Source organism: Pseudomonas sp. VMV1 (assembly GCF_056790235.1).
The window spans coordinates 1-111,303 of record NZ_JBXGSE010000001.1 but is presented as its reverse complement, the minus strand read 5'-3'; the positions used below and the strand labels follow the sequence as shown (position 1 = coordinate 111,303).

The following is a 111,303-nucleotide window of genomic DNA, read 5'->3' as shown; positions in this document are numbered from 1 at the left end:
CCGGCGCCGGCCCTACCGCTCGCCAGCGCGAACCTACTTGGCCATACCTAGCTTTTGTCGGGCATCGGCATGGGGAACGGCATGACGTTGGTGCCACCCTTGGCTTCGCTGATCTTGGGCTGACCCAGACGCTCCACCTCGTCGATGCGGATGATCGAATGCATCGGCACGAAGCTGCGCACCACGCCTTCGAACTGCGCCTTGAGCTTTTCCTCGCTCGGATCCACCACCACCTGGGTGCGCTCGCCGAACACCAGTTCCTCGATTTCCAGGAAGCCCCAGAGATCGCTCTGGAAGATCTGCTTGGCATAGATCTCGAAGACCTGACCCTGGTTGACGAAGATGACCTTGTAGATGGCCGGCTTGTTCGGGGATGAGCTCATGGCGGACGCGAATTTCAACGGAAAAAGAGGGCTGCGAGCATAGCATGGCGGTCAGCCATCAGCAGGGGTTTCCAACCGTGCCCGCTGCGCCACCACGGTACTGACCCAGTCGATGAACACCCGCATTTTGGCGCTGACATGGCGATTGGGGGCAAAGGCCAGATAAAGCGGCAGGGGTGCTACCTGCCAGTCCTCGAACAGGGTCCTCAGCTCGCCGCGGGACACCGCTTGCGCTGCCAGGTAGTGCGGCAGACAGACCACCCCCAGCCCCGCCTGCCCCGCTGCCAGGCAGGCATTGCCGTCGTCCACCTCCAGACTGTGGCGCCCCTGCAACTCCAGACGCTCGGCGCCGCGTTGCAGGGCATAGGGAAAGCCCGTGCCCGCCCCCCAGAGAAATCGCACCACCCGATGCGGCGCCTCGGCCAGCACCGCGGGATGATCCGGTACACCATGCGTCGCGAGGTAGGCCGGCGCGGCATAGCAACCCAGCCGTAGCGCGCCCAGCGGGCGAGCCACCAGATACTGCTCGCGGATGCGCCCGCCACGGATCACGCAATCGACGTTGTCGCCGATCAGATCCACCTGGCGATCGCTGACGCCCAGGTCCAGCTGGATGTCCGGATAACGCTCGAAGAATTCCGGCAGCGCCGGGATCAGGATCAGGCGCGCCAGAGGGCTGGGCACATCCACCCGCAAGCGACCCCGGGGCGTGCGGGTGGCGACCGACAGGCCTGTCTCGGCGTCGTCCACCGCGGCCAGCACGCCCAGACAGCGTTGGTAATAGGCAGCGCCATCGGCGGTGACCTGCACCTGCCGGGTGGTGCGATTGAGCAGGCGCACCTGCAAGCGCGCTTCCAGCTGCTGCACCTGCTGGGTGACGCGGGTCCGGCTGCTGCCCAGGGTCTCGGCCGCGCGGGTGAAACTGCCGGCCTCCACCACCCGCACGAAGGTCTGCATCGCAGCGAACAGGTCCATGCCGATTCCTGGAAAGAGGATTGTTTGGATTGTACAAACAATGCTGACCGCCAGGCCTGGTTTATCTCTTGGCGGGCCGGCGCCTAAGGTGGCCTCATCGATCCCTACCGGAGCACCACCATGACCCGTGACGTCGTCTTTCCCGCCCAGCGCCACGCCCTCTACGAACAGCACCGCTATTCGCCAGCCATCCGTTCCAACGGCTTTCTCTTCGTCTCGGGCCAGGTCGGCAGCCGTGCCGATGGCTCACCCGAGCCGGAGCTGGAAGATCAGGTCCGCCTGGCCTTCGCCAACCTCGACGCCATTCTTGCCGCCGCTGGCGCGTCCTTCGCCGACGTAGTGGACGTCACCCTGTTCATGGTCGATGCCGAGGCCAGCTTCGAACGGATCTGGCCGGTGCTGCTGGAGCACTGGGGCACGGCGCCCTACCCCACGGTGACCGCGGTCGGCGTCACCTGGCTAACCGGCTTTCGCTTCGAGATCAAGGTCATCGCCCGACTACCGGAGGGCAGCGCCAAGGGCTAGGCCGGCTGCCTTCCGGGCGGCTCTTCCCCGTGCGGAAGGCCATCATTATAATGCGCGGTCCACTCGCTACCGACTCCCTGCCGCGCATGTCCAAGAAGCTCTATATCGAAACCCATGGCTGCCAGATGAACGAATACGATTCGTCGCGCATGGTCGACCTGCTCGGCGAACGGGAGCCGCTGGAAGTCACCCAGAATCCGGCCGAGGCCGATGTCATCCTGCTCAACACCTGCTCGATCCGCGAGAAGGCGCAGGAGAAGGTGTTCTCCCAGCTCGGTCGCTGGCGCGAACTCAAGCTGGAAAATCCCGACCTGGTGATCGGCGTCGGCGGCTGCGTGGCCAGTCAGGAAGGCGCTGCCATTCGCGACCGCGCGCCCTATGTCGACGTGGTCTTCGGTCCCCAGACCCTGCACCGGCTGCCGGAAATGATCGACGCCGCGCGCACCACCCGGGCACCTCAGGTGGACATCTCCTTCCCCGAGATCGAGAAGTTCGACCGCCTGCCCGAGCCGCGCATCGACGGCCCCAGCGCCTTCGTCTCCATCATGGAAGGCTGCAGCAAGTACTGCACCTTCTGTGTGGTGCCCTATACCCGTGGTGAAGAGGTCAGCCGGCCGCTGGACGACGTCCTGGCCGAGATCATCCACCTCGCCGAGCACGGGGTACGAGAAGTGACCCTGCTGGGCCAGAACGTCAACGGCTATCGCGGCGCCACCGGCGACGGCCGCATCGCCGACTTCGCCGAGCTGCTATATGTGGTGGCGGCGGTCGACGGCATCGACCGCATCCGCTACACCACCTCGCACCCGCTGGAGTTCTCCGACGCCCTGATCCAGGCCCACGCCGAGATCCCGGAACTGGTGAAATTCGTCCACCTGCCGGTGCAGGCCGGTTCGGATCGCATCCTGGCCGCCATGAAGCGCAACCACACGGCGCTGGAATACAAGTCGCGCATCCGCAAGCTCAAGGCGGCGGTGCCCGACATCTGCATCAGCTCGGACTTCATCGTCGGCTTTCCCGGCGAGACCGAGAAGGATTTCGAGCAGACCATGAAGCTGATCGAGGACGTCGGTTTCGACTTTTCCTTCTCCTTCATCTACAGCGCGCGTCCTGGCACTCCGGCGGCCGACCTAGTCGACGACACCTCGGACGAGCTCAAGAAGCAGCGCCTGCAGATCCTGCAGACGCGTATCCACCAGCAGGGTTTCGAGATCAGCCGGCGCATGGCTGGCAGCGTCCAGACCATCCTGGTCAGCGACTTCTCCAAGCGCGATCCCGGCATGCTGCAGGGCCGCACCGAGAATAACCGCATCGTCAACTTCCGCTGCAGCGACGCCAGCCTGATCGGCCAGTTCGTCCAGGTGCACATCGACGAAGCCCTGCCGCACTCGCTGCGTGGCACCCTGCTCGCTCCGGTCGCCAACGGCGCCCGCCCGAACGTCGCCGCCGCCCTGGCCTGATGGATGGTCGCACGCGCCCTTTGCCAAGGGCGCGACGCAGGTTACTCTCACGCTACGTCAAGTTTTCGTAAAGCCAATCCAAAGGGTCTCCCAGCACACCTTGAATACCCCCCAGACGCTCCAGCATTTCACCCTCGAACCCTTCGATGCCGACCGCTTCGCCAACCTGTGCGGCCAGCTCGATGAGAATCTGCGCCAGATCGAACGGCGTCTTGGCATCGAGATCCGCAACCGCGGCAACCAGTTCGAACTGGTCGGCGATCCCGAGCGCACCCGCGCGGCCCAGAACCTCCTGCAGCGCCTCTATCGCGAGACCGCCAGTGGCACAGCGGTGGCGCCGGAGCTAGTGCACCTCTATTTGCAGGAGTCCGGCCTGGAAGCCTTGCAGGAAGAGCACCGTAGCGGCGGCGACACCAGCGTGGCCCTGCGCACCAAGAAGGGCATGATCCGTCCGCGTGGTGCCAACCAGCAGCGCTACGTCAAGTCGATCCTCGATCACGACATCAACTTTGGCATAGGCCCGGCCGGTACCGGCAAGACCTACCTGGCCGTGGCCTGCGCCGTGGACGCCCTGGAGCGCGAGCAGATCCGCCGCATCCTGCTGGTACGCCCGGCGGTGGAAGCCGGCGAGAAGCTCGGCTTCCTACCCGGCGATCTGGCGCAGAAGATCGACCCCTATCTGAGACCCCTGTACGACGCCCTCTACGAGATGCTCGGCTTCGAGCAGGTGGCCAAGCTCATCGAGCGGCAGGTCATCGAGGTCGCGCCGCTGGCCTACATGCGTGGCCGGACCCTCAACAACAGCTTCATCATTCTCGACGAAAGCCAGAACACCACCCTCGAGCAGATGAAGATGTTCCTCACCCGGATCGGTTTTGGCTCCACCGCGGTGATTACCGGTGACGTGACCCAGGTCGACCTGCCGCGTGGCACCAAGTCGGGCCTCAAGCACGTCATCGAGGTCCTGCGTGACGTGCCCGGCATCGGCTTCACCCACTTCGAGTCCAAGGACGTGGTGCGCCATCCGCTGGTGCAGCGCATCGTCGAGGCCTATGACCGCTTCGAGGCGCTGCAGGACAAGCCGCGCGGCAACGGCGAGGATCGCCATGGCGATTGAGCTGGACGTCCAGGTCGCCAGCGAGGCGGCCGACCTTCCCGAGGAGCCGGACTTACGCCTCTGGTGTGAACTGGCCCTGCGCGCCCGCCAGGGCGATTCGGAGCTCACCATTCGCCTGGTGGACGAAGACGAGGGCCGCGAGCTCAACCGCACCTGGCGGCACAAGGACTACGCCACCAACGTGCTGTCCTTTCCGGCCGACGTGCCGGACGAATTCCTCGATATTCCCCTGCTCGGCGATCTGGTGATCTGCGCTCCCGTGGTGGCCCGCGAAGCCGCCGAGCAAGGCAAGCCCGTCAAGGCGCACTGGGCGCACCTGGTCATCCACGGCTGCCTGCACCTGCTTGGCTACGATCATCTGGAAGATGACGAAGCCGAGGAGATGGAAGACCTGGAACGCCAATTGCTCGCTGAACTGGGCTATCCCGATCCCTACGGTGAATGACACACACATGAACGAAGATCGATCAGGCAATGGGCATCGTTCCTGGCTGGAACGCATCGTCCAGGCCTTTGCCCATGAACCCAAGAGCCGCCAGGAACTGCTGGAACTGCTGCGCGAAGCGCACGAGAACAAGGTGCTCGACAGCGAGGCGCTGTCCATCGTCGAGGGCGCTATTTCGGTAGCCGACCTGCAGGTGCGCGACATCATGGTGCCGCGCTCCCAGATCATCAGCATCCGCGCCCACCAGACCCCGGCGGAATTCCTGCCGGCGGTGATCGAGGCCGCCCACTCCCGCTATCCGGTGATCGGCGACGGCCCTGACGACGTCCTCGGCCTGCTGCTGGCCAAGGACCTGCTGCCCCTGCTGCTGCTGGACCACGAGCTCCCCTTCGACCTCAAGGCGGTGCTGCGCCCGGCCACCTTCGTGCCCGAGTCCAAGCGCCTCAACGTGCTCCTGCGCGAATTCCGCTCCACCCACAGCCACATGGCCATCGTGGTGGACGAGTACGGCGGCGTCGCGGGCCTGGTGACCATCGAGGACGTGCTGGAGCAGATCGTCGGCGAGATCGAGGACGAGCACGACGTGGAGGAAGAGAGCTTCATCAAGTCGCTGCCCAATGGCGACTTCGTGGTCAAGGCGCTCACGCCCATCGAGACGCTCAACGAGACCCTGGAGACCCGCTTCGCCGACACCGACGCCGACACCGCCGGCGGCCTGGTGATGAATCGCCTGGGTCACCTGCCCAAGCGCAACGAGGAAACGGTGATCGATGACTTCCGCTTCCGCGTCCTCAACGCCGACGGCCGTCGCATCCACCTGCTGCGGGTGACCCCGGTCAACCGCTAGCCGTGTTTGCCCCCTCTCCCTTCGGGAGAGGGTTGGGGTGAAGGCCGGTCTCTGCCTAGGCAACCCGCATCGTACGCCCTCCTACGGACCGCCGTAGGTTGGGTTGACCGCAGCGCAGCCCAACAGGCCTTGCCTCGACTGCACGACTGTTGGGCTTCGACGATAGAGCCGTCTCAGCCCAACCGACGGATCGCCATGGCCGCGATAGCCTTTACCATCCCCTCTCCAACTGCGACCTGGCTCGCTCTCCCTCAAGCGCCTTTGGCACTGACTCGCGCTGGCGAGTAAGCTTGCGCAGCCTCGATCGGACCAAGGATTTTCGATGCGCTGGATCTCTCAACCTGGCTGGAAGGGCAACCTTCTGGCGCTCTTCGCTGGCGCCCTCACGCCCCTGGCGTTGGCCCCTTTCAATATCTGGCCACTGGCCCTACTGTCGGCCGGTCTCTTCTACCTGGGCCTCAAGGGCCTCACCGCCTGGCGTGCCCTGCTGCGCGGCTGGTGCTATGGCTTCGGCGCCTTCCTCGCCGGCACCAGCTGGATCTACGTCAGCATCCACGACTACGGCGCCGCCTCCGTACCCCTGGCGCTACTGCTTACCGTGGGCTTCTGCGCCGGCATCGCGCTGTTCTTCGCGCTGCCGGCCTGGCTCTGGGCGCTGTGCCTGAGACGCAACCAGGCACCCCTGGGCGATGCCCTCACCTTCGCCGGCCTGTGGTTCGCCCTGGAGCTGTTCCGCAGCTGGGCACTGACCGGCTTTCCCTGGCTGCTGCTCGGCTACAGCCAGCTCAGCGGCCCCCTGCAGGGCCTGGCCCCCCTGGGCGGCGTCTGGCTGATCTCGGCCGCGCTGGCCTTTACCGCGGCGCTGCTGGTCAACGCCCCGCGCCTGATCATGCGGCCGCTCGCCCTGGTCGCGAGCCTGGTGCTGGTGGCCCTGCCCTGGGTGGCCGGCGATGTCTTCAAGGGCCAGGTCTGGACCCAACCCGCGGGTGCGCCGCTCAAGGTCGCCGGGGTCCAGGGCAACATCGCCCAGGAACTCAAGTGGAATCCCGACCACGCCCGCGCCACCCTGGCGCTCTATCGCGACCATACCGCCGAGCAGACCGATGCCGACCTGGTGGTCTGGCCGGAAAACGCCATTCCCGTGCTGCGTGAATACGTCGGTGACTTCCTCGCCGCCGAAGGGGCGCAAGTGGCCGCCCATGGCGGGGCCCTGGTCACCGGCCTGCCCGCCCGCGAACGCGATGCCGATGGCGATTCGCGCTACTTCAACAGCATCACTGCGGTCGGCAACGGCTCGGGCACCTACTACAAGCAGAAACTGGTGCCCTTTGGCGAATACGTGCCGCTGCAGGAATACCTGCGGGGCCTGATCGGCTTCTTCGATCTGCCCATGTCCGACTTCGTCCGCGGCCCCGAGCATCAGGAGCCGTTGCTGGTGAAGGGTTATCGGGTGGCGCCCTACATCTGCTACGAGGTGGTCTATCCGGAGTTCGTCGCCGACCTGGCCGCCCAGAGCCAGTTGCTGCTCACCATCAGCAACGACACCTGGTTCGGCAAGTCCATCGGCCCGCAACAGCACCTGCAGATGGCGCAGATGCGTGCCCTGGAAACCGGTCGCTGGCTGGTAAGGGTCACCAACGACGGCATCACCGCCCTGGTCGATCCCTTCGGGCGTATCAGCCGGCAGATCCCGGCCTTCCAGGTCGGCGTGCTGCAGGGCACCGTGGTGCCCATGGATGGCCTGACGCCCTACCTGCATTACCGCCTCTGGCCGCTGGCGATCTTTTCCGTCCTGGTGCTGCTGTGGGGCCTGCTGTTGCGGCGGCAGGATCGTCCGGAAGAGGCACCGCTGGTGGTGACTCAGCGATAGGCGAGCGGATAGAGCAAGAGCCCGGCAGTCTCGTTGAGCAACTGGGCGGTCTGCTCGACCGCCTTGGCTTCCGGCAACCAGCCACCAAAGGGCCGCCCGTTGGGGATGCCGATGAAGCCCATGGGCGCGGCGACCACCTGGAAGCCCTGGCGCTCGAAGCACCAGCGCGAACGGGCCATGTGGTAGGCCTGGGTCACCAGCACCACCCGCTTGACCCCGGCCTCGCGCAGCAGCGGCGCGCTCAGGGTGGCGTTCTCCCAGGTGGTACGGCTGGCCCCTTCCTGCCAGCGCACCGGAACCCCCAGGTCGCGCTCCATCACCTCGGTCATCAGCGCCGCCTCGCTCAGCGGGCGATCATGGGGCGAACCACCGGTGATCAGTACCGGCAGGCCACTGGCCTTGGCCAGGCGCGCCGCATAGCGCAGTCGCTCCACCGCCAGGTGACTGGCGGCATCGCCTCCCCAGCCGGGATCGTCCACCTCGCGGCCAGCGCCAAGTACCACGATGGCATCCGCCTGTTGCGCCAGGCCCGCCCAGCGGGCTTCGGGCAGGGCGGCATCGCGTTCCAGCAGACGACCGCCGAACTCCACCATGGCCGGCAGGGTACTGGCCCAGAGGCCTAGCAGACCGCAAAGGAAGCAGGCCAGCCCCAGTCGCGGATGACGACGACGCAGCCACCAGCCACAGAGCAGGAGCAACAGCAGGCCGCCCGGTGGCAGCAGCAGTTGCTTGAAGAAATAACGCAGACCCATGGTCCCTCCGGTCGGTGGCGACCTCCAGGTCGCGGCGGCGCTCAGTGTAGGGGAGCGCGAACCCGAGCAGAAGGACTCTCGACCAGGACCTGGCGTCCCTGGCAGTGACTGCAGAAGGATCCCACCGGCTGTACCCGTCCGCAGCCCAGGCAGCAGGCCATGGCCGCCTCCGTCGCCTGGTGACGTTCCAGCCAGCGCCTGATCAGGGCGTACTCGGCCGGACTCAGGCCCTGCACCTCTATTTCCCCGTCAGCGCTGTCGTAGAGGCGCTCCTGGGTGGCGGCCTCATCCAGCGCCAGGGCCAGGCGGCGTTGCAGGCGTACGTCGACGGGCAGCTTTTCGGACTCGCGTCGAAACTTTCCCATGATGGCGATCATCCTCCCGGATAATTGAACAGACGTTCGAATAGCCTAGTACGGCCCTCTGGACCCTGCCTCCCCCGGAATGCGAAACAAGCGGCGGACCGGGACATTTCCCCGCGCTCGGGGGGTCATGTATGCTTGGCGGCTCGATCAAACGCCTCTGCAGCCCTCGACACGCCCATGCAAGAACACTATCAGCCCCGCGAAATAGAAGCCGCCGCCCAGTCCTTCTGGGACCAGAATCTGTCCTTCAAGGCCACCATGCGCCCGGGCCAGGAGAAGTTCTACTGCCTGTCGATGTTCCCCTACCCCAGCGGCAAGCTGCACATGGGGCACGTGCGCAACTACACCATCGGCGACGTCATTGCCCGCTACCAGCGGATGCTGGGCAAGAACGTCCTGCAGCCCATGGGTTGGGACGCCTTCGGCATGCCCGCCGAAAACGCCGCCATGAAGAACGGCGTGGCCCCGGCCAAGTGGACCTACGAGAACATCGCCTACATGAAGTCCCAGCTGCAGAGCCTGGGTCTGGCGATCGACTGGTCCCGTGAGGTCACCACCTGCAAGCCCGACTACTATCGCTGGGAGCAGTGGCTGTTCACCCAGCTGTTCGAGAAGGGCATCATCTACCGCAAGAACGGCACGGTGAACTGGGACCCGGTGGACCAGACCGTACTGGCCAACGAGCAGGTCATCGACGGCCGCGGCTGGCGCAGCGGTGCGCTGATCGAGAAGCGCGAGATCCCCATGTACTACTTCCGCATCACCGACTATGCGGAAGAGCTGCTGACCTCCCTCGACGGCCTGCCCGGCTGGCCCGAGCAGGTCAAGACCATGCAGCGCAACTGGATCGGCAAGTCCCGCGGCATGGAGGTGCAGTTCCCCTATGACCAGGAGAGCATCGGCGCCGAAGGCACCCTGAAGGTCTTCACCACCCGCCCCGATACCCTGCTCGGCGCCACCTATGTCGCCGTGGCCGCCGAACACCCGCTGGCCACCCAGGCCGCCCAGGGCAATGCCCAGCTGCAGGACTTCATCGACGAGTGCAAGCGCGGCGGCGTCGCCGAGGCCGACATCGCCACCCAGGAGAAGAAAGGCCTGGATACCGGCCTGTTCGTCCGTCATCCGCTGACCGATGCCCGCTTGCCGGTGTGGGTCGCCAACTATGTACTGATGCACTATGGCGACGGTGCGGTCATGGCCGTCCCCGGTCACGACGAGCGTGACTTCGAATTCGCCAACAAGTACCAGCTGCCCATCGTCCAGGTGGTGGATACCGAAGAGGCCACCCGTGTGCTGGCCAATCCGGACGACTACAGCCCCGCGGAATACGAGCGCTACCAGTTCGACCCGGTGCAGTGGAAGGACTGGTACGGCAGCAAGGAAGGCTTCCTGATCAATTCCGGCGCCTACGACAACCTCGCCTACGACGCCGCCTTCGACGCCATCGGCGCCGATCTGCAGGCCAAGGGCCTGGGTCAGCCGCGCACCCAGTTCCGCCTGCGCGACTGGGGCATCAGCCGCCAGCGCTACTGGGGCTGCCCGATCCCCATTATCCACGGTGACGACGGCGTCGACATCCCGGTGCCCGCCGACCTGCTGCCGGTGGTGCTGCCCGAAGACGTGGTACCCGATGGCGCCGGCTCGCCCCTGGCGCGCATGCCCGAATTCTACGAGACCGTCGATCCGCGCAACGGCCAGCCGGCCCGCCGCGAAACCGACACCATGGATACCTTCGTCGAAAGCTCCTGGTACTTCGCCCGCTATGCTTCGCCCAATTTCACCGGCGGCATGCTGGACAAGGAAGAAGCCAACTACTGGCTGCCCGTCGACCAGTACATCGGCGGCATCGAGCACGCCATCCTGCACCTGCTCTACTCGCGCTTCTTCCACAAGCTGATGCGTGACCAGGGCCTGATCGATTCCGACGAGCCCTTCGAGAACCTGCTGACCCAGGGCATGGTGGTGGCCGAGACCTACTACCGCACCAATCCCAACGGCAGCAAGGACTGGTTCAACCCGGCCGATGTCGAGGTGGAGCGCGATGCCAAGGCCAAGGTGATCGGCGCGCGCCTGAAGAGCGATGGCCAGCCGGTGGAAATCGGCGGCGTCGAGAAGATGTCCAAGTCGAAGAACAACGGCGTCGACCCCCAGGCGATGATCGACCAGTACGGCGCCGACACCTGCCGCCTGTTCATGATGTTCGCCTCGCCGCCGGACATGAGCCTGGAATGGTCCGACTCCGGCGTCGAAGGCGCCAGCCGTTTCCTGCGTCGTGTCTGGCGTCTGGCCCAGGCCCATGTGGGCCAGGGGCTGCCGAGCGCCGGCGCCCTCGGCGAGCAGTCGCCCGCCCAGAAGGACGTACGCCGCGCCATCCACCTGGCCATCCGCCAGGCCAGCCAGGATATCGGTCAGCATCACAAGTTCAACACCGCCATCGCCGCGGTCATGACCCTGATGAACGTGCTGGAAAAGGCCGCCCAGGACAGCGATACCGATCGCCGTCTGCTGCAGGAAGGCCTGGAGGCCGTCACCCTGCTGCTGGCGCCCATCACCCCGCACATCGCCCACGGCCTCTGGCAGCAGCTGGGCCACAGCGACGCGGTCATCGATGCTCGCTGGCCGCAGGTGGACGAAAGCGCCCTGGTGCAGGACAGCCTGCAGATCGTCATCCAGGTGAACGGCAAGCTGCGCGGCCAGATCGAGGTACCGGCCGACGCCAGCCGCGAGGCCATCGAGGCCGCCGCCCGCGCCAACGAGAACGTGGCACGCTTCACCGAGGGCCTGACCATCCGCAAGGTCGTCGTGGTCCCGGGTAAACTGGTCAACATCGTCGCCAACTAAGACACGCGAACGGAGCAGACAACAGATGAAGAAACGGATTCTCCCCGGCCTTGCGGTAGTCGGCCTGGCGACCTTGCTGACGGCCTGCGGCTTCCAGCTGCGCGGCACCGGCGAAACGCGCCTGACCGTGAACGAGCTGAACCTGACGGCGCGCGACGCCTACGGCCAGACCGTCAAGGACGTGCGCGACATGCTCGAAGACGCCCATGTCCGGATCACCTCGGGTGCGCCCTACACCCTGGATCTGGGTGGCGAAGCCCAGAGCGAGCGCACGGCCAGCTACACCAGCGGCGCCCGCAGTGCCGAAGTGGAGCTGACTACCCGTCAGCCCTACACCATCGTCGGCAAGAACCAGGCGGTGCTGGTCAGCGACTACCTGGAAACCCAGCGCTATTACGTGACCGACCAGAACAACATCGTCGGTTCCGAACAGCAGAAGGACCAGCTGCGCCGCGAGATGCGTCGCGAACTGGTGCAGCAGCTGGCCGCTCGCCTGCAGGCCCTGACGCCGGAGCGTCTGGACAAGCTGCAACGCGACGCCGACGCCCGCGCCGCCGCCAAGGCCGAAGCCGACCGCCGCGCCCGCGAGTCCGCCCCGCCGCAGCAGTCGCCCATCGAAATCCCCACCCCCGCGCGCTAAGCGTCGCACCCGGAGCCGCCAGGCTCCGGGTTGCCATCCCGGTTCACCATGAAACTTAACGCTAACCAGCTGGGCAAGCAGCTCCAGGGCTCGCTGGCCGCCGTCTATGCCGTCAGCGGCGATGAGCCCCTGCTATGCCAGGAAGCCAGTGACGCCATTCGCGGCGCGGCCCGCGCCCAGGGTTTCGACGAACGCGAGGTCTTCGACGTCGATGCCGGGTTCGACTGGGGCCGTCTCTACGAGGCCGGCGCCAGCCTTTCGCTGTTCGCCCAGAAACGCATCCTCGAATTGCGCCTGCCCACCGGCAAGCCCGGCGACAAGGGTTCCGCCGCCCTGCTCGACTACCTGGCACGCCCCGCCGAAGACACCCTGCTGCTGATCAGCCTGCCGCGGCTCGATGCCGCGGCCCAGAAGACCAAGTGGGCCAAGGCCCTGCTGGAGCACGAGCAGGCGCAATTCGTGCAGATCTGGCCGGTGGAACTGGCGCAGTTGCCGCAGTGGATCAACCAGCGTCTGTCGCGTCTGGGCCTGGCCGCCACCCCTGAAGCCGTCGAGCTGATCGCCGAGCGGGTGGAAGGCAATCTGCTGGCCGCTGCCCAGGAAATCGAAAAGCTCCGCCTGCTCACCGAGGGCTCCCAGGTGGACGCCGAGACGGTACGCGCCACGGTGGCCGACAGCGCCCGCTACGACGTCTTCGGCCTGCTCGACGCTGCCCTGGCCGGTGATGCCGAGCATGCAGTGCGCATCCTCGAAGGCCTGCGCGGTGAAGGCGTGGAAGCGGCCGTGGTGCTCTGGGCCCTGGCCCGCGAACTACGCCTGCTGGCCAACCTGGCCTACCTGCAGGAAAGCGGCACGCCCCTGGAGCGCGCCTTCACTCAGGTCAAGCCGCCGGTGTGGGACAAGCGCCGCCCCCTGGTCAGTCGGGCCCTGCAGCGCCAGGGCGCACGCCGTCTGGAAGCCCTGCTGCGGGACGCCCAGGTCGCCGACGAACAGATCAAGGGACAGGCACCTGGCGATGTCTGGCTGACCCTCGCCAGCCTCGCCCTGATGCTTGCTGGCAAGCGGCTGACGCTGACCAAGCCCTCGCCATAGCCGCTCCTTGTAATCCCCGGCCCTTGCAATAGACTGGCATGCCCCCATCAAGGGGTGACATCCCTCCTTCGGAGTACGCACGCATGGCCAAGAAATACAGCCGCGGCCCTAACAAGGCCAAGGTCCTCGTCAGCGATCCCTGTTTTCGCTCACGCCAGGAGCGACCCGCCAAGGGCAAAGGCAGCTACCGCCGCGAAGCCTTCTCGTTGCAAGACGAGAAGGCTTCGGTCTTTCTGGCCGCCTGAAAGCTAGGCCCAGACGCCAGGACCCGGGCCGTGCTAAGGTGAGGCTTCCTGCCTAGACGTCCGGTGGAGACAGATGCAATTCGGGAAAACCCGCGGATTCAAGACCGGCGGCCTCCTCGCCGGAACCCTGGTCACCCTGCTGACCGCCGCCCTGGCCGCCTGCGCCCAGACTCAGACGGCGCCCACCACGGCGTCCTCCTCTCCGACCTCGCCCAATCCCGCCCCTGCGGCGAACGCCTCCGCCAACGCGGCCGAGGCCATGCCCCAGCCGGACGAGAGCTTCGAGCAGTGGCGTAGCCGTTTCCGCACCCTGGCGCTGGGCCGTGGCGTCTCGGCAGCGACCTTCGACCAGGCCTTTGCCGGCGTCGAGCCCGATCCGGCAGTGATCGCCGCCGATCGCAGCCAGCCCGAATTCACCAAGCCGGTCTGGGAATACTTGGAATCCGCCGTCTCGCCGCTGCGCGTGCGCAATGGCAAGAGCCTGCTCATTCAACAGGCGGGGTTGCTGGCCTCCCTGGAAGCCCGCTACGGCATCGAGCCCGCGCGTCTGGTGGCCTTCTGGGGCATGGAGAGCAACTACGGCAACAACATGGGCAACAAGGGCGTCATCCGCTCCCTGGCGACCCTCGCCTACGAAGGTCGCCGCCCGGACTTCGCCCAGGACCAGCTCATCGCCGCCCTCGGCATCCTGCAGCACGGCGACGTCACCGCCGACCGCATGATCGGCTCCTGGGCGGGCGCCATGGGCCAGACTCAGTTCATTCCCACCACCTACGACCAGTACGCGGTGGACTTCGACGGCGACGGTCGCCGCGACATCTGGGGCTCCACTGCCGATGCCCTGGCCTCCACCGCCAACTACCTCAAGGCCTCAGGCTGGCAGGATGGCAAGCCCTGGGGCTACGAGGTGCGGGTACCAGCCAACTTCGACTACAGCCTGGCCGACATGGGCGTGCGCAAGACCCTGGCCGAGTGGAACGCCCTGGGCGTCCAGGGCCTCGGCCTGCCGCAGCCGGCGGCCCTGCCTAGCGACAGCGCCTCGCTGCTACTGCCTGCCGGCCATCGCGGCCCGGCCTTCCTGGTGTTCAACAACTTCCGCACCATCCTCAGGTACAACAACTCCAGCTCCTATGCCCTGGGCGTGGCGCTGCTCTCGGAGCGCTATCGCGACGCCGGCCAGATCGCTGGCAGCTGGCCCACCGATGACCTGCCGCTGAGCCGCAGCGAGCGCGTCGAACTGCAGCAGCGCCTGGCTGCGCTGGGGCTGGATCCGGGCAGCGCCGACGGCATCATCGGCGCCAACACCCGCAAGGCCATCCGCGCCTATCAGCAGTCCCAGGGTTGGCCCGCAGACGGCTATCCCAATCATCAGCTGCTGGAAAAATTGCGCGGCTAGAGCCTGGCGACGACCCGCACCTCAACCGAGGCCGGGTCGTCGATCATCAGTCTTCGGCCTTGTCGCTTTGCCCCTGCACCAACGTCTCCAGCAAGGCTGCCGCTGCCGACGACAGCTCGGCGAAATCCCGACAGCCCGCCACCAGCTCGCGGCGCGCCCAGGCATCGCTCAGCGGATGACTGATCAGCGCCGATCCCCTCGTCACCCGCGTCAGGCTCGCGGCCGGCAGGATAGTCACGCCTAGACCGAGCGCGACCAGCGCACAGGCCTGGGCCGGACTCGGCACCCGGATACGGATCGCCAGCTCCCGGCCCCATTGCGCTGCCTGGGCCTCCACATGGAGCTGCAAGGCATTGCCACGGGACAGGCCGACGAAGGGCTGCTCGAGCAGTCGCGCGAAGTCGACCGCCTCCCCTTCCCTGAAGGGCAGGCTACCTGGAGCGGCGACCAGCATCAGCGGGTCCGTCCTGAAGGGCCGGACCTGCAGATCTTCCAAACCCGGTGCCGCGACGAAAATTCCCAGGTCAGCGCGGCCTTCGCGTAGCGCCAGAACGATGCGTGGGCTGGAGAGCTCCTCGACCTCCACATCCACCGTGGGCTGCGCCTGAAGGAACTTCGCCAACGGCTCATCGAGGTGCTCCATCACCGCCGTGCCATTTCCCAGCAGCCGCACCTGCGTACGGCTGTCCGCCACCGCGCCGACGAGATCCTGGGTCATCTCGTCCAACCGCTGCAGGATCGCCCGGGCATGGCGCTCCAGGGTCAGGCCGGCGGGCGTGGGTCGTACACCGCGAGCGTGACGTATCAACAGCGGCGTACCTAGGCTTTCTTCGAGGCCCTTGATACGAGCGCTGGCCGAGGGCAACGCCAAGTGGGTGCGCTCGGCGCCTAGGGTGATGCTGCGCGCCGCGACGACATTGGCGAAGAGACGGAGATCTAGCAGGTCGTAGCGCATGGCGAGGAAGCCTCTGTCGCGACCATAGGCAGCCTTCGCCAATCCCGGCTTCTCACCCACGGTCCTGGGCAGCATGGTAACGCCTCCACCCACGGAGACGACCATGACCCTGCTGCTCTGCACCCTGATCTTTCTGCTGGCAGGGCTGACCAAGGGACTGCTCGGCCTGGGCCTGCCTACCGTCGCCATGAGTCTGCTGGCGCTGCTGATGACCCCGACCGAAGCCGCTGCCCTGCTGTTGATCCCCTCCTTGCTTACCAATGTCTGGCAATTCTGCGCCGGTCCGGCCCCCTGGCAGAGCTTCAGGCGCCTGCTGCCGCTGCAACTGGCACTGGTGCCAGGCACCCTGCTCAGCATCCCGCTGCTGACCCGCGGCGACGGCGCCGGACTCGCCGCCGGGCTAGGCGCGGTACTGGTCGCCTATGGCGTGATCGGCTGGACGGGTTGGCGCCCGCCCACCCCGGGTCGCCATGAAGGCAAGGTCGCTCCGCTGGTAGGCTTCGTCACCGGCCTGATCACCGGCATGACCGGCGTCTTCGTACTGCCGGCGGTGCCCTATCTGCAAAGCCTGGCCCTGGACAAGGAGCGGCTGGTCGAAGCCCTGGGGCTGACCTTCACCGTGGCCACCCTGGCGCTGTTGATGGGCCTTTGGTGGCAGGACGCGCTGGCCGTGGAACGCCTGGGCGGCTCCAGCCTCCTGCTGCTACCGGCCCTGGCAGGCATGTGGCTGGGCCAGCGCGTGCGCCTATGCCTGGACGAACACCTGTTCCGTCGCCTGTTCTTTGGTGGTTTGCTGCTGTTGGGCGCTTACGCCATCCTGCATTATCTGCTGCGCTTGGGCTATCTTGGCTGAGCCCGTCACAGTGCTATGCGGCTCAGCCGGTGTACGCTGCACCTTCGGCCGGCGCCAAGGTCTATGGGCTTGGCTGAAAAACCACCTAGCCGCGGTTACCGTTCAGACCAGGCCATATGCCCGACCGCTGCCTCTTTCCGACGTATACAGGACGCTTTCATGACGCTCGCTCCCAACGCAGGACGCCTCCCCGACGAGAATACCCTGACCCATCTGCCGCGCCTGGTGGCGCGCTATTACAGTGATCGCCCCGAGCCCAGCGATCCGGGTCAGCAGGTGGCCTTTGGCACCTCCGGGCACCGCGGTTCCTCGCTCAAGGGCAGCTTCAACGAGTGGCACATCCTCGCCATCACCCAGGCCATTTGCGAATACCGCAAGGCGCAGGGCGTCGACGGTCCGCTGTTCATGGGCATGGACACCCATGCGCTGTCCGAGCCGGCCTTCATCTCCGCCCTGGAAGTCCTGGCCGCCAACGGTGTGGACGTCCGTATCGACGCGGGCTGCGCCGAGACCAACGGTGAGCCGGGGTATACGCCCACCCCGGCGCTGTCCAACGCCATCCTCGAATACAACGCCGGCCGTACCTCGGGCCTGGCCGACGGCATCGTCATCACCCCGTCGCACAACCCGCCGGCCGATGGCGGCTTCAAGTACAACCCCACCAATGGCGGTCCGGCCGACACCAACGTCACCAAATGGATCCAGGACCGTGCCAATGCCCTGCTGGCGAACGGTCTGGAAGGTGTCCAGCGCATGGATTACCGCCAGGCGCTCAAGGCTGCCACCACCCAGAGATTCAATTTCCTCGACAGCTATGTCAGCGGGCTGGGCCAGGTCATCGACCTGGACGCCATCCGTGGCTCCGGCCTGACCTTTGGCGTCGACCCCCTCGGCGGCGCCGGGGTGCACTACTGGCCGCGCATCGCCGAGCGCTATGGCCTGCCGCTGGAGGTGCTGTCGACCCGTGTCGATCAGACCTTCCGCTTCATGCGCCTGGACTGGGACGGCAAGATCCGCATGGACTGCAGCTCGCCCCATGCCATGGCCGGCCTGATCGAGAACAAGGACAGATTCGACGTCTCCTTCGCCTGCGACACCGACCATGACCGCCACGGCATCGTCGCCCGCTCCGTGGGCCTGCTCAACCCCAACCATTACCTGGCGGTGGCCATCGAGTACCTGTTCACCCATAGACCCCAGTGGAGCCAGCAGGCCGGCATCGGCAAGACCCTGGTGTCCTCCTCGATGATCGACCGGGTGGCCCAGGGCATCGGCCGCCAGGTGGTGGAAGTGCCGGTAGGCTTCAAGTGGTTCGTCGACGGCCTGCTGGACGGCAGTCTGGGCTTCGGTGGCGAGGAATCCGCCGGCGCGTCCTTCCTGCGCAAGGCTGGCGGCGCCTGGTCCACCGACAAGGACGGCCTCATCCTCGGCCTGCTGGCGGCGGAAATCACCGCCGTGACCGGCAAGGACCCGGGCGAGCGCTACCAGGCCCTGACCGAGCGCTTCGGCGCGCCGGTCTACCAGCGCATCGACGCCGCCGCCGACCGCGAGCAGAAGGCTCGCCTTGGCAAGCTGTCCGCCGCCCAGGTGACGGCCAAGGAGCTGGCCGGCCAGCCAATCACCGCGATCCTCACCGAGGCTCCCGGCAACGGCGCCGCCATCGGTGGCCTCAAGGTGGTCACCGAGAACGGCTGGTTCGCCGCCCGCCCCTCGGGTACCGAGGACGTCTACAAGATCTACGCGGAGAGCTTCGAGGGCGAAGCCCACCTGGGCCGCATCCAGGAAGAAGCCAAGGCGCTGGTGGACGGCGTGCTGCGCGGCTGATGGCGCGCGCCCTCTCCCCAACCCTCTCCCTCAGGGAGAGGACGCTAAAAGCGGGTCGGTGAGGGATTGGCTGCGCAGCCAGCATGAAAAAGGGCAGCCAGTGGCTGCCCTTTTCTATTACGACGCGAGGATCAGCTGATCTTCTTGGCGCCGTGCGCCTGCTGGTCGGCGTGGTAGGACGAGCGCACCAGCGGACCGGAAGCGACGTTCTTGAAGCCCATCCTGGCGCCTTCCTCGGCAAACCAGGCGAAGGTATCCGGGTGGACGAAGCGCTGCACCGGCAGGTGGTTGCGCGAGGGCTGCAGGTACTGGCCGAGGGTCAGCATGTCGATCTCGTGCTCGCGCATGCGCTGCATGACCTCGATGACTTCCTCGTCGGTCTCGCCCAGGCCCAGCATCAGGCCGGACTTGGTCGGCACGTGGGGCACGCGCTTCTTGAAGTTCTGCAGCAGGTCGAGCGACCACTCGAAGTCCGAACCGGGGCGCGCGGCCTTGTACAGGCGCGGGACGGTCTCCAGGTTGTGGTTGAAGACATCCGGCGGCTCCTGCTCGGTGATCGCCAGGGCGACGTCCATGCGGCCGCGATAGTCGGGTACCAGGGTCTCCAGCTGGATGCCGGGCGTGAGCTTGCGGATCTCGCGCAGGCAGTCGACGAAGTGCTGCGCACCACCGTCACGCAGGTCGTCGCGGTCCACCGAGGTGATCACCACGTACTTGAGGCCCAGGTCAGCGATAGCCACTGCCAGATTCTTCGGCTCGTCCACGTCCAGCGGCTTCGGCCGGCCGTGGCCGACGTCGCAGAAGGGGCAGCGACGGGTGCAGATGTCACCCATGATCATGAAGGTGGCGGTGCCGCCGGAGAAGCACTCGCCCAGGTTCGGGCAGGAGGCCTCTTCGCAGACGCTGTGTAGCTTGTGCTTGCGCAGCAGTTGCTTGATGCGCTCGACCTCGGGGGTAACCGGGATGCGCACGCGGATCCAGTCCGGCTTACGCGGCAGCTCCTCGGTAGGAATGATCTTTACCGGGATGCGCGCGACCTTCTCGGCACCGCGCAGCTTGACGCCGGCTTCCACCTTGTTGGGGCGGGCGGGCGGGGTAAGGGTCTGGACGCTGTCTTGTACTGTAGTGGTCATGTCAATCCGATTCCAGGGTGATCGGTTCGGGGTAGCCCAGGCGCAGACTCAGGTGACGGACCAGAGACTCGCGGACGTCGTCGAAAGCTAGTGGCCCGGTCACCAGATCGCGGAGCTGGGTCATGGCCAGGCCGGCATAACCGCAGGGGTTGATCCGGCGGAAGGGCGCCAGATCCATGTCAACGTTGAGCGCCAGTCCATGGAAGGAACGCCCATTACGGATGCGCAGCCCCAGCGAGGCGATCTTGGCGCCGTCCACATAGACACCCGGCGCATCGGCCCGGGCCTCGGCCTGCACACCCCAATCGGCGAGCAGCGCGATCAGGCTGTCTTCCATGGCGCTGACCAATTCTCTCACGCCCAGGCCCTTGCGGCGAACATCCAGCAGCACATAGGCGATGAGCTGACCGGGACCATGGTACGTGACCTGGCCGCCACGATCGACCTGCACCACCGGAATGTCGCCCACGGCGAGCAGATGCTCGGGCTTGCCGGCCTGACCCTGGGTGAAGACCGCGGGGTGCTGGAGCAGCCAGAGTTCATCGACCGTCTGGGCGCTGCGCTCATCGGTGAAGCGGCGCATGGCCTCCAGGGTCGCCTCGTAGGGCCGCAGGCCCCAGCGGCGCACGCCCAGGCTTGCCGGGGCGGGAATGGTCATCAGATCACCATGTGTACGCGGCCGGTGGCGCGCAGATCCTGATGAATGGCCTGCAGCTGATCCACGCCGGTAGCGGTGATCAGTACCTGCACCGACAGAAAGCGACCATTGCGGCTATCGCGGGTCACCAGGGTGCCACGGTCGAGATCCGGCGCATGGCGCTGGACAATATCGAGCACCAGCTCGGCGAAATCGGCAGCGGCATCACCGATCACCTTGATGGGATAACGCGGGCAGGGAAATTCGATCTTGGGGGGTTGTACGTCTTCGGTCATGCGGACTTCCAGGCCGACCGCTGTCGGCAGGGGGCGAAAGGCCCGCGAGCGCGGGCCTTTCCAGAACAACGGATCAGTTGAACAATCCGTAGAAGAACAGGCGAATGCTATCCCACAGGCGACGGAAGAGGCCACCCTCCTCGACCGGCTGCAAGGCGACCAGGTCGGCGGTGTGCACCACCTTGTCATCCAGCTTCACCTCGACCTTGCCGATCACCTGGCCCTGGGCGATGGGAGCGGTCAGCTGCGGATTGAGCACCATCTCGGCATGCAGCTTCTTGGCCTGGCCGCGCGGCAGGGTCATGGTCAGGTCATTAGCCAGACCGGCCTGGACCTCACGGGCGTCGCCCTTCCAGACCGGCGCCTTGGCCAGCTCGGTGCCCTTCTTGTAGAAGGACTGGGTCTCGAAGAAGCGGAAGCCGTAGGTCAGCAGCTTCTGGGTCTCGGCGGCGCGGGCCTGTTCGCTGTTGGTGCCGAACACCACGGCGACCAGGCGCATGCCGTCGCGTACGGCCGAAGCCACCAGGCAGTAGCCGGCTTCGTCGGTGTGGCCGGTCTTCAGGCCGTCGACGGTCTTGTCGCGCCACAGCAGCAGGTTGCGGTTGGGCTGCTTGATGTTGTTCCAGAAGAATTCCTTCTGGGAGTAGATGGCGTAATGCTGGGCATCGGCATTGATGATGGCGCGCGCCAGGATGGCCATGTCATGGGCCGAGGAATAGTGGTTCGGGTCCGGCAGACCGGTCGCGTCCATGAAGTGGGTATTCTGCATGCCCAGCTTCTGCGCGGTGGTATTCATCATGTCCGCGAAGGCATCTTCACTGCCGGCGATGTGCTCGGCCAGGGCGACGCTGGCGTCGTTGCCGGACTGGATGATGATGCCGTGCAGCAGGTCACCGACCGACACCTGGGTACCGACCTTGATGAACATCCGCGAACCGCCGGTACGCCAGGCGTGCTCGCTGACGGTGACCATGTCGGATTCCTTGATGCGCCCCCGGTCGATTTCCAGGGTGGCGATATAGGCGGTCATCAGCTTGGTCAGGCTGGCCGGCGGCAGGCGCTGGTCGGAATTGGATTCGGTGAGCACGGCGCCGCTGTTGGCATCCATGAGAATCCAGGCCTTGGCGGCCAGCTGGGGCGCTGCCGGGACCATTGTCTCGGCCGCCCAGACGGCCGGGACACAGGCGATCGTTACTAGGAGGAGCAGGCGTCGAGCGATTTTTGCGATTGTCATCCGAATCTCTGAAAGGTTGGGGTATGGCAGGAGCAGCGGACCCAGGACACCAGGCCCACCTCGATCCGCACGGGGCGGATCACGAAGGCAGGGGTCGGCGACTGGGCGTCATGAAGCATCCTTGCTTCAATCCGGTTGCACGAGAGACGCCTGACCCAGCCGGGCCACGCGTACGCTGTTCTGGAGCTGGGCGACCTCAGCCGGCTGGACCGGTCCGAGACGGACCCGATGCAAGGTCTGCTGGTTGCGCACCGTCGAACTGATGAACACCGGGGCACCGGTCAGGTCGCTGAGCTTGTCCTTGAGCAGTTCCGCAGCGTCCGGATTGGCGAAGGCCGCCACCTGCAGATAGAGCCCAGCGGCTGGGACAGAAACGTTTTTTTTTGCGTCGACGACGGCCGGGGTCACCGGCTCGGCGTGCTGGTTGACCGGTGGCGTATAGGTCTCGATGGCGCCGAAGGTCTGCGTCTCGGTGGTTTTCTGGGCCACCGGCGCCTGGCGCGGCTGCGCCAGCACCATGGGCACCGCCTGACCGCGCTGGGCCCAGTACTGCTGCGGATCGATACCCTCGACGCTGACCCGTGCGGTACCGATCTCGGCGTAGCCGAGCTTCTTGGCGGCGGCAAAGGACAGATCGATGACCCGGTCGGAGTAGAAGGGACCGCGGTCGTTGACGCGCAGGATGACGCTGCGGCCATTGTCCAGGTTGGTGACCCGTACATAGCTGGGCAGCGGCAGGGTCTTGTGCGCGGCGGTCATGCCATAGAGGTCGTAGGTCTCGCCGTTGGCGGTGGCCTGGCCGTGGAACTTGGTGCCATACCAGGAAGCCGTACCGGTCGCGCGGTAGTTGCGCGAGTCGGTCAGCGGGAAGTAGGTCTTGCCCAACACGGTGTAGGGGTTGTTCTTCAGCGGCCCGTTGTAGGGCATGGGCACGGCATCGGGAATGCGGCTCACGTCCACGTCCCACCAGGGTGCGCCGTCACGGTGCGGACGCAGGTAGCCACCCGGCCCTGCGACGCCCTTGCTGGTCGGCTTGGGCGCCTGGCTGGAGCAGCTCACCAGCAGCAGGCCGAGGCCCAGGCAGCCGGCCAGGCGCGCCATGGCAGTCAGACGCATCACGGCTTGGCACCCTCCACGGCATGGCGCTCGGCAATGGCGGTCGCCAGATCGGTCACCGCCATGGCGTACATGACGCTGCGGTTGTATCGGGTAATGGCGTAGAAATTGGGCAGGCCCATCCAGTACTCCGGTCCCTTGTCTCCGTCGAGGCGGAACGAGGTTACACGCAAATCGTCACGCAGGGCAGGGTCTTGGGCGTTCCAGCCCAGGGCGCGCAACTCGGCGACGCTCTTGACCGGCTCGATCCCGGCCACCACGCCCTCCTCCACCCGGTCACCGCTGACCTGGGCACGGATGGCGGTAGGCCCGCGGCCGGACCAGCCGTGGCGCTTGAAGTAGTTGGCCACGCTGCCGATCGCATCGGTGGGGTCGGACCAGATGTTGATGTGGCCGTCGCCGTCGAAGTCCACCGCATAGGCGCGGAAGCTGCCCGGCATGAATTGCGGCAGCCCCATGGCACCGGCATAGGAGCCGGTGAGACTGAGGGGATCGACCTGCTGTTCGCGGGCGAGTAGCAGGAATTCCCGCAGCTGGCTGCGGAAGAAAGGTGCACGCGGCGGATAATCGAAGGCCAGGGTCGAGAGCGCATCCAGCACCCGGTAGTTACCGGTGTTGCGCCCATAGAAGGTTTCCACGCCGATGATGGCGACGATGAACTGGGCCGGTACGTCGTATTCACGCTCGGCACGGGCAAGTGCCTCTTCGTGGGCCTTCCAGAACTCGACGCCCTGAGCGATGCGACGATCGGTGATGAAGATGGGCCGGTATTCGCTCCAGGGCTTGACCCGCTCGGCCGGTCGCGAGATGGCGTCGAGAATGGCCTGCTTGCGCTCGACCTCGCCGAACAGCGCCTGCAGCTGTTCCGGGGCGAAGCCGTAACTCTGACTCATCTCGGCGATGAAGTCGCGCGTCAGCGGTGCCGTGTCGTAGTCACCCGCGACGACACCGGTCGTCACGCCCATCGCCGCCGCGAGCCCCAGGCTCTGCAGGCAGCGATGCATCCATCCCATTGTCGGCATCTAACCCTCTGTGTTGCGTGTTAAACCTGGGCGATCCACTTGCGGTGCGTGTGGATCGACATCAAAACTCCGAACCCGGTGAACAAGGTAACCACCGAGGTGCCGCCATAACTGATGAAAGGCAGCGGTACGCCCACCACGGGCAAGAGCCCGCTGACCATGCCAATGTTGACGAAGACATAGACGAAAAAGGTCATGGTCACGCCGCCGGCGAGCAACTTGCCGAACAACGTCTGGGCCTGCACCGTGATGGTCAGCCCGCGACCGATGAGCAGCAGATAGAGCACCAGCAGCAGGCAGACGCCCACCATGCCGAACTCTTCACCGAGCACGGCAATGATAAAGTCCGTGTGACTTTCCGGCAAAAAATCCAGATGAGACTGGGTACCCAGCAGCCAGCCCTTGCCGAACACCCCACCCGAGCCGATGGCGGCCTTGGACTGGATGATGTTCCAGCCGGCCCCCAGCGGATCCATTTCCGGATCGAGGAAGGTCAGGATCCGGCGCTTCTGGTAGTCGTGCAGGACGAAGAACCACATGGCCACGGCCATGGGCACCGCGGCGCTCACCGCGCCGATCAGCCAGCGCCACTGCAGGCCGCCTACGAACAGCACGAAGCCGCCCGAGGCCAGCACCAGCATGGCAGTGCCGAGGTCGGGCTGGTCGAGGATCAGCACGAAGGGCACCACCACCAGCGACAGGCTGATCAGGCTGTGCTTGAAGTTCGGTGGCAGGCTGCGCTTGGACAGGTACCAGGCCATCATCATGGGCATCAGCAGCTTCATGAATTCCGACGGCTGGAAGCGGATCACCCCGGGAATGTTGATCCAGCGAGTGGCGCCCATGGCGTTGTGGCCCATGACGTCCACCACCACCAGCAGGGCCACGCCGATCACGTAGCCCAGCGGCACCCAGCGCGCCATGAAGCGCGGCTCCAGCTGGGCGACGATGGCCATGGCCACCAGGCCGAGACCAAAGGAGCTGGCCTGCTTGAACAGCAGGTCGAGGCTGCGACCGCCTGCGGAGTAGAGGACGAACAGGCCCGTCGCGCCCAGCATCAGCAGCAGGATCAACAGGGGACCGTCGATATGCAGGCGCTGCAGCAGGGTGGCGCGCCGCTTCATCACGTCCCCTTCGGGGATGGTGCGATCGAAGTTGGGGGCAAGACTCATGGCTGCACCTTGGTCGCGGCGGCAGTGGCCGCAGCGGTACTGGGCTTGGCGTATTCCGCCTTGAGATGGCCCTGGTCATCGAGCAGCCAGGCGTCGAGGACCTGGCGCACCACCGGGGCGGCCACGCCACTACCCGACTCGCCGTTCTCGACCATCACCGCCACGGCGATCTGCGGATTGTCCGCCGGGGCGAAGGCCACGAACAGGGCGTGGTCACGGTGCCGCTCCTTGAGCGCCGCCGAGTTGTACCTCTCGTTCTGGCGAATGGCGACCACCTGGGCGGTACCACTCTTGCCGGCGATGCGGTATTGGGCACCGACATTGATCTTGTGCGCGGTGCCGCGGGGATTCTGCACCACCATCTCCATGCCATGGACTGCGCGATCCCAGTAGCTGTCGTCCTTGAGCTGGATATCGGGCATGGGATTGGTGTCCACCGGCGGCTGGCCGTCCAGGGTTCTGGCCAGGTGCGGACGGATCCACTTGCCGTGGTTGGCGATCAGGGTGGTGACCTGGGCCAGCTGCAGCGGCGTGGTCTGCATGTAGCCCTGGCCAATACCGAGAATCAGCGTCTCACCCGGGAACCAGGCCTGCCTACGGGTAGCGCGCTTCCACTGGCGCGAAGGCATCAGGCCCGGGGACTCCTCGAACATGTCCAGGGCGACCTTTTGCCCGAGCCCGAACTTGCCCATGTACTCGGCGAGCCGGTCGATGCCGATCTTGTGGGCCAGATCGTAGAAATAGGTGTCGTTGGATCTCATCAGAGCCATGTCCAGATCCACGTAGCCTTCGCCGCCGTGGTTCCAGTTGCGGTACTTGTGATCGTAGTTGGGCAGCTCGTAGTAGCCCGGATCGAAAATCCGCGCCTGGGGCGTGGTGGCGCCGCTGTCGAGACCGGCGATGGCCACCGCCGGCTTGATGGTCGAGCCCGGCGGGTAGAGCCCGCGCAGCACGCGGTTGTAGAGCGGGCGATCGATGGAATCGCGCAGCTCGGAATATTCCTTGAAGCTGATCCCGGTAACGAAGGGGTTGGGGTCGTAGCTCGGCTGGCTGACCATGGCCAGCACCTCGCCGGTCTTGGGCTGAATGGCGACGATGGCACCGCGGCGCCCGCCCAGGGCGGCTTCGGCGGCGGCCTGCAGGCGGGAATCGATGGTCAGGACGATGTCCTTGCCCGGCTTGGGGTCGGTGCGATTGAGCACCCGCAACACCCGGCCGCGGGCGTTGGTTTCCACTTCCTCGTAACCCACCTCGCCATGCAGCTCGGGTTCGTAGAAGCGCTCCACGCCGGTCTTGCCGATATGATGGGTGCCGCTGTAGTTGACCGGATCCAGGCGCTTGAGCTCCTGCTCGTTGATCCGGCCGACGTAGCCCACGGAATGAGCGAAGTGCTCGCCCATGGGATAGTGGCGCACCAGCTGCGCCGTCACCTCGACCCCGGGTAGACGGAACTGGTTGACGGCGATCTTGGCGATCTGCTCCTCGGTCAGCTCGAATAGCACCGGCACCGGTTCGAAGGGCCGCCGGCCCTGTTTCATGCGCTTCTCGAACAGCTCGCGATCTTCCTCGGTCAGGCCCAGGACCTGAACCAGGGTATCGAGGGTCTCCCGCCAGTTGTCAGCCCGCTCACGGGTGATGGTCAGGCTGAAGCTGGGGCGGTTGTCGGCGACGATGATGCCGTTGCGGTCGTAGATCAGCCCGCGGGTAGGCGGAATCGGCTGAACGTGGACCCGGTTGTTTTCCGAGAGGGTCGAGTGGTACTGGTACTGGATGACCTGCAGGTAGTACATGCGCGCCACCAGTACGCAGGCGAGCACGAGAAAGAGTGCCGCCCCGACCATCACGCGGGCGCGGACGAGCTGGGCGTCTTTCTCGTGGTCCTTGAGGCGTATGGGTTGCGACATCGCAGGTACGGACTACTTGTGATACGGATGGCCGGCCAGTACGGTCCAGGCACGGTAGAGCTGTTCACCGACGAGGATGCGCACCAGCGGATGCGGCAGGGTCAGCGGCGAGAGCGACCAGCGCTGCTCACTGCGCGCCTGCACCTCGGGAGCGAGGCCCTCGGGGCCGCCAACCATGAGATTGACGGTGCGGGCTTCCAGGCGCCACTGCTGGAGTGTTTCAGCCAGTTGCTCGGTGCTCCAGGGCTTGCCGGTGACCTCCAGGGTCACCACACGCTCGCCCGGCTGCACCTTGGCCAGCATGGCCTCACCCTCCTGGCGGATCAGCCGGGCGACGTCGGCGTTCTTGCCACGGGTCTGCAGCGGAATCTCGACGAGCTCCAGCGGCAGTTCCGGTGGCAGACGCTTGACGTACTCGTGCCAGCCCTCCTCGACCCAGCGCGGCATGCGCGAGCCGACGGCGATGAGACGCAGGCGCACCGGCTTATTCGCCGTGAGCGGCACGGCTCTGCTCGGCCCCGCGCCAGAGGCGCTCGAGGTCATAGAACTCGCGGGTGGTCGGCAACATCACGTGGACGACCACGTCACCCAGGTCCAGCAGCGCCCATTCGCCGCCCTCCAGGCCTTCGCTGCCCAGCGGGCGCACGCCCTGCTGCTTGACCTTTTCCAGCACGTTGTCGGCCAGCGACTTCACGTGGCGGCTGGAGGTGCCGCTGGCGATGACCATGATGTCGGTCACGCTGGTCTTTTCGCGCACGTCCAGGGAAACGATGTCCTGGGCCTTCATGTCTTCCAGGGCGGCGATGGCCACCTGGACGAGTTGTTCGCTTTGCATGGTGTAGCTCTTACCTCGGTTCGGAGGACGCCGGATAGAGACCGTGCGTCCGGATGTAGTCAAGCACGGCATCGGGCACCAGGAAGCGGATCGACTTCCCGGTGGCCAAGAGGCCGCGAATCTGGGTGGCGGACACCGCGAGCGGGTTCTGCCAGATAAAGGTGATCTGCCCGCCCGGCCCTTTCAGGGCCTGGGGATCGGGCTGACTGCGCGCCGCCAGGAAATCGCGCAATTCCTGACAGGGCTCGCTGTCGGCGTCGGGCCGTTGCAGGACCAGGATGTGGCACAGCTCCAGCAACTCGCGCCAGCGATGCCAGCCTGGCAGGCCACAAAAGGCGTCCCAACCCAGCATCAGTAACAGCTGCACTTCATCGCCGAGTTCGGCGCGCAGGCTTTCCAGGGTCTCTATGGTATAGGAGTGGCGCGTTCGGCGCAGTTCCCGGTCATCGACCACCAGGGTCGCGACGTCGGCCACCGCCAGTCGCACCATCGCCAGGCGATCCTCGGCGGAGACGCTGGGTGCCTCGCGATGGGGCGGTCGGGCGCTGGGAATCAGCCGCAGCTCGTCCAGCGCCAGGGCCTCGGCCACCTCCAGCGCAGCGCGCAGATGGCCGATGTGCACGGGATCGAAGGTACCGCCGAACAGGCCGATGCGGGTGGGCAGACTGCTCATCAGCTACGGACGTGGCCATCGCCGAAGACCACGTACTTCTCGCTGGTCAGCCCTTCCAGGCCCACCGGCCCGCGGGCGTGCAGCTTGTCGGTGGAGATGCCGATCTCGGCGCCCAGGCCGTATTCGAAGCCGTCGGCGAAGCGGGTAGACGCGTTGACCATCACCGACGCCGAATCGACCTCGGTAAGGAAACGCCGGGCGTCGCTGAAGTTTTCGGTCACGATGGCATCGGTGTGCTGCGAGCCATAGGCATTGATGTGCTCGATGGCCGCGTCGAGGCCGTCCACCACCCGGATGGACAGAATCGGCGCGTTGTATTCGGTACGCCAGTCTTCTTCGCTCGCGGCCAGCACCTCGGTGCCGAGCAGCGCGCGGGTCCGCTCGCAACCGCGCAGCTCCACATGCTTGTCGCGGTAGATGGCGGCCAGGGGGGGCAGCACCTGCTCGGCGATGGCGGCATGAACCAGCAGCGTCTCCATGGTGTTGCAGGGGGCATAGCGCTGGGTCTTGGCGTTGTCGGCGATGCGGATGGCCTTGTCCAGATCGGCGGCGCGATCGATGTAGACATGGCAGATGCCATCCAGATGCTTGATCACCGGCACCCGGGCATCGCGACTGATCCGCTCGATCAGGCTTTTGCCACCGCGCGGCACGATAACGTCCACATACTCGGGCATGGTGATCAGCGCGCCTACGGCGGCGCGGTCGGTGGTTTCCACCACCTGGACCAGCTCCGCGGGGAGATCGGCCTCGGCCAGACCGGCCTGGATGCAGGCAGCGATGGCCTGGTTGGAATGAATGGCCTCGGAACCACCACGCAGGATGGTGGCGTTGCCGGACTTGAGGCAGAGGCTGGCCGCGTCGATGGTCACATTGGGCCGCGACTCGTAGATGATGCCGATGACACCCAGCGGCACGCGCATCTTGCCTAGCTGGATGCCCGAGGGCACGTATCTCATGTCGCGGATTTCGCCAATGGGATCGGGCAGGGTCGCGACCTGACGCAGGCCTTCGATCATGTCGTCGATGCGCTGGGGCGTGAGTGCCAGGCGATCCAGCATGGCCGGCTCCAGGCCGTTGGCCCGTGCCGCGCTTAGATCCTGCTCGTTGGCAGCGGTCAACTCGGCGCGGCAAGCGTCGAGGGCCGCAGCAGCAGCGAGCAGCGCGCGATTCTTCTGGGCGGTGCTCGCCCGGGCGGCGACCCGCGACGCGGCACGGGCAGCCTGGCCAAGACGGGTCATGTAGGCGGAGACGGACTCGGTCATGGTCGGCGGCCTGCGAAAGACGGTAGGAAAGCCGCAGAGTATAGCGTCGCCAGGCCTGGCGCGGCCAGCGCCGAGGGGCCTGGCGATGGCATCCGGTTGCTCGATTTGGTTGACTCGCCACGGCCTGTCGGGAATCATCCGCCGCTATATTTGCCGTTCAGCTTGCGTTCAGCTATTCCCTAGGTTCTGGACGAAAAGTCGTCGAGCGAAGGTCAGGCGAAGGGAAAAGCGTCGAGGAAGCGAAATTTACGCGTGGTAAATGAGCATTCCGAGGCGTTTTTCGACCAAGCATCACCGAGCGCAGCCCTTTTCGTACAGAACCCGATAGCCGAATCCGTTCCAGCTCTGCGCCAGCCGCGACTGGGTGCTGCAGCGATGCCTACCAGCCTTCACGGAAAGAACCATGCCCAAGCACCTTACCTTGCCCCTCGGCCTGCTCGCCCTGTTGATCCATGCCGATGCGACCTGGGCCGCCACTGCCGATGCCGCACCGACCGCGGCTGTCGTCCAGGCGCTGGAAGCCCAGCTCAAGAAGACGCCTCAGGATCCGGATGCCCTCGGTAAGCTGGGCAGTGCCCGTCTGGCGCAGCAGCGCTATACCGATGCCGAGCAGTTGCTGACCCAGGCCGTGCAGAAAGGCGGCAAGACCTGGCAGCCGGCGCTGGACGAGGCGCGCTATCACCATCTGCTGGAACGTGCCCACGCGGCCGAGAACAAGCGCGAGCTGGATCAGGCACGGGATCTCAGCGTCGAAGCCATTCGCCTGCGCCCCGAAGCCGTCGAGGCGCAACTGTTCCTGGCCGGCATCCAGAGCCAGAAGCGCCAATGGGAGCTGGCCGAGGCCACCTACCGCCAGGTGCTGATGCGTGAGCCGGCCAACGTCGACGCCTACTACGGGCGCATCGCCGCACTCAACGAGCTGGGCCGTACCGAAGAAGCCCTGCAACTGACCAAGAGTCTGCAGCCGAGCGCCAAGAGCCCGATCAAGGGCCTGGATCGCCTGCGCGCCGGCCAGGCTATGCAGGAAGCCGAAGCCGCCGAGGCGCGGGGCGATCTGCAGGGCGCCTCGCGGCTGCTCGAACAGGCCCGCAAGGAGGCTCCGGAGGATCCCTGGCTGCGCCTGGCCCAGGCCCGCCTGGAGGTCCGCCAGGGCCGGCCGCGCGCCGCCCGCGACCTGGTCGACAGCCTGGTCAAGGATGGCGCCCAGCGTCCCGAGGTGCTCTATGCCAGCGCCCTGCTGTCCAACGAACTGGGCGAATACCCGCGTGCCATGCAGACCCTGATGCGCACCCCCCAGGCGCAGCGTTCCCCGGACATGAACGCCCTGGCCGCGCGCATCACCTTCAACGAACAACTGGCCGAGACCGTGGCCCTCGCCAAGCAGGGGCGGCGCGAAGAAGCGCGCAGCCTGATGCAGCGCCTGGAGACCCGCGCCGGACGCAACCCGGATCTGATCGGCGATCTGGCTGAGGCCTTTGCTACCGCGGGCGATCCCGAGCACGGCCTGGAATTGCTCAAGCCGCTGATCTCCGGCGATACCCGGCCGGCGCCTGGCATGCAGCTGCACTACGCCAGCATCCAGTTGCAGATGAATCAGGACCAGACCGTGGGCAATGTCCTGCGCGACCTGCAAGGCGTGGTGCTCGACAGCGGCGAGAAGCAGCAGTACGACGACCTCCTCGCGCGCTATCGGATTCGCCAGGCCGACCGCCTCACCGATCAGGGCAAGCTGGCCGCGGCCTACGACACCCTGGCGCCGGCGCTCAAGGCCCGTCCCGACGACAAGGCCGCCCAGGCTGCCCTGGCGCGCATGTACCTGGCCAGTGGCGACACCCAGAAGGCCCGCCAGCTCTATCGCGACGTGCTCAGCGACCAGCCCAAGGACGCCGAACTCTATCTGGGCGCGGCCGAGATCGCCGCCAAGTCCCAGGACAGCGTCACCGCGCGCCAATATCTGGACCAGGCGGTCAAGTTGGGTCAGAGCGATCCCCAGGTGCTACGCCGTGCCGCCCTGCTCTATCGCGACATCGGCATGGCCGGTACCGCTACCAGCCTGCTGGAGCAGGTGGTCCAGGTGGAGCGCAAGGATCGCGAATCCGCGGCCCGCGCTGCCGGTGCCAGCGACAACCCCTTCGCCACCCTGCCCGGCCAGAGTCGCAGCGATGACGCCCTGGCGGCCGTTCCTGCCGCCGTCGGCGGCAGCGGTGGCAGTGCCGACTACGCCTGGAGCGATCCGCTGCAGGCGCAGAAGGCGGCCAACAACCCCTTCAACGACCTGTCCGTGGTGCCCACCAGCAGCCTGTCGAGCAGCCTGGCCACCGAGCAAATCCTTGGCCAGCTGCAGCGTGAGCGCAGCATCCGCATCACCCAGGGCCTGAACGTGCGCAGCTACGACCCCAGTGGCAGTTCGCGCCAGACCACCGTCAGCGCCCCCCTGGAGATCTCCTTTCCGGCCGGCGACCAGCGCATGGCGGTACGCGTCACCCCGACGCGGATCAACGACAGCAGCAGTGACGGCAGCCAGAAGGAAAACGGCGTGGCGGCGTCCATTGCCGTGGAAGACGCCGGGCGCGGCCTCAAGGGCGACATCGGTGTCTCGCCGGTGGGTCTGAGATACAGCACCGTCGTGGGTGGCGCGACCCTGGAGCGGCCGCTGAGCAGCCTGAGCGAGAACCTGCTCTATGCCCTGAGCGTGTCGCGTCGCTCGGTGACCGACTCCCTGGCCTCCTACGGCGGCATCCGCGATCCGCGCACCGGCCAGGAATGGGGTGGCGTCACCGCCAATGGCGGCCTGGCACGCCTGCGCTACGATGACGGGCGCTACGGTTCCTACATCTACGGCGCGGCCCATCGCCTGACCGGCCATGACGTCAAGAACAACGACCGCTTCGAGATCGGCACGGGCGTCTACTACTACCTGCGCAACGGACCGGACAGCCTCTTCACCGTCGGCCTCTCCGCCACGGCGATCGGCTACGACAACAACCAGAACCACCTGACCTACGGCCATGGCGGCTACTTCAGCCCGCAGCGCTACTTCGCCATCGGCGTGCCCCTGGTCTGGGCGCAGCGCGGCGACCTCTGGGCCTACCAGGTGCAGGGCATGCTGGGCGTGCAGACCATTCGGCAGGACGCCGCGGATCGCTATCCGGACGACGCTGCCCTGCAGGCGGCCGCGGAAGCCGCCGGCGAAGGCCAATACGGCAGCAAGAGCAAGACCGGCGTGGCCTACAGCCTTTCGGCCAACGGCGAATACCGCCTCAGCGGGCAGTTCGCTCTGGGCGGTCGCCTGGGCCTTGACAACGCCCAGGACGAGCGCGACGTCAACGGTAACCTCTATCTGCGCTACTTCTTCGAGGAACAGGAAGGCCGGCCGCAACTCTCGCGTCCGCAGCCCTACCGGTCACGTAACGAGGAATGAGGAAAAAGGCCCGCGCATGCGGGCCTTTTTTCTGTCGGCATTTTTCGCTGGCCGCCAGGCCTCACGACAAACCCCGCCACAGTTATTGGTCTGGGAAATTCCCGAGCGCGATTTACAATCCCCGGGCCCCGAGGCGTTACGTCTCGATCCGCGTCCTTGAAGCAACCAAAGGCTTTTCCTACGGGTCTGAGGACGCAGCCCTTAGCCCCCAGGAAGCCTTTCGATGACGGAACTGTTCGCCGGCCTCACCCAGTGGATCACCCATCACAATGAGTGGCTCGGCGTTGCCATCTTCGTCGTAGCCTTTCTCGAATGCCTGGCCCTGGCCGGTCTGGTGGTGCCTGGCACGGTGGTGCTGTTCGCCATTTCCATCGCCGCCGGCAATGGCGCCATGAACCTCCTCGATACCCTTCTGCTCGGCTTCCTGGGTGGCATCCTCGGCGATGCCGTGTCGTATTTCCTCGGCCGCCATTTCCACGAGCGCATTCGCCGCCTGCCGGGCCTGCGCACCCATCCCGAATGGATCAGCCGCGCGGAGGACTTCATCCACAAGTACGGCGTGGCCAGTCTGCTGGTCGGCCGCTTCATCGGCCCCTTGCGCCCGCTGCTGCCGCTGATCGCCGGGATGCTCGACATGCCCTTGGTGAAGTTCGCCGCCGTCAGCCTGGTGGCAGCGGCTGGCTGGTCGATCGCCGCACTGGGACCAGGCTGGGTGGCTGGAGCAGCCTTGCGCCTGCCGCTACCCGAGGGGTTCTGGTATCAGGCGGGCGTCGTGGCGGGCGGGATCGTCCTGCTGGCGAGCGTCATCGCCCATGGCGCCTGGCGCGAGCGGGCCGGCACCACCCTGCTCAGTGGCGCCCTCTGCCTGGCCGGCCTGCTGGCGCTGCTGTTTGGCTGGCATCATCTGCGCGCCTTCGACGAAGGCCTGATGGCGCTGGTCCAGGCGCATCGCGAGAACTGGCTCAACCTGGTCGCCGTGGTCGTCACCCGCATGGGCGACTTTCGCACCCAGCTGATCGTCGCGGCAGTGCTCACCCTGGTGCTGGCCGGCTTCCGCCAGTGGCGTCCGCTGGTGTTCGCCGTGGGTACCACCCTGGGTACCGCCCTTGCCAATGGCCAGCTGAAGAATCTGCTGGCCCGCGCCCGGCCGGACGTGCTCGCCGAGCCGCTCACCACCTACAGTCTGCCCAGCGGCCACAGCTCGGCCTCCTTCGCCTTCTTCCTGACCCTCGGCATCCTGGTCGGGCGCCGCTACGGCCCACGCGGACGCCTCGCCTGGCTGGTGATCGCTGCACTACCAGCGGTGCTCATCGCCCTCAGCCGCGTCTATCTGGGGGTACACTGGCCCACCGATGTCCTCGCCGGCGCCCTGCTCGCCGGCGGCTTCTGCGGCCTGAGTCTCGCCCTGCTGCAGAAGACCGGCGGCAATCGTCTGGAGCCGATCCCGACCCGGACCTGGCTGGTGCTGCTGCCGCTGATCCTGCTGATCTTCGCCTTCGCCGCCGGCTGGGCCCTGCCGGAAGCCGTAGAGCGCTACACGCCGCGGCTGTAAGGCAGACGCGAACTAAAAAAACTCGTCGCGGTCCTGCAGTTCCGGTGCGATTGTGGTCAGAACGCCTGGAACTGCAGAAGTGGCTGGGGAGACATAACCGATGGCAGCGCAGATTGCCGACTGGAACGAACTGGATTTTCTCGCCGGCGGCGGTGACATGGGCGCCCGGCTGCGCACCCACGATTGGTCGGACTCGCCGCTGGGCCCGCCGTCCCAGTGGCCGCAGTCCCTCCGATCCGCCCTCAGTATCTGTCTGAACTCCAGCTTTCCCACGGCCATCTACTGGGGCCCTGACCTGCTGCTGCTCTACAACGACGCCTGGTCACCGATTCCCGCCGAGCGCCATCCCTGGGCCCTGGGGCGCCCCGCCCAGGAGGTCTGGCAGGACATCTGGCCGGTGGTCGGCCCCCAGTTCGAGCAGGTGCTGACCACCGGCCAGGGTTTTTCCGTCTTCGATCAGCTGCTGCCGATGGTGCGCCAGGGCGTGGTCACCGAGACCTACTGGAACTACAGCTTCACCCCCATCCGCGGCGAGGGCGGCGAGATCGCCGGGCTGTTCAACCAGGGGCACGAGACCACCCAGCGTATTCTCGAAGAACGGCGCCGCGCCGCCGACGCCGCACGCCAGCGGCGGATGTTCGAGCAGGCGCCTGGCTTCGTCGCCATCGTGCGCGGCCCGGATCACGTCTTCGACTTCGTCAATGTCGCCTTCCGCCGGTTGTTCGATGACCGTCCCCGTGAAGGCCTCAAAGTACGCGACGTCTTTCCCGAACTGCAGAATCAGGGCTACTTCGAGTGGCTCGAACAGGTGTACCGGAGTGGCCGCCGCTTCGTCGCCGAACATATGCCGATGCGCCTAGAGACCGAAGGCGAGCCGGTTCGTACCCTCTATCTGGACTTCATCTACGAGCCCCTGACCGACGAAGCCGGCCAGGTGATCGGCATCTTCTGCCAGGGGCAGGACGTCACCGAAGCCCATCTGGCCCGCGCCGCCCTCGAAGCCAGCGAGCGACGCTTTCGCACCGCCCTGGAAATCGAGACGGTGGGTGCCCTCTGCTTCGACACCGAAGGCCATCTGATCGATGCCAACGATGCCTTCCTGCGCATGAGCGGTCATGATCGTCAGGATCTCCTGGCTGGGCATATCCGCTGGCCGGCGCCAACCCTGAGCCAGGCTGGCGATCAGCTGCCGCCCGACGAACGCAGCTACCGGCGGCGTGACGGCTCCGTCGGCTGGGCCCTGGTGGCGGCCAAGCGCCTGCCCGATGGCAGCGCCTTCGAATTCGTCGTCGACATCAGCGACCGCAAGCAGGCCGAAGCCGAGTTGCGCGAAGAAACCCGTACCCTGGAAGCCCTCAAGCGCATCGATACGGAGCTGGCCAGCCAGCTGGATCTGGCGCATCTGGTGCAGACGGTGACCGATGCCGGGGTCGAGCTGACCGGGGCGCGCCTTGGCGCCTACCTCAATCAGCAGCACGAGGAAAACAGCGGGCATCTACAGCGCCTCACCCTATCTGGCGCCGAGCGTGCCGCTTTCGAACACCTGGGCGATCCGGATGCCACCGCCCTGTTCGCCCCGCCCTTGGGCGGCGAAGGCGTGATTCGTGTCGACGACGTGGTCAGCGATTCGCACCCGTCCCGCTCCGAACCGCATCAGGGCCTGCCGGTCGGGCCCCTGTCAGTACGCAGCTACCTGGCCGTCTCGGTGGTCGCCCGCAACGGAACGGTGCTGGGTGGACTCTTCTTCGGACATCCCGAACCGGGTCGCTTCAACCTCCGTCACGAACGGCTGATGGCCGCGCTGGCCGCCCGCGCCGCCCTCGCCATCGAGCAGGCTCAACTGTTCCAGGCGGTACGCACCGCCAACGAAACGCTCGAACAGCGGGTCGTCGAGCGCACCGCCGAATTGACCCAGGCGCAGCAGGCCCTGCACCAGGCGCAGAAGATGGAAGCCATCGGCCAGTTGACCGGCGGCATCGCCCACGACTTCAACAATCTGCTGGCCGGCATCATCGGCAGTCTGGAATTGATCGAGCGCCGCCTGCAGCAGAATCGCACCGATCAGCTCGACCGGCTGCTTGGCGGCGCCCAGGCCTACGCTGCGCGCGCCGCCTCCCTGACCCAGCGGCTGCTGGCCTTTTCCCGCCGGCAGACGCTGGAACCCAAGCCCACCGACGTGAACGAGCTGATGCTGGCCATGGAAGAACTGATCCGCCGCAGCGTCGGCCCGGCGATCGAGGTCCAGGCACAGCCCGCGGAGCCATTGTGGCTCACGGTGATCGATGCGGTGCAGCTGGAAAGCGCCCTGCTGAATCTGGCGATCAACGCCCGTGACGCCATGCCCCAGGGCGGCCAGCTGCTGCTGTCCACGGCGAATCTGCCCGAGGCAGCCGTTGACCGCCCGGAAGGGCTGCCCGCGGGCGATTACGTGAGGGTCAAGGTCAGCGATACCGGTACCGGCATCGCGCCGGAGATCCGGGAACGGATCTTCGATCCCTTCTTCACCACCAAACCGCCAGGCCAGGGCACCGGACTGGGGCTGTCCATGGTGCACGGCTTCGTGCACCAATCGGGCGGGCAGATCCAGGTAGACAGCACGACGGGCGTGGGTACCTGCATTTCGCTCTATCTGCCGCGGGCGCCAGAAGGTGACGCCAGCAGGTCCTGATCAGCGCCAGGTGGCGCCGAGCAGCCGGTCTTACAGGCCGGCGCCGTGGGGCGTGGTACCGCCTTTCATCTGCGACTGCAGGTAGTTCTGCAGACCGATCTTGTCGATCAGCCCCAGCTGCTGTTCCAGCCAGTAGGCATGATCTTCCTCGGTGTCTTCCAGCTGCACGACCAGGATCTCGCGGGTGACGAAGTCCTTGTGTTGGTTGCACAGGGCCACGCCCTGGGCCAGGGCTTCGCGCACCTCGTACTCCAGGGCAAGATCGGCACGCAGCATCTCGGGCACGGTCTGGCCCACGGTGATGGCGTTGGGACGCATGTCCGGCGTGCCTTCGAGGAAGAGGATGCGGCGCAGCAGGGCATCGGCGTGCTGGGTTTCCTCTTCCATCTCGTGGCCGATCCGCTCGTACAGCCGCATCAGGCCCCAGTCTTCGTACATCCGCGAATGGATGAAGTACTGGTCGCGCGCCGCCAGCTCGCCACGCAGCAGCTGGTTGAGGTAGTTGATGACGTCCGGATGGCCTTGCATGAAAAGAGTCCTGTGCTGTTCAGTGCCCAGTTTAGCGCGCTGGCGCCTGGGAGGCGCCGTTCATCGCCCGACCACTGGGGCCGTTCGTCTCATCGCAGCGCTAATCGTTCTGCTTCACGATCAGCTTAGCCAGGGCGGTGGCGGCTCTTCGCGCACGCTCGGCTCGTCCTGTTCGCGACGCGCCGCCTGGCGGCGCTCTTCGTCACGCCGCGCCGCCTCGATCTCGCGCATCACTGCATGGACGTCGGCCTGGTCTTCACGCTCAGCGAATTCGCCAGTCAGGCGCGTGTTGGCGAACAACTCGCCCTTCTCGAACAGGGCCCACATCTCCGGCGCATAGCGGGTGGTGCGCAACTCAGGGGCGAAGCGACCGAAGTACAGCGCCATGTTCTCCACGTCCCGCGCCAGTAGGCGAAAGGCGTGGTTGTTGCCAGCGGCATCCACCGCCTGGGGCAGGTCGATGATCACCGGGCCGTCCTCGGCCAGCAGCACGTTGAATTCGGAGAGGTCGCCGTGGACCAGCCCGGCGCAGAGCATGCGCACGATCTGGCCAATCATCAGGTCGTGATAGCGCAGCGCTTCCTCGGCGGTGAGGGTCACGTCGTTGAGACGGGGCGCGGCCTCGCCATTACCGTCGGTGACCAGGTCCATCAGCAGCACGCCGTCGAGGAAGTCGTGGGGCTTGGGTACCCGGACCCCGGCATCGGCCAGGCGATAGAGCGCCGTCACCTCGGCGTTCTGCCAATTGTCCTCGCGCTCGCGGCGACCGAACTTGGAGCCCTTGGCCATGGCGCGATTTTCCCGGCTGCCACGCACCTTGCGCCCCTCCTGGTATTCGGCGGCCTGACGGAAGCTGCGCTTGTCAGCCTCCTTGTAGACCTTGGCGCAGCGCACCTGGCTGCCGCAGCGCACCACGTAGACCGCCGCCTCCTTGCCACTCATCAGGGGCCGTATCACCTCATCGACCAAGCCGTCCTCGATCAGCGGCTCGATGCGTTTGGGAGTTTTCATCGCCGGTTCCAGCTCCTTCTTGTCGGTCGTCACAGGGGGACGTGTGAGGCAAGTTTCAAGCCAGACGCCGAGAAAGGGAAGTCGGCGTCGCCCCTGAGCGTGCGACTCATCGAAGCGGACAAGATTCCTCGGCCGTGACCGGCTGCGCCTTCAACCGGAGAAAAACGCGAGAAAACGGCGCCATTCGTCCTGGGCGACGGCCAGTTCCACCGGGGCGAAACGCACCTCGTGGTGGGCCGGGCACTGGGCCAGGCGCGAAAGGTCCAGGGGATGGATGAAGCCCAGCAGTGGATAACCGCCCATGGTCTGGCGATCGGCCATGAGCACGATGGGCTGGCCATCGGGTGGCACCTGGATGGCACCGGTCACCACCCCCAGCGACCACTGACGGCGTGGTGGCGCCAGGGGCGTGCGTCCGGCCAGGCGAATGCCCATGCGGTCGGACTGCGGGCTGATCTGCCACGGTTGATCGCAGAGCGCCTGCTGCGCCGCCGGACCGAAGGCCTCGGCGTCACCGCCAAAGATCACCCTCAGCGTTGGCACCTCGCGATAGTCCGGCACGAAGCGCGCCGCCGGCCCACAACCGCGCGCATGCAGTTCGGTCACGGCGGCGCAGGCCAGTTGCTGCCCCGCCACCAGCGCGGCGCCATTGCCATCCGGACCGCCCAGGCCTTCGCGTCTGTTGCTGGCCATGCTGCCCAGGGTCGCAGGCGCCTGAAAGCCTCCGCCGGCCGCAGCCAGATAGGCACGCTGCCCGGCCTGGGCGAATCCCAGCCGCAGGCGCATGCCGGCTCTTACTGGAAAACACGACCAGGGCGGCAGGGGCTCATCCCCCAGGCGGGCTTCCAAAGGCGCGCCGGTCAGCGCCAGCCAGGTGTCGGTCTCGATCTCGAATTCGGCACCGCCCAGAGCGATCTCCAGCAGCGGCGCCGTCATCGGATTATCCACCAGGCGATTGGCCCAACGCGCGGCATGACCGTCCATAGGCCCTGAGGGGGCCACGCCCAGATGCTGCCAGCCCTGGCGTCCGAGATCCTGCAGCAGGGTCAGGGGACCGGGCTTGATGACCTTGAGACCACTCATGACTGACCTCCCTGGGCACGAAAGGCGGCTTCGTCGACCGGCACGAAGCGCACCCGGTCTCCTGGCGCCAGGAGGCACGGCGGCTCGGCCCGGGCATCGAAGACGGTCCACAGGCATCGGCCGATGAGATTCCAGCCCCCGGGCGAAGCCTGGGGATAGACGGCGGTCTGGCGTTCGGCGATGGCCAGGCTGCCGGCGGGTACGGCGGTACGGGGCGTACTGCGCCGGGGCAGGGCCAGGCGCTCGTCCAGCTCACCGAGAAAGGCGAAACCAGGCATGAAGCCGATGGCGCCTACCTGATAGTCACGACCACAGTGCCGGGCGATGACCTCGGCCTCGCTCAGGCCACAGCGCTCGGCCACCTCGGCGAGGTCCGGGCCGGCATAGAGGGTCGGTACCTCGTGCAGGCGCCCGCCCTCGCCCGCCTGCGCAGCGCCCGGCCAGTCGGCCAGCAAGGGTTCGAGGCCGGCCTGTACCTCGGCCAAGGTCAGCTGCAGGGGATCGTAGTGCACCAGCAGACTGGTCCAGCCCGCTACCAGATCGGTCACCGCCGTGCCGAAGCGCTGGCGAATCCGCTCGCCCAGGCGCGCGATGCGCGAGGGCAGTTCGGTATCGGGGTGCTCGGCCAGTTCGAGCAGCAGCGCCGCGACGCCAAAGGGCTTGAAGGTGATCATAGGGCGTCCAGCGCCGCGCGCAGCCGACGCAGCACTGCCAGGGACTCGGCATTGTCGCCATGCACGCAGAGACTGTCGGCCTGCAGCCGCATGGGTTGGCCGTCGAAACCGGGGAAGTCTTCACCGCGGGCGATGGCGATGGCCTGGGTCAGGATGCGCTCGGGGTCATGGTGAACGGCGCCAACCTGGCCACGTGGCGCCAGGGAGCCGTCGGCCAGATAGGCGCGGTCGGCGAAGGCCTCCAGCAGCAGTGGTACGCCAGCGACTTCCGCCAGCCGACGCTCGCGGGCGTTGTCGGCCTTGGCCAGCACCATCAGCGGCAGTCCCTGGCGATAACGGGCGCAGGCGGAGAGCGCGGCGGTCAGCAGGGCATCATCCTTGACCAGGGCGTTGTAGAGGGCGCCATGGGGCTTCACGTACTCGACGCGTACGCCTGCGGCGCGGCAGAAGGCGTCCAGGGCGCCGATCTGGTAGAGGATCATGGCTTCCACCTCGGCCGGGGTGCAGGCCATGGGCCGGCGCCCGAAGCCCACCAGGTCGGGATAGGCCGGATGGGCACCGATCTGCACGCCATTGGCCACCGCCAGGGTGACGGCGCGCTGCATGATCAGGGGATCGGCGGCATGGAAGCCGCAAGCCAGATTGGCCTGGTCGACCAGGGGAATGGCATGGGCATCGTCGCCCATGGACCAGGCACCGTAGCTTTCACCGGAATCGCAATTGAGCAGCAGGCGAGCGGGCATGACAGGATCCTCTGAGGAAGAGCTTCGAGTGTCGGAAAGACGGGGCGCCGCTGTCCAACAAAAGATTCCAGACGCTGGTGATAAGAAGGCGTTGAAACACCCGGGCTAGACCAGCACCGGCAAGGCGCGCTCCGGGCCCAGGCGCGTACACCAGTCGGCCACCACCGTCTGGCTCAACGCCACCACCGCCTCGCTCAGCGCCAGGCCGGCACCGCCGTGCCAGCTGGCCTGGACATCGAAGGGCGGCGGTCCGGCCAGCGGCACAGGCATCAGGCTGCCACGGGCCAACTCCTCGATCACCAGTGCCGGCGGCAGGGCGCCGATGCCGAAGCCCTCGCCCATCAGCTTGATGATGGCCGCCACCGAATTGATGCAGCAGACCCGCGGTTCGGCGATGCCCTCGCGCTGCAGCAGGCCGAGGATGTCCTGGTGCGGCCGCGAATGGCGGGAAAAGGTGATCAGCCGCTCGCCGGCCAGCTCGGCCAGATTGGCATAGGGCCGCGCCAGATGGCTGTCGGTGGCGACCAGCCAGCGCACCGGATAGCTGGCCAGGTGCAGGTTGCGAATGCCTTCGGCGCGCAATAGATCGGTCTGGAAGATCAGGTCGAGCTGTCCCCGCGCCAGCTGCTCGGCCAGATTCAGCGCGGTGTCGGCGGTCAGCTCCAGCTCGATGGCCGGATAGCTCTGGGTGACCGCGGCGATCAGCTGGTCCAGCCAACTGTGGATCACGGTATCCATGACGCCGATGCGCAGGCGGCCCTCCAGGGTCTGACCATGACCCAGGGCCTCGTGCAGTTCACGTTGGGTCGCCAGCATCCGCTCGGCGTAGCCCAGCACCCGATGCCCCTCGGCGGTCAGACTCACGCCGCGGGAGTCGCGCAGGAACAGTTGCACGCCCAGTTCGCTTTCCAGCACGGCGATGCGACTGGAGATGGCGGCCTGGGTGGTGGAGAGCTTTTCTGCCGTCAGTCGGAAACTGCCCAGGCGGGCGACCCAGACGAAGGTATCGAGAAAGCGCAGGTTCATGGGGACCTCGACAAGGCTATCCCGTCACTTTACCCCCACCAGCGGGCTTGTCTGCCCCGCTTTTCCCTATCGGCGGCGAACAGTTTTATTTGCTGGACGCCAGCTCCACCGACGGCAAAAGATGCCAGCCGGCGCCACGCCAAATGACGTCCGACAACAATAACGAGCCGTGCCACGGGCACTGCCTGGATCAGCCGAAGCCGCCTGCGGCTTCCTACCGTCCGCCGCACCGTCTGCCCGGAGCGCGGTGGATCCGCTGGAGACATCCACCTATGCAAACCACCGTCAACCTCTGGCCGCTGCTGGGCGTGCTGGTCATCGTGGTCGGCTTCGTGCTGAGGTTCAATCCGCTATTGGTCGTCGCCCTGGCCGCCGTGGCCACCGGCCTGGCCGCCCAGTTCAGCCCCGAGGCGCTGCTTGCGGCCATTGGCACCGGCTTCATCAAGGCGCGGGCCCTGCCGCTGATCATCCTGCTGCCCCTGGCGGTGATCGGCCTGCTCGAACGCCACGGCCTGCGCCTGCACGCGCAGAACTGGATCGCCCGCTTTCGCAACGCCACCGTCGGCCGCCTGCTGATCTTCTACCTGTTCGTCCGCGAGACCACCGCCGCCCTGGGCCTTACCAGCCTCGGCGGCCATCCGCAGATGGTCCGGCCGCTACTCGCGCCCATGGCCGAAGGCACCGCGGAGAAACGCCATGGCCGCCTGCCCGAAGCCCTGCGCCAGCGCCTGCTGGCCTTTTGCGCGGCCACCGACAACGTCGGGCTGTTCTTTGGCGAAGACATCTTCGTCGCCTTTGGCGCCATCGCCCTGATGCACACCTTCCTGCTGGGTGCCGGCCTCGATGTCGAACCCCTGCACATCGCCCTCTGGGGCATTCCTACGGCCCTCTGCGCCTTTTTCATCCACGCCCTGCGCCTGCACCGCTTCGACCGCCAGCTCTATCGCGAGCTGACCGCGGCCAAGGAGGTGCAGCCATGATCCTGTCGATCCAATACCTGTTCTGGCTGGCCGGCGCCATCCTGGCCCTGACCGCGGTCATGACCCTGGCCGACCGCCACCACCCCAAGCGCTGGACCAGTGGCCTGTTCTGGGGCCTGTTCAGCCTGGTCTTCCTGGTCGGCGATCGCCTGCCACCGGCCTGGGTCGGCGCCGGCGTGCTGCTGATGGCGGTGCTGGCCGGCTGCGGTGCGGTGGGTAGCGGACACCACGAGAGCCGTCCCGAGCGGGAGACGCGCGCCAGCGCCGGGCGGCTGGGCAATCGCCTGTTCATTCCAGCCCTGGCCATTCCGGTGGTGACGGTGATCGGCAGCGTGCTGCTCAAGGACGTGCAGATTGCCGGCCTGCCGCTGCTCGACCCGAAGAACGTCACCTTCGTCTCCCTAGGCCTGGGCGCCCTGGTGGCCCTGGCGCTGGCTTGCTGGCTGACCCGTGACACTCCGATCCAGGCGATGCGCGAGTCGCGCCGCCTGACCGACGCCCTGGGCTGGTCGCTGGTGCTGCCCCAGGCCCTGGCCATGCTCGGTCTGGTATTCACCGATGCCGGCGTCGGCAAGGCGGTGGCGCACCTGGCCACCGCCTATGTGGCCCTCGACCTGCGCCTGGTGGCGGTGGTGGTCTATGTAGTGGGCATGGCCGCCTTCACCGTCATCATGGGCAACGGCTTCGCCGCCTTCCCGGTGATGACCGGCGGCATCGGGGTGCCGGTGCTGGTGGGTGTCTACCACGCCGACCCGGCGGTGATGGCCGCCATCGGCATGTTCTCCGGCTACTGCGGCACCCTGATGACGCCCATGGCGGCCAACTTCAACATCGTCCCGGCGGCCCTGCTGGAACTCGATGACAAGAACGCCGTGATCAAGGCCCAGGTCCCCACGGCACTGGCGGTGCTGGCCTGCAACGTGGTGCTGCTCTATCTGCTGATGTGAGGTATCCCATGACCCTGCTGCTCACCGGCTTCGCCCCCTTTGGCGGCGAGGATCTCAACCCCTCCTGGGAGGCCGTGCGCCGGCTTGATGGAGAACGCCTCGGCGACCTGACCGTAGTGGCGGCTCAGCTGCCGACCGAATTCGGCACTGCGCTAAAGATGCTGGATGACCTGCTCGACCGCCATCGTCCCACCCTGGTGGTAGCGGTCGGCCAGGCTGGCGGGCGGGCCGAGCTGTCGCTGGAACGCATCGCCATCAATGTCGACGATGCCCGCATCCCTGACAACGCCGGGCGCCAGCCCATCGACGAACCAGTGGTGGCCGGCGGTCCGGCCGCCTACTTCAGTACCCTGCCGATCAAGGCCATGGTCCATGCCCTGCGCGCCGCCGGCATTCCTGCGGCGGTGTCCCAGACCGCGGGCACCTTCGTCTGCAACCATGTCTTCTACGGCCTGCAGCATCGATTGCAGGGCACCGGAGTGCACGGCGGCTTCATCCATATCCCCTACCTGCCGGCCCAGGCCGCCGCCCAGCCCGGGGCGCCGTCCATGGCCCTGGAGACCCTGGTCGCCGGGCTGCGCCTGGCGCTGACCTGCGCGGCGACCACTGGTGAGGACCTGCGCGAGGGCGGCGGGCAGCTGGACTAGCGTCAGCCTGGCATTCAGGCGGAGGACCAGCCGCACCGGCTGGCTTACAATGCGTCCTCCGCCGCCGCTGCGATCAGCCCAATGCCCACCCTGCTTGCCGACTGGCGCCACCCCCTGCTGCACCGCCGCATCTGGGCGCTGGCCGCGCCGATGATCCTGTCCAATCTCAGCGTACCGCTGGTAACCCTGGTCGATAGTGCCATCGCCGGCCACCTGCCGGAAGCCCGCCAGCTCGCCGCGGTGGCCATGGGTGGCGCCTTCTACACCGCCCTGCTCGGCATCCTTGGTTTTCTGCGCATGGGCACCACTGGCTTCGCCGCCCAGGCCAGCGGGCGCCGCGACGGCGCCGCCCTGCGCCAGATTCTCTTGCAAGCCGGCCTGTTGGGGTTGGGCCTGTCGTTGGTTCTGCTACTAGCGGCCAGCCTGGCGCTCGACCCCCTGCTCGCCTGGCTCGGCCTGGACCCCGCCTTCGCCGAACTGGCCGCGCGCTTCCTGCACCTGCGGCTGCTCGGCCTGCCCGCGGCGCTGCTCAGCTACGCCGTGATCGGCTGGCTGCTCGGTACCCAGGATGCACGCACGCCGCTGGTGCTGCTGCTCACCACCAATGCCCTAAATCTGCTGCTGGTGACCGGCTTCGTGCTCGGCCTCGGCAGCGGGGTACAGGGCATCGCCTTGGCATCGGTCCTGGCGGAGTGGAGCGGCATGCTGCTCGGCCTCTGGCTGGTGGTGCGCCGCCTGCGGCGGTGGCCGGGCCGGATCGACCGCCAGGCCCTGCGGCGCCTCGTCAGCTGGCGCCCCCTGCTGGCGGTCAATCGCGACATCTTCATCCGCTCCCTGGCCCTGCAGGCGGTGTTCCTGCTCTTCGCTGCCCAGGGCGCCCAGCTGGGCGAGACCACCGTCGCGGTCAACGCCCTGCTGCTCAACGGCCTGCTGGTCACCGCCTTCGCCCTCGACGGCCTCGCCCATGCCGTGGAGGCCCTGGCCGGCCATGCCCTGGGCGCGCACGAAGGCGCCACCCTGCGCCGAGTGCTGGTGATCGCCGGCGGCTGGTCGCTGCTGGCCAGCCTCGGCTTCGCCCTGGCCTTCGCTCTGTATGGTGACCTGTTCGTCGCCGTGCAGAGCAACATCGCCGCGGTGCGCCAGGAGGCCCATGCCTATCTGCCCTATCTCGCAGTGCTGCCCTTGATCGCCATGGCCAGCTATCTACTGGACGGCCTCTTCATCGGCGCCACTCGCGCCCGGGAGATGCGCAATGCCATGCTGCTGGCCCTGCTCCTCGCCCTGCCACTCGGCTGGCTGCTGCGCGGCTGGGGCAATCACGGTCTGTGGCTGGCCTTTCTCACCTTCATGGCCCTGCGTGGACTGATTTCCGCCCTCCTCGCCTGGCGCCTGGCCCGGCGCGAGGGTTGGCTCACCGATGGCGTCAACGCCTGATCCTGCGGAACCGCCGGGGCGGCGCCCCCCTCAAAGTCGGACACCCCCTGCCGAGAGCGCTGCCATGAGCGAAGACACCCGAGACCAGGAACCCCAGGACACCCCCGCCGAAGGCGACGACGTACCCGAGCACCAGAAGCCGGAGAACCTGGAAAAGCTCAAGGACTACGGCAAGGACCAGATTCCGCCCGGCATCGCCTGACGCCAACCCTGAACCCCTCGACAAAAGCCGTCGACAGCGGTGGCAAAGCCCCGGCGGAGCTTCTAGCATCCGTCGGGTTGAGTGGGCCCAAGGGCCTTCGTGAAGGGAATCCAGATCACCATGACCGTCAGGTCCTACCTGTCGCCTCTCCTTGCGCCCCTGTTGGCGCTGCTGGTGCTGTTCCCGGCGTGGGCCCAGGCCGTGGATGGCTATGCCGGCATCGCCTTCGGCACCGACCAGAAAACCTTTCTGGCGAAAAAGCTCTGTACCTTCCAGCCGCGCAAGATCGACGTAGTCGGCGTCGAGTATTTCGAATGCAATGACCTCGCCTTCGCTGGTGAAAAGGTCGAGGCTGGCGCCTTCTTCATCGATGGCCGCTTCCTGCGCCTGTCGATCGTCACGCCCCTGGCCCAGTCCTTTCTGATCGCCGAAGGACTCACTCAAAAGTATGGCAAACCCTCCTCCCAGTCGTCGGCCGCCGCCTTCGAGCGCCTGAACCAGGACGACGACGCCCAGGCCTATCTGGCCTTCGATCACGACACCGTGGTCTACAAGTTCAGCGCCCAGGCGGCACGCAGGAAACAGGTCCTGCTGATCTATACCTCGCCGCGCTACGAGCCCCTGCTCAAGGAGAAGCAGCTGCAGTTCGTCAAAGATTCCCTCTAAACATCCGGTTACAGTTCGTCGGACAATTGCCTGCCGAGCGGTGAAAGTGTCGCCCCGTTCACGCCTGCTCGGAAACAAGCCATGAACAATGGCAGATAGCCATGGTCAGAACGCGGGCAAGGAGCCCCATCCTGTCACCGGCTACTTACGGACGTCGTTCCTTCGGGAGTCCTACCATGACCGAACCTGTCGCGATGCGCGCCCCGGCGTCGCAACGCTCACGCTTTCGTTTGCCCCAGCGCTTGGCTCCAGCTGCACAGGTTCTCTTCTGAAAAGGATCATTCAATGAACACTCGCAATCTCTGGGTCGACTATGCCAAGGCCATTGGCATCGTGCTGGTCGTCTATGGCCATGTCGTGCGTGGCCTGCTCAACGCGGGCATCCTTCAGGACGCCCAATTCCACGGCCTGGTGGACAGCGTCATCTACAGCTTCCACATGCCGCTGTTCTTCTTCCTCTCCGGCCTCTTCTTCTACAGCTCCTTCGTCAAGCGCGGTACCGGCGGCCTGCTGGTGAACAAGATCGACACCATCGTCTATCCCTTCCTGGTCTGGTCACTGCTGCAAGGTTCGGTCGAGGCGCTGATGTCGCGCTACACCAACGGCGGCGTGAGCTTCAGCGAAGTCCTGACGGTCTGGGAGCCACGCCAGCAGTTCTGGTTCCTCTATGCGCTGTTCCTGGTGTTCTGCCTGGCCATGCTCGCCTATCGCTGGGCCAAGCCGCTGGCCTTCTTTGCCGTGTTCGCCTTTGGCGCCCTCGTCTATCTGTTCCAGAACGCCGGCCCGGAAGACTTCTTCTTTACCTTCACCGCGCAGAACTTCGTGTTTTTCGCCTTCGGTGTCTGGTTCAACAACTTCAAGCAGGCCATCGAAGAACAGGCCGGCCGGGTGATGCTGGGCTCGGGCCTGCTGTTCGTGGTGCTTGAGTACTGGTTCCACGGCCTGCTGGGCCTGGTCTACACCGATCGCGGCCTGGCCACCTTGGTCCTGGCGCTGAACGGCATCGTCTTCGTCAGCGCCACCTGCATGGTGTTGGCGCAGCGGCCGCTGCAGTGGGTGCTGACCCTGGGTGCGCTGTCCATGCCCATCTATGTGATGCACGTACTGAGCGGCAGCGGCGCCCGCATCGTCCTGAGCAAGGGCCTGCACATCAACGACGGTCTGCTGCACATCGTCGCCGGCTGCGCCTTCGGCATCCTGGTGCCGGTGGCCATCGCCAAGCTGCTGGAAGCCCGCGGCATCAACGGTCTGTTCGAGGCGCCGGCGTGGATCTCCGCCCGGCGGTGGCTTCGGCCCAAAGCTGAAACGCCCCGCCCCGCCCTCTGAGTGACGGCCACGGCCAGGGCGCCTCGCCCTGGTCGGATCTGAAGGCTCCGCTCTTGTCCCAGTGAAATCCCAACAAAAAGCCCGCTACCAGTCACCTGGTAGCGGGCTTTTTGTTGGCTGAAGCCCTGGGCCTCAGCCGCTAACGCGGATCACTGGCTGGCCAGCACCTGGCCGTTCTTCACTTCCAGTTGCTTGCCTGGCTCATGGTCCATGCGGACCTGGCCGAGCTTGCCGTCCAGCAGGTATTTGACGTCATAGCCGACCACCTTGTCGCTGCTGTCGGTCACCGTGCTGCAGCGGGTCTGGGTGGTGGTGTAGGTGTCGCGGTTCTGCATGTATTCCTGACCCTTGTTGCCGGCATAACCACCGCCAACGGCGCCAGCGATGGTGGCCAGGGTCTTGCCGCTGCCGTTACCAACCTGGTTGCCCAGCAGACCACCGACGACCGCGCCTACGGCGGTACCGGCGATCTGGTGCTGGTCCTGAACCGGCCGGCGGTGCGTCACCGCGACCTCCTTGCAGACCTCGCGCGGGGTCTTGACCGTTTCCTTGACCGGCTGGACGGCAACGACCTCGGCGTACTGAGGCCCGCGGTCGACGAAGCTGTACGCCACGGCGCCACCTGCGGTGGCGACGATGGCTCCCAGAACCGTACCTACGAGCATCGACTTGTTCACTACAACCTCCTGACTACTGTCATAGCGGGCACATGGCCCTTTGCCATGCCTGGGACATCAGGGGCGGTCGTCTAGTTCCTTGGTTTGCGGAGGAATTAAGTCTTCACTCTTGAGGTCCAGCCAGATCAGCACCACGTTGGCGATATAGATCGACGAGTAGGTACCGGCCAGCACACCGATGAACAGCGCCAGGGAGAAGCCGAACAGGTTGTCACCGCCAAAGAACAGCAGCGCCGCCACCGCCAGCAGGGTCGAGATCGAGGTCGCCAGGGTCCGCAGCAGGGTCTGGGTGGTCGAGACGTTGATGTTCTCGATCAGGTCGGCCTTGCGCAGCACCCGGAAGTTTTCCCGGACCCGGTCGAACACCACGATGGTGTCGTTGAGCGAGTAGCCGATGATGGCCAGGACCGCCGCCAGCACCGTCAGATCGAAGGTGATCTGGAAGAACGACAGCAGACCCAGGGTCACCACCACGTCGTGAATCAATGACAGGATGGCGCCCACCGCGAACTTCCACTGGAAGCGGAAGGCCACGTAGACCAGCACGCTACCCAAGGCCAGCAGCATGCCCAGGCCACCCTGGTCACGCAATTCCTCGCCCACCTGCGGACCGACGAATTCGGTACGGGTCAGGGAAAAGCGTTCGGTGCTCGCCTGTTGCAGCGCGGTGGTCACCTGCTGACCCAGCTGGGGATTGTCACCCGGCATCCGTACCAGCACGTCGGTGGTGGCGCCGAAACTCTGCACCACAGCCTCTTCGAAACCGGCACCGACCAGCTCCTGGCGAATCTTGCCGAGGTCGGCCGGCTGCTCGTAGCGCAGCTCGATCAGGGTACCGCCGGTGAAATCCAGGCCGAAGTTCAGCCCTTTGTAGAACCAGCTGACCAGTGCCAGGACGGTCAGGAGGGCGGTGATGGCGAACGCGATATTGCGGACGCCCATGAAGTTAATGGTCTTTTTCATCGCCGCGTCCTCAAATCCACAGCTTCTTGACGTTCCGGCCGCCATAAATCAGGTTGACCATGGCACGGGTCACGAAGATGGCGGTGAACAGGGAGGTGAAGATACCCAGCGACATGGTCACGGCGAAGCCCTTGACCGGCCCGGTGCCCATGGCGAACAGGATGGCGCCCACCAGCAGGGTCGTCAGGTTGGAGTCGACGATCGCCGTGAAGGCACGACTGAAGCCTTCATGGATGGCGCGCTGGACCGGCATGCCGTTGGCGATCTCTTCACGGATTCGCGAGAAGATCAGCACGTTGGCGTCCACCGCCTGGCCCATGGTCAAGACGATACCGGCGATACCCGGCAAGGTCAGGGTGGCATGCAGGATGGACATCAAGGCCATCAGCAGCACCATGTTGAAGCCCAGGGCGATGGTCGCCAGCACCCCGAAGAAGCGGTAAATGGCGATCAGGAACAGCGAGACGAAGACCATGCCCCACAGCGAGGCATCGATGCCCTTGGCGATGTTGTCGGCGCCCAGGCTTGGGCCGAGGGTGCGTTCTTCGGCGAAGTACATGGGCGCGGCCAGGCCGCCGGCGCGCAGCAGCAGCGCCAGTTCCGACGCCTCGCCCGAGCCGTTCAGGCCAGTGATGCGGAAGCTGTTGCCCAGAGCCGACTGAATGGTCGCCAGGCTGATGATGCGCCGCTCTTCTTCGAAGCCGGGCACCGCCACTTCCTTCTGCACGCCATCGACGGTCTGGGTGGTGTAGCGAGTGACCGGACGCTGCTCGATGAACACCACGGCCATGCTGCGGCCGACGTTGCTCCGGGTAGCGCGGTTGATCAGATCGCCACCATGGCCATCCAGGCGGATGTTGACCTGGGGCCGGCCGTTCTCGTCGAAGCTGGCCGAGGCGTCGGTGACCTGGTCACCGGTGATGATGACGTTACGTTCCAGGGGTACCGCGGGACGACCGGGCTCGCGGAACTCGAAGCTCTCGGTGGAGGCACGCGGCGTGTCCGCAGTGGCGGCCAGGCGGAATTCCAGGTTGGCGGTCTTGCCGAGGATGCGCTTGGCTTCGGCGGTGTCCTGCACGCCCGGCAGCTCGACCACGATGCGGTCGGCGCCCTGGCGCTGTACCAGCGGCTCGGCCACGCCCAGTTCGTTGACCCGGTTGCGCACCGTGGTCAGGTTCTGGGTGACGGCATAGTTGCGGATCTCGCGCAGCTTGGCCTCGGTCAGCTGCAGGCGCAGCACCTGCAGGTCGCCCCGGGTGTCGGTGGTCAGCTCGAAATCGGTGTAGTTCTTGCGGATCAGGCCCTGGGCCTGCTGCAGGTCGGCGGCATCGGTGAAGCCGAGCTGCAGGGCGCCGTTCTGCTCGGGCATGCTGCGATAGCGCACCTTCTCGCGGCGCAGCAGGGTCTTGACCTCGTTGTCATAGACCTTCAGGCGCGCGTCCACGGCCTTGTCCATGTCCACCGCCAGCAGGAAATGCACCCCACCGGAGAGGTCCAGGCCCAGTTTCATGGGGCTGGCGCCAAGCTTGCGCAACCACTGCGGGGTGGTGGGCGCCAGGTTCAGCGCCACCACGAAGTCGTCGCCGAGGGTACGACGGACCACTTCCTGGGCCGGCAGCTGATCATCGGCGCGCATCAGGCGGATCAGCACCCGGCTGCCGTTCGCATTGAGATCACTGGACTTCACGGCCAGATGAGCCTCGGCCAGGGCGGCGTTCACACGCTGCACCTCGGCCGGCGTCACCGTACGTTCGGTGCTGGAAGCGCTGACCTGCACGGCCGGATCGTCGGGGTACAGATTAGGAACCGAATAGATGGCGCCCACGACCAGTACGGCCAGGATCAGCAGGTACTTCCAGAGGGGATATTTGTTGAGCATGACACCGCCCGAGATAAAGGCGGGGCGCCTTGCGCGCCCCGGTGTTAGCTAGATTTAGGAAGGCTCAGAGGGCCTTCAGGGTGCCCTTCGGCAGGGTCGCGGCAATGGCGCCCTTCTGGAATTTCAGCTCGACGTTGTCGGACACTTCCAGCACCACGAACTCATCGGTGACCTTGTTGATGCGGCCGGCGATGCCACCGGTGGTCACCACTTCGTCACCCTTCTGCAGGCCGCCGATCAGGTTCTTGTGATCCTTGGTGCGCTTGGCCTGGGGACGCCAGATCAGGAAATAGAAGATCACCACGAAGCCGATCAGGAAGATGAACTGAATGTATTCACCTCCCGGTGCAGCGTTGGCGGCCGGCGCGGCAGCTTCCTGGGCCTGGGCCGTGGAAATCAGAAAACTCATTGCACTACTCCTTGCAGAGTTGGATGACGGAAAAAGAAGAGATGCCGGGGGTCGCTCGCAGCCGGTCCGACCGCTTCAGGACCCCATTCGCGAAGCCGGCGGACGACGCGCAAACGCCGTTTCGCCTTGACGATCGGACAGGGGCTTTCAGCTGTCGAGCGGCGGCGTAGGCAGGCCGCGCCGAGCATAGAAGGCGTCCACAAAGTCGGCCAATTTACCCTCTTGGATAGCCTGGCGCAAACCGGCCATCACACGCTGGTAGTACCGCAGGTTGTGGATCGTATTCAGCATACTCCCCAGCATTTCCCCGCATTTATCCAGATGGTGCAGATAGGCACGGGAGAAATGTTTGCAGGTGTAACAGTCGCAACTCGGATCCAGCGGCGTCTCGTCGTGACGGTGCACGGCGTTGCGCAGCTTGAGCACACCGGTGTCGATGAACAGATGGCCGTTGCGCGCGTTGCGGGTAGGCATCACGCAGTCGAACATGTCGACGCCACGGCGCACGCCCTCCACCAGGTCTTCCGGCTTGCCCACGCCCATCAAGTAGCGCGGCTTGTCCGCCGGCAGGTGCGGCGGCAGGAAGTCCAGCACGCGAATCATCTCTTCCTTGGGCTCGCCTACCGACAGGCCGCCGATGGCGTAGCCGTCGAAGCCGATCTGCTCCAGCCCGTCCAGGGATCTCAGGCGCAACTCTTCGTGCATGCCGCCCTGGACGATGCCGAACAGCGCCGAGGGGTTGTCGCCGTGGGCTTCGCGGGAGCGCTTGGCCCAGCGCAGCGACAGCTCCATGGAGCGGCGCGCGGTGTCGAAGTCCGCCGGATAGGGGGTGCATTCGTCGAAGATCATCACGATGTCCGAGCCCAGGGCGCGCTGCACGGCCATGGATTCCTCGGGCCCCATGAACACCTTGGCGCCGTCCACCGGCGAAGCGAAGTAGACGCCCTCCTCCTTGATCTTGCGCAGCGCGCCCAGGCTGAACACCTGGAAGCCGCCAGAATCGGTGAGGATCGGCCCCTGCCACTGCATGAAGTCGTGCAGGTCGCCATGACGCTGGATCACCTCGGTCCCGGGCCGCAGCCAGAGGTGGAAGGTGTTGCCGAGGATGATCTGGGCGCCGATGTCGGCGACGCTGTCGGGCAGCATGCCCTTGACCGTGCCATAGGTACCGACCGGCATGAAGGCCGGGGTCTCGACCACGCCACGGGGAAAGGTCAGGCGACCGCGACGGGCCTTGCCTTCGGTGGCCAGCAATTCGAAATTCATGAAACTCATATCAGCTCTCCGGGCCCTGGGCCCCGGGATTGCGGGTGATGAACATGGCGTCGCCATAACTGAAGAAGCGATAGCCCTCGGCCACGGCCGTCGCATAGGCGGCCATGGTCTCGCGGTAACCGGCAAAGGCCGACACCAGCATCAGCAGGGTCGATTCGGGCAGGTGGAAGTTGGTCACCAGCGCATCGACGACATGGAAGGGGCGACCGGGATAGAGAAAGATGTCCGTCTCGCCGGAGAAGGCCTTGAGCTGGCCATCGCGGGCGGCGCTTTCCAGCGAACGCACGCTGGTGGTACCGACCGCGATCACCCGACCGCCACGGGCGCGGCAGGCAGCCACGGCATCCACCACGGTTTGGTCGACCTGCAGCCACTCGCGATGCATGTGGTGGTCTTCGATGCGCTCGACCCGCACCGGCTGGAAGGTGCCGGCGCCGACGTGCAGGGTGACGAAGGCGGTCGCTACGCCCTTGGCGCGGATGGCGTCCAGCAGCGGCTCGTCGAAGTGCAGTCCGGCGGTGGGCGCGGCCACGGCGCCGGCATTACGCGCATAGACGGTCTGGTAGCGCTCGCGATCCTCGGCCTCGTCGGGCCGGTCGATATAGGGCGGCAGCGGCATGTGCCCGACCCGATCCAGCAGCGGCAGCACGGGCTCGGCGAATTTCAGTTCGAACAGCGCCTCGTGACGCGCCACCATCTCGGCCTCGGCGCCACCGTCGATGAGGATGCGGCTGCCCGGCTTGGGCGACTTGCTGGAACGCACATGGGCCAGCACCCGCTCCTCGTCCAGCACCCGTTCCACCAGGATCTCCAGCTTGCCGCCACTGGCCTTCTGGCCGAACAGCCGCGCGGGTATCACCCGGGTGTCGTTGAACACCATCAGGTCGCCCGGCTGCAGATAGCCCAGCAGATCGCCGAAGTGGCGATGATTCAGCTCACCGGTGGGACCGTCGAGCACCAGCAACCGACTGCCGCGGCGCTCGGCCAGCGGATGACGGGCGATGAGAGATTCGGGAAGGTCGAAATGGAAGTCGGCGACGTGCATGGCAGGTAGATCTCGAAAGGCCGCACAGCTTACCGGAAGCGGCCTTTTTCACCAACGCACTTTGGATTGACCGGACCTGCGACCATCCCTATACTCCGCCGCCATTGCCCCGGTGGCGGAACCGGTAGACGCGGCGGATTCAAAATCCGTTTCCGAAAGGAGTGGGAGTTCGAGTCTCCCCCGGGGCACCATGCACCAGTTTCCAGAGGTCCCTACAAGACCCGGAAACCAAGATAAACCGGCTTCTAAGCCGGTTTTTTTGTGCCTAGTGATCCTGAGCGGTCCCTTGAGAGCCCAAAAAAATGTGAGTAGATTGAGGAGTAGGACGAGTTTGGTCACTCGAACCTACTCACATCATCCGGTTTGACCTAGCCGGCGCTCATCTTCAGGACACCACCGTGGCGCTCACCGATACCGCCGCCCGGACTGCCAAGCCGCGTGAAAAGCTCTACCGAATCGCCGATGCCCAAGGTTTGTGCCTGGAGGTGACGCCATCGGGCGGCAAGCATTGGCGGTTCCGGTACCGATTTGACGATAAGCCCAAGATGCTGGGCCTCGGGAGCTATCCCGCGGTGACGCTTGCCCAGGCCCGCGAACGCCGGGATGAAGCGCGACGCCTGCTCGCGAAGAAGATCGACCCTAGTAGCCACAAGCGCCAGGCCAAGGCGGATGCCATGGCAACGGTGTTGACGTTCGAAGGCCTGGCCCGAGAGTGGTACGCCTACAACGTCCCTCGTTGGGCGCCAGCTACTTCGTCCAAGGCACTGACCTACCTTGAGGCCGACATCCTGCCAGTGATCGGAGACCGACCCATCGAAGCAATCACGCGGCCGGAGCTAGTGGATCTGGTGCGTCGCGTAGAGAAGCGGGAGGCCTTCAATGTCGCAACGAAGGTCCGCCAATGGCTGAACCAGATATTCCGATTCGGCCTGGCCAAGGGCGTAGTGATGCTCAACCCGGCTACCGATCTGGATGTGGTGGCCGCCCATGCCCCACGCACTCGCCACCACCCACACGTCACAGAGCCGGAGATCCCTGCGCTTCTGCAAGCTCTGGACGCCGCCCGTTGCGATATCACAAGCCGGATCGCTATACGCCTGCTTCTACTCACAGGCGTACGCCCGGGCGAACTACGAAAGGCACCCTGGACGGAGTTTGACCTCGACGCGGCAACCTGGACTATCCCGGCCGCCAGGATGAAGGCCCGCCGGCCGCACATCGTCCCCCTGCCCCGCCAGGCGGTCGCCCTGTTGCGCCAGCTGCTCGAAATTACCGGCACCTACCCTCTTGCCTTCCCAGGCCGAAATGACCGCGAGCGCCCCATGAGCGAGAACACGGTCAATAAGGTGCTGGCCGTGATGGGCTATGAAGGTCGCCAGACCGGCCACGGCTTCCGCCACTTGCTGAGCACCAGCCTCAACTCTCGCGGCTATAACCGGGACTGGATTGAGCGCCAGCTTGCCCACGGCGATCAGGACTCGATCCGGGACACCTACAACCACGCGAACTACCTCGATCAGCGCCGCGAAATGATGCAGGCCTGGGCGGATGCACTGGACGCCAAGTGTGCTGGCGCCGATGTGGTTGGAATACGGCGCTACTCATATGGAGGATTGTGATGGGAAACAGCACGAGCAAGTACAGCTGCTGGTATGGACGTGGCGAGCGCCAGGCAGATTGGCGGCAGGCCTACGCGATCCGAAGCGTCTTCGAAGTTGCTGATGCCGCCCATATCCTGGCTGGCGTGCAACCGGAGTACGGGGACAGTTCCACCAAGGCAGCAGATATAGATCCGGAGTTCGACAAGACATGGCCAGAGGTACGTCGCGACATAGAAAGTTGGACCAGCCTACTGCTATTGGATCTGGACGAACTTGTCGCGAAAAATGGGTATTCCGAGCGTGAAGACGCCCAGTTCTTCCACTTGTTGGATCACGGCAAAATCCGCTTGTGGTGCAGTGAGCGCGGGTATTGCTGGCCTCTCCCGCAAGTTTCCTGCCTGCCGGCTCCCGTTTCCACAGTTTCTGCTGAGCACGAGCTGCAGCGCGTGCGCGAAGCCTTACAGGAAGCAGAGCAACGTGCGTTGGCCGCAGAGCGCGAGCTGAGCGTCCTGCGCGACCTGTCCGCCAGAGGCACGCCCGATGAAGGCGGTCTTTTGTTTCCCTATAGGACGCAAGCCCTACAGGCGGCGCAGGACGCCGCTACTCGCTTCTGGATCGATTACGACATAGAGCGTCCACCGCTCCAGAAGGCCGTATCCCAATTCATCGCTGAGCGTTTGGGCAGGGTAAAAAACCGGACGACCGATGAGCTTGCGGCCGTAATACGTCCTGACGGGGTAGATGACAGCTTGAAATGACATGCTGACGTGTCGTCATGTCATCGTTGTATGTCAGGCACCAATACATCATTCAATCCGTAGCCATTCCCCACGACGCCGCAGGAGGCGCCAGATGGCTACAGAGAAACCCCGCCGTTTCATCCGTAGAGCCGAGGTCGAGGCTATGACCAGCCTCAGCCGCTCGGAAATCTACCGCCGTGTCGCTGACGGCACCTTTCCCGCCCAGGTCAAGTTGGCGCCCGGTCACTCTGTGTGGGTGGAGGCCGAAGTCTCCGCCTGGATGGATGCCCGTATCGCCGAAGCACGGGGAGCGGCTGCCTGATGGACAGAAAAAAGGCCGACCAACAGGCCAGCTCCAAGCGTTCCGACGCCGATAGTACCAGTGGTGCCGCCCAGCTCCAGCGTTTGCTGGAGCGCCTGCAGCAAGGTCCGGCGAACACCGTCGAGCTGCGCCGCGACCTGAACATCATGATGCCCGCCGCCCGAGTGAAAGAGCTGCGCGAGGGTGGCCATGGCATCCGCACGCATTACAGCCGCTTCCACGACGATCAGGGCAGGCTGCACATCGGCGTCGCCACCTACTACCTGAGCACCGGGGGAGGCGAGCGCAGCATGACCACCTTCGCAACCACTGACCGCAGCCCGCGCCAGCTCAACCTGGCGGACGAGCTCCTACGCATCACCTTCGCCGCGGCTAACGTCGACGATCTGCGCGACATGCAGGGTGGGACCCTCTTTCACCAACGCCTCACGGACGCTGGCCGGCTGCTCGCCACCCTCGACGGTCTGTCAGCTGAGCTGGCAGCCCTACGTGTCCGCGTGGCCCAAGCCTTGAATGATGGCCAAGGCCGTCTGGATGGCGTTTCTGTGCCGCTACTGCTCGCCCTGGTAGGGGAGGCCTTCGCATGATTCTGTTCAAGTCCACCGACGAACGGACGATACAGGTCATTGCCAGCAATCACGCTCGTGGCTATCGTTCGCCCGTCGCTGCAAATTCAGCGACCGGGTTTGGCGACCCGAGTAGCAAAAGGCGCACAGGCGCCCATACCGATTGCAGGCGCTTTTTTTGTGCTCGTAAGTCCGTGTTATGGCGGTCGTGCGTGGGAGACCGAGAGGTCTGCCGGGTTCCTTTTGCCCCGGTTCGCCAACCTGCGCACGGCTGCCTCCCTTCGTTTGGCGACGATGGCGGCAGCTCCTACCAGCAAAAGGAGCTTTACCCCATGATCCCCACCCGCAATCCGTCTGCTCTCCTGGCTCGTGCCGCTGCTCACCGCGCCATGGCCATGTCCGCCCTCTCCGCCAACTCTTCCCTTTCCTCCCGTCTCAAGCGCTACAACCATCACATGACCGTCGCACGCTCGCTGCAGGCGGTGGAAGCTGAGGGGATGACCCATGGCCAGCACTAAGCAAGCAGTCCGCCCCTCGACGCTTCCATCTCCCCCGCGTGGCCGTATCAAGCCGGGCTATGTTGAGACTCAGGTGATCGCCTACCTACCCAAGTACGGCAGGGTCGCTATCCCGCCCGTGGTCGGGCGCAGCTTGGCCGGCGCCGTCGCGGCTGAGATTCAGCGGGACTATCCCGGCGCCGAGGTCTGGACGCATGACATGCAGCGCGGTACCGGCGAAGGGTTCGCCGAGGCGTGCGAGGTAAGCGATCAGGTACAGCAGGCATTCGTGGCCACGGCTGGTAAGCCTCGACGCGGTATCGCGCTGATGGAGCGGCTACGGCTGATCTGTCCGGACCAACCTGGCGCCGGAACTGCACTAGCGCCCTACCCCAAGGCAACGGCGCCAACGCCCGCCACGAGGACCTGACCATGACTGATTTCGAACAGCGCGGCGACGCGCTGACGGGAGCGGCTTGCCCGAATAACCAGTTCGCCATGCTCGACCTGATGGAAGACTTCAAGCGCGTGCAGGCCGATTTGTCCAGACGCATGCAGGCCCGCGATGAGGCCATGGTGCATCTGTTCAAATCGCTCGATGCCTCGCTGCCCATGCTCCAGGCGCTAGCGCAGATCATTGATCGCCGGGCTACAGATCCCTCCATTAAGCGGGCTGCCGAGCTGATGACCACTGAACTCGGTCAGCTCGAATCGTGGCTTGCTCACTGCATGCAGGTCTGCGTCAGCGGACCGGGCGGGGAGTAGCAGCCATGACGAGTAATCGCACGACTGACGCCATCCGCAGCGTTGCTGCTCTGGCCCTGCTGCATGCCCCGGCACTGGTGCCCGAGCTGCTGCCTGAGGGCAAGCGCCAGGGCTCGGAGTGGTGGAGCCGCAACCCGACCCGGGCCGACCGGCACGCCGGCAGCTTCTCCGTCTCGCTGGTGGACGGCCGGTGGCATGACTTCGCTAGTGGTGACCGGGGCGGCGACTTGGTCAGTCTCGCGGCCTTTCTCTGGGGAGTTCGGCAGACCGACGCCGCCCGCGACCTAGCGCGACGCCTTGGGCTCGATCTGGCGCCGCTGGAAGGCTACGGCGCCCCCCATGCGATGGCTGCCCAGCAGCAGCGCCTCGCCGAGGCTCTCCGCCTTGCAGACGAACGCCTAGCCGCCGAGGATCGCCAGCGCCGGCAGGATCAGCAGAAGGCCGCAGGCACGGCGCAGCGTTGGTGGCGCGATGGGCGCCGAGCAGATCCAGCCCACCCATACCTCGCTGCCAAGGGAATCAGGCCCTACAGCCTGCGCCAGCGCGGCCACCTGCTGCTGGTGCCGATGTATGCCGGTGGGCGCCTTCTCAACCTGCAGCGGATCGGCCACGACGGCGTGAAAAAGATGCTCTACGGCGCTCAGGTCACTGGCTGCTATTCACCCCTGGGCCGCATCGAAGGCGCCACCCGACTGTTCGTCTGCGAGGGCTGGGCAACCGGCGCCACGCTGCACGAGCACGAGCGATGCCCCGTGGCCTGCGCGATGACTGCCGGCAACCTCAAGGCCGTGGCGCTGGCGCTGCGCGAGCGCTATGGCGCCGGCCTGGAGCTGGTGATCGCCGGCGACGACGACCGCGAGACCGAGGGCAACCCCGGCCGCACCGCGGCGAATGCTGCCGCCCTGGCCGCTGGCGCTCTAGTGACCTTCCCCGACTTCCCGGCCGAGGCACCGGCCAGCCTGAACGACTTCAACGACCTCGCAGTATGGAGGGCCCAGCATGGCCAAGCCTGAAAGCAACCTTGTGTCCCTGGCTCGCCTAGAGGAGCCCTCGGTTACCCCGCGCCGGCCTGGCTGGGGTGTCTATGAGCACCCAGTCCGCAATGAGCGCGGCCGCACTTTGAAACCCGGCGTGTACCGGCACACCTGTCGCACCGCCGATGATGCCGCCCAGGCCGACGCCGACCGGGCGCTGGTGGACGAATGGATCGCCACTCCCGTGACGGTCATTGCCAGAACGATCAACAGCGACGACGGCAGCGAGGGGCGCCTACTACGCCTGATCACCGATGGTGGGGGTGTAAGGGAGTGGGCTATGCCCATGGAGATGTTCGGCGGCAGCGGCGAGGATGCCCGCCGGGCGCTGTTCGCCATGGGCGCCATCATCAACCCGCGAAAGCGCAACGCCTTCATGGAGTACCTCCTAGAGCAGCGTCCCTCTATGGTCTACGCCACAACCAGCCGGCCAGGCTGGCATTCGTCCGGAGCCTTCGTGCTGCCTAGGCGCACCATCGGCGGAAACAACGTGCGGTTTCAGGGTGGCGGCGAGGTGGATCTGTTCACCACCCGTGGTGACCAAGCGGCCTGGCAGACCCTCATCGCGTCCCGGTGCCAGGGTAACCCTGTGCTGACGTTAGCCATCGGCTGCGCCCTGGCCGGCCCCCTTCTAAGCCTGGTGGGCGTGCTGGGCGGCGGCGTGCACCTGGTGGGCGACAGCTCCAGCGGCAAGTCGCTGGCGCAGTTGGTGGGAGCCTCCGTATGGGGCCCGCCAAAGCTGTTCGCTGCCAGCTGGGACATGAGCAAGGGCGGCCTGGAGATCGAGGCATCCTCGCGCAACGACACCCTGCTACCGCTGGACGAGATCAAACGGGCCGACCCCAAGCGGGTACAGGAGATGGCCTATGCCCTCTCCAACGGCCAGGGCAAGGGCACCATGGATCGCAACCGCCAGAGCCGAGCCAAGCTCTCCTGGTGCGTGCTGGCGTTGTCCAGTGGCGAGCGATCGCTGTCCGAGCATGCCGCCATCGCCGGCAGCCCAGCGCATGCCGGCGCGGAACTGCGCATGGTGGACGTGAACGCCGGTACCCGTACCTATCGCGCCTTCGACGAGCTGCACGGCATGGAGGGCGCAGCCTTCCACCGAGCGCTGACAGTGGCCACCTCCCAGCATTACGGCCACCTGGGCCCGGCCTTCGTTGAGTGCTTGCTCGACGGCAATGACCGTCCGGGACTTGAGGCTGATTTCGATCGCATGCGGGCGAGCTTCGAGAGTGACAACGCCCAGGCCGGCCGGGTGGCGGATCGCTTCGCCGTGATTGCCCTGGCGAGCGAGATGGCCATCGCCTACGGCCTGCTGCCATGGCCTGCCGGTACCGCCCTAGCCGATGCCAGGCTCCTGTACGCCGAGTGGCTGGCCCGCGTGGGCAGCGGCAACGCCGAGGACCGCCAAATCCTCACCGGCATTGCTGACTTCATCGACCGCCACGGCAGCAGTCGCTTCTCCGACATCGAGGCAGGGGCAGACGATGACCGAAGTCGGGTCTACGACCGCGCTGGCTATTGGCATAGCGACTCTGGTCGGCGCCTATACCTGTTCAATCGTCCCGCGCTGCTACAGGCCGCCCAGGGTTACGGCGTGTCGAGGATCGCGAAAGCCCTTGATGCAGCCGGCGCTATCGCCAAGCGCGATATAGGCCGTCAGCAGGCCAGCTACCGGCTACCTGGCGGCGGCAAGGCGAAGTTCTACGCCATCAATCCCGAGGCATTGGAGGGGGCGGCGTGATGAGGAAGCGGGCCAAATTTGGGGACGTGGGGTCGGATTTCAGCGTTATGGGGACGCTGAAACCCGCGCCGTTGGCTGGTTATCCCCACTGTCCCCAGCGACCCCACCAATTTTTCGAAATACAGACTTATGAGAGGGGGTGGTGTGTAGGTGAAGACATAAAAAGTGTGGGGACACAGGGGACGCTGGGGACATCTAGTAACCATGCGGGCTGTAGCGTCCCCTTTGTGGGGACAAGAGAGGGGACAGGTGTGGACACAATCCAATTATGGGGACAAATGCATGGGCATTCTTTCCGCGTTGCTTGACCGAATCGAACAGACCGACGCGCTCGAAACCCGCGTCATGCCTCGCCCACAGCCTGCACTAGACGTGCCCCTGACCTGCACGCTCGTCCTGCTCGATCCACCCGCCCAAGCAGATCCCGCCAGCCCGTGCTGGCAGGTGTTCATTGATGGAGAACTGATCTGCAGCATGGTCGGCGCCCCCATGACTCAGCGGCAAGCCGACGAGGCCGCTAAGCACCGCTGGCCGACGGCGTCTGTCCTGGCGCCCGCCAGACCTTCCGGCACCAGCATTCACGAAGGCGTGATCAGCGCCGCACCACAAGGCCGCGCAGGCGGCAGGAGTACTCAATGACCACAGCAGCTCATTACACCCCCGCCACCATCATCAAGCTATCCGGGCCACTGGCACGCTTGTTCGGGCGTAACCACCGTTACATCCTCGACCGCGGTACCGCCGAGGAAGCCTTCAGCGCCCTACGCAATACCCTAGACGGCTTCCGCGAGGCCATCGCCGCTCTAGAGCGCCGAGGTCTGGTCTACGCGGTCTTCCGCAACGGCGAGAACGTCGGCACCAACCGATTCGAGCTGGGTGGTACCCGGGAGATTCGAATCGTGCCGGTGCTACGAGGAAGCAAGCGAGCAGGAATACTGCAAACGGTGGTCGGCGCCGTGATGATCGTTGCGGGATACGCGCTCGCGGCCCCCACCGGCGGCGCCAGTATGGTGCTGGTACCCGCAGGTATCGGAATGGTCGCTGGCGGCGTTGTCCAGCTCATCAGCCCCCAGGCCAAGGGACTCAAAACCAGCGCCGCACCCGAGAACCAGCCCAGCTACGCTTTCGGAAGCGCTCGGAACACCACAGCCAGCGGCAACCCCGTCCCAATCTGCTACGGCAACCGGCGATGGGGCGGCGCAATCATCAGTGCCGGGATTTATGCGGAGGAGGCCCAATGAGCGACCGCATTCGCGTAGTACGCCTGTACGGCACCCTGGGCGCCCGGTTCGGGCGAGTGCATCGCTTGGTCGTCAACAGCGCAGCCGAGGCCGTACGGGCCCTCTCGGTTCAGCAGCCGGGCTTCGAACGGTTCTTCTACGAGGCCAAGGACCGAGGTCTGGTATTCGCCGTCTTCCACGGCCGACGGAACATCGCCCAAGACGAGCTTGGACATCCGCCTGGCCGGGCCGAGATCCGGATCGCACCAGTGATCGCCGGCAGCAAGCGGTCGGGAGGGCTGCAGACAGTGATAGGTGTGGCGCTGATCGCCGTTGCGTCGTACTTCTCCGGCGGCCTAGCTGCGGCCGGATCGGGAGCTCTGTTCGGCAGCGCAGGTTATGCAGGCGGGGCGGCCTGGGCGGCTGTGGGCGCTATAGGTATCTCGCTAGCGCTCAGTGGGGTGGCCCAGATTTCAGCAAAAGTGCCCAAGGGGTTAGGGACTGGTGACAGCGCCGACAACTCGCCTAGCTACAGCTTTAACGGGCCAGTGAATACCCAGGCCCAAGGCAATCCGGTACCGCTGCTCTATGGGCGCATGATCGTCGGGAGTGCCGTGTTGAGCGCAGGCATCTACGCGGAGGACAAGGCATGACCAGCACGCTTGATTACGCCGCGCTGACTCCCACGGAGAGAACCCAGCGTACCGTGCAAGCAGTAGCCGCCAGCAACTTCGCCGAGGTCCGCCGGCTGATCAATACCGCGCCGCAGCGTACTACCACCTCTGCCGATCCCGAGTATCTAGACCGTGCCCGAATGGTGCTTCGTGTGGCGATCCAGTACGAGCTTGAGCTGCGCGGCCTGGCACTTACCTGGCACAACCTGTGCGCAGGGAATCAACGGGCTGGCGAACATATACGCGCCGAGGCGGGGGCCGCAGCGCAAGCGTGGACTGACTTCTGCGCTGTCCAGGGCCTAGAGCCTGCCGACCTAATTGCCGCAGTGGGCGGTCACCATCCTCTCGTCGTCGGTCTAGTGCGCTGGGCGCCTGCGCCTCCGCCGGATCTGGTAGAGAAGTGGCGCGGGTTATTCCAGATAGCGGCAAGCGGCGAGATGTTTGGGGAGAGTCGACACTAGTGAGTCATCCATGCTGAAGGCCTTGCTTGATTGACCACACATTGACGATTCAACCGACGACCCATAGCGATCAGACGTTGCCCAGGCTAGCAGTGGTGCCATTCACGTTCAGCACTTGGGGGGACTGGCGCTCCATGTCGTCAAGCAAGAGTGATGTCCACATACCGCATGTAGCACCTGACAAAACCTGACACCGGAGCCCGACAAACGCCGGGCTTTCTCTTGACTGGTTTTGACAAAATCTCTGACAGACCCCTGACGGGAAAGGCACCTGAACCTAGCCCGAAAGCGGGATGGAGTCTGGTGTGCAGGGGGCTTAGCAGGGATTGGTAGTCAAAAATTTATAAGCGCCTGGCCAGTACGGATACTCAGTTCGAAACTCAACCCTGCACGTACCAAAAATCTGCTGCAATATGTGCCATCAAGAAAGCGCTAATCCGAGAAAACCTCTACAGCCTTACCGGTAGCAGAATAATCCGCGAACTTTTTAAGGCGACGATAGAAGGCTAGAAGAATTTTGGTTCCAGCGAGGTAATTGCTTTCGGAAAGCTCAAATATATGATCCCTATAATCAGTCAAACAAAGACTATTACACAGATCATCCATAATATCCTTCATTTCAGCCACCTCAACATCTGACAGCTTAGGAATATCTTGCTCCGAGCTTGTTAACCAAGACTTGTCCCGCAAATAAACTCTCGCGTCTTTGTAAGCTTTTCCAGCCAAACTTTCGGGCGAATTTATATCAACAACCAGCGACTTAATAAGCTCCGCAACATCTTCACGAAGAGAAAACTCAATGAACCCAGGAGAGGCATATTGCATCTGAGTAACCTTTAGCCCCTCGTCTCTACGAATAAATCGGCCCAAATCGTTAAAGAAGCCAACGGAGCTACTACCACCGCGCCAAGGGTAATGCTGGAAGATAGTCTTCAAACGAATATTTGCCTTGTCCTTAGTAAGTGCATAGGCAAATGAATAGCAATCTTCTATCAGGTCCGAAAATAGGCTCAAATCGCTTGCGTCCCAGCGCCCATCAATCAGCACCTTTCGCTTACCAACCGCAGATGACCTAGAGAGCGGAGTAGGGTTAAATAAACGCGGCGCAGGCAAGAGATCTTCTGAAATCTCCTCGGCAAAAGAAGCTACCGAAAATTCTTCGCCCACGTCGCCCCAGGTGGTTGCGTTGAACTTAGCCTTGTAGCTCCCATGCGTGATTACATATCTAAGGTCGATCTTTTGATCAATAAAGTCGGTAAATATTCTAGGCTTAGGCCTTACAAAATAAAATGAGTATGGCGTACCATCCTCGGGATCTTCATAGTTAACACCAATGAAGCGTCCACCCTTATCATTTTTGGCCATAACGATAAGAGGCATCCCATAATTAAGAAGCACCTCTGTTACGTGCATCTTCATGGTAGCTTCCTCAAGACGCCTACTATCTTTGTGAAATCAAAACCTTTATAAGGCCAAAAATGGCAGTGAGTTGGCTTGTCGTTGTGCCAAACACCCATTGACACCTCATAACGCACTTCTACCGCATGGGTAAAGTTTTTCTTCATCATTACAGGGGTCTTAACTGCAGCAGCAGCCAACTCGAAAGTCGGGATAAGAGATACTGATGCCCCGGCACATTCATCTTTAAACTTGCGAAGAGGATTCTTTATCGCCTCAGACTTAAAGTCATCGCTGGTAACAGTCGCTGATGTAAGTAGTCTCCACAAAACAGAGACGCTTGGCTTTTCAGCATTCGATGGCGGGCATTGCAGAGGAAGGGGCTCATAGTACTCCTTCCGCCCAGGCGACATTTCTTCCTTGACTACCATAAAAAATACCTATCAAAAATCGCCACAGGATAGCGTTTTGCTATACGAAATAGGTGATTATATGCATGCATCAGCTAACCTGCTGCTGGTCATATATCCATTAAAGTTGGAAACGGAGCAAGCGAAGATCGGGCTTGAGGCATTGGCTAGGTAAGCGAAACGTGATTCGCAGCACCATGCCGCTTCAGTGAATACCCCCTATGACTGGATGTGGCCGCCTTACCAGCAGGCTAGTAGATTTGTCAGAGCTTGCCTTTCTTGGACACCTGCCACAGGTCCAGGCCCTACCGCCTACGGTATCCAGCAATATCTTCGGCGCTGACGTCGTCTCGACAACACACCGTGTTGTAGCCGCCAGCCCGGCTGTAGGCCCTAAGACGACCACAGCTGCTGCCGTTGCGTGTGTGGTTGTACGAACACGCGCACGGCCCGGGATAGCTGGCGATCGACTCATTAATGATTTGCTGGGCGACCTGATCATCACTAACGAGACCCTGCAGGGCGAAGGCTGGAGCCGCCAACGCGAAGAGCGAGAAGGCGACGGCGAGGAGCTGAGTGCGCATGATGGTTCCTCCCTGGATGCGTCCGATCCTTATCGGCAACGATCGGTATGCTCTTGAGGTAGACGAACGTCAAAATGGGAGGGGGCATAGCGAAACTCTGGGCGCCGCTACTAGGACACCCTCCGCTCCACCGTTTTTTCGCGCCCGCGAAATTACAGATTCTGTCTGAGCGGTACCCGCGAAAATGAGAATGACCTGGGGTGAGCTGAAACCCGGTAATGGCGCTGCTGCTCATCTCTCCTGGTGCTAGCATCTCCCGGCCCGCTGTCATACCTCGCCAGGCAGTCAGCGGGTACCTCGCCGGTTCTAGCCTAGCGATTGTTCGGCATAGCTGGAGTGGGGGTCAGTCGGCGCCGTACCCCATCAACAAACAAATCCGACAGGTTGCGCGGCCTTCAGTCAAAGGCTGGCGTCAACCTCCTTTCGATTTACCAAGTCGGCGAGCACAAAGCCCGAGTGCTACGGCTCTGCTATCAGTTGACTCGAATCAGCTTGAGCCGCTGACTTGCCGGAACCTGGTCAATGGTGATCATAGTCAGATCTTGACCACCGTTCTTGGCCACTACGGGAGCGCCCAGGTCGCCAGTCGACGAGTCGGGCAGCTTATACATCGCGCCAGTCAGCGGGTCGACGATCAGCATGCCGATCAGGCCGCCGAATAGGATGTTGCCCCAGTACCAGCCACTCATGCTGCTGCTGAGCTGCGTGGTGGTGTCGGCATACCCGTCCTTGTGGAAGGTCACGGTATAGGCCTCGCCCTTGAAGTAGCCGCTGCCCGACTTGAGCGTCACGGTACCGGGCGTGGTGCCGGTGTGGACGACTTCGCCGGCGCGATTCTTGACGGTGAAGCTGGCGCCGGCCGGGGTGCTCTTCACGGCAACTGGGTATTTGCTATCACCGACAATGCTTGCGCAGCCACTAAGGGCGAGCAGGCCGGTGGCAGACAGGGCGGAAAGAGTGATACGGAAGGATTTCATGGTGACCCCCTTGGCAGACTACTGGTGCCTTCATTGGCAGTGCCACGTTGCGTGGCGACAGGAAGTCTACTGATCAGTTACACCGACACGACTCCAAGTGGTCGAGCAATATGACCTCTCGTCGATAGCCGACCTAGGTCTGATTGCGAGAGCCACCACGCTTTCTTCATTAGACAAGCAATGGAAACGACGCTGGCGGACGGAGCTTCTTTCTCTTTTGCAGGGTGGACTTGGCTATCACTTGTGCGGCGCTTACCGGCCGGATGCTTTTGCTTTCGAGCCACTGCTCGTACTTCTGCATGCTGTAATAGGTAGTCCTTCCAGCCTTCATCCACACGCCTTCCGGGATCTGGCCGCGGTACCGACGCCCCTGGAGCGCTCTAGACGTGATACCGAGCTCGGCGGCCATCTGGCGCTCTGTTAACTTGTCCCGAGTACTCACCGCCTCAAAGCCATCGAGAGCGATAGGCTCACACTGTTCCTCCACGGAGACCTGGGAACAGCATGGGGCCGATTGAAGCCGGCGAATTACTTCCGCTGCCATGACCTTCACCCGCCTGTCGGAACCGATCATGAAGGGAATGCCGTTTGCCTCAAGCCAGGCGGCCTGAGTATTGGTGCGCTTCGAACCGGAGCTCTGCAGGCGGAAGCAGCTTAAGTACCGGCGTATGCTGCACCATAGCCACCATTCTCCTTACTAGCCTAGGTCCGTACACTCTAGCCCTTCGCTTCGCCGCTGATGAACAGGGCGTCGACCAGCAAGCAGGGAGAGCTATGGAAATCGTCTTGTCATCGCTTATCGGAGTGGCAGGCTTGTGTTGGGCATACGGCTCAGCCGGAGCTGATAGGCGAGCTGAATTTAAGAATTGGCTAGCCGGGACGCTATCTGCGGCGGCCCCTCACGTTAGGTGGCTAGTTCTAAAAAGTCTGTTTCTCACGCTAACCCTCGTTTGCGTCGCGGTGCTAGTGAACGTTTGGATATGGGTCAGTGCGTTCCTGACCAGCGAGCAACCAATGCAGCGCAAGGAGGTGTTCCTTCTATGCATCCAACTGTTCAACGGCCTTACCTACGGATCAGCATTCTTCGCGTTCCTATTCCTCACGATTCGAAAACTCGACACCACAGCTAAGCATCAAGAAAACTTGATGTTTTTTGAACAAGGCGAGCGGCTGGTACTAACTATCGCCGATGGCGCAGATCTGCAGACAGTAGCCCGCCAGATGGCGGATACCGGCATCACTGTCACGTTCAAAAAACTCGAGTCGGGCAAAGCCAGCGTGGTAGCGGAGACACCTCCGCTGGTACTTAGACACGTCGAAAAGCTTTCCTGACAACCGGGCCCCACCCACCCCAGCACAGAATTACGCTCTCAACCTAGAGGTTGGAGCTAGGCTGTGCTGAGCCTTTCCAAACAATCCATCTACTCTATGCAAGGAGGCTTTCATGAAGAGGGCTCTAGCTGTCGGTATGGCTGCCCTGGCTCTGGCCGGGTGCGCTAATCGCGTCGACTACAATAAGGAATCGCTGAACCTTTCGCTTGGGATGAGTAAATCCTCCGTCCAAACAGTGCTCGGAACGCCCAGAAGAACAGACGTCAACCAAGACCGAGAGCGGTGGATCTATTGGAACCCGGCGATGATCGGGTTCACACCCATCGACAATGAGCAGTTGGCTACCGATCGGTTAGTAGTGACGTTCAAGGATGGAAAGGTTATCCGTTGGGGCCAGCAGACGGCGGTTGACGATGCAATGGAGTCCAGCCAGAAGATGATAGAGCGGTCCATGGATGCAGCTCGGCAAACACAGCAGCCTCAGAAGTAGTGCTGGCCGAGCTGTAGACAGAGTTAACCACTCACAAAGCGGCGCATCTAGGCTTGCGCGCCAGACGTCAGATACACGTATCGGCGTGTATTCCGGCAGAGTCTGGTCCTCACAGCGCTTCACTGCTATCTGCGCCAGCGAACGACTGAGATGCCTTTGAATTGCGCAATGGCAAGAGACCCGCGTTCATTGCGCGCCTTGGAGCCAGGACGGGTTAAGGCTGCCTCAACGCTACCTCTGGCGGCTTCATGCATCTCATAGGCGTTGAACTCGTCATCAAGAAGCACAAGCAGCACTGAATCAAATTCCTGTCTTAGATCAATTGACCCTAGGCGCCCAGCCCTGTGGTTGCCCGGAGTGACCTGACGACCTTTGATCTGGATGCGCGCAGGGACGCCGTTGCGGATCTCTGTCGCGTCATAGCCGGCTTGACGCGCCAGGTGTAGCTCAAGCCCTAATAGCCGGGCAGCTTCGTACTCAGCCACCTCTCCGGTAATCCCCAACGGCTTTCCCGTCAGGTCCTTGTAGCGCTTGGCGAGCACTTTTGCCTGTGATAACAGCAGCATCACTTCCGACTCATCTAGCCGGTGCTCTAATTGGCTCATTGGCTACGCTTCTTAGCAACCTGCTTCGCGGCAAGCCCGTACTGCTCTCGGTACGCCAAAATATCATCTGCGCTTACGTCCTCCCGATAGCACACCGTGTTGTAGCCGCCAGACCGGCTGTAGGCGCTACGCCGGCCACAACTGCTCCCGTTGCGAGCGTGGTTGTACGGGCAGGCGCACGGCCCGGGATAGCTGGCGATCGACTCTTTAATGATCTGCTGGGCGACCTGATCGTCACTGATACTACCCTGCAGGGCGAAGGCTGGAGCTGCTAGTGCGGTAAGCGTGAAAGCGAAGGCGAAGGCGAAAAGCTGATTGCGCATGATGGTTCCTCCCTGGATGCGTCCGCTCCTTATCGGCAATGATCGGTATGCTCTTGAGGTAGACGAACGTCGAAATGGGAGGGGGCATAGCGAAACTCTGGGCGCCGCCCCTAGGACACCGTCCGCTCCAACGTTTTTTCGCGCCCGCGAAATTACAGATTCTGTCTGAGCGGTACCCACGAAAAATGAGAATGGCCTGGGGTGAGCTGAAACCCAGTAATGGTGCTGCTGCTCATCTCTCCTGGTGCTAGCATCTCCCCGCCTGCTGCCATACCTCGCCAGGCAGTTAGCGGGCACCTCGCCGGTTCCAGCCTGGCGATTGTTCGGCATAGCTGGAGTGAGGGTCAGTAGGCGCCGTACCCCATTAACAAACAAATCCGGCTGAAGAAGCTGAAATCTGAAAACGCTATTGTAGTGGTAGAAGCTCCGCCGCCGATGCTCAAGCGAATTAAGCATCCGATCGTTACGAGCCAGAGACCAGGCGCGCAGGTACCCTGGCGATCGAAGAATGCACACCGCTGCGGATGGTCATCGGATGTGGACGATGGTCAGTGCATCCAAGGGATAAACCTACCGCTCTGCTGCAGACACAAAAAAGCCCGACCTAATGCCGGGCTTTTGACTAGCTAGCAATCACATAGCAAGGATGACTTCGTTGCCAGCAATCCGAGCTTTCTGACGAGGCTTTGAGGAAGGAAATTGAATGGCCTCAAAGGCCTTGTGCACGATGTCCCGAGACGCCTTTGGAGACGCCTGCTGGATACCAGCAGCTTCATTGAGGGACAGGACCGTCTGAGTCTGTGCTTTCATCGCTTCTCTCCAGTTGTTCGCCACGTTCGCCAGCATCCTTAACAGCTCTGGGCTTTGCTTTCGACGTCGACCTAGATTTTTGGTTCGCAGCCTTCGAGGGTGCTGCGGCAGCCACATCGACTACCTGCTCCTCCTCGACAGCTTCGGCAGGGGCTGAAGCATCCTCGGCGCTCGCTGGGATGCCTAGGGCGAACCGTAGGTCCACAATCAAGGCCTGATTGTTAGACCCACCCATGTAGCTGTCAACGAGTCCCTGCAGCTTTTCGGAGATGATCAACAAATCGTCCGACGGACGAGACACGTTGTTGAAAATTGCCTCCGAAGCTTCAGCACGGTCGATCACAAACCCATGAGATGGATACCCAGTCGTCAATGCATTGACAGCTTCAGGCTTGAGATTGCCGCTCGGGCATCCCTTTGCAAGTCTGTTGCCATACTCGACTGCTATGCGCATCGACCGGGTAAATTCGCCGTACTTCATGATGTCCAGCTGAGCAGTGATTGGACTCATGAGCTGACCAGTAAGGTTTGTGGCGACCTCCAAGGCTTGCTTGGTGCTCAGGCCTCCACCGAAGCGGACATTGAAGAACTGCTGACGGAAAAGGTCGAGGGACTGGATGCTGATCGATTTAAGGGCTTCGATAGGGTTCAGCCCAGACAAACGCTCCCCGAACTCCTCCTTGTTCAGAATCTGGATATCCAACGGCCCCAGCTGCCCCAAGTCATCCATGATGATCTCTGTAGCACCTAAGCAAACCAGCGTGCCAGAGCTTTTACACCAACCATTGATGTAAACAGCAAAGTGCTTGTAGTTGTTCTGCATCAGCCTGCAAATCTGATAGGCAGTATCAGGGTCACCTCCCGGGGTAGTGAGCCACAGGGTCGCCTTATCAGATTTTTGCCTGTTGGCGTTCAGTATCCGAGCGAAATGGGCTTCCTGGCCAAAGGTGATTCCACCCGAGTGAACGTAGAGATCCCCATCGAACCTCGATACGGCGTCACGGAGCTCGTCCCCTTTTGCAGCGTCTTCTGCATCATCATCCACACCGCCACCCGGATGCTCGGACTCAAGACTCAAACAAGAGACGATTTTCGACAGCTGCCGATTCCCTTTCATTATTTCTGCGACCTTTCGTTGAACAGCGATTTGATCTCTTTCGACGCTTGCACAAGAACCTGAAGCTCTACGCGACAAACGGATCGGTGCTAACCCTGCGCTCCGACCTATGGGCCTATGTCTTGTCTTAGTCCCTCATAACCGGCATATGCTTGGCGACAGCCGCTAGCGCACGCCTTCCGTTGAAAACGGCGTGCATGATCGGTTTAAGGGAGTGACTTAATGAATACTGGGCCGCCGGGCATATCTTGTTGGCGACATAGACGCAGGCTGTAGCCTGGACGGATGGGGAAGTGGGGAGAAAAAGGGTTACCGAGGTGGTCAGGAGGTACCGCATTGCCTGCATCCTTGCGAGGGCTTCCATGGGTAGAAGCATCGCATAGAGAAGCGAGAATCTGGCATATCTTCGTCGGCGACGACTGGTTACACGGTATGAGCCTAGCGCCGCATCCAGTCGGATGACCTAACGCCAACGCGGGCAAATGTGAGTAGGAATGTGAGTATCCAAAAAATCAAAAAATACAGAAACCCAGCAATCTAGAGACTTTTAAGACCTATCTTCGAGTCTCCCCCGGGCACCAAGCAGCATCTTCCAGGCACCCCTTGCGATTTTTGGAAGCCGAAAAACCGCCCTTGAGGCGGTTTTTTTGTGCCTGTAACTTCCGCTTGCGAATATCAGTCGGACCAACAAGCCGTTCCGCCCTACCCAGCGTGCAGACAGACAGAAAGGCCCGTTCAAAACGGGCCTTTTTTCAGTTCACTCGAATCAGCTTCAATCGCTGGTCGACTGGCACCTGATCGATGGTCAGCATCGTCAGGTCCTGCCCGGAGGTCTTGGCCATGACAGGTGCGCCCAGATCACCGCTCGAAGAGTCCGGCAGTTTGTACATGGCACCCGTCAGCGGATCGACGATCAGCATGCCGATCAGCCCGCCGAACAGGATATTGCCCCAATACCAGCCGCTCATGCTGCTGCTGAGCTGGGTCGTGGTGTCAGCGTAGCCGTCCTTGTGGAAGGTAACGGTATAGGCTTCACCCTTGAAGTAGCCACTGCCCGACTTGAGTGTCACGGTTCCGGGCGTGGTGCCAGTATGAACAACCTCACCCGAACGGTTCTTGATGGTGAAGCTGGCCCCAACGGGCGTGCTTTTCACAGCGACGGGATACTGGCTATTACCGACGATGCTCGCACAGCCACTCAGGGTGAGAAGACAGGCGGCGGACAAAACAGAGATGGTGGTACGAAAGGCTTTCATGCTGACTCCCTTGGCAGACTTCCAGTGCCTTCATTGGCAAACTGCGTTGCACAGCGGGCAGCATTTTACCTTATGAGAATTACGTCACAATCCTCCGACTATATCCGTACGACCGTCTGTCGTCTCAACAGGCGATAACGACAGACCCGATGAGCTTGCTAGAGCCCCTTCTACAATGAGCAGCCGGTGATGCCTCGCCGCCTTCAAAAGGTACAGCTCAGGTACTATCAAAACGTGACTCCAAAATTTTGGAAGCCTAGCGTCCATTCCCTGAACCTACGAAAGTACGTACGTTGAAAACTCTGCTTCTGGGCCTCGCCCTGCTACTGACCGGTTGCAGCCACTACAGCAATGCCGGTCCGCTCTGCGAGCCCAGTCCACTGAGCGGTGAGGACTGCAAGAACCGGCAGCCGGTCGGCAACTATCTGATGGACAAGTATCGGGAATGGCAACGTTACCAGTAGGCTGCCGTTTGCTTGAGATTTGCCGAGATAAGACCATGCACCGCTCCCCTGCCCTGTTACTCGCCCTGCTGCTGCCCCTGGGCGGCTGCGCCGTGCAGCAACCGGCCAATCCAGCTGACGCAGGTACTGAGCTGAGCCGCTCGCCCAGCTGGACCCTGCAGGCCCGGTTGCACAGCGCGCTCTATGGCTGCGAATTGCTGGTGTTGCATGGCAACAACGCTCGCCTAGCAGGCGAGCAGGAGCGCCTGGCGGACTTTCGTCAGCGGCTGAGCCGCTGTCAGGCTGAGGCTGATGCTCAGGAGGAGAAGGCTACCGGTGAGTTGCCTGCAGGCCAGGATCGGCTGCTGCGCAATGCGCAGAAGGCCTATCTGGCCGCCTGGCAGACCTATCTGGCGACGCTGACCATCGATCATCCAGCCGACCTGCAGCGCAAACAGTCATATCTCAAGGCGCGATCGATGTTGCTGGACGTGGCGACGAAAGAAGCGGGTACTCGTCCCTAGCCTGGAGGACGACCACTGAGCCAGCTGACAATCGGCAGCTGAATCCGCAGGGCAAAGCGTGCAATAGTAAGACTTCGATATGGACGCGAGATCTTGCACATGGAAACGCTCTCCCCCCTTTCCCAGGTGGCGGTCAAGGACCTGGAAACAGCCCAGCCTCCGACCCGCCTCTCCCCCGACTTCATCGAGCGCCTGCTTTCACGTTGCGAGACGCGCATGGGCGAGATGGAAGACTTTGCCGACATGAGTCCGGATCTGCGACTGATCCACATGCAGAACGTCGATCTGCTAGTGCGGACCGTGGTGGGCGAATGCCGTGATCGCGACCAGATCCGTCGCGTGCAACGGATCCTGAGCTTTTGCGAGGAGCACGCCGGCTGGCTGCAGCTGCAGCCAGTGGCACGCAAGGGCGCCGCCTGAGCGACGCCGCCGACGGGCCCTAGCCGGCCCGTCGCAGCAACAGCACCCCAGCCACGGCGCAGAGCAGCGCCGGTGCCAGCACGGCCAGCAGCGGCGAAAAGCCGAATACCAGGCTGGACGGTCCCAGCAGGTCCTGGAAGATCCGCAGGGCGAAGCCGATGATCACGCCGGTGAAGATCCGCTGACCCAGGGTCACCGAGCGCAGCGGGCCGAAGATGAAGGAGATCGCCATCAGCACCAGGGCGGCGGTCACCAGCGGCTGGAAGATCTTCGACCAGAATGCCAGCCAGTAGCTCTTGTTGCTCAGGCCCTGATCGGCCAGGTAGTGGATGTACCACCACAGTCCGGAGATCGACAGCGCATCCGGTTCCATGATCACGGTGTCGAGCACCTGTGGGGTCAGCTCGACGTTCCAGATCACCTTGGGCTCCTGGCGGACGCTGGTCTGGCGATTGCCGAAGTCGGTGATGCTGACGTTTTCCAGCTCCCAGTGATCGCCGCGATAGATACCGCGCTGGGCGAAGCTGGATTGCAGCAGGTGGCGATTGTCGTCGAATTCGTAGCGGGTCACGCCCAGGAGCAGGCCGTTGGGTTGTACGGCGTTGACGTGGGTGTATTCGTGGCCCTGGCGATGCCAGAGGCCGTGCCGCGAGCTCTGCGCCTTGCCGGCGCTTTGCGCCAGGGCGCGACCGCTCTGCGCCAGGTTCTCCGACCAGGGCGCCACGTACTCGCCGACCAGGATGCCGGCGATGAGCAGCACGAACATCGGCTTCATCACCGCCCAGACGATGCGCCCCAGGGAAACGCCGGCGGCGCGCATCACGATCAGCTCGCTGCTGCTGGCCAGGGTGCCCAGGCCGATCAGGCAGCCGATGAGCGCAGCCATGGGCAGCATCTCGTAGGCCCGCCGCGGCGTGGTGAGCAGGACGAACTTGAGGGCCTCGGCGACGCCGTAGTTGTCATCGAAGTCGCCGAGCTGGTCGATGAAGGCGAACAGCAGGGCCAGACCGACGATCACGCCCAGCACCGCGAGGATGCTGACGAAGACGGTGCGACCTATGTACCAGTCGAGCTTGTTCATGCCGCTACCTCCGGCTTGCGACCGCGCAGACGCGCCGTGAGCGGTTCCCAGAAGGCCAGCAGCAGGCCCAGCACCAGGAACAGCAGGTGCACACCCCACAGACCGATGGCCGGCGGCAGGCGGCCCTTGTCCAGGGCACCACGAGCGGCGATCAGCAGCGACAGGTAGGCCATGTACAGCAGGATCGCCGGCAACAGCTTGAGGAAGCGGCCCTGGCGCGGATTGACCTTGGACAGGGGCACGGCGATGAGGGTCACGACGAACACCAGGATCGGCAGCGACAGCCGCCATTGCAGCTCGCCGCGATACTGCAGCTCGTTGCTGCGCATGAGTTCGCCGGTGGTGACGGCGTCACGCTCGCTGATGTCTTCACTCACCTCCGGCTTGGGCAGCAGGACGCCATAGGTGTCGTACTGCACCGCACGGTAGTCGGCCTGGCCCGGCACGCCGTCGTAGCGGAAACCGTTCTGCAGGATCAGGTAGCGACTGCCATCGGGATGGATTTCCTGACGCCCGGTATCGGCTACCAGCACGCCCACGCCGCGGTCCTTGCCGCCCGCGGCGGAGGTGTTGCGCTCGGAAATGAAGACACCGCCCAGTTGGCTGCGATCCGCCGACAGGCGCTCGGTGTAGGTGACCCGCGAGTTGTCCCTCAAGGATTGGAAGCGTCCCGGCTCAAGGGTGTCGAACTCGGTCATGGCATCCTGCTGGTTGAGGATGCTGGTGACCTTCTGCACGCCCAGGGGCGCCAGCGACAGGCTCAGCCAGGCGACCACCAGGGCGACCACCGCCGCGGGGGCCATGCTGTAGGCCAGCAGGCGGCGCGGGCTCAGGCCGGTGGCGGTGAGCACGGTCATCTCGCTGTCCAGGTACAGCCGGCCGTAGGCCAGCAGGAAACCGAGGAACAGGCCCAGCGGCAGGATCAACTGCAGGAAGCCGGGAATCCGGTAGGCCATGATGAGCAGGAGCACGCCCGGATCCAGCAGGCCCTGGGCCGCCTGGGCCAGGTACTTGATGAAACGGCCGCTCATGATGATCACCAGCAGCACGGCACTGACCGCACCGAGGGTGGTGAGAACTTCTCGAGACAGATAGCGGAAGACGATCAAACAGGATTCTCCAGGGTTGTCAGGCTCTGGCGCGAACGCTCACACTAGCTCGGTTGCAAGGCTGGCGTCGCAAGGCCCACCCGTTGAAGGCCGATCGCCGGGAAAGGTCCTGGCGAAAGCCCCGCATTATATCCTGCGAACTCATGTGTTTGTCTTGGGGAGCTTCTCCTAATGGAATTCGTCGTCAAAAACGCTCGTCCGGAAACCCTGAAAACCGCCACGCTGGTCGTGGCCGTCGGTGAAGGCGGCGCGCTCGACGCAGCGGCCAGCGCCGTGGACGCTGCCACCTCCGGCGCCCTGAGCGCGGCGGTCAAGCGTGGTGACATCGCCGGCAAGGCCGGCCAGACCCTGCTGCTTACCAATCTTTCCGGTATCAAGGCCGAGCGCGTGCTGCTGGTGGGTAGCGGCGCTACCGAAGGCCTTTCCGACCGTCAGTACCGCAAGCTGGCCAGTGGCGCCCTGGGCGTGCTCAAGAGCCTGGGCGGCAGCGACGCCGCCATCGCCCTGGGCGATGTGCCGGTCAAGAATCGCGACGGCTACGCCCGCCTGCGCCTGCTGGCCGAGACCCTGGCCGATGGCGATTACGTCTTCGACCGCTTCAAGAGCAAGAAGGCCGAGCCGCGCCCGCTGAAGAAGCTGACCCTGGTCACCACCAAGGCCTCCCAGCCGGAGGCCGAGCGTGCCCTGGCCCACGCCCTGGCGATCACCCACGGCACCGCCTACGCCAAGGACTTCGGCAACCTGCCGCCAAACGTCTGCAATCCGGTCTATGTGGCCGATCAGGCCAAGGCCCTGGGCAAGCAGTTCAAGGACGCCGGCCTCTCCGTCGAGGTGCTCGACGAGAAGAAGATGCGCGAATTGGGCATGGGTTCCTTCCTCGCCGTGGCCCAGGGCAGCGCCCAGCCGCCGCGTCTGGTGGTGCTGCAATACAAGGGCGGGTCCAAGAATGCCCAGCCCTACACCCTGGTCGGCAAGGGCATCACCTTCGACACCGGCGGCATCAGCATCAAGCCCAGCGCCGGCATGGACGAGATGAAGTACGACATGTGCGGCGCTGCCAGCGTCCTGGGCACCTTCCGCGCCCTCATGGAGCTCAAGCCGGCGATCAACGTGGTGGGCCTGCTGGCCCTGGCCGAGAACATGCCCAGCGGTACCGCCACCCGTCCGGGTGACATCGTCACCAGCATGAGCGGCCAGACCATCGAGATCCTCAACACCGACGCCGAAGGCCGGCTGGTGCTGTGCGACACCCTCACCTATGCCGAACGCTTCCAGCCCAAGGCCGTGATCGACATCGCCACCCTGACTGGCGCCTGCATCACCGCACTGGGTTCGCTGGTCTCCGGCCTGATGGGCAACGACGATGCCCTGATCGACCAGGTCAAGCAGGCCGGCGATCGTGCCGACGACCGTGTCTGGCAACTGCCGCTGCACGAGGAGTACCAGGAGCAGCTGGACAGCCCCTTCGCCGACATGGCCAACATCGGCGGTCCCAAGGCGGGCACCATCACCGCGGGCTGCTTCCTGGCGCGCTATGCCAAGGCCTATCCCTGGGCCCACCTGGACGTGGCCGGCACCGCCTGGATCAGCGGCGGCAAGGACAAGGCCGCCACCGGTCGTCCGGTCCCGCTGCTGGTGCAGTATCTGCTCGACCGCAGCAACGAGGCCTAAGCACCTGATCAAAGTCTGCTGCGCGTCGGCCAAACGGCGTTGAAAATGGCTTCGGAATGCTCATTTACCACTCGTAAACTCCGCTTCCTCAGCCATTTTCGCCTTGTTTGGCTCTAGCTCGCGAGACTTTGAACACGCGCTAAAGCCTATAGAGGCCGCGACGCCCCTACGTCGCGGCCTTGCCGTTTCCCTCTTCTCCGCGTGATCCTCCATGACCCGTGTCGATTTCTATGTCCTGCCCTCCACCGATCCCGCGGCGCGGCTGGCCTTCGCCTGCCGGCTGGTGGACAAGGCCTGGAAGCAGGGCATGCCGGTCTATGTGCATTGCGCCGACACCGAGCAGCGTCAGCGCCTGGACGAACAGCTGTGGGCCTTCCGCCCCGACAGCTTCATTCCCCACGACTTGGCGGAAACCGCAAGTGACAGTCCGGTGGTACTCGGCCTGACCACGCCCGCCGAGCAGACGGGCGAACTGCTGATCAACCTGACCCTGGCCCCACCGCCCTGCCATGCGGGTTTCGCCCGGATCGCCGAGGTGGTCGTCGAGGCCCCCGACGTGCGCCAGGCGATGCGCGAAGGTTTTCGCTTCTACCGCAAGCTTGGCTATGCTCTACAGGACCATCAGTTGTCGCGTGTCTGATATCCATGACCAGCACCAAGCCTCCCGCGCACGTCCTGCAAGACCTTGAAGCCATCCGCCAGGTGCTCGACAAGAGCCGTAACACGGTCCATCCGAGCAGCGCCGACGGTATCCCCATCCTGTCCGATGTCATCGCCCCCAGCGCCGAGCGGCTCAAGGCCATTCCGCCGCTGCTCGACCAGATCGTGCCGGAGTCCATCGAAGACGTGACGCCCAGCGCGCCGCGCGAAGACCTGGCCCACGTCCGCCTGCGCCAGGAGGCACCGGCCATCCTGCAGGAACTGCTCGACGAGCAGCTGCCGCGCCTGGAAGCCGAACTGCAGCGCCGCCTGGCACAACGCCTGGAAGAACTCCTGCAACGCTCCTGAGCCGACGGGCAAGGCGCCCTGCCGTCGGCGGGCTGGAGTCGCTATACTCGGAGGCTTTCCTCTTCCAGCGACAAAAGCCCCCTCCATGGACAAGACCTACCAGCCGCACGCCATCGAAACCTCCTGGTACCAGACCTGGGAACGCCAGGGCTACTTCGCGCCCCAGGGGTCGGGCGAGCCCTACACCATCATGATCCCGCCGCCGAACGTGACCGGCAGCCTGCACATGGGCCATGGCTTCAACAACGCCATCATGGATGCCCTGATCCGCTTCCGCCGCATGCAGGGTCGCAACACCCTCTGGCAGCCGGGCACCGACCACGCCGGCATCGCCACCCAGATGCTGGTGGAGCGCCGCATCGGTGCCGAGGGCCTGTCGCGCCATGACCTGGGCCGGGAAAAATTCCTGGAAAAGGTCTGGGAATGGAAGAACGAATCGGGTGGCAACATCAGCCGGCAGATCCGCCGCCTGGGCTCCTCGGTGGACTGGTCGCGCGAACGCTTCACCATGGACGACGGCCTCTCCGAGGCGGTCAAGGAAGCCTTCGTACGCCTGCACGAGGACGGTCTGATCTATCGTGGCAAGCGCCTGGTCAACTGGGACACCAAGCTGCACACCGCCATTTCCGACCTGGAAGTGGAAAGCCATGACGAGAAAGGCCACCTCTGGCACCTGCGCTATCCCCTGGCGGACGGCGCCCGCACCGCCGAGGGCATGGATCACCTGGTGGTCGCTACCACCCGCCCCGAGACCCTGCTGGGCGATGCCGCCGTGGCCGTGCATCCGGAAGATTCACGCTACAAGGATCTGATCGGCCAGTACGTCGAACTGCCCCTGGTGGGCCGCCGCATCCCCATCGTCGGCGACGACTACTGCGACCCCGAATTCGGCACCGGCTGCGTCAAGATCACCCCGGCCCACGATTTCAACGATTATGAAGTCGGCAAGCGCCACAACCTGCCGCTGATCAACGTCTTCGACGCCGACGCGGCCATCCTGCCTGGTGCTCAGGTGTTCAACCTGGACGGCAGCGTCAACGGCATGTTCGACGCCACCCTGCCCGAGGCCTACGCCGGCCTGGACCGCTTCGAGGCGCGCAAGCGTATCGTTGCCGACCTGGACGCCGCCGGCCGCCTGGAGAAGATCGAGGACCACGCCCTCAAGGTGCCCAAGGGCGACCGTTCCGGCACCGTGATCGAGCCCTGGCTGACCGACCAGTGGTACGTCTCCACCAAGCCCCTGGCCGAGAAGGCCATCGGCGTGGTCGAGAGCGGCGAGGTGCAGTTCGTGCCCAAGCAGTACGAGAACATGTACTTCAGCTGGATGCGCGACATCCAGGACTGGTGCATCAGCCGCCAGCTCTGGTGGGGCCACCGCATTCCCGCCTGGTACGACCAGGCCGGCAACGTCTATGTCGGCCGTGACGAGGCCGAGGTACGCGCCAAGCACGACCTCGGTGACATCGCCCTGCGCCAGGACGATGACGTCCTGGATACCTGGTTCAGCTCCGGCCTCTGGACCTTCTCCACCCTGGGCTGGCCCGAGCAGACCGAGGCGCTGAAGACCTTCCATCCCACCGACGTGCTGGTCACCGGCTTCGACATCATCTTCTTCTGGGTCGCCCGGATGATCATGCTGTCCACCCACCTGACCGGGCAGATCCCCTTCAAGACCGTCTACGTCCACGGCCTGGTCCGCGATGGCCAGGGCCAGAAGATGTCCAAGTCCAAGGGCAACGTGCTCGATCCGCTGGACATCGTCGACGGCATCGACCTGGAGACCCTGCTGCAGAAGCGCACCAGTGGCCTGATGCAGCCCAAGCTGGCCGAGAAGATCGCCAAGCAGACCCGCGCCGAATTCCCGGATGGCATCGCCAGCTACGGCACCGACGCCCTGAGATTCACCTTCTGCTCCCTGGCCACCACCGGCCGCGACGTCAAGTTCGACATGGGTCGCGTCGAGGGCTATCGCAACTTCTGCAACAAACTGTGGAACGCGGCGAACTTCGTCATGGAGAACGTAGAAGGCCAGGACACCGGCGTCAACGACGAACCCGTGGAGCTGTCTTCGGTGGATCGCTGGATCATCTCCCAGCTGCAGCGCACCGAGGCCGAGGTGACCCGTCAGCTCGACGCCTTCCGCTTCGACCTGGCTACCCAGGCCCTCTATGAATTCGTCTGGGACGAGTACTGCGCCTGGTACCTGGAACTGGTCAAGCCGGTGCTGTGGGACGAGAACGCCTCCATCGAACGTCAGCGTGGCACCCGCCGCACCCTGGCGCGGGTCCTGGAAGTGGTACTGCGCCTGGCGCATCCCTTCATGCCCTTCATCACCGAGGAAATCTGGCAGCGCCTCAAGGCGCCGGCCGGTGTCCAGGGCGAGACCCTGATGCTCCAGCCCTGGCCGGTGGCCAACGAGGCGCGCATCGACGCCGCCGCCGAAGGCGACATCGAGTGGGTCAAGGCGCTGATGCTGGGCGTGCGGCAGATCCGTGGCGAGATGAAGATCTCCATGGCCAAGCGCATCGACATCATCGTCGCCAACACCAGTGCCGAGGACCAGCGTCGCCTGGCCGACTTCGAGCCGCTGCTGAACAAGCTGGCCAAGCTGGAATCGGTCCGCGTCCTGGCCGCCGGCGAGGAAGCACCGATGTCCGCCACCACCCTGGTCGGTGAGATGGAAGTGCTGGTGCCCATGGCCGGGCTGATCGACAAGGACGCAGAACTTACGCGCCTGGACAAGGAGATCGGCCGCCTGGAGGGCGAGGTCAAGCGCGTCGGCGGCAAGCTGGCCAACGAAGGCTTCGTCGCCAAGGCCCCGGCCGAGGTGCTGGAGAAGGAGCGCGCCAAACTGGCCGAAGCCGAGCAGGCCCTGGCCAAGATGGTGGAACAGCGGCAGCGCATCGCCACCCTCTGATGCCCCTGAAGCCCACCCTCGCGGTGGGCTTTTTCTTGACCGGAAGATTTTCATGGACGTAAGCAAGACCAAGACCAGCTTCTATCGCCGGCTCTATGTGGCCTGGCTGGTGGCCAGCGGCACCGCCACCAGCGTACCCGCGCTGATGGCCGCCACCGGCATGCCGCGGCGTACGGCCCAGGACACCCTGCTGGCCCTGGCCGATCTGGATATCGACTGTCAGTTCGTGCAGGGCGACGGCGCGCGCAACAACGCGGGCGGCTACGAGATCCGCGATTGGGGCGCGGTGGATCCACGCTGGGTCGAGCGTGAATTGCCGCGGATCAAGACGGTTCTGGGCTATCCCTGAACCTTAGAAATCCAGCACCTGCACCACGTCGTAGGCCGGCGTTTCATAGGGATGCACCTCCTTTAGCGCCGCCACGGCCTGGCGGGCGACCTGTTCATCGCCCAGTACCAGCTCCACTCGCCATTCCGTTAGCTGTTCGAGACTGCCCTGCTCGCCCAGGTGCGGTTGGCTGCCTGGCAACGGGCGAAACTGACCGAGGCCCTGGACCTGCCAGCAGCAACTGTCATAGAGCCCGATGCGGCCACCGCCGACAGCAAAGATCGCCTGCTTGACGGCGTCGAGGTGCGAGTCGGGGACATAGAAACACAGCTTGAACATCGAGGACTCCGGAAACGCTGGATGGTCCCTTCAGCTTAAGCCCTTCCCAGAAAGACGAAACCCGCGCCGAGGCGCGGGTTTCGTCAGGCGCAAGCCGTGGACTCAGTCCACCCAGACCCGGGCGTTGCGGAACAGGCGCATCCAGCCGCCGTCCTCGCCCTGCCAGTCGGCCGGGATCCAGGAGTTCTGCACGGCGCGGAAGCAGCGCTCGGGGTGCGGCATCATCAGCAGCACGCGACCGTCCTGGCTGGACAGACCGGTGATGCCCAGCGGCGAACCGTTGGGGTTGGCCGGGTAGGCCTCGGTGACCTTGCTGTGACCGTCCACGTAGCGCAGCGCCACGGTGCCGGAGACATCGGCGGCAACCAGCGCCTGCTGGTCCGGGTACTCGGCGAAGCCTTCGCCGTGGGCGATGGCGATGGGCAGCCGCGACCCGGCCATGCCGGCGAGGAACAGGGATGGCGAATCCTGCACCTGGACCATGGCCACCCGCGCCTCGAACTGCTCAGAGCGGTTGCGCACGAAGCGCGGCCAGAATTCGCTGCCGGGCACCAGCTCGCGCAGGTTGGCGACCATCTGGCAGCCGTTGCACACGCCGAGGGTAAAGGTGTCGGTGCGCTCGAAGAACTGCTGGAAGCCGTCACGGGCGCGGGCGTTGAACAGGATGGACTTGGCCCAGCCACCGCCGGCACCGAGCACGTCGCCATAGGAGAAGCCGCCACAGGCGACCACGCCTTTGAAGTCCGCCAGGTCGATGCGACCGGAGAGGATGTCGCTCATGTGCACGTCGATGGCGGCGAAGCCGGCGCGATCGAAGGCCGCGCCCATCTCCACCTGACCGTTGACGCCCTGCTCGCGCAGGATGGCGACCTGGGGCCGCACGCCCTTCTTGATGTAGGGGGCGCAGATGTCCTCGTTGGGATCATAGGCCAGCTTGGCCGACAGACCCGGATGATCCTCTTCCAGTAGGGCGTCGAATTCCTGCTGGGCGCAGTCGGCGTTGTCGCGCAGGCGCTGGATCTGGAAGCTGGTTTCGCTCCAGACGCGCTGCAGCATGCGCCGCTCGGCCCGGTACAGGTGCTCGTCGTGGTAGTGGATGTTGATCTCGTAGCCGTTGACCGGATTGCCGATCACCGCCACGCAATCTTCCAGACCAGCCGCGCTGAACTGGGCCAGCACCTCGTGGGTGAAGTCCTGGGGCACCTGGATGACGGCGCCCAGCTCTTCGGCGAAGAGCGCGCGGGTCAGTTCGTCACGGTCGGCGGCCAGGGCGTCCAGGCGCAGGGCCAGGCCGCAGTGACCGGCAAAGGCCATTTCCACCACGGTGGTGATGAGGCCACCATCGGAACGGTCGTGGTAGGCCAGCAACAGGCCATCCTGGTTGAGGCCCTGGATCACCGCGAAGAAGGCCTTGAGATCTTCGGCCTCGTCGACGTCGGGAGCCTGCTGGCCGAGCTTGCCATGGGTCTGGGCGAGGATGGAGCCGCCCAGGCGATTCTGGCCACGACCCAGGTCGATGAGGATCAGGTCGGTCTGGCCCTTGTCCAGGCGCAGCTGGGGGGTCAGGGTGCGACGGATGTCCTGCACCGGGGCGAAGCCGGTGATCACCAGCGACAGCGGTGCGGTGACGCTCTTGTCTTCGCCGCCGTCCTGCCAGCGGGTCTTCATGGACATGGAGTCCTTGCCGACCGGGATGGTGATGCCCAGCTCCGGGCACAGCTCCATGCCTACCGCCTTGACGGTTTCATAGAGGCGCGCGTCTTCGCCCGGGTGGCCGGCGGCGGCCATCCAGTTGGCGGAGAGCTTGATGTCGCCGAGCCTCTCGATGCGCGCGGCAGCCAGGTTGGTGATGGTCTCGCCGATCGCCATGCGACCGGAAGCGGGCGCGTCGAGCAGCGCCAGTGGGGTGCGCTCGCCCATGGCCATGGCTTCGCCGGTATGGACGTCGAAGCTGGTGGCGGTCACGGCGCAGTCGGCCACCGGGACCTGCCAGGGACCGACCATCTGGTCGCGGGCGACCAGGCCGGTGATGGTGCGGTCGCCGATGGTGATCAGGAAGCTCTTGCTGGCCACCGCCGGGTGACGCAGCACACGCTCCACCGACTCGGTCAGGTCCAGGCCGGCGCCGTCGAAGGCGTCGCCCAGTTCGGCTTCACGGGTCGCGCTGCGGTGCATGCGCGGCGGCTTGCCGAGCAGGACGTCCAGCGGCATGTCCACGGCGTTGTTGCCGAAGTGGCTGTCGGCCACGGTCAGCTGGCGCTCCTCGGTGGCCTCGCCGACCACGGCGAAGGGGCAGCGCTCGCGTTCGCAGATGGCCTTGAAGGTCTCGAAGTTTTCCGCATCCACGGAGAGCACGTAGCGCTCCTGGGACTCGTTGCACCAGATCTCCAGCGGGCTCATGCCTGGCTCGTCGTTCGGCACGTTGCGCAGTTCGAAGCGGCCGCCGCGACCGGCATCGTTGACCAATTCGGGGAAGGCGTTGGACAGGCCGCCCGCGCCTACATCATGGATGAAGGTGATGGGGTTGTTTTCGCCCAGCTGCCAGCAGCGGTCGATGACCTCCTGGCAGCGGCGCTCCATTTCCGGGTTCTCGCGCTGCACCGAGGCGAAATCCAGGTCGGCGGAGCTGGCACCGGTGGACATGGACGAGGCGGCGCCGCCGCCCAGACCGATCAGCATGGCCGGACCACCGAGCACGATGAGCTTGCCGCCCACCGAGATGTCGCCCTTCTGCACGTGGTCGGCGCGGATGTTGCCCAGGCCGCCGGCGAGCATGATCGGCTTGTGGTAGCCACGCACCTCGGGACCACGCGGGGTCTCGACCTGCTGCTCGAAGGTGCGGAAGTAGCCGGCCAGGGCCGGACGACCGAATTCGTTGTTGAAGGCGGCGCCGCCCAGCGGGCCTTCGATCATGATGTCCAGCGGGGTGACGATGCGCTCGGGCTTGCCGTAGGGCTGCTCCCAGGGCTGCTCGAAACCGGGGATGTTCAGGTTGGAGACGGTGAAGCCGGTCAGGCCGGCCTTGGGCTTGGAGCCGCGACCAGTGGCACCTTCGTCGCGGATCTCGCCGCCGGAGCCGGTGGAGGCGCCGGGGAAGGGGGCGATGGCGGTCGGGTGGTTGTGGGTCTCCACCTTCATCAGGATGTGCACGGGCTGGCTGTGCGCCCCGTATTCGCGGGACTCGGCGTCGGGGTAGAAGCGCCCGGCGGTGAAGCCTTCCATGACCGCGGCGTTGTCCTTGTAGGCGGACAGCACACCGGTGCGGTTCATCTCGTAGGTGTTCTTGATCATGCCGAACAGCGACTTCTCCTGGCTTTCGCCGTCGAGGTCCCAGCTGGCATTGAAGATCTTGTGCCGGCAGTGCTCGGAGTTGGCCTGGGCGAACATCATGAGTTCGATGTCATGGGGATTGCGCCCCAGGGCGGTGAAGCTCTTGACCAGGTAGTCGATCTCGTCCTCGGCCAGGGCCAGGCCCAGCTCCAGATTGGCCTGCTCCAGGGCAGCGTGACCACCGCCGAGCACGTCCACCGCGGTGAGCGGCTTGGGCGCGGCATGGCTGAAGATGTCGGCGGCGGCGTCCAGGGTCGGCAGCACGCGCTGGGTCATGCGGTCATGCAGGGCCGCGGCCAGCTGCTCGTGGGCAGCGGCGTCCAGTTCGCCGGCGACGTAGTAGGCGACGCCGCGCTCCAGGCGCTCGATCTGCGCCAGGCCACAGTTGTGGGCGATGTCGGTGGCCTTGCTCGACCAGGGCGAGATGGTGCCCAGGCGGGGCACGATGAGGAACAGCGCGCCGCTGGGTTCCTGCTGGGGGACGCTGGGGCCGTATTGCAGCAGTCGGCCGAGGATGCCCTCTTCCTCCGCGCTCAGGGTGCCGGCGACTTCGGCGAAATGAACGAACTCGGCATAGAGCCCGGAGACACCGGGAACCAGGCGAGTCAGCTGGTCGAGAAGTTTGCCGTGACGGAACGAAGAAAGAGCGGGAGCGCCGCGCAGGATCAGCATCGGGGACAGCCTCGGGGCCAAGTCACTTTGGGGCCGTGCATTCTAGACTAAAGGCGCGCCGGGGACACCTTCCGGCGACGAGGGTTCATGCAGCCTTACCACCACCCTTGTATGTATAAAATGGGCGCTTTGCCACTTCTCGCGTATACTGCCCGCCATTACGGCCTGCCGCGCCCCATGGACGCGGCTCCCCATTGGGCTCAGGATAGAGCCTTTGGCCGGACCGGTGGCGCGGAGCGTCCCGACCATAACGAGTGCCCGGAGGGGCCGACCGATGAGGCGCGTCAGCAAGGCGCCAGTGCCGTTTTGATGCCGTATGGCCGAGCTAGCCCATTTGAATAGAGCCTTCAAGCGATTCGCCTGGCTTACCCTGCCCTTCCTCGCCTTGCTCATGAGCTGCGGGGAGGCCGACGTGCCTGTGCCGCCCAAGCCGACCGCGCTGGAGCAGGTGCAGCAGGCGGGTGTGCTACGCGTGGTGACGCGCAACAGTCCGGCGACCTACTTCCAGGACCGCAACGGCGAGACCGGTTTCGAATACGAACTGGTCAAGGGCTTCGCCGAATCCCTCAAGGTGCGCCTGGAAATCAGCACCGCCGACAACCTCGACGACCTCTTCAATCGCCTGACAGCGCCGGACGGACCGGTGATCGCCGCGGCCGGACTCACGCCCTCGGTCAATCGCCAGAATCTCAAGTTCTCCCGCAGCTATCTGGACGTGGTGCCCCAGGTCATCTATCGCAACGGCACCGTTCGCCCCAGCACCCCCAAGGACATGGTCGGCAAGCGCATCCTGGTGCTCAAGGGCAGCAGCCAGGCCCAGCAATTAAAGGCGCTGCAGGCCCAGGTGCCGGGGCTGGCCTTCGACGAATCCGATCAGGTGGAGGTCAGCGACCTGCTGCGCATGGTCGACGAGGGCCAGATCGACCTGACCCTGGTGGATTCCAACGAGCTGGCCATGAACCAGGTGTATTTCCCCAACGTGCGGGTGGCCTTCGACCTGGGCGACAACCAGGGCCAGGCCTGGGCCCTGCAACCCGGCGAGGACAACAGCCTGCTCGATGCGGTCAACGCCTACCTGGACAAGGTCCGCCGCGACGGCACCCTGCAGCAGCTCAAGGAGCGCTACTACGGCCACGTCGACGTCCTCGGCTACGTCGGTGCCTATACCTTCGCCCAGCACCTGCAGGAACGCCTGCCCAAGTACGAGAAGCACTTCCGCAAGGTGGCGCAGAAGCACCAGCTGGACTGGCGCCTGCTCGCCGCCATGGGCTACCAGGAATCGCTGTGGACGCCGGACGCCACCTCCAAGACCGGGGTACGCGGGCTGATGATGCTGACCAACAACACCGCCCAGGCCATGGGGGTATCCAATCGCCTGGACCCCGAGCAGAGCATCACCGGTGGTGCCAAGTACTTCGACCAGATCCGCGACGACCTGCCGGACAGCATCAAGGAACCGGATCGTACCTGGTTCGCCCTGGCCACCTACAACATCGGCATCGCCCACATCCTCGACGCCCGCCGCCTGGCCGAGTCCCAGGGCCTGGACCCGGATCGCTGGCTGGACGTGAAGAAGATGCTGCCGCGCCTGGCGCAAAAGCAGTGGTACAGCAAGACCCGCTATGGCTACGCCCGCGGCGGCGAGACGGTGGAATTCGTGCAGAACGTGCGCCGTTACTACGACATCCTCACCTGGACCACCCAGCCGCAGATGGAAGGCCAGCAACTGGCCAAGACCGGCCTGCACGTCCCCGCCATCGCCGACGACCGGCCCACCCGGGAAACGCCGCAGGATATGTGAGGCACGATACTGCCCCCTCTCCCTCGGGAAGAGGGCTGGGGTGAGAATCTAGCCAAACGAAGCCCGTAGCGTGGAAACCGCGCAGCGTTTTCCACTGGCATCCGGCGCCACCCCGCGTGGACAAGGCTGCGCCGTTGTCCACCCTACGCAGCTATCGCTCTCCAGAACGTAGGTTGGGCTAAGACGGCTCTATCGTCGAAGCTTAACATGCGGGCTCGACCTGGGCAGCGTTGGGCTTCGCCGTGCTTAGCCCAACCTACCGAAGCGCCCCTTCGCCCTCAGGACGTAGGTTGGGCTGAAGCAGCTCCATCGCCGAAGCCGCAACATGCGGGCTCGACGTGGGCAGCGTTGGGCTTCGCCGTGCTCAGCCCAACCTACCGAAGCGCCCCTTCGCCCTCAGGACGTAGGTTGGGCTGAGACGGCTCTATCGTCGAAGCCCAACATGCGGGCTCGACCTGGGCAGTGCTGGGCTTCGCTGTGCTCAGCCCAACCTACGAGAGTGTTAGCCCTTGGGCTTCTGGATCAACTTGTCCACGGCCCGGGCCGCGGCGACCATGCCGAAGGTGGCGGTGACCATCATCACCGCGCCGAAGCCGCCGGCGCAGTCCAGGCGCACGCCTTCGCCGACGAAACTCTTCTGCTGGCAAACGCTGCCGTCCGGTTTGGGGTAGCGCAGCTGCTCGGTGGAAAAGACGCAGGGCACGCTGTAGTGGCGGCTGGGATTGCGCGAGAAGCCATAGTCGCGACGCAGCAGCGAACGCACCCGCGAGGCCAGGGGGTCGTTGTAGGTGCGATTGAGGTCCACCACCTGGATCTGGGTGGGGTCGATCTGGCCGCCCGCGCCGCCAGTGGTGACGATGGCGATCTTGCGTCTCTTGCACCAGGCGATCAGCGCCGCCTTGGAGGCCACGCTGTCGATGCAGTCCAGCACCAGGTCGAGATCCTCGGTGATGTAGTCGGCCATGGTCTCGCGGGTAACGAAGTCCGCCACCGCCTTCACCTCGCAGGCCGGGTTGATGGCCTGGATGCGCTCGGCCATCACCGTGACCTTGGGCCGGCCCACCTGGCCTTCCAGGGCGTGCACCTGGCGATTGGTGTTGCTGACGCAGACGTCGTCCAGATCGAACAGGCTGATGCGCCCGACGCCACTGCGAGCCAGGGCTTCGGCAGCCCAGGAACCTACCCCGCCGATGCCGACCACGGCGACGTGACTGGCGGCCAGGCGCTCGACGGCCTCCTGCCCATAGAGCCGGGCGATCCCGCCGAAGCGTTGTTCATCGAACGTCATGAAAGCTTTCCACAAAAGCCACAGTATAGGTTTTCCTTTACCATACCGCTCCCTCTGAACCCTAGCTGCCTCCCGGGACCCGCCATGACCACCGCCCTCACCCCCACCCTGGAACTCGCCTGCGACCTGATCGGCCGAGCGTCGGTCACGCCGCTGGACGAAGGCTGCCAGGCCCTGATGATGCAGCGTCTGGAGCGCCTGGGCTTCGCCCTCGAACCCCTGCGCTTCGAGGAGGTGGACAACTTCTGGGCGCGCCGTGGCGGCGAGGGTCCGGTGCTGTGCTTCGCCGGCCACACCGACGTGGTGCCCACCGGACCGCTGGAGGCCTGGCAGCAGGCGCCCTTCAATGCCCATGTGGATGCCGACGGCATGCTGCGCGGCCGCGGCGCCGCCGACATGAAGGGCAGCCTGGCGAGCATGATCATCGCCGTGGAGCGCTTTGTCGCCGACCACCCGGATCATCACGGCGCCATCGCCTTCCTGATCACCAGTGACGAGGAAGGCCCCGCCCTGCACGGCACCCGCGCCGTGGTCGAGCGCCTGCGCGAGCGCGGCGAGCGGTTGGACTGGTGCATCGTCGGTGAGCCCTCCAGCACTCGGTTGCTGGGCGATGTGGTCAAGAACGGTCGCCGCGGTTCGCTCAATGGCCGCCTGACCGTGCGCGGCAAGCAGGGCCATGTGGCCTACCCGCACCTGGCGCGCAATCCCATCCACCTGGCGGCCCAGGCCCTGGCGGATCTCGCCGCCGAGCAATGGGACGACGGCAACGCCTTCTTCCCGCCCACCAGCTTCCAGATTTCCAATCTCAACTCCGGCACTGGTGCCGGTAATGTGGTGCCGGGCGAACTGCAGGCGCTGTTCAACTTCCGCTTCTCCACCGAATCCACCGTGGAAGGCCTGCAGGCCCGCGTCGAGGCCATCCTCGACCGCCATGGCCTGGACTGGCACATCGACTGGTCCCTGTCCGGCCTGCCCTTCCTGACCGAGCCGGGCGACCTGCTCGACGCCGTCGCGGCCAGCGTGGAGGCGGTCACCGGCTATCGCCCCGAGGCCTCAACCAGCGGCGGCACCTCGGATGGTCGCTTCATCGCCACCCTGGGCGCCCAGGTGGTGGAGTTGGGTCCGGTCAACGCCACCATCCACCAGGTGGACGAGCACGTGCTGGCCAGCGACCTTGACCTCCTGACCGAGGTCTATTACGGCACCCTGGTACGGTTGCTGGCATGAAACTCATCTGTCCGCTCTGTCAGGCCCCGCTAGCCGAACTCGAAGGTGGCGTCGGCTGCCCAGCCGGCCATCGCTTCGACCGCGCCCGTCAGGGCTACCTGAATCTCCTGCCGGTGCAGCACAAGAAGAGCCTGGATCCGGGTGACAACGCCGCCATGGTCGAGGCACGCCGACGCTTTCTCGATGCCGGTCACTATGCGCCCCTGGCCGAGCGCCTGGCGCAGCTGGCTGCCGAACGCGCGCCCCAGCGCTGGATCGACGTGGGCTGTGGCGAAGGCTTCTATACCGCACGCCTGGCCCAGGCCCTGCCCGCCGCTGACGGCTATGCCCTGGACATCTCCCGCGAAGCGGTGCGCCGCGCCTGCCGACGTACCCCGGCGCTGACCTGGCTGGTGGCGAGCATGGCGCGCCTGCCGCTGCCGGACGCCAGTTGCCAGCTGCTGGCCAGTGTCTTCAGCCCCATCGACTGGGCCGAGGCCCTGCGCGTACTGGCACCCGGTGGCGGCATCCTGCGCCTGGGCCCGGCCAGCGCCCACCTGCTGGAGTTGCGCCAGCGGCTCTATGACGAGGTGCGTGACTATGCCGAAGACAAGCACCTGCAGGATCTGCCGCCCGGGCTGGAACTGGCCCACAGCGAAGGGCTCGAATTCGTGCTGCCGCTGGCCGAGCGCCAGACCCGCGAAGACCTGCTGGCCATGACGCCCCACGGTTGGCGCGTCAACGCCGAGCGTCGCGAGCGGGTCCTGGCCGAGCCCTTCGAGGTGCGGGTGGCAGTACGTTACGATTGGATCGTCAAATCCGGAGCCTAAGCCCCATGCGCCAGCCCGATATCGAAATCTATCTCAAGGACGTCGACCAGGACGCCGTCTCGGCCTGGCTCGAACAGGTGTTCGCCATGCCTTGCGCCTGGCAGGCCCGCGGGCAGACCTTCAAGTGCACCCTGCGCTATGGTGGCGAGCCTATTCCGGTCACCTGGCTGCCCAAGGCGGTCGGCAAGTGGCACAGCCTGCTATTGGAAAGCGATGTATCGCCCTGGGTTGACGACCTGGCCTGCGCGCGTGACGCCCAGGCGGCCCTGCAGGTACAGGTGCGCTGTGCCCCCAGTGGCTGGAGCGAGGAAGAAGAGGACGAAGCCGCCGATCGCTGGCTGAAGGTCACGGACGAGGGTATCGAGGAAATCGTCTGGCGTACCGAGTGATCTGAAGGCGCGAGGAGCCTTGAGCCCCTCGCGAAACGGGTCTTAGACCCGGGCGACGTCTTCGGCCTGCAGGCCCTTCTGGCCCTCGATCACCGAGAACTCCACCTGCTGGCCTTCGATCAGGGAACGGTGGCCTTCACCGCGGATGGCGCGGTAGTGAACGAACACGTCGGCGCCGCCCTCGCGTTGAATGAATCCATATCCCTTGGCGTCATTGAACCACTTGACGGTCCCGGTTTCGCGTTGCTCACCCATCACATCTCTCCGAAGCTTTCTGGATTTCCTATCCCCGCTCGCCACAAGGTGGGCGATCAGGTTGCTTTGTTATATCGGTACAGATCGCTCGCCGGACCGGTCGCCAGGCTGGCAGCCCGTTTCCGACCATCGGCAAGAACCTGCCGACACCTTATGAAGCATGGCTTTCCCGGCAAAAGCAACGTTCTTTACGCAAAGTGCCATCATGGCTGAAAGCCGCACTGGCGACGGGTTTTCGACGATTTAGACGGCATTTTTTCGACGGCGGGGACAAGGTGCCGACTGCCGGGTCGAAGTCAGAACAAGGCGGGTGGTTTTACGCCCACCAGGCCATCCGGCACACTGCCGCCTCGTCCATCCGGTAGCCCTCCATGACTCGTTCGCCGCTGCGCCTTCTGGCCTTTTCGCTGCTCAAGCGCCTGCTCTATCTCTGGGTTCGCTCCGAGACGACCCAGGCGGCAAGCCTGCTCAGCCGCATCGACCCCAGCAAGCCGGTGCTCTATGTACTCCCCGAGGCCTCGCTGAGCGATCTGGCGGTGCTTGACCGCGAATGCCGCAAGGCCGGACTGCCGCGCCCGTTGCGCCCGTTGCGCCCGCTGGTACTGGGTAGCCGCACCGAGCCACTGGCCTATTTCAACGCCGTCGGCAAAGCCAACTGGCGCGGGCGTCCGGCACGGCGCTCGGTACCGCCCACCCTGCGCCGGGTGGTGACAGCGGTAACCGAACAGGGTCTGGCGGACGTCCAGCTGGTGCCTGTCAGCGTCTTCTGGGGCCAGTCGCCGGATCGCGAGACCAGTCCCTGGAAGCTGCTCTGGGCGGACAACTGGGTGGTGACCGGACGGCTGCGCAAGCTGGCGCGCATCCTGGTGCTGGGCCGCCTGACCCGGGTGCAATTCTCCAAGCCGCTGTCGCTGGGCGAACTGGCCGCTCAGCGCCCTGATCCGCAGCGCCTGGAGCGCCTGGTGATGCGGCGGCTGCGCATCCACTTCCGCAACGTGCGCCAGGCGGTGATCGGCCCGGACCTGTCGCACCGGCGCACCCTGCTGCGCGGGCTGCTCCGCGCGCCCCAGGTGCGGGCGACCATTGCCCGGGAGATCACCCAGCGCAAGGCCACGCCGGGACGTATCGAAGACGAAGCGGCGCACTATGCGCGGGAGATCGCCTCGGACTTCTCCTATCCGGTGGTGCGCTGCCTGGACGTCGGCCTGCGCTGGTTCTGGAACAGTATCTATGACGGCGTCAAGGTCAGCCACATCGAGCGGATCCAGGAGATGGCGCCCGGCCACACCGTGGTCTACGTGCCCTGCCATCGCAGCCACATCGACTACCTGCTGCTCTCCTATCTGCTCTTCCAGAACGGCCTGACGCCGCCGCACATCGCCGCCGGCATCAACCTGGACATGCCGGTGGTGGGCAATATCCTTCGCCGTGGCGGGGCCTTCTTCATGAGGCGCAGCTTCAAGGGCAACGCCCTCTATGCGGCGGTGTTCAACGAATACCTCCACAGCCTGTTCAGCCGCGGCTTCTCCACCGAATACTTCGTCGAGGGCGGTCGCTCGCGCACCGGGCGCACCCTGCAACCGCGCACCGGCATGCTGGCGATGACCTTGCGCAGCTTCCTGCGCGACTCCCGGCGACCCATCGTCTTCGTACCGGTGTATATCGGCTACGAAAAGGTCTTCGAAGGCCGCACCTACCTGGGCGAATTGCGCGGCGCAACCAAGAAGAAGGAATCCCTCTTCGATCTGGTCAAGGTGTTTGGCGCCCTGCGCCAACGCTTCGGCCGGGTCTGGGTCAACTTCGGCGAACCCATTCCGCTGCAGGGTTTCCTCGATGCGCGGCGCCCCGGCTGGCGCGACGAACCCCTCGACGAAGACCTGAAACCGGCCTGGTTCAATCCCGTCACCCACGAACTAGGCGAGCGAGTGGTGCGCCGCATCAATGCCGCCGCGGCGGTCACGCCGGTCAACCTGGTGGCCCTGGCGCTGCTGTCGACCAACCGTCAGGCCCTCGACGAAGGCGCCCTGGTGCGCGCCATCGACCTCTATCTGGACCTCTTGCGGCGGGTGCCCTACTCCAACAGTGTCACCCTGCCCGAGGGCGACGGCCAGGCCATCATCGAGGAAGTGCGTGGCCTGGGATTCCTCGCCGAGCAGCAGGATGCCCTGGGGCGCATCCTCTACCTGGACGAACAGAACGCGGTCCTGATGACCTATTATCGCAACAACGTCCTGCACCTCTTCGCCATACCCGCGCTGATCGCCAGCTTCTTCCAGAACACCGGGCGCATGACCCGCGAGCTGATCCACCGCTTCGCCCTGGCACTCTATCCCTACTTGCAGGCCGAGCTGTTCATCCACTGGGAGCGCGACGAGCTACCCCTGGTGCTGGACGGCTGGCTGGAGGCCATGGTGGAGCGCGGCCTGCTGCGCATCGAAGACGACGTCTTCGTGCGCGCCGCGCCCAGCTCGCGGCAGTTCGTCCGCCTCACCCTGTTGGCGAGGGCCATCCTGCAGACCCTGCAGCGCTACTACATGACGACCGCGCTCATCCTCAACCATGGCCAGAACAGCCTGACCGCGCCGCAGCTGGAAGAACTCTGCACGGTGATGGCCCAACGGCTGTCGGTGCTGCATGGCCTCAATGCGCCGGAATTCTTCGACAAGTCGCTGTTCCGCCATTTCATCCAGACGTTGCTGGCCGAGGGGGTGCTGCGCAAGGCGGATGACGGCACCCTGGGCCACCACGAACTGCTGGGTGAATTGGCCGAGGGCGCAGGCAAGCGAGTGCTGCCCGCGGAGATTCGCCTGTCGATCCGCCAAGTGGCCCTGGATAGACCCGATGCCCCGGACCTGCCGGACCCTGAAACCCTACCCGTTGCCAGCAACTAAGCGCGCCGGCACCGGTCACAGCAGTCGATTTCAACCTAGGATTCATCCATGAAAAGAATCGCCACCCTGCTCGCCACCTCGCTGCTGCTCAGCGCCTGTAGCGGGCTGCGCCCCGGTCCCGCGACACCGCCGTCCCCGGCCGGCCAGCCGCTGCCGCCTACCGAGCAGCCGCAGACCACCACTCCCGGCGTGCCTGCCCAGCCAAGCATGACCAGCCTCAGCGGCCAGGCCACCTTTACCGCCAGCGAGCCGGTACCGCCCACCGCCAAGCTCACCATCAGCCTGTACAGCGCCAGTGCCGGCGACACCCCGAACGGCCGCCTGGCCCAGCGCACCCTGTTCGTCAAGCAGCAGGATCAGGTGCCCTTCCGCCTCGACTACGCCCCGGCCAAGGTCAAGAGCGGCGAACGCTATCTGCTCAGCGGCCGCATCCTGCTGGGCGGCCGCCCGCTGTACCTGACCAAGGAGCCGGTAGTGGTGGACCTGAACAACGGTGGCGAGGTGGAGTTGCCGCTACAGCCGGTACGCTGAGTGACGGCATCGCCAGCCAACTGCCCCTTTCATCGAGAACGCTCGCTTTGATGTGCATAGGTGACGGGGTACGTCCGTGCGGTGCTGGCGCGAGAATGGCGGTGGCGCTAGACATCCCGCTGCTGCTCAGCGAAATCGAAAAAGGAGCGGACCGAAAGCTCCCTACGGACGCCACAGATCAGGCAATCTACCGATGGCCTCTGCTGGAACCAGGCTCGTCGCCGGATGCTGTGAAATCAAGCGACTCGGCCATCGTCATCGAGACACTGGCCGCGCCGCTCTCGGGCGTTCTCTGCAAGGAGCATCCTGCCGGCAACGCTCAAAACAGCCGAGCGAGTTCGCTCAGGCTGAGGACGATGAACAGCGCCGCAGCCAGCCCCAGCAGGCCGTTGGACAGCCAGCCCGAACGCCACTCCTTGGGCACCCGCTTGGAATTGAGCAGCCAGATCAGCGTCAGCGCCAGGAAGGGCATGAAGAAGGCCCCGAAGGCGCCGTAGGCGATGATCAGTCCGAAGGGCCGCCCGAGCAGCAACAGGAGCATCGGCGGAAAGGTCAGCCAGAGCACATAGAAGCGGAAGGCGGTGGTCTTCTCCAGGTCCCCCCGATCACCAGTGCCACCCGTGGCCTGGCGGACGAAGTCGGCGAACAGCAGGGACACGCCGTGCCAGACGCCGAGGATCGAGGAAAAGGTGGTGGCGGCGAAGCCGATCAGGAAAATGGTGGAGACCACCGGACCGAAGCGTTCTTCCAGCACCCGGTCCAGATCGAGCAGGCCGCGGTCCCCACCGGCCAGGGTGATCTGGGCGGTATAGAGCAATTCGGCGCCGACGATCAGCATGGCGATGACGAAGATGCCGGTGGCGATGTAGGCCACCTGGTTGTCCAGCCGCATCATGGTCATCCAGGCCGGGGTACGCCAGCCCTTGGCGTTCACCCAGTAGCCATAGGCGGCCATGGTGATGGTGCCGCCCACCCCGCCGATGAGGCCCAGGGTATAGATGGCCGAGCCCTCCGGGATGGTCGGCACCAAACCGGTGACGGCCTGGCCCAGATTGGGCACCACCAGGATGGCCAGCCCCACCACCACCACGAACATCACGCCGATGAAGACCTTCATCGCCGCCTCGAACACCGCATAGCGATTGAGCAGCACGAAGACCGCGCCAGCGATGCCCGACAGGGCGCCCCAGGCCCAGAACGGCAGGACATCCGGGAACAGCGCGGCCAACGGCAAGGCGGTGGCGCTCATGGCCGTGCCGCCGTAGACGAAGCCCCAGAGCACGATGTAGATGCCAAAGTACCAGTAGGTCCAGATGCCCATGGAGCGCCAGCCTTCGAGCATGGTCGAGCCGGTGGCCAGGTGGTAGCGGGCGGAGCCTTCGGCCAGGGCGATCTTGACGATGCAGCCCACCACCGCCGCCCAGAGCAGCGCATAGCCGAAGCGCGAGCCGGCGATGAGGGTGGCGACCAGGTCACCGGCGCCGACCCCGGTCACGGCGACCACGATGCCCGGGCCCACCAGCTTCCAGCGCGCCAGGGTGCCGCGAGGCGGCTGGGAGGGATCGGTCGCCGAGGGGGCGGGCGCGACCTTGTTATTGTTTTCGGTCATGAGCTCTCTCCGGTGCGGGGACGTCATCCCCGACTGTCCCGGATGAGCGGTCGGTCAACAAGCACCAGAGGATTACAAGGTGTAAGCGCTCTAGGACGCCCCTACGCCAGCGGTGGCAGCGCCCAGTCGATAGGGGTGAGGCCGGCGTTGCGCAGAAATTCGTTGGTGCGGCCGAAGTGGCCGTTGCCGATGAAGCCGCGGTGGGCCGACAGGGGCGACGGATGCGCCGACTTGAGGATCAGGTGCTTGTGGGGGTCGATGAGCGTCTGCTTGCTCTGGGCATGGCTGCCCCAGAGCAGGAACACCAGGTTCTCGCGCTCGGCACTGACCACTTCGATGATCCGATCGGTGAATCTCTGCCAGCCCGCCTTGGCATGGGACCCGGCGTTGGCCTGCTCCACCGTCAGCGAGGTATTGAGCAGCAGCACGCCCTGTTCGGCCCAGTGCTGGAGGTAGCCGTGGTTGGGGATGGGCAGGTTCAGGTCGCGCTTGAGTTCCTTGAAGATGTTCTGCAGCGACGGCGGTGCCGGTACGCCAGGCTGCACCGAGAAGCTCAGGCCATGGGCCTGGCCGGGGCCGTGATAGGGATCCTGGCCAAGGATGACCACCCTCACCTGATCCAAAGGGGTGGTATTGAGCGCATTGAAGATCAGCGGACCGGGCGGATAGATGACCTTGCCCGCGGCCTTCTCGCGCCTCAGGAATTCGCTCAGCTGACGCATGTAGGGCTGCTCGAATTCGTCGCGCAGCGCGGCTTTCCATTGGGGGTCGAGCTTGATGCGATCGTCATCCACGATTCGAGGCTTCCTGGTCAAGACAAGGGCAGCACCCTAGAAAAGCCGGCTGCCCCTGTCAAACCCGCTACCAGCGCGGGCCCCACCCCGGAGGCCCGTAACGTGGGCCCCAACCGGGCGGACCATAGCCCGGACGCGGTCCCCAGCCCGGAGGCCCCCAGTGCGGTGGCGGCGGAGGTGCCGGTCGATAGTAGTAGCCGTAGCCATAGGGCCGCACGATGACCGCGGGCGGCGGATAGGCCGGCGTGCCATAGAAGACGGCCGCAGGCGGTGCCGGACGGCTGTAATAGCGTGGGGACGTGTCGTAGACGGTGCAGCCGGTGAAGGTCAGGGCACAGAGCGACGCCAAGAGGAAATGGCGCATGGGGGGAGTCTCCAGAACGGCCCGGATGGGCCTGGAGAAAGCTTAAGCTGCGGCGGTGCCGCGCGCCCAGCTATCGCACGTTCATTCAGCCGGGATTAAGAGACGCCGGTCGCCGCCGGCCCATCCTTCTGCCGCTCGGCCAAGTAGTGCTGTAGCCGCTCCTGCAGATGGGGCACCCCCTGGGGATGGGCGAGGAAGTCGACGACGCTCATCAGCCGCCAGTCCTGGCCTTCGTCGCCAAAGCGGATGGCGGCGATGTCGGCCTGGCTCAGCACCCCGGCGAACAGCCAGCTAGGCAGGTAGCCCGGCTGGCGGGGTGGATAGCAGCGGCCCCAGATCAGCCGCGATTCGTCCAGCACCAGCCCGAACTCCTCCTCCAGTTCACGCAGGGCGCAACGTTCGGGCGTTTCGCCGTCTTCACGACCGCCACCGGGCAGGTCCCAGAGTCCCGGCCAGGGAATATCGGGCTTGTCGTCGCGCTGATAGACCAGTATCTGGTCCGCGCAGAGCAAGGCCAGCTTGGCACCGTTGAAGGCTTCGAGTGACATGGCGATCTCCGCTGGATGTGGGGAGACCGCAAGGCCTCCCCGTAGCGACTTAGTAGCCGAGTTGCTTGAGCAGTGCACCCGGCTCCTGCTTGGCCGGCCGTTCGTAGAACTTCAGCAATTCAGCGCTGCGGTTGCTGAAGAAGCCATCCACACCACGCGGCGCCAGCCGGGCGTAGTCCACCGCCGAATCCACGGTATAGGCATGCACCAGCAGGCCGCGTTCATGGGCGACATCATTCATCCAGGGCTTCACCAGATCCGCATAGCTCTGGTCGCCGCCCTCCTCCAGGGCCGCCGACGGGCCGATGCCGATGGCGCCATGGGCCTTGGCCCACTCGATCCAGGCGGTGAAGTCACCCTCGGAGCGCACCTGCTGCTTGGCATAGTAGGCCGCCTTGCTCGCCTCGCCGGAGTCGGCATAGCTCGGTCCGGCCTTGGCCGGGATGTAGTCGTCGCCCAGCCACAGCAAAAGGATCTTCGGCGTCTTGGGCATCTCCTTCTGCAAGAGCTCCAGACTGCTCTTCTCGAAGGTCTGCAGAATCACCCGGCCGGGCATGGCGGCGACGCCGGTGGCGCCGGCCTTGGGCTGGCCGAGCCAGCCGCGCTGGGTCAGCTTGGCCTTGAGGTCACGCTCGATGCCGGGAAACAGCTTGGGCTGCTTGGTCTCGATGTAGAGGCCCGGCTTGTTGCGACCGCCTTCGGCGATGTCGATGACCTCGTCGAGGGTGAGGATCTTGAGTCCGGCGAATGTCGGGCGGGCGCGGTCAGGGTGGGCCTGGTTGAACCAGCTGCCGGCGTCCAGCGACTTGAGTTCGGCCAGGGTGAACTGGCTGACCGGTGCCTTGGCACGGTCGGGAAAGCGCTTGGCGACATCGGTGGTGCGTTCCAGGGTATCGTCATGCAGAGCGATGAGCTGGCCATCCTTGGTGCGCTGCAGGTCGAGTTCCAGGTAGTCGGCGCCCAGCTCCCGCGCCACCAGATAGGCCGGGGCGGTGGACTCCGGGGCATCGAAGGAGGCGCCGCGATGGGCGATCACCGCTGGCCAGGGAATGCCGGCCTGGCGTGCCAGGGTCTGGCCGACATCGGCTTCGGTGGCCAGGGCCAGCTGGCTGACCAGCAGGGTGCCGGGTATGAGGGTACGGATCAGGGTGCGCAGAGCGTTTATTGTCATGGGTTCCTCGGGTGGTCCGACGGGTAGCGCTGAGGCCTGCTGCAGATCGTGCGAGCCTGGGTAGGATCGACTGCGGCTCCAGGAAGACAGCTGCAGAAGCCTAGTTCAAGGTGGACGAATGGGCATCCCCAGGGAACAGGCCGATAGGGGCCCGTTTCCGCGTGGTCTGCGTCAGGTGGAACCACCTCCGAACTGCGTTCAGGGTGCAGACTGCACCCTGGAGGCGACATTACGCAGACACCCGGCGCAGGAGACGTTATCCAGGTCGCAATTTCCGGTACTCTGCCGCCCGCTTCGCCTGACGAGATCACCATGGCCGCCTCTCCCACCCTCTTCGATCCCACACGCTGTCCGCTCTGCGGCAGGCCCAATCGCTGCGTCCTCGCCGCCGGCGGTGAGATCCACGACTGCTGGTGCTTGCAGACGCCGATCGCTCCGGCCGCCCTGGCGCGTCTGCCCGAGGAGGAGCGTGATCGCCGCTGTCTCTGCCCCGCCTGCGCCGTCGGGGCCCAGGTCGAGAACAGCTGATGCGCCTGGATCGCTGGCTGGGCAATCGCCCCGAGCTGGGTCGCCAGCTGGCCCGCCGCCTGCTCGCCGAGGGTCGGATAAAGGTCAACGGCGCCACGACCCTGCAGGCCGAGCGAGAGGTGTTCGCCTTTGATCGCATCGAGACCGACGAGCGCCTGCTGCAAGACGGCCCCGGCGGTCGCTACCTGATGCTGCACAAGCCGCGTGGTTGCGTGAGCGCCACGGTCGATACCCGCCATCCCACGGTGCTGGACTGCCTCGATCCGGACCAGCGTGCCGATCTACACCTGGCCGGGCGGCTGGACTTCAATACCACGGGCCTGCTGTTGCTCACCAACGACGGCCAGTGGTCGCGTGGCCTGAGCCATCCACGGCACAAGCAGACCAAGCGCTACCTGGTCACCACCGCCGAGGTCATCCCGCCGCACCTGGTGGCCGCCTTTGCCGAGGGCCTCTATTTCGCCTACGAAGACCTCACGACCCAGCCCGCCCAGCTGGAGCTGCTGGATGAACGCAGTGCCTACCTGACCCTGGTCGAGGGCCGCTATCACCAGGTCAAGCGCATGTTCGGGCGCTTCGGCATCGAGGTCATCGCCCTGCACCGCGATCGCATTGGCGGCCTGGCGCTGGATCCAACACTGGCAGAGGGTACTCATCGCGCGCTCACAGAGCAGGAAGTGGCGCTGTTACGTCCGGCGGATTAGGGGAACAGGACCTCGGGAGCACCGGTCGGGATGCAGACACGCACCACCCGGAGACCTCTCATGCGTATCGACATCCCCTCCCTCGGTTTTGGCGGCGCCCCGCTGGGCAACATGTTCCGCGAGGTAAGCGACGCCGACGCCCGAGCGACCCTCGAAGCCGCCTGGGAGGCCGGCATCCGCCTCTACGATACCTCGCCGCACTATGGCGCCGGCCTGTCCGAGCGCCGCTTCGCCGAGGTGCTGGCCGACAAGCCGCGCGATGACTTCGTGCTTTGCAGCAAGGTTGGCCGCCTACTGGAGCCGGCTGACAAGCCGGAAAACGCCCCGCCGTTCGTCAACGAACTGCCCTTCAAGCGGGTGCTCGACTATTCCGCCGATGGCGCCCGCCGCTCCATCGAAGCCAGCCTGGAACGCCTCAAGACCGACCGGCTCGACCTGGTCTGGATCCATGATCTGTCCGAGGACCAGCACGGGCCCGCCTGGCGCGACTACTTCGCCCAGGCCATGCAGGGGGCGGCCAAGGCCCTCACCGAGATGCGCGAGGAGGGTTTGATCCTGGGCTGGGGCCTCGGCGTCAACCTGGTGGAGCCCTGCCGGCTGGCGCTGGAGCAAAGCGATCCCGACGCCTTCCTGCTGGCCGGACGCTATTCGCTGCTGGATCATCGTGAAGCCCTGGATACGCTCTTTCCCGAATGCGAACGCCGCGGCGTGGGTATCGTGGTGGGCGGTCCCTTCAACTCCGGTCTGCTCGCCGGTGGCAAGCACTACAACTATGCCGAAGCCGAGCCGGCACTGCGTCGCAAGGTCGAGCTGATCGAGGGTGTCAGCCAGGATCACGGGGTAGATATCCGCGCCGCGGCCCTGCAGTTCTGTCTCGCCCATCCCACCGTCGCCGCCACCATACCGGGCAGCAGCACCCCGGAGCGGGCCCGGCAGAACGCTGAACTGCTGCGGGCAGCCATCCCCGCCGCCTTCTGGCGTAATCTGCGCGAGATCGGCGTGCTACCAGAGGATGCGCCGACGCCGGCGTGAGTCCAGGGGGCGGCTGTGCTAGGCTGCCGCCCCCTTTTCCACCCTGTCCGCCGCCATGACTTCGCCCCGCCGGCCCCTGCCGGGCCGCCCCGCTCCCCTGCATCCGCGCAATCGCCACCAGGGCAGCTACGACTTTCCGGCCCTGATACGCGTGAGCCCGGCGCTCAAGCCATTCGTGGCACCCACGCCGCGGGGCAATCTCTCCATCGATTTCACCGATCCCCAGGCGGTCCGGGCACTGAATCGCGCGTTGCTGGCGCTGCACCATGGCGTGCGCGACTGGGACATCCCCGCCGACTTTCTCTGTCCTCCGATTCCCGGTCGGGCGGACTATCTGCACCACCTGGCCGACCTGCTGGCCGAGGGCAATAGCGGCCAGATTCCTCGAGGGGAGGCGATTCGGCTGCTGGATGTAGGCACGGGCGCCAATGGCGTCTATCCGCTGATCGGCTTCAAGGAGTACGGCTGGCATTTCGTTGGCAGCGACATCGCCCCAGCGGCCCTGGCCGCCTTCGGGCGTACCCTGGCCGCCAACCCGGACTGCGCCGCCGCCATCGAGTTACGCCGCCAGCCGGACTCCCAGGCGATCTTTGCCGGCATCCTGAAACCCGGTGAGCGCTACGCCGCCACCCTGTGCAATCCGCCCTTCCACGCCAGCCCCGACGACGCCGTGCGCGGCAGCAAGCGCAAATGGAAAAACCTGGGCAAGACCACCGGCAAGACGGTGCCGCTGCTCAACTTCGGCGGGCAGGCGGCCGAACTCTGGTGCCCCGGTGGCGAAGCGGCCTTCATCGAACGGATGATCCGTGAGAGCCGCAGCCATGCCGCTCAGGTCGGCTGGTTCACCTGCCTGGTCTCCAAGGCCAGCAACCTGCCGCCCTTGCAGACGGCGTTGCGCCGCGAGCAGGCCAGCGAGGTCCGCGTCGTCGCCATGGCCCAAGGCCAGAAGCAGAGTCGCTTTCTCGCCTGGCGCTTCGCCTAGTCGAGTGTCCGGCGCCCGCCGGGCGCCGGGCGCCTCGAACCCTGACCCTTCAGCGGCTTTCTGGCCGGTTTCGTCGGTGCTGCGTCTTGCTGCAGGCAGCCAGGCGGAACCTGCCCGCTCCGCCTGATGGGCATGTAACGGGACTTTGACCCAGGTCGCACAGGATTAGACCAAAGGCTAATAGCCAAAGCCTATGAATTACGGGCTAGGAATCCCGGGGTCTTCTCATTAAAATGCCGGCCAACAAAAACGCCACGCGCACGCAACCGCGCCCGAGACCTCTGTCTCTGGCCAGCCGTTGCCAAGACCGCGTATGCGTTTTTGCTCCGACTCCTCCGGTGACTCACGAGAGAGGGGCGGTGGAGGGACAAGAACCTGCCCTTGCGTGTTTCTGGCTGCATTCTGCCTTGCCCACTGCACATACCCCCATGTGCCATGGTGCCGCACCGCACCGAAACTCGATAAGCAGACCCAGCTTCTATCGATTGAGAGACCACATGCTGAAGAAAATGACTGGCGCGCTGCTCGGCGTCGCCATCGCCTCCGCCCTGGGCACCGCACAGGCCGAAGATGCCAAGAAGGTCGACGTCCTGCTGATCGGCGGTGGCATCATGAGCTCCACCCTGGGTATCTGGCTGAACGAGCTGGAGCCGAACTGGACCATGGAAATGGTCGAGCGCCTGGACAAGGTCGCCGAAGAGAGTTCCAACGGCTGGAACAACGCCGGTACCGGCCACTCCGCCCTGGCCGAGCTGAACTACACCCCTGAAGACAAAGACGGCAAGGTCACCATCTCCAAGGCCATCGAAATCAACGAAGCCTTCCAGATCTCCCGTCAGTTCTGGTCCTGGCAGGTCAGGAACGGCGTCCTCAAGGACCCCCGCAGCTTCATCAACAGCACCCCGCACATGAGCTTCGTCTGGGGTGACGAGAACATCGCCTTCCTGAAGAAGCGCTATGAAGCCCTGAAGGCCAGCCCGCTGTTCTCCGGCATGCAGTACTCCGAGGATCCCGCGCAGATCAAGCAGTGGGTCCCGCTGATGATGGAAGGCCGCGATCCCAAGCAGAAGATCGCTGCCACCTGGAGCCCGCTGGGTACCGACGTCAACTTCGGCGAGATCACCCGCCAGTTCGCCGCCAACCTGCAGTCCAAGCCGAACTTCAAGCTGAACCTGTCCAGCGAAGTCGAGAACATCACCCGCAATGCCGACGGCAGCTGGCGCGTGGAGTACAAGAACCTCAAGGACGGCAAGAAGACCGAGACCGACGCCAAGTTCGTCTTCATCGGTGCCGGCGGCGGTGCCCTGCACCTGCTGCAGAAATCGGGTATCCCCGAAGCGAACGACTACGCCGGCTTCCCGGTGGGTGGCTCCTTCCTGGTCACCGACAACCCCGAGATCGCCCAGCAGCACCTGGCCAAGGCCTACGGCAAGGCGTCGGTCGGCGCACCGCCGATGTCGGTGCCGCACCTGGACACCCGTGTGCTCGACGGCAAGCGCGTGATCCTGTTCGGGCCCTTCGCCACCTTCTCCACCAAGTTCCTCAAGCAGGGTTCCTACCTCGACCTGCTGACCAGCACCAACACCCACAATGCCTGGCCGATGGTCCGCGTGGGCGTGGCCGAGTACCCGCTGGTGGAATACCTCGCCGGCCAGCTGATGCTGTCGGATGACGACCGCATGGCCGCCCTGCGCGAGTACTTCCCCAACGCCAAGAAGGAAGACTGGCGCCTGTGGCAGGCCGGTCAGCGCGTGCAGATCATCAAGCGCGACGCCGACAAGGGTGGCGTGCTGAAGCTGGGCACCGAGATCGTCGCGGCCAAGGACGGCAGCATCGCCGGCCTGCTGGGCGCATCCCCGGGCGCCTCGACCGCCGCGCCCATCATGCTGAGCGTGCTGGAGAAGGTGTTCAAGGACAAGGTCGCGACCCCGGAGTGGCAAGCCAAGCTGCACCAGATCGTCCCCAGCTACGGCACCAAGCTCAACGGCGATCCGGAGCGCGTGCAGCAGGAGTGGAACTACACCGCCGAAGTGCTGCAGCTGGCCACCCCGCCAGTCGCCACCGGCACCCAGAACGCCAAGGCTACCGTCAGCGCCCCGCGTGCCGACAAGGCCGCCAACGACATGGCGCTCTGATGAGCGACCGGCCCGAGGATTCCTCTCGGGCTGCGTAGCCTGGCAAAGCCCCACCCCTTTCGGGCGTGGGGCTTTTTTTCGTCCGCCGCAAGGGGTCAGGCACCTGCGTCCGCATCCGATACCCTGTGACCGAAACCGCAGCGGCGTGAATTTTTCCGCTGCGATCAGGCACTAAGAGGGCAGCGATGCGCCAGTCGACGCCTCTGCGCGCCACAATGATGATCTATTCTCGAGCTTTAACCGTTACCTGAATCAGGAGACACGATGACGGCACATCCCGCCCCGGGCATCCTGCATACCCGCGAAGGCCAGCGCCTGGCCGATACCGATGCCGCCGCCTGGCGCCAGTGGGGTCCCTACCTGAGCGAGCGCCAGTGGGCCACGGTCCGTGAGGACTACAGCGCCGATGGCGACGCCTGGCGCTACTTTCCCCATGACCATGCGCGCAGCCGTGCCTATCGCTGGGGCGAGGATGGCCTCGCCGGCTTTTGCGACAAGGCCCAGCAATGGTGCCTGGGCATCGCCCTGTGGAACGAACGCGATGCCTTTCTCAAGGAACGCCTGTTCGGCCTGACCAACGCCGAGGGCAACCATGGCGAAGACGTCAAGGAACTTTATTTCTATCTGGATGGCGTACCGAGCCATGCCTACCAGAAGATGCTCTACAAGTACCCCCACGCCGCCTTCCCCTATGCCCAGCTCACCGAGGAAAACGCCCGGCGCGGCCTGAATGATCGGGAGTACGAGATTCTCGACACCGGCGTCTTCGCCGAGAATCGTTATTTCGATGTCACCGTCGAATACGCCAAGCACACCCCCGACGACATCCTCATGCGGGTCACGGTGGAGAACCGCGGCGCCGAGCGCGCCAGCCTGCGGGTACTGCCACAGATCTGGTCGCGCAATACCTGGGCCTGGACCGGCACCCCGCCGCGCTCCATGCTCAGCCTGGAAGGCGAGCAGGTCCGCGCCAGCTATTTCGATCGCCCCGACCTGGTGGTCACCGCCTGGGGACCGCGCGACGTCGAGTGGCTGTTCTGCAACAACGAAACCAACCTGCCGCGTCTTACCGGCGAAGCCGCCGAGGGTCCCTTCAAGGACGGCATCAACGACTACGTGGTGAAGGGCGCCCGTGAGGCGATCCGTCGCGACTTCGGCAGCAAGGCGGCCGCCCATTTCGCCGTGGAGCTGGACGGTGGCGCCACGACGGTGATCTACCTGCGGCTGGCCCCCACGAATGCCCTTGCGGTGGATGCCGATGCGATCTTCGCCGAACGCATCGCCGAAGCCGATGCCTTCTACGCCGCCCTGCAGGAAAAGATCAGCGACCCCGATGCACGCCTGGTGCAGCGCCAGGCCCTGGCTGGCCTGCTGTGGTCCAAGCAGCTCTACTATTTCGAGGTCAATCGCTGGCTCAATGGCGATCCGGCCCAGCCCATGCCACCGGCGCAGCGCGAACGCATCCGTAACGGTCACTGGCGTCACCTGCTCAATTTCGACATCGTCTCCATGCCGGACAAGTGGGAGTATCCCTGGTACGCCTCCTGGGACCTGGCCTTCCAGGCGGTGGCCTATGCACTGATCGATCCCGGCTTCGCCAAGCAGCAGCTGCTGCTCCTGGTGAAGGACAGGTTCATGCATCCCAATGGCCAGCTACCGGCCTACGAATGGAATTTCGAGGATGCCAATCCGCCAGTGCATGCCTGGGCGACCTGGCACGTCTACCTGCAGGAGAAATCCCTGACCGGAGTGGGTGATCGCGTCTTCCTCGAACGCGTCTTCCACAAGCTGCTGCTGAATTTCTCCTGGTGGATCAACCGCAAGGACACCGAAGGCCGCAACATCTTCCAGGGCGGCTTCCTCGGCCTGGACAACATCGCCCTCTTCGACCGCTCGGCCCCGCTGCCTCCGGGCTATCACCTGGACCAGGCCGACGGCACCGCCTGGATGGCCGCCTATGCCCTGGACCTGATGCGCATCGCCCTGGAGCTGGCCAAGGAAAATCCGGTGTACGTCGATCTGGGGGTCAAGTTCTTCGAGCACTTCCTGCACATCGCCGGCGCCATCAATCACAGCGACGAACGCGAAGACGGCCTCTGGGACGAACAGGACGAATTCTTCTACGACGTCCTGCACAAGCCGGATGGCAGTGCCGAACCGCTGCGCCTGAGGTCCATCGTCGGCCTCATCCCGCTGTTCGCGGTGCAGGTACTGGAGCAGCGCGAACATGAAGGCTTGCCGGGCCTGGGTGGCCGCCTGCGCGGTTTCCTGCGGCAACGTCCGGATCTCGCCCGCCTGGTCTCGCGCTGGACCGAGCCCGGCCAGGGCAATAGATTCCTGCTCTCACTGCTGCGCGGGCATCGCACCAAGTTGCTGCTCAAGCGCATGCTGGATGACAGCGAGTTCCTCTCCGAGTACGGCATCCGCTCGTTGTCCAAGGCCCACGAACAGCAACCCTTCGAGATGCGCCAGGCCGACGGCAATCTGCTCAGTGCCCGCTACCAACCGGCAGAGTCGGATTCACGACTCTATGGCGGCAATTCCAACTGGCGTGGCCCGCTATGGATGCCGATCAACTACATGCTCATCGAGTCGCTGCACGAATTCCACCGCTACTATGCCGACAGCTTCTCGGTGGAATACCCCAACGGATCCGGCTACCTGGCCAACCTGGAAGAGGTCGCCGATGGTCTCAGCCAGCGACTGACCCGGCTGTTCCTCAAGGACGCCGACGGCAAGCGCCCGAGCATGGTCGACTATCCGCAACTGCAGGATGATCCGCGCAGTCGCGACCTGGTCCTGTTCCACGAGTATTTCCATGGTGAAAACGGTCGCGGGCTCGGCGCCTCGCACCAGACCGGCTGGAGCGCCTTGGTGGCGCTCCTGCTGCAACCCAGGCGCTAAGGTGGTCACTTGAGGTGCCGGCTTCGGCCGGCACCTCGGTCACTTGCGCAACGGCCACGGTTTTCCTCCGCCGCGCTGGATACTATGCTCAAGCCTGAGACACTGCATTCAAGAGCCCGCATGACTGCCTCCGATGACGCCCAGCGTCTCCACGCCCTGAGCGAGCTGCAGATTCTCGATAGTGGGGTCGAGGCCGCCTACGAGGACATCGTCGTCCTGGCCTGCCAACTGACCCGCGCGCCGGTGGCCTTCATTACCCTTGCCGATCGTCATCGACTCTGGTTCAAGGCCTGCCAGGGCCTGAGAGTGGACGAGGTCCCGGTCGACTCGTCACTGTGTCATCTGGCGATCCGCACCCCGCGACAGCCTTTCATGGTAGAAGACCTGCAAAGGGATCCGCGCGTGGCTCACCTCAGAGCCGCACCAGGCCTGGAAGGGATGTGTGCCTACCTGGGCATCCCCCTGCTCGATCGACACGGCGTCGCGCTCGGTACGCTCTGCGTGATGGACGATCGGGTCCGCCGCTTCGAAACCGCTCAGGTCGACAACCTGCAACGCCTGGCACGGCAGGTCACGATCCTCTTGCAGCAGCGCGACACCCTGCGCCAGCTGGAAGAGCTGGACATCAACTTTTCCGCCTTCATGAACAACGGTCCCTTCGTCGCCTATATCAAGGACCGCGACTGGCGCTATTCCTACGTCAACGAGCCCTTTCTGCAACAGCTGGGGCTGACCCGTGAGGAGATCATCGGCAAGGACGATTTCGTCATCTGGCCGGACGCGGCGCCGCGCTTTCGTCAGAGCGACGAGCAGGTCATGAACGAGCTCAAGCCAAGCCGCCTCGTCGAGCGCATGACCACCCACGATGGACGACGCATCTTCTGGCAGTCCTACAAGTTTCCCCTGGTCACCCGTCAGGGCATCGCCTTGGCGGGACTGTCGGTGGATGTCACCGAGCATATCGAGCAGCAGCACATGCTGGAGGCCTCGCAGCGCCAACTGCTGGACATGATGCAGGCCGCCGAACAACGCAGTGTCACCGACGCCCTGACCGGCCTGTACAACAGACGCGCCTTCGACCTGCGCCTGGCGGAGCATCTGCGACGCGCCGAAGAACAGGGCACACCGCTGTCCATGCTGCTGATCGATGTCGATCACTTCAAGGCCTACAACGACGCCTTTGGCCATCAGGCCGGCGATGTCGCCCTGCAGGCCGTCAGCCGGCTGCTGTCGCAGAGCTGCCGCGACAATGACGCCTGCTTCCGCTATGGCGGCGAAGAGTTCGCCATCTTGCTGCCGGGCGCTGACAGCAACGCGGCCCAGCTGGTGGCCGAGCGCTGTCGTGCGGCGGTTGCCAACCATGCCTGGTCGCGCCGCCCCATCACCCTCAGTGTCGGCTTGGTCACCTATGCCGCTGGCATGGATGCCTATCGTCTGACCGAAAGCGCTGATCAGGCGCTCTATGCCGCCAAGGGCGCCGGCCGCAACCGGATCGCCGCGGCATCCGTACTGGAATCGGACTCCAAGGCGGAATGACGCCCA

The 111,303-nt window shown here is 64.8% G+C and carries 107 protein-coding genes and 1 tRNA gene; 59 read left to right on the top strand and 49 right to left on the bottom strand.

Annotated features, from left to right (window positions below; genetic code table 11):
- Positions 1-47: 47 nt before the first annotated feature.
- Together ACUCV0_RS00540 and ACUCV0_RS00535 are read right to left on the bottom strand one after the other, a co-directional pair.
- Positions 48-383, bottom strand: a complete 336-nt coding sequence (locus tag ACUCV0_RS00540; RefSeq protein ID WP_059313912.1) for a DUF1820 family protein — start codon at positions 381-383, stop codon at positions 48-50.
- 51 nt (positions 384-434) lie between these two features.
- A complete protein-coding gene (locus tag ACUCV0_RS00535; RefSeq protein WP_454252563.1) occupies positions 435-1,358 on the bottom strand; it encodes a LysR family transcriptional regulator in 924 nt (307 codons plus the stop codon).
- 120 nt (positions 1,359-1,478) lie between these two features.
- Here ACUCV0_RS00535 and ACUCV0_RS00530 point away from each other — a divergent pair, with 120 nt between their 5' ends.
- The 6 genes from ACUCV0_RS00530 (at position 1,479) to lnt (ending at position 7,622) form a co-directional block, all read left to right on the top strand.
- Positions 1,479-1,883 carry a RidA family protein gene (locus tag ACUCV0_RS00530; RefSeq protein WP_482211752.1) on the top strand — a complete coding sequence of 135 codons (405 nt, stop codon included), beginning with the start codon at positions 1,479-1,481 and terminating at the stop codon, positions 1,881-1,883.
- 86 nt (positions 1,884-1,969) lie between these two features.
- A complete protein-coding gene (gene miaB / locus ACUCV0_RS00525; protein WP_482212242.1) occupies positions 1,970-3,343 on the top strand; it encodes a tRNA (N6-isopentenyl adenosine(37)-C2)-methylthiotransferase MiaB in 1,374 nt (457 codons plus the stop codon).
- A gap of 100 nt (positions 3,344-3,443) precedes the next feature.
- Positions 3,444-4,460, top strand: coding sequence for a PhoH family protein (locus tag ACUCV0_RS00520; RefSeq protein ID WP_271654116.1), 1,017 nt, complete (start codon positions 3,444-3,446; stop codon positions 4,458-4,460).
- Positions 4,450-4,905, top strand: coding sequence for an rRNA maturation RNase YbeY (gene ybeY / locus ACUCV0_RS00515; protein WP_059313907.1), 456 nt, complete (start codon positions 4,450-4,452; stop codon positions 4,903-4,905). The genes ACUCV0_RS00520 and ybeY overlap by 11 nt, the downstream gene beginning before the upstream one ends.
- A gap of 7 nt (positions 4,906-4,912) precedes the next feature.
- A complete protein-coding gene (locus ACUCV0_RS00510) occupies positions 4,913-5,752 on the top strand; it encodes a CorC family transporter (RefSeq protein ID WP_059313906.1) in 840 nt (279 codons plus the stop codon).
- A gap of 322 nt (positions 5,753-6,074) precedes the next feature.
- Positions 6,075-7,622 (top strand): apolipoprotein N-acyltransferase, encoded by a 1,548-nt coding sequence (lnt, locus tag ACUCV0_RS00505; RefSeq protein WP_482211751.1) that lies wholly within the window; start codon positions 6,075-6,077, stop codon positions 7,620-7,622.
- Here the strand turns inward: lnt and ACUCV0_RS00500 are convergent.
- Together ACUCV0_RS00500 and ACUCV0_RS00495 are read right to left on the bottom strand one after the other, a co-directional pair.
- The gene (locus ACUCV0_RS00500; protein WP_059313904.1) at positions 7,613-8,374 is read right to left on the bottom strand and encodes a YdcF family protein; all 762 of its coding nucleotides are present in this window, start codon (positions 8,372-8,374) and stop codon (positions 7,613-7,615) included. The two genes, lnt and ACUCV0_RS00500, sit on opposite strands and share 10 nt — an antisense overlap.
- 41 nt (positions 8,375-8,415) lie before the next feature.
- Positions 8,416-8,739, bottom strand: coding sequence for a hypothetical protein (locus tag ACUCV0_RS00495; protein ID WP_237140571.1), 324 nt, complete (start codon positions 8,737-8,739; stop codon positions 8,416-8,418).
- A 177-nt stretch (positions 8,740-8,916) separates the two neighbouring features.
- Here ACUCV0_RS00495 and leuS point away from each other — a divergent pair, with 177 nt between their 5' ends.
- The 5 genes from leuS (at position 8,917) to ACUCV0_RS00470 (ending at position 14,953) form a co-directional block, all read left to right on the top strand.
- Positions 8,917-11,580: a leucine--tRNA ligase gene (leuS, locus tag ACUCV0_RS00490; RefSeq protein ID WP_482211750.1), complete on the top strand. Its 2,664-nt coding sequence runs from the start codon at positions 8,917-8,919 to the stop codon at positions 11,578-11,580.
- Positions 11,581-11,605: 25 nt separating this feature from the next.
- Complete coding sequence (locus ACUCV0_RS00485) at positions 11,606-12,220, top strand: LPS-assembly lipoprotein LptE (protein ID WP_059313901.1); 615 nt, start codon at positions 11,606-11,608, stop codon at positions 12,218-12,220.
- Between the two features lie 48 nt (positions 12,221-12,268).
- Positions 12,269-13,312, top strand: coding sequence for a DNA polymerase III subunit delta (gene holA, locus ACUCV0_RS00480; RefSeq protein WP_059313900.1), 1,044 nt, complete (start codon positions 12,269-12,271; stop codon positions 13,310-13,312).
- A gap of 83 nt (positions 13,313-13,395) precedes the next feature.
- Positions 13,396-13,557 (top strand): alternative ribosome rescue factor ArfA, encoded by a 162-nt coding sequence (arfA, locus tag ACUCV0_RS00475; protein WP_059313899.1) that lies wholly within the window; start codon positions 13,396-13,398, stop codon positions 13,555-13,557.
- A 73-nt stretch (positions 13,558-13,630) separates the two neighbouring features.
- Complete coding sequence (locus ACUCV0_RS00470; protein ID WP_482211749.1) at positions 13,631-14,953, top strand: lytic murein transglycosylase; 1,323 nt, start codon at positions 13,631-13,633, stop codon at positions 14,951-14,953.
- 46 nt (positions 14,954-14,999) lie between these two features.
- On the opposite strand, the gene ACUCV0_RS00465 is transcribed toward ACUCV0_RS00470, so the two are convergent.
- Entirely contained in the window at positions 15,000-15,983 is a 984-nt protein-coding gene (locus tag ACUCV0_RS00465) for a LysR family transcriptional regulator (protein ID WP_482211748.1), read from the bottom strand.
- A gap of 28 nt (positions 15,984-16,011) precedes the next feature.
- Here ACUCV0_RS00465 and ACUCV0_RS00460 point away from each other — a divergent pair, with 28 nt between their 5' ends.
- Both ACUCV0_RS00460 and pgm read left to right on the top strand, forming a co-directional pair.
- Positions 16,012-16,761, top strand: a complete 750-nt coding sequence (locus tag ACUCV0_RS00460) for a TSUP family transporter (protein WP_482211747.1) — start codon at positions 16,012-16,014, stop codon at positions 16,759-16,761.
- A gap of 159 nt (positions 16,762-16,920) precedes the next feature.
- Complete coding sequence (gene pgm / locus ACUCV0_RS00455; protein WP_482211746.1) at positions 16,921-18,585, top strand: phosphoglucomutase (alpha-D-glucose-1,6-bisphosphate-dependent); 1,665 nt, start codon at positions 16,921-16,923, stop codon at positions 18,583-18,585.
- A gap of 131 nt (positions 18,586-18,716) precedes the next feature.
- Here pgm and lipA read toward each other — a convergent pair whose 3' ends face one another.
- From lipA to ACUCV0_RS00395, 12 genes are all read right to left on the bottom strand, one after another.
- The gene (lipA, locus tag ACUCV0_RS00450) at positions 18,717-19,718 is read right to left on the bottom strand and encodes a lipoyl synthase (protein WP_271654108.1); all 1,002 of its coding nucleotides are present in this window, start codon (positions 19,716-19,718) and stop codon (positions 18,717-18,719) included.
- A gap of 1 nt (position 19,719) precedes the next feature.
- On the bottom strand, positions 19,720-20,376 hold the full coding sequence (lipB, locus tag ACUCV0_RS00445; RefSeq protein ID WP_059313895.1) for a lipoyl(octanoyl) transferase LipB: 657 nt from the start codon (positions 20,374-20,376) through the stop codon (positions 19,720-19,722).
- Positions 20,376-20,651 carry a DUF493 domain-containing protein gene (locus ACUCV0_RS00440; RefSeq protein WP_271654106.1) on the bottom strand — a complete coding sequence of 92 codons (276 nt, stop codon included), beginning with the start codon at positions 20,649-20,651 and terminating at the stop codon, positions 20,376-20,378. The genes lipB and ACUCV0_RS00440 overlap by 1 nt, the downstream gene beginning before the upstream one ends.
- Before the next feature lie 73 nt (positions 20,652-20,724).
- Complete coding sequence (locus tag ACUCV0_RS00435; protein WP_059313893.1) at positions 20,725-21,885, bottom strand: D-alanyl-D-alanine carboxypeptidase family protein; 1,161 nt, start codon at positions 21,883-21,885, stop codon at positions 20,725-20,727.
- Between the two features lie 126 nt (positions 21,886-22,011).
- The gene (locus ACUCV0_RS00430; RefSeq protein WP_059313892.1) at positions 22,012-23,001 is read right to left on the bottom strand and encodes a septal ring lytic transglycosylase RlpA family protein; all 990 of its coding nucleotides are present in this window, start codon (positions 22,999-23,001) and stop codon (positions 22,012-22,014) included.
- A complete protein-coding gene (gene mltB / locus ACUCV0_RS00425; protein WP_482211745.1) occupies positions 23,001-24,023 on the bottom strand; it encodes a lytic murein transglycosylase B in 1,023 nt (340 codons plus the stop codon). Before mltB ends, ACUCV0_RS00430 begins: the two co-directional genes overlap by 1 nt.
- Before the next feature lie 20 nt (positions 24,024-24,043).
- Positions 24,044-25,147 (bottom strand): rod shape-determining protein RodA, encoded by a 1,104-nt coding sequence (rodA, locus tag ACUCV0_RS00420; RefSeq protein ID WP_156428989.1) that lies wholly within the window; start codon positions 25,145-25,147, stop codon positions 24,044-24,046.
- 44 nt (positions 25,148-25,191) lie between these two features.
- Complete coding sequence (mrdA, locus tag ACUCV0_RS00415) at positions 25,192-27,099, bottom strand: penicillin-binding protein 2 (RefSeq protein ID WP_059313889.1); 1,908 nt, start codon at positions 27,097-27,099, stop codon at positions 25,192-25,194.
- A 12-nt stretch (positions 27,100-27,111) separates the two neighbouring features.
- Entirely contained in the window at positions 27,112-27,579 is a 468-nt protein-coding gene (gene rlmH, locus ACUCV0_RS00410; RefSeq protein WP_007159668.1) for a 23S rRNA (pseudouridine(1915)-N(3))-methyltransferase RlmH, read from the bottom strand.
- Positions 27,580-27,583: 4 nt separating this feature from the next.
- Entirely contained in the window at positions 27,584-27,934 is a 351-nt protein-coding gene (gene rsfS, locus ACUCV0_RS00405) for a ribosome silencing factor (protein WP_059313888.1), read from the bottom strand.
- A 10-nt stretch (positions 27,935-27,944) separates the two neighbouring features.
- Positions 27,945-28,607, bottom strand: coding sequence for a nicotinate-nucleotide adenylyltransferase (nadD, locus tag ACUCV0_RS00400; protein ID WP_017642517.1), 663 nt, complete (start codon positions 28,605-28,607; stop codon positions 27,945-27,947).
- Positions 28,607-29,872, bottom strand: a complete 1,266-nt coding sequence (locus ACUCV0_RS00395; RefSeq protein ID WP_059313886.1) for a glutamate-5-semialdehyde dehydrogenase — start codon at positions 29,870-29,872, stop codon at positions 28,607-28,609. Before ACUCV0_RS00395 ends, nadD begins: the two co-directional genes overlap by 1 nt.
- Positions 29,873-30,275: 403 nt before the next feature.
- On the opposite strand from ACUCV0_RS00395, the gene ACUCV0_RS00390 reads away from it, so the two are divergent.
- The 3 genes from ACUCV0_RS00390 to ACUCV0_RS00380 all read left to right on the top strand — a co-directional run bounded on the left by ACUCV0_RS00390 (position 30,276) and on the right by ACUCV0_RS00380 (position 37,513).
- On the top strand, positions 30,276-33,293 hold the full coding sequence (locus ACUCV0_RS00390; protein WP_482211744.1) for a cellulose biosynthesis protein BcsC: 3,018 nt from the start codon (positions 30,276-30,278) through the stop codon (positions 33,291-33,293).
- A gap of 223 nt (positions 33,294-33,516) precedes the next feature.
- Positions 33,517-34,845: a bifunctional DedA family/phosphatase PAP2 family protein gene (locus ACUCV0_RS00385; RefSeq protein WP_482211743.1), complete on the top strand. Its 1,329-nt coding sequence runs from the start codon at positions 33,517-33,519 to the stop codon at positions 34,843-34,845.
- A gap of 100 nt (positions 34,846-34,945) precedes the next feature.
- A complete protein-coding gene (locus ACUCV0_RS00380; RefSeq protein WP_482211742.1) occupies positions 34,946-37,513 on the top strand; it encodes an ATP-binding protein in 2,568 nt (855 codons plus the stop codon).
- A gap of 30 nt (positions 37,514-37,543) precedes the next feature.
- Here ACUCV0_RS00380 and bfr read toward each other — a convergent pair whose 3' ends face one another.
- The 6 genes from bfr to ACUCV0_RS00350 all read right to left on the bottom strand — a co-directional run bounded on the left by bfr (position 37,544) and on the right by ACUCV0_RS00350 (position 42,578).
- Entirely contained in the window at positions 37,544-38,041 is a 498-nt protein-coding gene (gene bfr, locus ACUCV0_RS00375) for a bacterioferritin (protein ID WP_007159675.1), read from the bottom strand.
- 120 nt (positions 38,042-38,161) lie between these two features.
- Positions 38,162-39,052: a PA4780 family RIO1-like protein kinase gene (locus ACUCV0_RS00370; protein ID WP_059313875.1), complete on the bottom strand. Its 891-nt coding sequence runs from the start codon at positions 39,050-39,052 to the stop codon at positions 38,162-38,164.
- 150 nt (positions 39,053-39,202) lie between these two features.
- The gene (locus ACUCV0_RS00365) at positions 39,203-40,135 is read right to left on the bottom strand and encodes a 5-oxoprolinase subunit C family protein (protein WP_482211741.1); all 933 of its coding nucleotides are present in this window, start codon (positions 40,133-40,135) and stop codon (positions 39,203-39,205) included.
- On the bottom strand, positions 40,132-40,809 hold the full coding sequence (gene pxpB / locus ACUCV0_RS00360) for a 5-oxoprolinase subunit PxpB (RefSeq protein WP_482211740.1): 678 nt from the start codon (positions 40,807-40,809) through the stop codon (positions 40,132-40,134). The genes ACUCV0_RS00365 and pxpB overlap by 4 nt, the downstream gene beginning before the upstream one ends.
- Positions 40,806-41,552 (bottom strand): 5-oxoprolinase subunit PxpA, encoded by a 747-nt coding sequence (locus ACUCV0_RS00355; protein WP_482211739.1) that lies wholly within the window; start codon positions 41,550-41,552, stop codon positions 40,806-40,808. Before ACUCV0_RS00355 ends, pxpB begins: the two co-directional genes overlap by 4 nt.
- 105 nt (positions 41,553-41,657) lie before the next feature.
- Positions 41,658-42,578, bottom strand: coding sequence for a LysR family transcriptional regulator (locus tag ACUCV0_RS00350; protein WP_059313871.1), 921 nt, complete (start codon positions 42,576-42,578; stop codon positions 41,658-41,660).
- A gap of 272 nt (positions 42,579-42,850) precedes the next feature.
- Between ACUCV0_RS00350 and ACUCV0_RS00345 the strand changes: the two genes are divergently transcribed.
- From ACUCV0_RS00345 to ACUCV0_RS00315, 7 genes are all read left to right on the top strand, one after another.
- Positions 42,851-43,558, top strand: a complete 708-nt coding sequence (locus ACUCV0_RS00345; RefSeq protein ID WP_059313870.1) for a DUF969 domain-containing protein — start codon at positions 42,851-42,853, stop codon at positions 43,556-43,558.
- Positions 43,555-44,505 carry a DUF979 domain-containing protein gene (locus ACUCV0_RS00340; RefSeq protein ID WP_271654092.1) on the top strand — a complete coding sequence of 317 codons (951 nt, stop codon included), beginning with the start codon at positions 43,555-43,557 and terminating at the stop codon, positions 44,503-44,505. Before ACUCV0_RS00345 ends, ACUCV0_RS00340 begins: the two co-directional genes overlap by 4 nt.
- Before the next feature lie 8 nt (positions 44,506-44,513).
- Positions 44,514-45,152 (top strand): pyroglutamyl-peptidase I, encoded by a 639-nt coding sequence (gene pcp / locus ACUCV0_RS00335; RefSeq protein ID WP_482211738.1) that lies wholly within the window; start codon positions 44,514-44,516, stop codon positions 45,150-45,152.
- 81 nt (positions 45,153-45,233) lie between these two features.
- Positions 45,234-46,586 (top strand): MATE family efflux transporter, encoded by a 1,353-nt coding sequence (locus tag ACUCV0_RS00330; RefSeq protein WP_482211737.1) that lies wholly within the window; start codon positions 45,234-45,236, stop codon positions 46,584-46,586.
- Positions 46,587-46,650: 64 nt separating this feature from the next.
- Positions 46,651-46,788: a hypothetical protein gene (locus tag ACUCV0_RS00325; RefSeq protein WP_167348556.1), complete on the top strand. Its 138-nt coding sequence runs from the start codon at positions 46,651-46,653 to the stop codon at positions 46,786-46,788.
- A 120-nt stretch (positions 46,789-46,908) separates the two neighbouring features.
- Complete coding sequence (locus tag ACUCV0_RS00320; protein WP_482211736.1) at positions 46,909-47,454, top strand: hypothetical protein; 546 nt, start codon at positions 46,909-46,911, stop codon at positions 47,452-47,454.
- Positions 47,455-47,739: 285 nt separating this feature from the next.
- Entirely contained in the window at positions 47,740-48,780 is a 1,041-nt protein-coding gene (locus ACUCV0_RS00315; RefSeq protein WP_059313865.1) for an acyltransferase family protein, read from the top strand.
- Positions 48,781-48,929: 149 nt separating this feature from the next.
- Here the strand turns inward: ACUCV0_RS00315 and ACUCV0_RS00310 are convergent, their stop codons facing one another.
- The 6 genes from ACUCV0_RS00310 to queA form a co-directional block, all read right to left on the bottom strand.
- Complete coding sequence (locus ACUCV0_RS00310) at positions 48,930-49,457, bottom strand: glycine zipper 2TM domain-containing protein (protein ID WP_059313864.1); 528 nt, start codon at positions 49,455-49,457, stop codon at positions 48,930-48,932.
- Positions 49,458-49,514: 57 nt separating this feature from the next.
- Positions 49,515-50,420, bottom strand: coding sequence for a protein translocase subunit SecF (secF, locus tag ACUCV0_RS00305; RefSeq protein WP_482211735.1), 906 nt, complete (start codon positions 50,418-50,420; stop codon positions 49,515-49,517).
- Positions 50,421-50,430: 10 nt separating this feature from the next.
- Positions 50,431-52,299 carry a protein translocase subunit SecD gene (gene secD / locus ACUCV0_RS00300; RefSeq protein ID WP_059313862.1) on the bottom strand — a complete coding sequence of 623 codons (1,869 nt, stop codon included), beginning with the start codon at positions 52,297-52,299 and terminating at the stop codon, positions 50,431-50,433.
- A 64-nt stretch (positions 52,300-52,363) separates the two neighbouring features.
- Complete coding sequence (gene yajC, locus ACUCV0_RS00295) at positions 52,364-52,708, bottom strand: preprotein translocase subunit YajC (RefSeq protein ID WP_007162951.1); 345 nt, start codon at positions 52,706-52,708, stop codon at positions 52,364-52,366.
- Positions 52,709-52,855: 147 nt separating this feature from the next.
- Positions 52,856-53,974: a tRNA guanosine(34) transglycosylase Tgt gene (tgt, locus tag ACUCV0_RS00290; protein ID WP_482212241.1), complete on the bottom strand. Its 1,119-nt coding sequence runs from the start codon at positions 53,972-53,974 to the stop codon at positions 52,856-52,858.
- Positions 53,975-53,984: 10 nt separating this feature from the next.
- Positions 53,985-55,028 carry a tRNA preQ1(34) S-adenosylmethionine ribosyltransferase-isomerase QueA gene (gene queA / locus ACUCV0_RS00285; RefSeq protein WP_482211734.1) on the bottom strand — a complete coding sequence of 348 codons (1,044 nt, stop codon included), beginning with the start codon at positions 55,026-55,028 and terminating at the stop codon, positions 53,985-53,987.
- Positions 55,029-55,134: 106 nt separating this feature from the next.
- Here queA and ACUCV0_RS00280 point away from each other — a divergent pair.
- From ACUCV0_RS00280 to ACUCV0_RS00220, 13 genes are all read left to right on the top strand, one after another.
- Positions 55,135-55,219: transfer RNA gene (locus ACUCV0_RS00280), tRNA-Leu, on the top strand.
- 207 nt (positions 55,220-55,426) lie between these two features.
- On the top strand, positions 55,427-56,647 hold the full coding sequence (locus ACUCV0_RS00275) for a tyrosine-type recombinase/integrase (protein WP_482211733.1): 1,221 nt from the start codon (positions 55,427-55,429) through the stop codon (positions 56,645-56,647).
- The gene (locus ACUCV0_RS00270) at positions 56,647-57,387 is read left to right on the top strand and encodes a hypothetical protein (protein ID WP_482211732.1); all 741 of its coding nucleotides are present in this window, start codon (positions 56,647-56,649) and stop codon (positions 57,385-57,387) included. The genes ACUCV0_RS00275 and ACUCV0_RS00270 overlap by 1 nt, the downstream gene beginning before the upstream one ends.
- 94 nt (positions 57,388-57,481) lie before the next feature.
- On the top strand, positions 57,482-57,691 hold the full coding sequence (locus ACUCV0_RS00265) for a helix-turn-helix transcriptional regulator (RefSeq protein WP_482211731.1): 210 nt from the start codon (positions 57,482-57,484) through the stop codon (positions 57,689-57,691).
- Entirely contained in the window at positions 57,691-58,278 is a 588-nt protein-coding gene (locus ACUCV0_RS00260) for a helix-turn-helix domain-containing protein (protein WP_482211730.1), read from the top strand. Before ACUCV0_RS00265 ends, ACUCV0_RS00260 begins: the two co-directional genes overlap by 1 nt.
- Before the next feature lie 311 nt (positions 58,279-58,589).
- On the top strand, positions 58,590-58,775 hold the full coding sequence (locus ACUCV0_RS00255; protein WP_482211729.1) for a hypothetical protein: 186 nt from the start codon (positions 58,590-58,592) through the stop codon (positions 58,773-58,775).
- A gap of 411 nt (positions 58,776-59,186) precedes the next feature.
- Complete coding sequence (locus ACUCV0_RS00250; RefSeq protein ID WP_482211728.1) at positions 59,187-59,519, top strand: hypothetical protein; 333 nt, start codon at positions 59,187-59,189, stop codon at positions 59,517-59,519.
- A 5-nt stretch (positions 59,520-59,524) separates the two neighbouring features.
- Positions 59,525-60,532 carry a toprim domain-containing protein gene (locus ACUCV0_RS00245; protein ID WP_482211727.1) on the top strand — a complete coding sequence of 336 codons (1,008 nt, stop codon included), beginning with the start codon at positions 59,525-59,527 and terminating at the stop codon, positions 60,530-60,532.
- Positions 60,519-62,300 (top strand): DUF927 domain-containing protein, encoded by a 1,782-nt coding sequence (locus ACUCV0_RS00240; RefSeq protein ID WP_482211726.1) that lies wholly within the window; start codon positions 60,519-60,521, stop codon positions 62,298-62,300. Before ACUCV0_RS00245 ends, ACUCV0_RS00240 begins: the two co-directional genes overlap by 14 nt.
- 282 nt (positions 62,301-62,582) lie before the next feature.
- Entirely contained in the window at positions 62,583-62,939 is a 357-nt protein-coding gene (locus ACUCV0_RS00235) for a hypothetical protein (RefSeq protein WP_482211725.1), read from the top strand.
- Entirely contained in the window at positions 62,936-63,541 is a 606-nt protein-coding gene (locus ACUCV0_RS00230; RefSeq protein WP_482211724.1) for a tail assembly protein, read from the top strand. Before ACUCV0_RS00235 ends, ACUCV0_RS00230 begins: the two co-directional genes overlap by 4 nt.
- Positions 63,538-64,173 (top strand): tail assembly protein, encoded by a 636-nt coding sequence (locus tag ACUCV0_RS00225; protein ID WP_482211723.1) that lies wholly within the window; start codon positions 63,538-63,540, stop codon positions 64,171-64,173. Before ACUCV0_RS00230 ends, ACUCV0_RS00225 begins: the two co-directional genes overlap by 4 nt.
- On the top strand, positions 64,170-64,655 hold the full coding sequence (locus tag ACUCV0_RS00220) for a hypothetical protein (RefSeq protein ID WP_482211722.1): 486 nt from the start codon (positions 64,170-64,172) through the stop codon (positions 64,653-64,655). Before ACUCV0_RS00225 ends, ACUCV0_RS00220 begins: the two co-directional genes overlap by 4 nt.
- A 432-nt stretch (positions 64,656-65,087) precedes the next feature.
- Here ACUCV0_RS00220 and ACUCV0_RS00215 read toward each other — a convergent pair whose 3' ends face one another.
- The 5 genes from ACUCV0_RS00215 to ACUCV0_RS00195 all read right to left on the bottom strand — a co-directional run bounded on the left by ACUCV0_RS00215 (position 65,088) and on the right by ACUCV0_RS00195 (position 68,433).
- Positions 65,088-66,074, bottom strand: coding sequence for a hypothetical protein (locus ACUCV0_RS00215; protein WP_482211721.1), 987 nt, complete (start codon positions 66,072-66,074; stop codon positions 65,088-65,090).
- The gene (locus tag ACUCV0_RS00210; protein WP_482211720.1) at positions 66,071-66,484 is read right to left on the bottom strand and encodes a hypothetical protein; all 414 of its coding nucleotides are present in this window, start codon (positions 66,482-66,484) and stop codon (positions 66,071-66,073) included. The genes ACUCV0_RS00215 and ACUCV0_RS00210 overlap by 4 nt, the downstream gene beginning before the upstream one ends.
- A gap of 284 nt (positions 66,485-66,768) precedes the next feature.
- Positions 66,769-67,047 carry a hypothetical protein gene (locus ACUCV0_RS00205; protein WP_482211719.1) on the bottom strand — a complete coding sequence of 93 codons (279 nt, stop codon included), beginning with the start codon at positions 67,045-67,047 and terminating at the stop codon, positions 66,769-66,771.
- A 473-nt stretch (positions 67,048-67,520) separates the two neighbouring features.
- Positions 67,521-68,024, bottom strand: a complete 504-nt coding sequence (locus ACUCV0_RS00200) for a hypothetical protein (protein ID WP_482211718.1) — start codon at positions 68,022-68,024, stop codon at positions 67,521-67,523.
- 169 nt (positions 68,025-68,193) lie between these two features.
- Positions 68,194-68,433 carry a hypothetical protein gene (locus tag ACUCV0_RS00195; protein ID WP_482211717.1) on the bottom strand — a complete coding sequence of 80 codons (240 nt, stop codon included), beginning with the start codon at positions 68,431-68,433 and terminating at the stop codon, positions 68,194-68,196.
- Between the two features lie 605 nt (positions 68,434-69,038).
- On the opposite strand from ACUCV0_RS00195, the gene ACUCV0_RS00190 reads away from it, so the two are divergent.
- Together ACUCV0_RS00190 and bamE are read left to right on the top strand one after the other, a co-directional pair.
- On the top strand, positions 69,039-69,356 hold the full coding sequence (locus tag ACUCV0_RS00190) for a hypothetical protein (RefSeq protein ID WP_482211716.1): 318 nt from the start codon (positions 69,039-69,041) through the stop codon (positions 69,354-69,356).
- 112 nt (positions 69,357-69,468) lie between these two features.
- A complete protein-coding gene (gene bamE, locus ACUCV0_RS00185) occupies positions 69,469-69,846 on the top strand; it encodes an outer membrane protein assembly factor BamE domain-containing protein (RefSeq protein WP_482211715.1) in 378 nt (125 codons plus the stop codon).
- 125 nt (positions 69,847-69,971) lie between these two features.
- On the opposite strand, the gene ACUCV0_RS00180 is transcribed toward bamE, so the two are convergent.
- The 4 genes from ACUCV0_RS00180 to ACUCV0_RS00165 form a co-directional block, all read right to left on the bottom strand.
- Positions 69,972-70,451 carry a hypothetical protein gene (locus ACUCV0_RS00180; protein ID WP_482211714.1) on the bottom strand — a complete coding sequence of 160 codons (480 nt, stop codon included), beginning with the start codon at positions 70,449-70,451 and terminating at the stop codon, positions 69,972-69,974.
- The gene (locus tag ACUCV0_RS00175; RefSeq protein ID WP_482211713.1) at positions 70,448-70,774 is read right to left on the bottom strand and encodes a hypothetical protein; all 327 of its coding nucleotides are present in this window, start codon (positions 70,772-70,774) and stop codon (positions 70,448-70,450) included. The genes ACUCV0_RS00180 and ACUCV0_RS00175 overlap by 4 nt, the downstream gene beginning before the upstream one ends.
- A gap of 772 nt (positions 70,775-71,546) precedes the next feature.
- On the bottom strand, positions 71,547-72,701 hold the full coding sequence (locus ACUCV0_RS00170; protein WP_482211712.1) for an SDH family Clp fold serine proteinase: 1,155 nt from the start codon (positions 72,699-72,701) through the stop codon (positions 71,547-71,549).
- A 752-nt stretch (positions 72,702-73,453) separates the two neighbouring features.
- Positions 73,454-73,957, bottom strand: coding sequence for a hypothetical protein (locus ACUCV0_RS00165; RefSeq protein WP_059313860.1), 504 nt, complete (start codon positions 73,955-73,957; stop codon positions 73,454-73,456).
- Positions 73,958-74,250: 293 nt separating this feature from the next.
- On the opposite strand from ACUCV0_RS00165, the gene ACUCV0_RS00160 reads away from it, so the two are divergent.
- The 3 genes from ACUCV0_RS00160 to ACUCV0_RS00150 all read left to right on the top strand — a co-directional run bounded on the left by ACUCV0_RS00160 (position 74,251) and on the right by ACUCV0_RS00150 (position 75,344).
- Positions 74,251-74,421 carry a hypothetical protein gene (locus ACUCV0_RS00160; RefSeq protein ID WP_482211711.1) on the top strand — a complete coding sequence of 57 codons (171 nt, stop codon included), beginning with the start codon at positions 74,251-74,253 and terminating at the stop codon, positions 74,419-74,421.
- Between the two features lie 35 nt (positions 74,422-74,456).
- Positions 74,457-74,924, top strand: a complete 468-nt coding sequence (locus ACUCV0_RS00155) for a hypothetical protein (protein WP_482211710.1) — start codon at positions 74,457-74,459, stop codon at positions 74,922-74,924.
- 99 nt (positions 74,925-75,023) lie between these two features.
- Positions 75,024-75,344: a hypothetical protein gene (locus ACUCV0_RS00150; protein ID WP_059313858.1), complete on the top strand. Its 321-nt coding sequence runs from the start codon at positions 75,024-75,026 to the stop codon at positions 75,342-75,344.
- Between the two features lie 19 nt (positions 75,345-75,363).
- Here ACUCV0_RS00150 and lptG read toward each other — a convergent pair whose 3' ends face one another.
- The gene (lptG, locus tag ACUCV0_RS00145) at positions 75,364-76,425 is read right to left on the bottom strand and encodes an LPS export ABC transporter permease LptG (protein WP_059313857.1); all 1,062 of its coding nucleotides are present in this window, start codon (positions 76,423-76,425) and stop codon (positions 75,364-75,366) included.
- On the bottom strand, positions 76,422-77,534 hold the full coding sequence (lptF, locus tag ACUCV0_RS00140) for an LPS export ABC transporter permease LptF (RefSeq protein WP_059313856.1): 1,113 nt from the start codon (positions 77,532-77,534) through the stop codon (positions 76,422-76,424). Before lptF ends, lptG begins: the two co-directional genes overlap by 4 nt.
- Positions 77,535-77,705: 171 nt before the next feature.
- Here lptF and ACUCV0_RS00135 point away from each other — a divergent pair, with 171 nt between their 5' ends.
- The 5 genes from ACUCV0_RS00135 to ACUCV0_RS00115 all read left to right on the top strand — a co-directional run bounded on the left by ACUCV0_RS00135 (position 77,706) and on the right by ACUCV0_RS00115 (position 83,479).
- Positions 77,706-79,205, top strand: a complete 1,500-nt coding sequence (locus ACUCV0_RS00135; RefSeq protein ID WP_059313855.1) for a leucyl aminopeptidase — start codon at positions 77,706-77,708, stop codon at positions 79,203-79,205.
- Positions 79,206-79,416: 211 nt separating this feature from the next.
- The gene (locus tag ACUCV0_RS00130) at positions 79,417-79,845 is read left to right on the top strand and encodes a DNA polymerase III subunit chi (protein WP_059313854.1); all 429 of its coding nucleotides are present in this window, start codon (positions 79,417-79,419) and stop codon (positions 79,843-79,845) included.
- A gap of 5 nt (positions 79,846-79,850) precedes the next feature.
- Complete coding sequence (locus ACUCV0_RS00125) at positions 79,851-80,213, top strand: hypothetical protein (RefSeq protein WP_482211709.1); 363 nt, start codon at positions 79,851-79,853, stop codon at positions 80,211-80,213.
- Positions 80,214-80,298: 85 nt separating this feature from the next.
- A complete protein-coding gene (locus ACUCV0_RS00120) occupies positions 80,299-83,130 on the top strand; it encodes a valine--tRNA ligase (RefSeq protein ID WP_482211708.1) in 2,832 nt (943 codons plus the stop codon).
- 52 nt (positions 83,131-83,182) lie between these two features.
- Entirely contained in the window at positions 83,183-83,479 is a 297-nt protein-coding gene (locus ACUCV0_RS00115; protein WP_313649749.1) for a helix-turn-helix domain-containing protein, read from the top strand.
- A gap of 3 nt (positions 83,480-83,482) precedes the next feature.
- Here the strand turns inward: ACUCV0_RS00115 and ACUCV0_RS00110 are convergent, their stop codons facing one another.
- Both ACUCV0_RS00110 and purL read right to left on the bottom strand, forming a co-directional pair.
- Positions 83,483-83,797 carry an NGG1p interacting factor NIF3 gene (locus ACUCV0_RS00110; RefSeq protein ID WP_313649750.1) on the bottom strand — a complete coding sequence of 105 codons (315 nt, stop codon included), beginning with the start codon at positions 83,795-83,797 and terminating at the stop codon, positions 83,483-83,485.
- A gap of 102 nt (positions 83,798-83,899) precedes the next feature.
- The gene (gene purL, locus ACUCV0_RS00105) at positions 83,900-87,799 is read right to left on the bottom strand and encodes a phosphoribosylformylglycinamidine synthase (protein WP_482211707.1); all 3,900 of its coding nucleotides are present in this window, start codon (positions 87,797-87,799) and stop codon (positions 83,900-83,902) included.
- A gap of 316 nt (positions 87,800-88,115) precedes the next feature.
- Between purL and mltF the strand changes: the two genes are divergently transcribed.
- Complete coding sequence (mltF, locus tag ACUCV0_RS00100) at positions 88,116-89,600, top strand: membrane-bound lytic murein transglycosylase MltF (protein ID WP_482211706.1); 1,485 nt, start codon at positions 88,116-88,118, stop codon at positions 89,598-89,600.
- Positions 89,601-90,102: 502 nt separating this feature from the next.
- Here the strand turns inward: mltF and tcdA are convergent.
- Positions 90,103-90,888 (bottom strand): tRNA cyclic N6-threonylcarbamoyladenosine(37) synthase TcdA, encoded by a 786-nt coding sequence (gene tcdA / locus ACUCV0_RS00095; protein WP_058767749.1) that lies wholly within the window; start codon positions 90,886-90,888, stop codon positions 90,103-90,105.
- Between the two features lie 84 nt (positions 90,889-90,972).
- Here tcdA and dapE point away from each other — a divergent pair, with 84 nt between their 5' ends.
- From dapE to ACUCV0_RS00080, 3 genes are read left to right on the top strand one after another with little or no spacing between them, the layout of a single operon-like run.
- Positions 90,973-92,115: a succinyl-diaminopimelate desuccinylase gene (gene dapE / locus ACUCV0_RS00090; protein WP_059313846.1), complete on the top strand. Its 1,143-nt coding sequence runs from the start codon at positions 90,973-90,975 to the stop codon at positions 92,113-92,115.
- Positions 92,112-92,924, top strand: a complete 813-nt coding sequence (locus ACUCV0_RS00085) for a putative RNA methyltransferase (protein ID WP_059313845.1) — start codon at positions 92,112-92,114, stop codon at positions 92,922-92,924. The genes dapE and ACUCV0_RS00085 overlap by 4 nt, the downstream gene beginning before the upstream one ends.
- A gap of 5 nt (positions 92,925-92,929) precedes the next feature.
- Complete coding sequence (locus ACUCV0_RS00080; protein WP_271654074.1) at positions 92,930-93,313, top strand: hypothetical protein; 384 nt, start codon at positions 92,930-92,932, stop codon at positions 93,311-93,313.
- Positions 93,314-93,355: 42 nt separating this feature from the next.
- On the opposite strand, the gene ACUCV0_RS00075 is transcribed toward ACUCV0_RS00080, so the two are convergent.
- Positions 93,356-93,568, bottom strand: a complete 213-nt coding sequence (locus tag ACUCV0_RS00075) for a cold-shock protein (protein ID WP_059313843.1) — start codon at positions 93,566-93,568, stop codon at positions 93,356-93,358.
- Between the two features lie 371 nt (positions 93,569-93,939).
- Here ACUCV0_RS00075 and plsB point away from each other — a divergent pair, with 371 nt between their 5' ends.
- Both plsB and ACUCV0_RS00065 read left to right on the top strand, forming a co-directional pair.
- Positions 93,940-96,459 (top strand): glycerol-3-phosphate 1-O-acyltransferase PlsB, encoded by a 2,520-nt coding sequence (plsB, locus tag ACUCV0_RS00070; RefSeq protein WP_482211705.1) that lies wholly within the window; start codon positions 93,940-93,942, stop codon positions 96,457-96,459.
- Positions 96,460-96,507: 48 nt separating this feature from the next.
- Positions 96,508-96,990 carry a YbaY family lipoprotein gene (locus ACUCV0_RS00065; RefSeq protein ID WP_482211704.1) on the top strand — a complete coding sequence of 161 codons (483 nt, stop codon included), beginning with the start codon at positions 96,508-96,510 and terminating at the stop codon, positions 96,988-96,990.
- Between the two features lie 319 nt (positions 96,991-97,309).
- Here the strand turns inward: ACUCV0_RS00065 and ACUCV0_RS00060 are convergent, their stop codons facing one another.
- From ACUCV0_RS00060 to ACUCV0_RS00040, 5 genes are all read right to left on the bottom strand, one after another.
- Positions 97,310-98,599: an Nramp family divalent metal transporter gene (locus ACUCV0_RS00060; RefSeq protein WP_482211703.1), complete on the bottom strand. Its 1,290-nt coding sequence runs from the start codon at positions 98,597-98,599 to the stop codon at positions 97,310-97,312.
- A 101-nt stretch (positions 98,600-98,700) separates the two neighbouring features.
- The gene (gene ung / locus ACUCV0_RS00055) at positions 98,701-99,396 is read right to left on the bottom strand and encodes a uracil-DNA glycosylase (protein WP_482212240.1); all 696 of its coding nucleotides are present in this window, start codon (positions 99,394-99,396) and stop codon (positions 98,701-98,703) included.
- A gap of 64 nt (positions 99,397-99,460) precedes the next feature.
- Positions 99,461-99,757, bottom strand: coding sequence for a hypothetical protein (locus ACUCV0_RS00050; protein WP_271654069.1), 297 nt, complete (start codon positions 99,755-99,757; stop codon positions 99,461-99,463).
- 95 nt (positions 99,758-99,852) lie between these two features.
- Positions 99,853-100,305 carry an NUDIX hydrolase gene (locus tag ACUCV0_RS00045; RefSeq protein ID WP_271654068.1) on the bottom strand — a complete coding sequence of 151 codons (453 nt, stop codon included), beginning with the start codon at positions 100,303-100,305 and terminating at the stop codon, positions 99,853-99,855.
- A gap of 49 nt (positions 100,306-100,354) precedes the next feature.
- Positions 100,355-101,476: a glycerophosphodiester phosphodiesterase gene (locus ACUCV0_RS00040; RefSeq protein ID WP_323149505.1), complete on the bottom strand. Its 1,122-nt coding sequence runs from the start codon at positions 101,474-101,476 to the stop codon at positions 100,355-100,357.
- A gap of 312 nt (positions 101,477-101,788) precedes the next feature.
- On the opposite strand from ACUCV0_RS00040, the gene ACUCV0_RS00035 reads away from it, so the two are divergent.
- The 7 genes from ACUCV0_RS00035 (at position 101,789) to ACUCV0_RS00005 (ending at position 111,297) form a co-directional block, all read left to right on the top strand.
- The gene (locus ACUCV0_RS00035) at positions 101,789-102,004 is read left to right on the top strand and encodes a cysteine-rich CWC family protein (RefSeq protein WP_482211702.1); all 216 of its coding nucleotides are present in this window, start codon (positions 101,789-101,791) and stop codon (positions 102,002-102,004) included.
- On the top strand, positions 102,004-102,708 hold the full coding sequence (locus ACUCV0_RS00030; protein ID WP_482211701.1) for a 16S rRNA pseudouridine(516) synthase: 705 nt from the start codon (positions 102,004-102,006) through the stop codon (positions 102,706-102,708). Before ACUCV0_RS00035 ends, ACUCV0_RS00030 begins: the two co-directional genes overlap by 1 nt.
- 60 nt (positions 102,709-102,768) lie before the next feature.
- The gene (locus ACUCV0_RS00025) at positions 102,769-103,740 is read left to right on the top strand and encodes an aldo/keto reductase (RefSeq protein WP_482211700.1); all 972 of its coding nucleotides are present in this window, start codon (positions 102,769-102,771) and stop codon (positions 103,738-103,740) included.
- Between the two features lie 55 nt (positions 103,741-103,795).
- Entirely contained in the window at positions 103,796-104,722 is a 927-nt protein-coding gene (gene rlmF, locus ACUCV0_RS00020; RefSeq protein WP_482211699.1) for a 23S rRNA (adenine(1618)-N(6))-methyltransferase RlmF, read from the top strand.
- A 497-nt stretch (positions 104,723-105,219) separates the two neighbouring features.
- A complete protein-coding gene (mqo, locus tag ACUCV0_RS00015; protein WP_059313830.1) occupies positions 105,220-106,857 on the top strand; it encodes a malate dehydrogenase (quinone) in 1,638 nt (545 codons plus the stop codon).
- A 264-nt stretch (positions 106,858-107,121) separates the two neighbouring features.
- Entirely contained in the window at positions 107,122-109,761 is a 2,640-nt protein-coding gene (locus tag ACUCV0_RS00010) for an MGH1-like glycoside hydrolase domain-containing protein (protein WP_059313829.1), read from the top strand.
- Between the two features lie 120 nt (positions 109,762-109,881).
- Entirely contained in the window at positions 109,882-111,297 is a 1,416-nt protein-coding gene (locus ACUCV0_RS00005) for a GGDEF domain-containing protein (protein WP_482211698.1), read from the top strand.
- The last annotated feature ends 6 nt before the right edge of the window (positions 111,298-111,303 follow it).

Coding starts and splice junctions, on each gene's coding strand:
- mrdA (WP_059313889.1), bottom strand. CDS start 27,099: ATGTCGCAACCCATACGCCTCAAGGACCACGAGAAAGACGCCCAGCTC.
- lptG (WP_059313857.1), bottom strand. CDS start 76,425: ATGAACAAGCTCGACTGGTACATAGGTCGCACCGTCTTCGTCAGCATC.
- ACUCV0_RS00130 (WP_059313854.1), top strand. CDS start 79,417: ATGACCCGTGTCGATTTCTATGTCCTGCCCTCCACCGATCCCGCGGCG.
- ACUCV0_RS00135 (WP_059313855.1), top strand. CDS start 77,706: ATGGAATTCGTCGTCAAAAACGCTCGTCCGGAAACCCTGAAAACCGCC.
- pcp (WP_482211738.1), top strand. CDS start 44,514: ATGACCCTGCTGCTCACCGGCTTCGCCCCCTTTGGCGGCGAGGATCTC.
- ACUCV0_RS00255 (WP_482211729.1), top strand. CDS start 58,590: ATGATCCCCACCCGCAATCCGTCTGCTCTCCTGGCTCGTGCCGCTGCT.
- ybeY (WP_059313907.1), top strand. CDS start 4,450: ATGGCGATTGAGCTGGACGTCCAGGTCGCCAGCGAGGCGGCCGACCTT.
- ACUCV0_RS00380 (WP_482211742.1), top strand. CDS start 34,946: ATGGCAGCGCAGATTGCCGACTGGAACGAACTGGATTTTCTCGCCGGC.
- tgt (WP_482212241.1), bottom strand. CDS start 53,974: ATGAATTTCGAATTGCTGGCCACCGAAGGCAAGGCCCGTCGCGGTCGC.
- dapE (WP_059313846.1), top strand. CDS start 90,973: ATGACCACCGCCCTCACCCCCACCCTGGAACTCGCCTGCGACCTGATC.
- pxpB (WP_482211740.1), bottom strand. CDS start 40,809: ATGATCACCTTCAAGCCCTTTGGCGTCGCGGCGCTGCTGCTCGAACTG.
- secF (WP_482211735.1), bottom strand. CDS start 50,420: ATGAAAAAGACCATTAACTTCATGGGCGTCCGCAATATCGCGTTCGCC.
- ACUCV0_RS00260 (WP_482211730.1), top strand. CDS start 57,691: ATGGACAGAAAAAAGGCCGACCAACAGGCCAGCTCCAAGCGTTCCGAC.
- lipA (WP_271654108.1), bottom strand. CDS start 19,718: ATGACCACTACAGTACAAGACAGCGTCCAGACCCTTACCCCGCCCGCC.
- ACUCV0_RS00215 (WP_482211721.1), bottom strand. CDS start 66,074: ATGAAGATGCACGTAACAGAGGTGCTTCTTAATTATGGGATGCCTCTT.
- queA (WP_482211734.1), bottom strand. CDS start 55,028: ATGCACGTCGCCGACTTCCATTTCGACCTTCCCGAATCTCTCATCGCC.
- ACUCV0_RS00005 (WP_482211698.1), top strand. CDS start 109,882: ATGACTGCCTCCGATGACGCCCAGCGTCTCCACGCCCTGAGCGAGCTG.
- miaB (WP_482212242.1), top strand. CDS start 1,970: ATGTCCAAGAAGCTCTATATCGAAACCCATGGCTGCCAGATGAACGAA.
- ACUCV0_RS00065 (WP_482211704.1), top strand. CDS start 96,508: ATGAAAAGAATCGCCACCCTGCTCGCCACCTCGCTGCTGCTCAGCGCC.
- mltF (WP_482211706.1), top strand. CDS start 88,116: ATGGCCGAGCTAGCCCATTTGAATAGAGCCTTCAAGCGATTCGCCTGG.
- ACUCV0_RS00265 (WP_482211731.1), top strand. CDS start 57,482: ATGGCTACAGAGAAACCCCGCCGTTTCATCCGTAGAGCCGAGGTCGAG.
- ACUCV0_RS00080 (WP_271654074.1), top strand. CDS start 92,930: ATGCGCCAGCCCGATATCGAAATCTATCTCAAGGACGTCGACCAGGAC.
- ACUCV0_RS00155 (WP_482211710.1), top strand. CDS start 74,457: ATGCACCGCTCCCCTGCCCTGTTACTCGCCCTGCTGCTGCCCCTGGGC.
- ACUCV0_RS00165 (WP_059313860.1), bottom strand. CDS start 73,957: ATGAAAGCCTTTCGTACCACCATCTCTGTTTTGTCCGCCGCCTGTCTT.
- lipB (WP_059313895.1), bottom strand. CDS start 20,376: ATGACCATTCCCGCCCCGGCAAGCCTGGGCGTGCGCCGCTGGGGCCTG.
- bfr (WP_007159675.1), bottom strand. CDS start 38,041: ATGCAAGGCCATCCGGACGTCATCAACTACCTCAACCAGCTGCTGCGT.
- ACUCV0_RS00530 (WP_482211752.1), top strand. CDS start 1,479: ATGACCCGTGACGTCGTCTTTCCCGCCCAGCGCCACGCCCTCTACGAA.
- bamE (WP_482211715.1), top strand. CDS start 69,469: ATGAAGAGGGCTCTAGCTGTCGGTATGGCTGCCCTGGCTCTGGCCGGG.
- plsB (WP_482211705.1), top strand. CDS start 93,940: ATGACTCGTTCGCCGCTGCGCCTTCTGGCCTTTTCGCTGCTCAAGCGC.
- ACUCV0_RS00500 (WP_059313904.1), bottom strand. CDS start 8,374: ATGGGTCTGCGTTATTTCTTCAAGCAACTGCTGCTGCCACCGGGCGGC.
- ACUCV0_RS00465 (WP_482211748.1), bottom strand. CDS start 15,983: ATGCTGCCCAGGACCGTGGGTGAGAAGCCGGGATTGGCGAAGGCTGCC.
- ACUCV0_RS00320 (WP_482211736.1), top strand. CDS start 46,909: ATGACCGTCAGGTCCTACCTGTCGCCTCTCCTTGCGCCCCTGTTGGCG.
- ACUCV0_RS00045 (WP_271654068.1), bottom strand. CDS start 100,305: ATGTCACTCGAAGCCTTCAACGGTGCCAAGCTGGCCTTGCTCTGCGCG.
- arfA (WP_059313899.1), top strand. CDS start 13,396: ATGGCCAAGAAATACAGCCGCGGCCCTAACAAGGCCAAGGTCCTCGTC.
- secD (WP_059313862.1), bottom strand. CDS start 52,299: ATGCTCAACAAATATCCCCTCTGGAAGTACCTGCTGATCCTGGCCGTA.
- ACUCV0_RS00180 (WP_482211714.1), bottom strand. CDS start 70,451: ATGAGCCAATTAGAGCACCGGCTAGATGAGTCGGAAGTGATGCTGCTG.
- ACUCV0_RS00485 (WP_059313901.1), top strand. CDS start 11,606: ATGAAGAAACGGATTCTCCCCGGCCTTGCGGTAGTCGGCCTGGCGACC.
- ACUCV0_RS00370 (WP_059313875.1), bottom strand. CDS start 39,052: ATGAAAACTCCCAAACGCATCGAGCCGCTGATCGAGGACGGCTTGGTC.
- ACUCV0_RS00060 (WP_482211703.1), bottom strand. CDS start 98,599: ATGACCGAAAACAATAACAAGGTCGCGCCCGCCCCCTCGGCGACCGAT.
- ACUCV0_RS00365 (WP_482211741.1), bottom strand. CDS start 40,135: ATGAGTGGTCTCAAGGTCATCAAGCCCGGTCCCCTGACCCTGCTGCAG.
- ACUCV0_RS00040 (WP_323149505.1), bottom strand. CDS start 101,476: ATGACAATAAACGCTCTGCGCACCCTGATCCGTACCCTCATACCCGGC.
- ACUCV0_RS00195 (WP_482211717.1), bottom strand. CDS start 68,433: ATGGCCGCCGAGCTCGGTATCACGTCTAGAGCGCTCCAGGGGCGTCGG.
- ACUCV0_RS00385 (WP_482211743.1), top strand. CDS start 33,517: ATGACGGAACTGTTCGCCGGCCTCACCCAGTGGATCACCCATCACAAT.
- ACUCV0_RS00125 (WP_482211709.1), top strand. CDS start 79,851: ATGACCAGCACCAAGCCTCCCGCGCACGTCCTGCAAGACCTTGAAGCC.
- lnt (WP_482211751.1), top strand. CDS start 6,075: ATGCGCTGGATCTCTCAACCTGGCTGGAAGGGCAACCTTCTGGCGCTC.
- pgm (WP_482211746.1), top strand. CDS start 16,921: ATGACGCTCGCTCCCAACGCAGGACGCCTCCCCGACGAGAATACCCTG.
- ACUCV0_RS00075 (WP_059313843.1), bottom strand. CDS start 93,568: ATGGGTGAGCAACGCGAAACCGGGACCGTCAAGTGGTTCAATGACGCC.
- ACUCV0_RS00035 (WP_482211702.1), top strand. CDS start 101,789: ATGGCCGCCTCTCCCACCCTCTTCGATCCCACACGCTGTCCGCTCTGC.
- ACUCV0_RS00210 (WP_482211720.1), bottom strand. CDS start 66,484: ATGGTAGTCAAGGAAGAAATGTCGCCTGGGCGGAAGGAGTACTATGAG.
- mqo (WP_059313830.1), top strand. CDS start 105,220: ATGCTGAAGAAAATGACTGGCGCGCTGCTCGGCGTCGCCATCGCCTCC.
- yajC (WP_007162951.1), bottom strand. CDS start 52,708: ATGAGTTTTCTGATTTCCACGGCCCAGGCCCAGGAAGCTGCCGCGCCG.
- ACUCV0_RS00250 (WP_482211728.1), top strand. CDS start 59,187: ATGACTGATTTCGAACAGCGCGGCGACGCGCTGACGGGAGCGGCTTGC.
- ACUCV0_RS00025 (WP_482211700.1), top strand. CDS start 102,769: ATGCGTATCGACATCCCCTCCCTCGGTTTTGGCGGCGCCCCGCTGGGC.
- ACUCV0_RS00235 (WP_482211725.1), top strand. CDS start 62,583: ATGGGCATTCTTTCCGCGTTGCTTGACCGAATCGAACAGACCGACGCG.
- ACUCV0_RS00050 (WP_271654069.1), bottom strand. CDS start 99,757: ATGCGCCATTTCCTCTTGGCGTCGCTCTGTGCCCTGACCTTCACCGGC.
- rlmF (WP_482211699.1), top strand. CDS start 103,796: ATGACTTCGCCCCGCCGGCCCCTGCCGGGCCGCCCCGCTCCCCTGCAT.
- tcdA (WP_058767749.1), bottom strand. CDS start 90,888: ATGACGTTCGATGAACAACGCTTCGGCGGGATCGCCCGGCTCTATGGG.
- ACUCV0_RS00115 (WP_313649749.1), top strand. CDS start 83,183: ATGGACGTAAGCAAGACCAAGACCAGCTTCTATCGCCGGCTCTATGTG.
- purL (WP_482211707.1), bottom strand. CDS start 87,799: ATGCTGATCCTGCGCGGCGCTCCCGCTCTTTCTTCGTTCCGTCACGGC.
- ACUCV0_RS00270 (WP_482211732.1), top strand. CDS start 56,647: ATGGGAAACAGCACGAGCAAGTACAGCTGCTGGTATGGACGTGGCGAG.
- leuS (WP_482211750.1), top strand. CDS start 8,917: ATGCAAGAACACTATCAGCCCCGCGAAATAGAAGCCGCCGCCCAGTCC.
- ACUCV0_RS00170 (WP_482211712.1), bottom strand. CDS start 72,701: ATGAAAGGGAATCGGCAGCTGTCGAAAATCGTCTCTTGTTTGAGTCTT.
- nadD (WP_017642517.1), bottom strand. CDS start 28,607: ATGAGCAGTCTGCCCACCCGCATCGGCCTGTTCGGCGGTACCTTCGAT.
- ACUCV0_RS00120 (WP_482211708.1), top strand. CDS start 80,299: ATGGACAAGACCTACCAGCCGCACGCCATCGAAACCTCCTGGTACCAG.
- rsfS (WP_059313888.1), bottom strand. CDS start 27,934: ATGCAAAGCGAACAACTCGTCCAGGTGGCCATCGCCGCCCTGGAAGAC.
- ACUCV0_RS00010 (WP_059313829.1), top strand. CDS start 107,122: ATGACGGCACATCCCGCCCCGGGCATCCTGCATACCCGCGAAGGCCAG.
- ACUCV0_RS00510 (WP_059313906.1), top strand. CDS start 4,913: ATGAACGAAGATCGATCAGGCAATGGGCATCGTTCCTGGCTGGAACGC.
- ACUCV0_RS00205 (WP_482211719.1), bottom strand. CDS start 67,047: ATGCGCACTCAGCTCCTCGCCGTCGCCTTCTCGCTCTTCGCGTTGGCG.
- ACUCV0_RS00200 (WP_482211718.1), bottom strand. CDS start 68,024: ATGAAATCCTTCCGTATCACTCTTTCCGCCCTGTCTGCCACCGGCCTG.
- ACUCV0_RS00430 (WP_059313892.1), bottom strand. CDS start 23,001: ATGCGTCTGACTGCCATGGCGCGCCTGGCCGGCTGCCTGGGCCTCGGC.
- ACUCV0_RS00440 (WP_271654106.1), bottom strand. CDS start 20,651: ATGACCGAAGACGTACAACCCCCCAAGATCGAATTTCCCTGCCCGCGT.
- ACUCV0_RS00245 (WP_482211727.1), top strand. CDS start 59,525: ATGACGAGTAATCGCACGACTGACGCCATCCGCAGCGTTGCTGCTCTG.
- ACUCV0_RS00240 (WP_482211726.1), top strand. CDS start 60,519: ATGGCCAAGCCTGAAAGCAACCTTGTGTCCCTGGCTCGCCTAGAGGAG.
- ACUCV0_RS00190 (WP_482211716.1), top strand. CDS start 69,039: ATGCAGCGCAAGGAGGTGTTCCTTCTATGCATCCAACTGTTCAACGGC.
- ACUCV0_RS00495 (WP_237140571.1), bottom strand. CDS start 8,739: ATGGGAAAGTTTCGACGCGAGTCCGAAAAGCTGCCCGTCGACGTACGC.
- ACUCV0_RS00030 (WP_482211701.1), top strand. CDS start 102,004: ATGCGCCTGGATCGCTGGCTGGGCAATCGCCCCGAGCTGGGTCGCCAG.
- ACUCV0_RS00230 (WP_482211724.1), top strand. CDS start 62,936: ATGACCACAGCAGCTCATTACACCCCCGCCACCATCATCAAGCTATCC.
- ACUCV0_RS00175 (WP_482211713.1), bottom strand. CDS start 70,774: ATGCGCAATCAGCTTTTCGCCTTCGCCTTCGCTTTCACGCTTACCGCA.
- ACUCV0_RS00355 (WP_482211739.1), bottom strand. CDS start 41,552: ATGCCCGCTCGCCTGCTGCTCAATTGCGATTCCGGTGAAAGCTACGGT.
- ACUCV0_RS00225 (WP_482211723.1), top strand. CDS start 63,538: ATGAGCGACCGCATTCGCGTAGTACGCCTGTACGGCACCCTGGGCGCC.
- ACUCV0_RS00435 (WP_059313893.1), bottom strand. CDS start 21,885: ATGACAATCGCAAAAATCGCTCGACGCCTGCTCCTCCTAGTAACGATC.
- ACUCV0_RS00470 (WP_482211749.1), top strand. CDS start 13,631: ATGCAATTCGGGAAAACCCGCGGATTCAAGACCGGCGGCCTCCTCGCC.
- ACUCV0_RS00085 (WP_059313845.1), top strand. CDS start 92,112: ATGAAACTCATCTGTCCGCTCTGTCAGGCCCCGCTAGCCGAACTCGAA.
- ACUCV0_RS00540 (WP_059313912.1), bottom strand. CDS start 383: ATGAGCTCATCCCCGAACAAGCCGGCCATCTACAAGGTCATCTTCGTC.
- mltB (WP_482211745.1), bottom strand. CDS start 24,023: ATGCCGACAATGGGATGGATGCATCGCTGCCTGCAGAGCCTGGGGCTC.
- ACUCV0_RS00110 (WP_313649750.1), bottom strand. CDS start 83,797: ATGTTCAAGCTGTGTTTCTATGTCCCCGACTCGCACCTCGACGCCGTC.
- ACUCV0_RS00315 (WP_059313865.1), top strand. CDS start 47,740: ATGAACACTCGCAATCTCTGGGTCGACTATGCCAAGGCCATTGGCATC.
- ACUCV0_RS00460 (WP_482211747.1), top strand. CDS start 16,012: ATGACCCTGCTGCTCTGCACCCTGATCTTTCTGCTGGCAGGGCTGACC.
- ACUCV0_RS00220 (WP_482211722.1), top strand. CDS start 64,170: ATGACCAGCACGCTTGATTACGCCGCGCTGACTCCCACGGAGAGAACC.
- ACUCV0_RS00345 (WP_059313870.1), top strand. CDS start 42,851: ATGCAAACCACCGTCAACCTCTGGCCGCTGCTGGGCGTGCTGGTCATC.
- ACUCV0_RS00340 (WP_271654092.1), top strand. CDS start 43,555: ATGATCCTGTCGATCCAATACCTGTTCTGGCTGGCCGGCGCCATCCTG.
- ACUCV0_RS00395 (WP_059313886.1), bottom strand. CDS start 29,872: ATGACCGAGTCCGTCTCCGCCTACATGACCCGTCTTGGCCAGGCTGCC.
- ACUCV0_RS00535 (WP_454252563.1), bottom strand. CDS start 1,358: ATGGACCTGTTCGCTGCGATGCAGACCTTCGTGCGGGTGGTGGAGGCC.
- ACUCV0_RS00390 (WP_482211744.1), top strand. CDS start 30,276: ATGCCCAAGCACCTTACCTTGCCCCTCGGCCTGCTCGCCCTGTTGATC.
- ACUCV0_RS00325 (WP_167348556.1), top strand. CDS start 46,651: ATGAGCGAAGACACCCGAGACCAGGAACCCCAGGACACCCCCGCCGAA.
- rodA (WP_156428989.1), bottom strand. CDS start 25,147: ATGAAGCGGCGCGCCACCCTGCTGCAGCGCCTGCATATCGACGGTCCC.
- ACUCV0_RS00330 (WP_482211737.1), top strand. CDS start 45,234: ATGCCCACCCTGCTTGCCGACTGGCGCCACCCCCTGCTGCACCGCCGC.
- ACUCV0_RS00150 (WP_059313858.1), top strand. CDS start 75,024: ATGGAAACGCTCTCCCCCCTTTCCCAGGTGGCGGTCAAGGACCTGGAA.
- holA (WP_059313900.1), top strand. CDS start 12,269: ATGAAACTTAACGCTAACCAGCTGGGCAAGCAGCTCCAGGGCTCGCTG.
- ACUCV0_RS00350 (WP_059313871.1), bottom strand. CDS start 42,578: ATGAACCTGCGCTTTCTCGATACCTTCGTCTGGGTCGCCCGCCTGGGC.